This window comes from Mycobacterium shunyiense (assembly GCF_058270035.1).
Map to the genome: position 1 here is coordinate 1 of NZ_JBZDPT010000007.1, position 110,653 is coordinate 110,653.

Annotated in this window: 121 protein-coding genes and 1 riboswitch (1 of these 122 cut by a window edge); of the genes, 45 read left to right on the forward strand and 76 right to left on the reverse strand. The window is 66.7% G+C overall.

What is annotated here, in order from left to right:
- Window positions 1–135: 135 nt before the first annotated feature.
- The 3 genes from AC4ELS_RS06425 to AC4ELS_RS06435 are packed head-to-tail and all read right to left on the reverse strand — an operon-like array spanning window position 136 to window position 2,972.
- On the reverse strand, window positions 136–1,512 hold the full coding sequence (locus tag AC4ELS_RS06425; protein WP_498887364.1) for an MFS transporter: 1,377 nt from the start codon (window positions 1,510–1,512) through the stop codon (window positions 136–138).
- 39 nt (window positions 1,513–1,551) lie between these two features.
- Window positions 1,552–2,208, reverse strand: coding sequence for a 3-oxoacid CoA-transferase subunit B (locus AC4ELS_RS06430; protein WP_055117907.1), 657 nt, complete (start codon window positions 2,206–2,208; stop codon window positions 1,552–1,554).
- Window positions 2,205–2,972, reverse strand: coding sequence for a CoA transferase subunit A (locus AC4ELS_RS06435; RefSeq protein ID WP_064937545.1), 768 nt, complete (start codon window positions 2,970–2,972; stop codon window positions 2,205–2,207). The genes AC4ELS_RS06430 and AC4ELS_RS06435 overlap by 4 nt, the downstream gene beginning before the upstream one ends.
- A gap of 161 nt (window positions 2,973–3,133) precedes the next feature.
- Between AC4ELS_RS06435 and AC4ELS_RS06440 the strand changes: the two genes are divergently transcribed.
- The 4 genes from AC4ELS_RS06440 to AC4ELS_RS06455 are packed head-to-tail and all read left to right on the forward strand — an operon-like array spanning window position 3,134 to window position 5,439.
- Entirely contained in the window at window positions 3,134–3,904 is a 771-nt protein-coding gene (locus AC4ELS_RS06440) for an IclR family transcriptional regulator (RefSeq protein WP_448445564.1), read from the forward strand.
- Window positions 3,905–3,952: 48 nt separating this feature from the next.
- Window positions 3,953–4,201, forward strand: a complete 249-nt coding sequence (locus AC4ELS_RS06445; RefSeq protein WP_448445562.1) for a type II toxin-antitoxin system VapB family antitoxin — start codon at window positions 3,953–3,955, stop codon at window positions 4,199–4,201.
- Entirely contained in the window at window positions 4,188–4,616 is a 429-nt protein-coding gene (locus AC4ELS_RS06450; protein ID WP_448445560.1) for a type II toxin-antitoxin system VapC family toxin, read from the forward strand. Before AC4ELS_RS06445 ends, AC4ELS_RS06450 begins: the two co-directional genes overlap by 14 nt.
- Before the next feature lie 52 nt (window positions 4,617–4,668).
- Window positions 4,669–5,439, forward strand: coding sequence for an alpha/beta fold hydrolase (locus tag AC4ELS_RS06455; protein WP_499046443.1), 771 nt, complete (start codon window positions 4,669–4,671; stop codon window positions 5,437–5,439).
- On the opposite strand, the gene AC4ELS_RS06460 is transcribed toward AC4ELS_RS06455, so the two are convergent.
- A complete protein-coding gene (locus AC4ELS_RS06460) occupies window positions 5,436–5,996 on the reverse strand; it encodes a TetR/AcrR family transcriptional regulator (RefSeq protein ID WP_448445556.1) in 561 nt (186 codons plus the stop codon). The genes AC4ELS_RS06455 and AC4ELS_RS06460 overlap by 4 nt on opposite strands.
- A gap of 86 nt (window positions 5,997–6,082) precedes the next feature.
- On the opposite strand from AC4ELS_RS06460, the gene AC4ELS_RS06465 reads away from it, so the two are divergent.
- From AC4ELS_RS06465 to AC4ELS_RS06510, 10 genes are all read left to right on the forward strand, one after another.
- Complete coding sequence (locus AC4ELS_RS06465) at window positions 6,083–6,913, forward strand: mycofactocin-coupled SDR family oxidoreductase (protein ID WP_448445554.1); 831 nt, start codon at window positions 6,083–6,085, stop codon at window positions 6,911–6,913.
- Window positions 6,913–7,713, forward strand: a complete 801-nt coding sequence (locus AC4ELS_RS06470; RefSeq protein WP_174554230.1) for a mycofactocin-coupled SDR family oxidoreductase — start codon at window positions 6,913–6,915, stop codon at window positions 7,711–7,713. Before AC4ELS_RS06465 ends, AC4ELS_RS06470 begins: the two co-directional genes overlap by 1 nt.
- The gene (locus AC4ELS_RS06475) at window positions 7,710–8,507 is read left to right on the forward strand and encodes a carboxymuconolactone decarboxylase family protein (RefSeq protein WP_064958082.1); all 798 of its coding nucleotides are present in this window, start codon (window positions 7,710–7,712) and stop codon (window positions 8,505–8,507) included. Before AC4ELS_RS06470 ends, AC4ELS_RS06475 begins: the two co-directional genes overlap by 4 nt.
- Window positions 8,504–9,880 (forward strand): aldehyde dehydrogenase family protein, encoded by a 1,377-nt coding sequence (locus AC4ELS_RS06480; RefSeq protein ID WP_448445552.1) that lies wholly within the window; start codon window positions 8,504–8,506, stop codon window positions 9,878–9,880. The genes AC4ELS_RS06475 and AC4ELS_RS06480 overlap by 4 nt, the downstream gene beginning before the upstream one ends.
- A gap of 12 nt (window positions 9,881–9,892) precedes the next feature.
- Window positions 9,893–10,462, forward strand: coding sequence for an ankyrin repeat domain-containing protein (locus tag AC4ELS_RS06485; RefSeq protein ID WP_499046447.1), 570 nt, complete (start codon window positions 9,893–9,895; stop codon window positions 10,460–10,462).
- A 66-nt stretch (window positions 10,463–10,528) separates the two neighbouring features.
- Window positions 10,529–11,308 carry a DeoR/GlpR family DNA-binding transcription regulator gene (locus AC4ELS_RS06490; RefSeq protein WP_448445548.1) on the forward strand — a complete coding sequence of 260 codons (780 nt, stop codon included), beginning with the start codon at window positions 10,529–10,531 and terminating at the stop codon, window positions 11,306–11,308.
- 86 nt (window positions 11,309–11,394) lie between these two features.
- Complete coding sequence (locus AC4ELS_RS06495; RefSeq protein WP_448445546.1) at window positions 11,395–12,885, forward strand: amino acid permease; 1,491 nt, start codon at window positions 11,395–11,397, stop codon at window positions 12,883–12,885.
- Window positions 12,882–14,306, forward strand: coding sequence for an FGGY family carbohydrate kinase (locus AC4ELS_RS06500; RefSeq protein WP_499046450.1), 1,425 nt, complete (start codon window positions 12,882–12,884; stop codon window positions 14,304–14,306). Before AC4ELS_RS06495 ends, AC4ELS_RS06500 begins: the two co-directional genes overlap by 4 nt.
- Window positions 14,303–15,706 (forward strand): NAD(P)/FAD-dependent oxidoreductase, encoded by a 1,404-nt coding sequence (locus AC4ELS_RS06505; RefSeq protein WP_499046453.1) that lies wholly within the window; start codon window positions 14,303–14,305, stop codon window positions 15,704–15,706. Before AC4ELS_RS06500 ends, AC4ELS_RS06505 begins: the two co-directional genes overlap by 4 nt.
- The gene (locus tag AC4ELS_RS06510) at window positions 15,703–16,941 is read left to right on the forward strand and encodes an NAD(P)/FAD-dependent oxidoreductase (protein ID WP_499046456.1); all 1,239 of its coding nucleotides are present in this window, start codon (window positions 15,703–15,705) and stop codon (window positions 16,939–16,941) included. The genes AC4ELS_RS06505 and AC4ELS_RS06510 overlap by 4 nt, the downstream gene beginning before the upstream one ends.
- On the opposite strand, the gene AC4ELS_RS06515 is transcribed toward AC4ELS_RS06510, so the two are convergent.
- Complete coding sequence (locus AC4ELS_RS06515) at window positions 16,922–18,205, reverse strand: cytochrome P450 (protein WP_463806279.1); 1,284 nt, start codon at window positions 18,203–18,205, stop codon at window positions 16,922–16,924. The two genes, AC4ELS_RS06510 and AC4ELS_RS06515, sit on opposite strands and share 20 nt — an antisense overlap.
- Window positions 18,206–18,208: 3 nt before the next feature.
- On the reverse strand, window positions 18,209–18,445 hold the full coding sequence (locus AC4ELS_RS06520) for a ferredoxin (protein ID WP_236734795.1): 237 nt from the start codon (window positions 18,443–18,445) through the stop codon (window positions 18,209–18,211).
- Between the two features lie 141 nt (window positions 18,446–18,586).
- Here AC4ELS_RS06520 and AC4ELS_RS06525 point away from each other — a divergent pair, with 141 nt between their 5' ends.
- Window positions 18,587–19,180 (forward strand): TetR/AcrR family transcriptional regulator, encoded by a 594-nt coding sequence (locus AC4ELS_RS06525; RefSeq protein ID WP_064958228.1) that lies wholly within the window; start codon window positions 18,587–18,589, stop codon window positions 19,178–19,180.
- Here AC4ELS_RS06525 and AC4ELS_RS06530 read toward each other — a convergent pair.
- From AC4ELS_RS06530 to hsaA, 6 genes are all read right to left on the reverse strand, one after another.
- Complete coding sequence (locus AC4ELS_RS06530) at window positions 19,173–20,012, reverse strand: mycofactocin-coupled SDR family oxidoreductase (protein WP_499046459.1); 840 nt, start codon at window positions 20,010–20,012, stop codon at window positions 19,173–19,175. The two genes, AC4ELS_RS06525 and AC4ELS_RS06530, sit on opposite strands and share 8 nt — an antisense overlap.
- 174 nt (window positions 20,013–20,186) lie before the next feature.
- Window positions 20,187–21,731 carry a hypothetical protein gene (locus AC4ELS_RS06535; protein WP_499046462.1) on the reverse strand — a complete coding sequence of 515 codons (1,545 nt, stop codon included), beginning with the start codon at window positions 21,729–21,731 and terminating at the stop codon, window positions 20,187–20,189.
- 353 nt (window positions 21,732–22,084) lie between these two features.
- Complete coding sequence (gene hsaB, locus AC4ELS_RS06540) at window positions 22,085–22,687, reverse strand: 3-hydroxy-9,10-secoandrosta-1,3,5(10)-triene-9,17-dione monooxygenase reductase subunit (protein WP_499046465.1); 603 nt, start codon at window positions 22,685–22,687, stop codon at window positions 22,085–22,087.
- The gene (gene hsaC / locus AC4ELS_RS06545) at window positions 22,687–23,586 is read right to left on the reverse strand and encodes an iron-dependent extradiol dioxygenase HsaC (protein ID WP_064883805.1); all 900 of its coding nucleotides are present in this window, start codon (window positions 23,584–23,586) and stop codon (window positions 22,687–22,689) included. The genes hsaB and hsaC overlap by 1 nt, the downstream gene beginning before the upstream one ends.
- A 3-nt stretch (window positions 23,587–23,589) precedes the next feature.
- A complete protein-coding gene (gene hsaD / locus AC4ELS_RS06550; RefSeq protein ID WP_463744015.1) occupies window positions 23,590–24,456 on the reverse strand; it encodes a 4,5:9,10-diseco-3-hydroxy-5,9,17-trioxoandrosta-1(10),2-diene-4-oate hydrolase in 867 nt (288 codons plus the stop codon).
- A gap of 3 nt (window positions 24,457–24,459) precedes the next feature.
- Window positions 24,460–25,650 (reverse strand): 3-hydroxy-9,10-secoandrosta-1,3,5(10)-triene-9,17-dione monooxygenase oxygenase subunit, encoded by a 1,191-nt coding sequence (gene hsaA, locus AC4ELS_RS06555; protein ID WP_491837668.1) that lies wholly within the window; start codon window positions 25,648–25,650, stop codon window positions 24,460–24,462.
- A gap of 168 nt (window positions 25,651–25,818) precedes the next feature.
- On the opposite strand from hsaA, the gene AC4ELS_RS06560 reads away from it, so the two are divergent.
- Window positions 25,819–26,877, forward strand: a complete 1,059-nt coding sequence (locus AC4ELS_RS06560; protein ID WP_499046469.1) for a 2Fe-2S iron-sulfur cluster-binding protein — start codon at window positions 25,819–25,821, stop codon at window positions 26,875–26,877.
- A gap of 28 nt (window positions 26,878–26,905) precedes the next feature.
- Window positions 26,906–27,475: a hypothetical protein gene (locus AC4ELS_RS06565; protein WP_498887610.1), complete on the forward strand. Its 570-nt coding sequence runs from the start codon at window positions 26,906–26,908 to the stop codon at window positions 27,473–27,475.
- Between the two features lie 25 nt (window positions 27,476–27,500).
- Here AC4ELS_RS06565 and AC4ELS_RS06570 read toward each other — a convergent pair whose 3' ends face one another.
- A complete protein-coding gene (locus tag AC4ELS_RS06570; RefSeq protein WP_499046471.1) occupies window positions 27,501–27,962 on the reverse strand; it encodes an Rv1443c family protein in 462 nt (153 codons plus the stop codon).
- A gap of 60 nt (window positions 27,963–28,022) precedes the next feature.
- On the opposite strand from AC4ELS_RS06570, the gene AC4ELS_RS06575 reads away from it, so the two are divergent.
- Window positions 28,023–28,688, forward strand: coding sequence for a TetR/AcrR family transcriptional regulator (locus tag AC4ELS_RS06575; protein ID WP_499046474.1), 666 nt, complete (start codon window positions 28,023–28,025; stop codon window positions 28,686–28,688).
- A gap of 61 nt (window positions 28,689–28,749) precedes the next feature.
- Here the strand turns inward: AC4ELS_RS06575 and AC4ELS_RS06580 are convergent, their stop codons facing one another.
- Window positions 28,750–30,891: an acyl-CoA dehydrogenase family protein gene (locus AC4ELS_RS06580; RefSeq protein WP_499046476.1), complete on the reverse strand. Its 2,142-nt coding sequence runs from the start codon at window positions 30,889–30,891 to the stop codon at window positions 28,750–28,752.
- A 273-nt stretch (window positions 30,892–31,164) separates the two neighbouring features.
- Here AC4ELS_RS06580 and kstR point away from each other — a divergent pair, with 273 nt between their 5' ends.
- Window positions 31,165–31,770 (forward strand): cholesterol catabolism transcriptional regulator KstR, encoded by a 606-nt coding sequence (kstR, locus tag AC4ELS_RS06585; protein ID WP_164480958.1) that lies wholly within the window; start codon window positions 31,165–31,167, stop codon window positions 31,768–31,770.
- 3 nt (window positions 31,771–31,773) lie between these two features.
- A complete protein-coding gene (otsB, locus tag AC4ELS_RS06590) occupies window positions 31,774–32,517 on the forward strand; it encodes a trehalose-phosphatase (protein ID WP_499046478.1) in 744 nt (247 codons plus the stop codon).
- Window positions 32,518–32,597: 80 nt separating this feature from the next.
- Here the strand turns inward: otsB and AC4ELS_RS06595 are convergent, their stop codons facing one another.
- Genes AC4ELS_RS06595 through AC4ELS_RS06610 form a run of 4 tightly spaced genes read right to left on the reverse strand, consistent with a single transcriptional unit; the run spans window position 32,598 to window position 36,335 of the window.
- Window positions 32,598–33,698, reverse strand: coding sequence for an Rv3575c family transcriptional regulator (locus AC4ELS_RS06595; RefSeq protein ID WP_448445517.1), 1,101 nt, complete (start codon window positions 33,696–33,698; stop codon window positions 32,598–32,600).
- A gap of 11 nt (window positions 33,699–33,709) precedes the next feature.
- Window positions 33,710–34,591: a metal ABC transporter permease gene (locus tag AC4ELS_RS06600; RefSeq protein WP_499046480.1), complete on the reverse strand. Its 882-nt coding sequence runs from the start codon at window positions 34,589–34,591 to the stop codon at window positions 33,710–33,712.
- On the reverse strand, window positions 34,591–35,385 hold the full coding sequence (locus AC4ELS_RS06605) for a metal ABC transporter ATP-binding protein (RefSeq protein WP_499046483.1): 795 nt from the start codon (window positions 35,383–35,385) through the stop codon (window positions 34,591–34,593). The genes AC4ELS_RS06600 and AC4ELS_RS06605 overlap by 1 nt, the downstream gene beginning before the upstream one ends.
- Window positions 35,385–36,335, reverse strand: a complete 951-nt coding sequence (locus AC4ELS_RS06610; protein WP_064883825.1) for a metal ABC transporter solute-binding protein, Zn/Mn family — start codon at window positions 36,333–36,335, stop codon at window positions 35,385–35,387. The genes AC4ELS_RS06605 and AC4ELS_RS06610 overlap by 1 nt, the downstream gene beginning before the upstream one ends.
- Before the next feature lie 57 nt (window positions 36,336–36,392).
- Between AC4ELS_RS06610 and AC4ELS_RS06615 the strand changes: the two genes are divergently transcribed.
- The 4 genes from AC4ELS_RS06615 (at window position 36,393) to AC4ELS_RS06630 (ending at window position 39,241) form a co-directional block, all read left to right on the forward strand.
- Entirely contained in the window at window positions 36,393–37,523 is a 1,131-nt protein-coding gene (locus AC4ELS_RS06615; protein WP_064883827.1) for a GTP-binding protein, read from the forward strand.
- Between the two features lie 68 nt (window positions 37,524–37,591).
- Entirely contained in the window at window positions 37,592–38,251 is a 660-nt protein-coding gene (gene bluB / locus AC4ELS_RS06620) for a 5,6-dimethylbenzimidazole synthase (RefSeq protein ID WP_064883829.1), read from the forward strand.
- A gap of 9 nt (window positions 38,252–38,260) precedes the next feature.
- The gene (locus AC4ELS_RS06625) at window positions 38,261–39,022 is read left to right on the forward strand and encodes a LamB/YcsF family protein (RefSeq protein ID WP_448445509.1); all 762 of its coding nucleotides are present in this window, start codon (window positions 38,261–38,263) and stop codon (window positions 39,020–39,022) included.
- 42 nt (window positions 39,023–39,064) lie between these two features.
- On the forward strand, window positions 39,065–39,241 hold the full coding sequence (locus AC4ELS_RS06630; RefSeq protein ID WP_448445507.1) for a hypothetical protein: 177 nt from the start codon (window positions 39,065–39,067) through the stop codon (window positions 39,239–39,241).
- Here the strand turns inward: AC4ELS_RS06630 and AC4ELS_RS06635 are convergent.
- Genes AC4ELS_RS06635 through AC4ELS_RS06735 form a run of 21 tightly spaced genes read right to left on the reverse strand, consistent with a single transcriptional unit; the run spans window position 39,202 to window position 60,483 of the window.
- Entirely contained in the window at window positions 39,202–40,413 is a 1,212-nt protein-coding gene (locus AC4ELS_RS06635) for an MlaD family protein (RefSeq protein WP_499046486.1), read from the reverse strand. The genes AC4ELS_RS06630 and AC4ELS_RS06635 overlap by 40 nt on opposite strands.
- Complete coding sequence (locus tag AC4ELS_RS06640) at window positions 40,410–41,534, reverse strand: MlaD family protein (RefSeq protein WP_463794470.1); 1,125 nt, start codon at window positions 41,532–41,534, stop codon at window positions 40,410–40,412. The genes AC4ELS_RS06635 and AC4ELS_RS06640 overlap by 4 nt, the downstream gene beginning before the upstream one ends.
- Complete coding sequence (locus AC4ELS_RS06645; RefSeq protein WP_499046489.1) at window positions 41,531–42,646, reverse strand: MCE family protein; 1,116 nt, start codon at window positions 42,644–42,646, stop codon at window positions 41,531–41,533. The genes AC4ELS_RS06640 and AC4ELS_RS06645 overlap by 4 nt, the downstream gene beginning before the upstream one ends.
- Entirely contained in the window at window positions 42,643–43,653 is a 1,011-nt protein-coding gene (locus AC4ELS_RS06650; RefSeq protein WP_448445499.1) for an MlaD family protein, read from the reverse strand. Before AC4ELS_RS06650 ends, AC4ELS_RS06645 begins: the two co-directional genes overlap by 4 nt.
- A complete protein-coding gene (locus AC4ELS_RS06655; protein WP_448445497.1) occupies window positions 43,646–44,731 on the reverse strand; it encodes an MCE family protein in 1,086 nt (361 codons plus the stop codon). The genes AC4ELS_RS06650 and AC4ELS_RS06655 overlap by 8 nt, the downstream gene beginning before the upstream one ends.
- Window positions 44,732–44,742: 11 nt before the next feature.
- Complete coding sequence (locus tag AC4ELS_RS06660; RefSeq protein ID WP_499046624.1) at window positions 44,743–46,209, reverse strand: MCE family protein; 1,467 nt, start codon at window positions 46,207–46,209, stop codon at window positions 44,743–44,745.
- An 11-nt stretch (window positions 46,210–46,220) separates the two neighbouring features.
- Window positions 46,221–47,033: an MlaE family ABC transporter permease gene (locus AC4ELS_RS06665; RefSeq protein ID WP_064883843.1), complete on the reverse strand. Its 813-nt coding sequence runs from the start codon at window positions 47,031–47,033 to the stop codon at window positions 46,221–46,223.
- Window position 47,034: 1 nt separating this feature from the next.
- Entirely contained in the window at window positions 47,035–47,871 is an 837-nt protein-coding gene (locus AC4ELS_RS06670; protein WP_064958104.1) for an MlaE family ABC transporter permease, read from the reverse strand.
- Entirely contained in the window at window positions 47,868–49,463 is a 1,596-nt protein-coding gene (locus tag AC4ELS_RS06675) for a fatty acyl-AMP ligase (protein ID WP_499046492.1), read from the reverse strand. Before AC4ELS_RS06675 ends, AC4ELS_RS06670 begins: the two co-directional genes overlap by 4 nt.
- Complete coding sequence (locus tag AC4ELS_RS06680) at window positions 49,460–49,744, reverse strand: acyl carrier protein (RefSeq protein ID WP_064883849.1); 285 nt, start codon at window positions 49,742–49,744, stop codon at window positions 49,460–49,462. Before AC4ELS_RS06680 ends, AC4ELS_RS06675 begins: the two co-directional genes overlap by 4 nt.
- 12 nt (window positions 49,745–49,756) lie before the next feature.
- A complete protein-coding gene (locus AC4ELS_RS06685) occupies window positions 49,757–50,527 on the reverse strand; it encodes an ABC transporter permease (protein ID WP_448445490.1) in 771 nt (256 codons plus the stop codon).
- Window positions 50,524–51,471 carry an ABC transporter ATP-binding protein gene (locus AC4ELS_RS06690; protein WP_448445488.1) on the reverse strand — a complete coding sequence of 316 codons (948 nt, stop codon included), beginning with the start codon at window positions 51,469–51,471 and terminating at the stop codon, window positions 50,524–50,526. The genes AC4ELS_RS06685 and AC4ELS_RS06690 overlap by 4 nt, the downstream gene beginning before the upstream one ends.
- Before the next feature lie 7 nt (window positions 51,472–51,478).
- Entirely contained in the window at window positions 51,479–52,213 is a 735-nt protein-coding gene (locus AC4ELS_RS06695; protein ID WP_448445486.1) for a hypothetical protein, read from the reverse strand.
- 8 nt (window positions 52,214–52,221) lie between these two features.
- Window positions 52,222–52,728: an Rv1443c family protein gene (locus tag AC4ELS_RS06700; RefSeq protein WP_448445484.1), complete on the reverse strand. Its 507-nt coding sequence runs from the start codon at window positions 52,726–52,728 to the stop codon at window positions 52,222–52,224.
- Window positions 52,729–52,738: 10 nt separating this feature from the next.
- Entirely contained in the window at window positions 52,739–53,371 is a 633-nt protein-coding gene (locus AC4ELS_RS06705) for a hypothetical protein (RefSeq protein ID WP_064958108.1), read from the reverse strand.
- The gene (locus AC4ELS_RS06710; protein ID WP_499046496.1) at window positions 53,368–54,870 is read right to left on the reverse strand and encodes a pyridoxal phosphate-dependent decarboxylase family protein; all 1,503 of its coding nucleotides are present in this window, start codon (window positions 54,868–54,870) and stop codon (window positions 53,368–53,370) included. The genes AC4ELS_RS06705 and AC4ELS_RS06710 overlap by 4 nt, the downstream gene beginning before the upstream one ends.
- A complete protein-coding gene (locus tag AC4ELS_RS06715) occupies window positions 54,867–56,192 on the reverse strand; it encodes an aminotransferase class III-fold pyridoxal phosphate-dependent enzyme (protein ID WP_499046499.1) in 1,326 nt (441 codons plus the stop codon). The genes AC4ELS_RS06710 and AC4ELS_RS06715 overlap by 4 nt, the downstream gene beginning before the upstream one ends.
- Window positions 56,192–57,277 carry a fatty acid desaturase family protein gene (locus AC4ELS_RS06720; protein ID WP_499046501.1) on the reverse strand — a complete coding sequence of 362 codons (1,086 nt, stop codon included), beginning with the start codon at window positions 57,275–57,277 and terminating at the stop codon, window positions 56,192–56,194. Before AC4ELS_RS06720 ends, AC4ELS_RS06715 begins: the two co-directional genes overlap by 1 nt.
- On the reverse strand, window positions 57,274–58,254 hold the full coding sequence (locus AC4ELS_RS06725; RefSeq protein WP_448445476.1) for an NAD-dependent epimerase/dehydratase family protein: 981 nt from the start codon (window positions 58,252–58,254) through the stop codon (window positions 57,274–57,276). Before AC4ELS_RS06725 ends, AC4ELS_RS06720 begins: the two co-directional genes overlap by 4 nt.
- The gene (locus AC4ELS_RS06730; RefSeq protein ID WP_499046627.1) at window positions 58,254–59,375 is read right to left on the reverse strand and encodes an N-acetyltransferase; all 1,122 of its coding nucleotides are present in this window, start codon (window positions 59,373–59,375) and stop codon (window positions 58,254–58,256) included. The genes AC4ELS_RS06725 and AC4ELS_RS06730 overlap by 1 nt, the downstream gene beginning before the upstream one ends.
- 13 nt (window positions 59,376–59,388) lie before the next feature.
- Window positions 59,389–60,483: a hypothetical protein gene (locus AC4ELS_RS06735; RefSeq protein WP_498887614.1), complete on the reverse strand. Its 1,095-nt coding sequence runs from the start codon at window positions 60,481–60,483 to the stop codon at window positions 59,389–59,391.
- 196 nt (window positions 60,484–60,679) lie between these two features.
- On the opposite strand from AC4ELS_RS06735, the gene AC4ELS_RS06740 reads away from it, so the two are divergent.
- Together AC4ELS_RS06740 and AC4ELS_RS06745 are read left to right on the forward strand one after the other, a co-directional pair.
- The gene (locus tag AC4ELS_RS06740) at window positions 60,680–61,219 is read left to right on the forward strand and encodes an Rv1363c family protein (RefSeq protein WP_498887436.1); all 540 of its coding nucleotides are present in this window, start codon (window positions 60,680–60,682) and stop codon (window positions 61,217–61,219) included.
- A gap of 18 nt (window positions 61,220–61,237) precedes the next feature.
- Window positions 61,238–61,759 (forward strand): Rv1363c family protein, encoded by a 522-nt coding sequence (locus tag AC4ELS_RS06745; RefSeq protein ID WP_498887438.1) that lies wholly within the window; start codon window positions 61,238–61,240, stop codon window positions 61,757–61,759.
- A 23-nt stretch (window positions 61,760–61,782) separates the two neighbouring features.
- Here the strand turns inward: AC4ELS_RS06745 and AC4ELS_RS06750 are convergent, their stop codons facing one another.
- Window positions 61,783–62,664, reverse strand: coding sequence for a metal-dependent hydrolase (locus tag AC4ELS_RS06750; protein WP_498887440.1), 882 nt, complete (start codon window positions 62,662–62,664; stop codon window positions 61,783–61,785).
- A 150-nt stretch (window positions 62,665–62,814) separates the two neighbouring features.
- Here AC4ELS_RS06750 and AC4ELS_RS06755 point away from each other — a divergent pair, with 150 nt between their 5' ends.
- On the forward strand, window positions 62,815–63,201 hold the full coding sequence (locus tag AC4ELS_RS06755) for a hypothetical protein (RefSeq protein ID WP_448445468.1): 387 nt from the start codon (window positions 62,815–62,817) through the stop codon (window positions 63,199–63,201).
- Here AC4ELS_RS06755 and AC4ELS_RS06760 read toward each other — a convergent pair.
- Window positions 63,157–65,322, reverse strand: coding sequence for a heavy metal translocating P-type ATPase (locus tag AC4ELS_RS06760; protein ID WP_499046629.1), 2,166 nt, complete (start codon window positions 65,320–65,322; stop codon window positions 63,157–63,159). The genes AC4ELS_RS06755 and AC4ELS_RS06760 overlap by 45 nt on opposite strands.
- 44 nt (window positions 65,323–65,366) lie before the next feature.
- Window positions 65,367–65,651 (reverse strand): DUF1490 family protein, encoded by a 285-nt coding sequence (locus tag AC4ELS_RS06765; RefSeq protein ID WP_064883882.1) that lies wholly within the window; start codon window positions 65,649–65,651, stop codon window positions 65,367–65,369.
- A gap of 79 nt (window positions 65,652–65,730) precedes the next feature.
- Between AC4ELS_RS06765 and AC4ELS_RS06770 the strand changes: the two genes are divergently transcribed.
- Entirely contained in the window at window positions 65,731–66,738 is a 1,008-nt protein-coding gene (locus tag AC4ELS_RS06770) for a permease (protein WP_498887443.1), read from the forward strand.
- Window positions 66,735–67,442 carry a TIGR03943 family putative permease subunit gene (locus AC4ELS_RS06775; protein ID WP_499046504.1) on the forward strand — a complete coding sequence of 236 codons (708 nt, stop codon included), beginning with the start codon at window positions 66,735–66,737 and terminating at the stop codon, window positions 67,440–67,442. The genes AC4ELS_RS06770 and AC4ELS_RS06775 overlap by 4 nt, the downstream gene beginning before the upstream one ends.
- Here AC4ELS_RS06775 and AC4ELS_RS06780 read toward each other — a convergent pair.
- From AC4ELS_RS06780 to rpmB, 8 genes are all read right to left on the reverse strand, one after another.
- Window positions 67,433–68,098 carry a (2Fe-2S)-binding protein gene (locus AC4ELS_RS06780; protein ID WP_064958117.1) on the reverse strand — a complete coding sequence of 222 codons (666 nt, stop codon included), beginning with the start codon at window positions 68,096–68,098 and terminating at the stop codon, window positions 67,433–67,435. The two genes, AC4ELS_RS06775 and AC4ELS_RS06780, sit on opposite strands and share 10 nt — an antisense overlap.
- Window positions 68,095–68,874 (reverse strand): ABC transporter ATP-binding protein, encoded by a 780-nt coding sequence (locus AC4ELS_RS06785; protein ID WP_498887447.1) that lies wholly within the window; start codon window positions 68,872–68,874, stop codon window positions 68,095–68,097. The genes AC4ELS_RS06780 and AC4ELS_RS06785 overlap by 4 nt, the downstream gene beginning before the upstream one ends.
- Window positions 68,871–69,890, reverse strand: a complete 1,020-nt coding sequence (locus AC4ELS_RS06790) for a FecCD family ABC transporter permease (protein WP_448445459.1) — start codon at window positions 69,888–69,890, stop codon at window positions 68,871–68,873. Before AC4ELS_RS06790 ends, AC4ELS_RS06785 begins: the two co-directional genes overlap by 4 nt.
- Window positions 69,887–70,858 carry an ABC transporter substrate-binding protein gene (locus tag AC4ELS_RS06795; RefSeq protein ID WP_498887450.1) on the reverse strand — a complete coding sequence of 324 codons (972 nt, stop codon included), beginning with the start codon at window positions 70,856–70,858 and terminating at the stop codon, window positions 69,887–69,889. The genes AC4ELS_RS06790 and AC4ELS_RS06795 overlap by 4 nt, the downstream gene beginning before the upstream one ends.
- Window positions 70,859–70,898: 40 nt before the next feature.
- A riboswitch (cobalamin riboswitch) is annotated at window positions 70,899–71,024 on the reverse strand.
- An 11-nt stretch (window positions 71,025–71,035) separates the two neighbouring features.
- A complete protein-coding gene (rpsR, locus tag AC4ELS_RS06800) occupies window positions 71,036–71,299 on the reverse strand; it encodes a 30S ribosomal protein S18 (RefSeq protein WP_498887452.1) in 264 nt (87 codons plus the stop codon).
- On the reverse strand, window positions 71,299–71,604 hold the full coding sequence (rpsN, locus tag AC4ELS_RS06805) for a 30S ribosomal protein S14 (protein ID WP_055117987.1): 306 nt from the start codon (window positions 71,602–71,604) through the stop codon (window positions 71,299–71,301). The genes rpsR and rpsN overlap by 1 nt, the downstream gene beginning before the upstream one ends.
- On the reverse strand, window positions 71,604–71,768 hold the full coding sequence (gene rpmG / locus AC4ELS_RS06810) for a 50S ribosomal protein L33 (protein WP_036442423.1): 165 nt from the start codon (window positions 71,766–71,768) through the stop codon (window positions 71,604–71,606). Before rpmG ends, rpsN begins: the two co-directional genes overlap by 1 nt.
- Window positions 71,768–72,004, reverse strand: coding sequence for a 50S ribosomal protein L28 (gene rpmB / locus AC4ELS_RS06815; protein WP_036442426.1), 237 nt, complete (start codon window positions 72,002–72,004; stop codon window positions 71,768–71,770). Before rpmB ends, rpmG begins: the two co-directional genes overlap by 1 nt.
- Before the next feature lie 72 nt (window positions 72,005–72,076).
- Here rpmB and mrf point away from each other — a divergent pair, with 72 nt between their 5' ends.
- From mrf to AC4ELS_RS06835, 4 genes are read left to right on the forward strand one after another with little or no spacing between them, the layout of a single operon-like run.
- Entirely contained in the window at window positions 72,077–73,255 is a 1,179-nt protein-coding gene (gene mrf / locus AC4ELS_RS06820; protein ID WP_448445454.1) for a ribosome hibernation factor-recruiting GTPase MRF, read from the forward strand.
- Window positions 73,252–73,506 (forward strand): type B 50S ribosomal protein L31, encoded by a 255-nt coding sequence (locus AC4ELS_RS06825; protein WP_498887456.1) that lies wholly within the window; start codon window positions 73,252–73,254, stop codon window positions 73,504–73,506. Before mrf ends, AC4ELS_RS06825 begins: the two co-directional genes overlap by 4 nt.
- A gap of 16 nt (window positions 73,507–73,522) precedes the next feature.
- Window positions 73,523–74,446 carry an MBL fold metallo-hydrolase gene (locus AC4ELS_RS06830; protein ID WP_499046507.1) on the forward strand — a complete coding sequence of 308 codons (924 nt, stop codon included), beginning with the start codon at window positions 73,523–73,525 and terminating at the stop codon, window positions 74,444–74,446.
- Window positions 74,443–75,678, forward strand: coding sequence for an SLC13 family permease (locus AC4ELS_RS06835; protein ID WP_499046631.1), 1,236 nt, complete (start codon window positions 74,443–74,445; stop codon window positions 75,676–75,678). The genes AC4ELS_RS06830 and AC4ELS_RS06835 overlap by 4 nt, the downstream gene beginning before the upstream one ends.
- Window positions 75,679–75,751: 73 nt before the next feature.
- Here AC4ELS_RS06835 and rlmB read toward each other — a convergent pair whose 3' ends face one another.
- From rlmB to carD, 5 genes are read right to left on the reverse strand one after another with little or no spacing between them, the layout of a single operon-like run.
- On the reverse strand, window positions 75,752–76,696 hold the full coding sequence (rlmB, locus tag AC4ELS_RS06840; RefSeq protein ID WP_064883901.1) for a 23S rRNA (guanosine(2251)-2'-O)-methyltransferase RlmB: 945 nt from the start codon (window positions 76,694–76,696) through the stop codon (window positions 75,752–75,754).
- The gene (gene cysS / locus AC4ELS_RS06845; RefSeq protein WP_448445450.1) at window positions 76,697–78,133 is read right to left on the reverse strand and encodes a cysteine--tRNA ligase; all 1,437 of its coding nucleotides are present in this window, start codon (window positions 78,131–78,133) and stop codon (window positions 76,697–76,699) included. It abuts the gene before it with no gap.
- 19 nt (window positions 78,134–78,152) lie between these two features.
- Complete coding sequence (gene ispF, locus AC4ELS_RS06850) at window positions 78,153–78,629, reverse strand: 2-C-methyl-D-erythritol 2,4-cyclodiphosphate synthase (RefSeq protein WP_448445448.1); 477 nt, start codon at window positions 78,627–78,629, stop codon at window positions 78,153–78,155.
- On the reverse strand, window positions 78,623–79,306 hold the full coding sequence (gene ispD, locus AC4ELS_RS06855; protein ID WP_236734798.1) for a 2-C-methyl-D-erythritol 4-phosphate cytidylyltransferase: 684 nt from the start codon (window positions 79,304–79,306) through the stop codon (window positions 78,623–78,625). Before ispD ends, ispF begins: the two co-directional genes overlap by 7 nt.
- 3 nt (window positions 79,307–79,309) lie before the next feature.
- The gene (gene carD / locus AC4ELS_RS06860; protein WP_003882506.1) at window positions 79,310–79,798 is read right to left on the reverse strand and encodes an RNA polymerase-binding transcription factor CarD; all 489 of its coding nucleotides are present in this window, start codon (window positions 79,796–79,798) and stop codon (window positions 79,310–79,312) included.
- A gap of 297 nt (window positions 79,799–80,095) precedes the next feature.
- Here carD and AC4ELS_RS06865 point away from each other — a divergent pair, with 297 nt between their 5' ends.
- From AC4ELS_RS06865 to disA, 3 genes are all read left to right on the forward strand, one after another.
- On the forward strand, window positions 80,096–80,686 hold the full coding sequence (locus AC4ELS_RS06865) for a copper chaperone PCu(A)C domain-containing protein (RefSeq protein ID WP_064958123.1): 591 nt from the start codon (window positions 80,096–80,098) through the stop codon (window positions 80,684–80,686).
- Window positions 80,687–80,765: 79 nt separating this feature from the next.
- Window positions 80,766–82,172, forward strand: a complete 1,407-nt coding sequence (gene radA, locus AC4ELS_RS06870) for a DNA repair protein RadA (RefSeq protein ID WP_498887464.1) — start codon at window positions 80,766–80,768, stop codon at window positions 82,170–82,172.
- A gap of 60 nt (window positions 82,173–82,232) precedes the next feature.
- Window positions 82,233–83,312 carry a DNA integrity scanning diadenylate cyclase DisA gene (gene disA / locus AC4ELS_RS06875; protein ID WP_498887620.1) on the forward strand — a complete coding sequence of 360 codons (1,080 nt, stop codon included), beginning with the start codon at window positions 82,233–82,235 and terminating at the stop codon, window positions 83,310–83,312.
- A gap of 1 nt (window position 83,313) precedes the next feature.
- On the opposite strand, the gene AC4ELS_RS06880 is transcribed toward disA, so the two are convergent.
- Together AC4ELS_RS06880 and AC4ELS_RS06885 are read right to left on the reverse strand one after the other, a co-directional pair.
- Window positions 83,314–84,084 (reverse strand): hypothetical protein, encoded by a 771-nt coding sequence (locus AC4ELS_RS06880; protein ID WP_498887466.1) that lies wholly within the window; start codon window positions 84,082–84,084, stop codon window positions 83,314–83,316.
- 73 nt (window positions 84,085–84,157) lie between these two features.
- The gene (locus AC4ELS_RS06885; protein ID WP_064958125.1) at window positions 84,158–84,778 is read right to left on the reverse strand and encodes a carbonic anhydrase; all 621 of its coding nucleotides are present in this window, start codon (window positions 84,776–84,778) and stop codon (window positions 84,158–84,160) included.
- 25 nt (window positions 84,779–84,803) lie between these two features.
- On the opposite strand from AC4ELS_RS06885, the gene AC4ELS_RS06890 reads away from it, so the two are divergent.
- Window positions 84,804–85,676, forward strand: a complete 873-nt coding sequence (locus AC4ELS_RS06890; RefSeq protein WP_499046511.1) for an HhH-GPD family protein — start codon at window positions 84,804–84,806, stop codon at window positions 85,674–85,676.
- A gap of 82 nt (window positions 85,677–85,758) precedes the next feature.
- Window positions 85,759–86,043, forward strand: a complete 285-nt coding sequence (locus AC4ELS_RS06895; protein WP_064883915.1) for a hypothetical protein — start codon at window positions 85,759–85,761, stop codon at window positions 86,041–86,043.
- 4 nt (window positions 86,044–86,047) lie between these two features.
- On the opposite strand, the gene AC4ELS_RS06900 is transcribed toward AC4ELS_RS06895, so the two are convergent.
- Window positions 86,048–87,019 (reverse strand): helix-turn-helix domain-containing protein, encoded by a 972-nt coding sequence (locus AC4ELS_RS06900; RefSeq protein WP_064958127.1) that lies wholly within the window; start codon window positions 87,017–87,019, stop codon window positions 86,048–86,050.
- Window positions 87,020–87,090: 71 nt separating this feature from the next.
- On the opposite strand from AC4ELS_RS06900, the gene AC4ELS_RS06905 reads away from it, so the two are divergent.
- Window positions 87,091–87,321 (forward strand): hypothetical protein, encoded by a 231-nt coding sequence (locus AC4ELS_RS06905; RefSeq protein WP_064883919.1) that lies wholly within the window; start codon window positions 87,091–87,093, stop codon window positions 87,319–87,321.
- On the opposite strand, the gene AC4ELS_RS06910 is transcribed toward AC4ELS_RS06905, so the two are convergent.
- Window positions 87,304–88,065, reverse strand: a complete 762-nt coding sequence (locus AC4ELS_RS06910) for an alpha/beta fold hydrolase (protein WP_498887471.1) — start codon at window positions 88,063–88,065, stop codon at window positions 87,304–87,306. The two genes, AC4ELS_RS06905 and AC4ELS_RS06910, sit on opposite strands and share 18 nt — an antisense overlap.
- Before the next feature lie 39 nt (window positions 88,066–88,104).
- On the opposite strand from AC4ELS_RS06910, the gene AC4ELS_RS06915 reads away from it, so the two are divergent.
- The 4 genes from AC4ELS_RS06915 to AC4ELS_RS06930 are packed head-to-tail and all read left to right on the forward strand — an operon-like array spanning window position 88,105 to window position 91,746.
- On the forward strand, window positions 88,105–88,422 hold the full coding sequence (locus AC4ELS_RS06915) for an antibiotic biosynthesis monooxygenase family protein (RefSeq protein ID WP_448445434.1): 318 nt from the start codon (window positions 88,105–88,107) through the stop codon (window positions 88,420–88,422).
- A gap of 13 nt (window positions 88,423–88,435) precedes the next feature.
- Window positions 88,436–89,761: a serine hydrolase gene (locus tag AC4ELS_RS06920; protein ID WP_499046633.1), complete on the forward strand. Its 1,326-nt coding sequence runs from the start codon at window positions 88,436–88,438 to the stop codon at window positions 89,759–89,761.
- Window positions 89,762–89,779: 18 nt separating this feature from the next.
- Window positions 89,780–91,237, forward strand: a complete 1,458-nt coding sequence (locus tag AC4ELS_RS06925) for a serine/threonine-protein kinase (RefSeq protein ID WP_499046513.1) — start codon at window positions 89,780–89,782, stop codon at window positions 91,235–91,237.
- Window positions 91,234–91,746 (forward strand): hypothetical protein, encoded by a 513-nt coding sequence (locus AC4ELS_RS06930; RefSeq protein ID WP_448445430.1) that lies wholly within the window; start codon window positions 91,234–91,236, stop codon window positions 91,744–91,746. Before AC4ELS_RS06925 ends, AC4ELS_RS06930 begins: the two co-directional genes overlap by 4 nt.
- Before the next feature lie 33 nt (window positions 91,747–91,779).
- Here the strand turns inward: AC4ELS_RS06930 and AC4ELS_RS06935 are convergent, their stop codons facing one another.
- From AC4ELS_RS06935 to ftsH, 17 genes are all read right to left on the reverse strand, one after another.
- Window positions 91,780–92,331, reverse strand: a complete 552-nt coding sequence (locus AC4ELS_RS06935; protein WP_064883927.1) for a histidine phosphatase family protein — start codon at window positions 92,329–92,331, stop codon at window positions 91,780–91,782.
- A gap of 16 nt (window positions 92,332–92,347) precedes the next feature.
- The gene (locus AC4ELS_RS06940) at window positions 92,348–93,112 is read right to left on the reverse strand and encodes a CbtA family protein (RefSeq protein WP_064883929.1); all 765 of its coding nucleotides are present in this window, start codon (window positions 93,110–93,112) and stop codon (window positions 92,348–92,350) included.
- 21 nt (window positions 93,113–93,133) lie between these two features.
- On the reverse strand, window positions 93,134–93,349 hold the full coding sequence (locus AC4ELS_RS06945; protein ID WP_064883931.1) for a CbtB domain-containing protein: 216 nt from the start codon (window positions 93,347–93,349) through the stop codon (window positions 93,134–93,136).
- Window positions 93,350–93,596: 247 nt separating this feature from the next.
- Window positions 93,597–96,125 (reverse strand): ATP-dependent protease ATP-binding subunit ClpC, encoded by a 2,529-nt coding sequence (clpC1, locus tag AC4ELS_RS06950; RefSeq protein ID WP_064958133.1) that lies wholly within the window; start codon window positions 96,123–96,125, stop codon window positions 93,597–93,599.
- Window positions 96,126–96,417: 292 nt separating this feature from the next.
- Window positions 96,418–96,759 (reverse strand): histone-like nucleoid-structuring protein Lsr2, encoded by a 342-nt coding sequence (gene lsr2, locus AC4ELS_RS06955; protein WP_036442478.1) that lies wholly within the window; start codon window positions 96,757–96,759, stop codon window positions 96,418–96,420.
- A gap of 131 nt (window positions 96,760–96,890) precedes the next feature.
- Window positions 96,891–98,414: a lysine--tRNA ligase gene (gene lysS, locus AC4ELS_RS06960; RefSeq protein ID WP_463806264.1), complete on the reverse strand. Its 1,524-nt coding sequence runs from the start codon at window positions 98,412–98,414 to the stop codon at window positions 96,891–96,893.
- Between the two features lie 134 nt (window positions 98,415–98,548).
- A complete protein-coding gene (locus AC4ELS_RS06965; protein ID WP_064883937.1) occupies window positions 98,549–99,364 on the reverse strand; it encodes a type III pantothenate kinase in 816 nt (271 codons plus the stop codon).
- On the reverse strand, window positions 99,364–99,780 hold the full coding sequence (gene panD / locus AC4ELS_RS06970; protein WP_064883940.1) for an aspartate 1-decarboxylase: 417 nt from the start codon (window positions 99,778–99,780) through the stop codon (window positions 99,364–99,366). Before panD ends, AC4ELS_RS06965 begins: the two co-directional genes overlap by 1 nt.
- On the reverse strand, window positions 99,780–100,724 hold the full coding sequence (gene panC / locus AC4ELS_RS06975; protein WP_064958134.1) for a pantoate--beta-alanine ligase: 945 nt from the start codon (window positions 100,722–100,724) through the stop codon (window positions 99,780–99,782). The genes panD and panC overlap by 1 nt, the downstream gene beginning before the upstream one ends.
- Window positions 100,721–101,704, reverse strand: coding sequence for a Rossmann-like and DUF2520 domain-containing protein (locus tag AC4ELS_RS06980; protein ID WP_499046517.1), 984 nt, complete (start codon window positions 101,702–101,704; stop codon window positions 100,721–100,723). The genes panC and AC4ELS_RS06980 overlap by 4 nt, the downstream gene beginning before the upstream one ends.
- 80 nt (window positions 101,705–101,784) lie before the next feature.
- On the reverse strand, window positions 101,785–103,293 hold the full coding sequence (locus AC4ELS_RS06985; protein WP_499046519.1) for a DUF6779 domain-containing protein: 1,509 nt from the start codon (window positions 103,291–103,293) through the stop codon (window positions 101,785–101,787).
- Between the two features lie 78 nt (window positions 103,294–103,371).
- Complete coding sequence (locus AC4ELS_RS06990) at window positions 103,372–103,848, reverse strand: DUF3180 domain-containing protein (RefSeq protein WP_064883945.1); 477 nt, start codon at window positions 103,846–103,848, stop codon at window positions 103,372–103,374.
- Window positions 103,848–104,384 (reverse strand): 2-amino-4-hydroxy-6-hydroxymethyldihydropteridine diphosphokinase, encoded by a 537-nt coding sequence (folK, locus tag AC4ELS_RS06995; RefSeq protein ID WP_064958137.1) that lies wholly within the window; start codon window positions 104,382–104,384, stop codon window positions 103,848–103,850. Before folK ends, AC4ELS_RS06990 begins: the two co-directional genes overlap by 1 nt.
- Window positions 104,381–104,755 (reverse strand): dihydroneopterin aldolase, encoded by a 375-nt coding sequence (gene folB, locus AC4ELS_RS07000; RefSeq protein ID WP_448445418.1) that lies wholly within the window; start codon window positions 104,753–104,755, stop codon window positions 104,381–104,383. The genes folK and folB overlap by 4 nt, the downstream gene beginning before the upstream one ends.
- Window positions 104,748–105,587: a dihydropteroate synthase gene (folP, locus tag AC4ELS_RS07005; RefSeq protein WP_448445654.1), complete on the reverse strand. Its 840-nt coding sequence runs from the start codon at window positions 105,585–105,587 to the stop codon at window positions 104,748–104,750. The genes folB and folP overlap by 8 nt, the downstream gene beginning before the upstream one ends.
- A gap of 14 nt (window positions 105,588–105,601) precedes the next feature.
- Window positions 105,602–106,219: a GTP cyclohydrolase I FolE gene (gene folE, locus AC4ELS_RS07010; RefSeq protein WP_044520882.1), complete on the reverse strand. Its 618-nt coding sequence runs from the start codon at window positions 106,217–106,219 to the stop codon at window positions 105,602–105,604.
- Window positions 106,220–106,238: 19 nt separating this feature from the next.
- On the reverse strand, window positions 106,239–108,563 hold the full coding sequence (ftsH, locus tag AC4ELS_RS07015) for an ATP-dependent zinc metalloprotease FtsH (protein ID WP_448445416.1): 2,325 nt from the start codon (window positions 108,561–108,563) through the stop codon (window positions 106,239–106,241).
- A gap of 133 nt (window positions 108,564–108,696) precedes the next feature.
- Between ftsH and AC4ELS_RS07020 the strand changes: the two genes are divergently transcribed.
- Both AC4ELS_RS07020 and AC4ELS_RS07025 read left to right on the forward strand, forming a co-directional pair.
- A complete protein-coding gene (locus AC4ELS_RS07020) occupies window positions 108,697–109,620 on the forward strand; it encodes an alpha/beta fold hydrolase (protein WP_499046522.1) in 924 nt (307 codons plus the stop codon).
- Window positions 109,617–110,653 carry the 5' portion of an LLM class flavin-dependent oxidoreductase gene (locus tag AC4ELS_RS07025; protein WP_499046525.1) on the forward strand. Its footprint extends 148 nt past the window's final position, so 1,037 of the gene's 1,185 nt are visible here — the first part of the coding sequence; it begins with the start codon at window positions 109,617–109,619; the stop codon falls past the right edge of the window. The genes AC4ELS_RS07020 and AC4ELS_RS07025 overlap by 4 nt, the downstream gene beginning before the upstream one ends.

Here is a 110,653-nt window from a genome sequence, read left to right on the forward strand (position 1 = left end):
AGCGATCAGATCCCACTGAGCATCGGAAAGCAACTGAAAACGCGACACACCCCAAGTCTGGACCGCCACATCCAAAATGTTTGTCAGACACGCCCTAGTTCGACTCTGCGGTGAGGGCGCGGCCCAGTCGCACATTCACGCCCTGGACGCAGAGCCGACGGCATTCAGGTCGGCGCGGTCCACGTCGGCCAGGTCGATACCCCTGGTTTCCCTGGCGAAGTACACCGCCACCAGGGTGACGACCGAGGCGCCGGCCAGATAGATCGCGATCGGCACCGATGAGCCGAAATCGCTCAACAACCGCACGGCGATGATCGGCGCCAGTGAGCCCGCCACGATCGCGGTTACCTGATAGCCCAGCGAGACACCGGAATAACGCATCCGGGTCGGGAACATCTCGGACATCATCGCCGGCTGCGGCGCATACATGAAGGCGTGGAACAGCAGGCCGATGACGACGGCCGACATGATCACCAGGTGGTTCTGGCTGTCCATCATCGGGAAGGCGAAGAACCCCCAGGTTCCGGTGGCGACGGTGCCGATCAGGTACACCGGGCGCCTGCCGACGCGGTCCGACAATGCGCCGACCATCGGGATGGCCACGAGGTGCACGGCATGGGCGACCAACAGCCAGCGCAGGATCGCACCGGTGTCGGCGTGCGCGTGCACCTTCAGGTACGTGATCGAGAAGGTGACGACCAGGTAGTACATGATGTTCTCGGCGAAGCGCAGCCCCATCGCGGTCAGCACACCGCGCGGGTAGCGGCGCAGCACCTCGACTGCGCTGAACGACGATGTCTTGCGCTGCTCTGCTTCCTGTTGTGCCACAACGAAGATCGGCGCGTCGGTGACCTTCGTGCGGATGTAGTAACCGATCAGCACCACCACCGCCGACAGCCAGAACGCGACCCGCCAACCCCACGACAGGAAGTCCGCGTCCGAGAGGGTGCTGGTCAGCACCAGCAGCACGATGGTGGCCAGCATGTTGCCGACAGGAACACCGGCCTGCGGCCAACTCGCCCAGAAACCACGGCTGCGATCGGGACTGTGCTCGGCCACCAGCAGCACCGCCCCACCCCATTCGCCGCCGACCGCGAATCCCTGGAGGAAGCGCAGCACCACCAGCAGGGTGGGCGCCCAATATCCGATCTGCCCGTATGTCGGCAGACAACCCATCAGAAAGGTCGCGGCGCCGACCAGAAGCAGCGAGAACTGCAGCAACTTCTTGCGGCCGTACTTGTCCCCGAAGTGGCCGAACACGATGCCACCCAACGGCCGCGCCACGAACCCGACCGCGTAGGTGACGAACGCCGCCAGGATCGCATCCAGGTCGCTGCCGGACTGGGCGAAGAACACCTTGCTGAAAACCAGCGTCGCGGCAGTGCCGTACAGGAAGAACTCGTACCACTCGACGACCGTGCCGGCCATCGACGCGGTGACGACACGTTTCAGGCCGGTGGTCGACGAGAGACCCTCTTTGACTATGAAGGGGTTGTGATCGGCAGCACACATGGTGTGTGAGTATGCAGGTCGGGCCGAACCCGCGCTGCGCTAACCCTGGATCAGCGGCGCGCCCGTGGCAGCTTGCACCTCGTCGAACGTGAGGTCTGGTGCGGCCTCGACAAGGGTCAGCGTGCCGTCGCCGGAAACGTCGATGACCGCCAGATCCGTGATGATCCGGTGGACCACGCGTTCTCCGGTCAATGGCAAGGTGCAGCTCTCGACAATCTTCGGCTGACCCGACTTGTCGACATGTTCCATCAGGACGATGACCCGGCCGGCCCCGTGGACGAGGTCCATCGCCCCGCCCATGCCTTTGACCATCTTCCCCGGGACCATCCAGTTCGCCAGGTCCCCGAATCGCGACACCTGCATGCCGCCGAGCACGGCGACGTCGATGTGACCGCCGCGGATCATCCCGAAGGACAGCGCCGAATCGAAGAACGCCGCCCCGGGGAGCACCGTGACCGTTTCCTTGCCCGCGTTGATGAGGTTGGCGTCGATCTGATCGGCCGTCGGGTAGGGGCCGGTGCCCAGGATCCCGTTCTCCGAGTGCAACGTGACATGGACATCGGGGTCCAGATAACCGGGGATCAGCGTCGGAAGGCCGATTCCGAGGTTCACGTACTGCCCGTCGGACAGTTCGCGCGCCGCACGGGCGGCCATCTGCGCACGGGTCCAACCTTTGGTGATCACCGAATCCGTCATGCGGACACCTCTGTCTCCTCGCGCACGGTGCGCTTCTCGATACGTTGCTCCTGTGGTCCCGTCTCGACGATGCGCTGCACGAACACGCCCGGAAGGTGGACCGCCTCAGGATCCAATTCGCCTGGCTCGACCAGTTTTTCGACCTGGGCGATCGTGATCCGGCCGGCCATGGCGACCAGCGGGTTGAAGTTCATCGCAGTCTTGTCGAAAACCAGGTTGCCGTGGGTGTCACCGACGGCGGCGTGCACGAGTGCGAAATCGGCGTGGATGCCGGTCTCCATCACGTATCGCCTGCCGTCGAATTCCCGGGTCTCCTTGGGCGGCGAGGCGACGGCGACCGACCCGTCCGCTGCGTAGCGCCACGGCAGCCCACCGTCCGCGACGAGAGTGCCCACCCCGGCGAGCGTGTAGAAGGCGGGGATACCGGCCCCGCCGGCGCGCAACCGCTCAGCGAGCGTGCCCTGGGGCGTCAGCTCGACTTCGAGCTCACCGGCCAGGTACTGACGCGCGAACTCCTTGTTCTCCCCGACGTAGGACGCTGTTACGCGGCGGATACGCCCCAGGCCGAGCAGGACGCCGAGTCCCACGCCGTCGACACCGCAGTTGTTGGAGAACACCGAGAGGTTCCCGACGCCAGAATCGGCCACGGCCTGAATCAGGCTGTCCGGAATCCCGCAAAGCCCGAATCCTCCGACTGCCACCGATGCGCCGTCGCCGATGTCGGCGACCGCCTCGTGGACGTCAGCGACCTTCTTACTGGCCATACTCCATGCTCCCGCGTTCGTTCAGTGGATCACTTGCCTATGCGAGAACATCACCATCGGGCCGGGTAACGCAAGACCCAGCGGTGTGCCAGGCGGGTTGTGTCCGCTCAGGTGACACGATGCGCCACCGGCGTCCACTGGGTGGACGCTAGAGTGTGGCTGTGACCGACGGTGGACCTGGTACTCCGGTGATCACGCGGGCCGCGGCGATCCTGCGTGCTCTCGCCGACGCCCGGTCGGACGGACTCACCACGACCGCGCTTGCCCGCACGACGGACACGCCTCGCGCGACCGCGCACCGCATGCTCACCGCGCTGGCCGGCGAAGGCCTCGTCGACCGCGCGTCCGACACCGGTGTGTGGTTCCTGGGGCCGGAGATCTACCTGCTGGGATCGGTGGCCGCCACCCGCTACGACGCGGCACCGCTGGCCACCGACATTCTCCGCACACTGGCGCGCGACACGGGCGAGAGCGCGTTCCTCTCCGCCCGCCGGGGCGACGAATCGGTATGCGTGTCCGCCGAGGAAGGCAGCTTCCCGCTGCGCTCACATGTGCTGCATCCGGGCAAGCGGTTCCCACTCGGGGTTGCCTCGGCCGGGATCGTCATGCTGGCGCATCTTCCGGATTCGGAGATCGCGGCATATCTCGATCGTGTTGACCTGACCGGAGATTGGGGCGCGGTGCACTCACCTGCCCAGCTTCGAGCCCGCATCGAACAGACCAGGGTCAGCGGGTACTCGGTCAACCCGGGCCTGATCGTCGAGGGCAGCTGGGGTATCGGCGCGGCAGTGTTCAACGAACTGGGTCAGCCGATGTGGGCACTGAGCCTCACCGGAGTGGAGATGCGCTTCGATGCCCGACGCCAGGCCGCGCTCGGAGAGTCGTTGCTGCTGGCCGCGCACACGCTCGGCCAACGCTTGAAGCGGCGGTGACTCAACATGACGCATCATGATGCACAGCCCTGATGTTATGATGTGCGTGTGCGCACCACTGTCAACATCGACGACGCCCTGCTGGCCGAGGCAAAGATCGTCGCGGCGCGCACGTCACGCTCCCTCGGCTCGGTGGTGGAGGATGCGCTACGGGAGATGCTGACGCGGGTAGCCGGCGAGACCGGCACACCAGAGTTTCGGTTGCCGACGCACGGCAGCGGGGGCCTGCGTCCGGGAGTGGACCTCGACGACAAAGAAGCCCTCGCCGAACTACTGGGCGATAATGCTTCTCCCTGACGTGAACATCCTGATCTACGCCATCCGCGAGGACAGCGTCGACCATGAGCAGTACGCCGCATGGCTTTCGGGTGCACTCACCGCGGACGAACCCGTTGGCATCAGCGATCTGGTGCTCTCCGGCGTGATTCGACTGCTGACCAATCACCGGGTATTCCAGGAACCGAGTTCCACCATTCAGGCGTTCGACGCCTGCCGGGCGATCCGATCCGCACCGTCGGCGGTGCCGCTGCGCCCCGGGCCTCGCCATTGGAGCATCTTCGGCTCGCTGTGCACCGATACCGGCGCAAAGGCGAATGCCGTTCCCGACGCCTATCACGCCGCGCTGGCCATTGAGAACGGCGCCACCTGGATCACCACCGACCGCGCGTTCGCACGCTTCCCCGGACTGCGCTGGCGACCACCGTTCGACTGATCGCTGAGCCAAATCCTTGCGGCCGAGCTTCGACCTTGCTGCAGTGAGAGGTATGCCATTCATCGAGCACGACCGCGGGCGCGCCTACTACCGGCACTGGGCCACCCCGCAGCCCCGCGCAGCCGTCATCTTTCTGCACGGGTTCGGTGAGCACACCGGGGTCTATCACCGCTACGGCTTCGCACTCAACGCCGCGGGCATCGACCTGTGGGCGGTCGATCAGTTCGGCCACGGACTGACCCCGGGCACCCGAGGGGATTTCGGCACCATCGAGGACAGTTCGGCGCTGGCCGACGCTCTGACCGCCCTCGCCGAGCGCGACACCCCGGGCATACCGCTGGTGGCGCAAGGACATTCGTTCGGTTCGGTGGTGACACTGTTCCGGCTGCTCGGTGAACCCACCCGCTACCGGGCCGGCATCATCTCCGGTGCGCCGTTGGTGCCGATCCCTGAAATGGTCGACCCGGACACGTCGTTGGACCTGGATCCGAACTGGCTCTCGTCCGATCCGTTCTACCTCGACAGCCTGGAGAACGACCCGCTGGCCTTCGTCGACGCCGACGGAGCCGCGCTCACCCGCGAGCTGGACCGGGCCTGGGATCGGTTCGGCGCGGAGCTGCCGAGCCTCACGGTGCCGACCCTGGCACTGCACGGCTCAGCTGATGTCATCGCTCCGGCCGGCGCGGTCAAGGCCTATGCCGACCAGATAGAACCCTTGCAGTTCAAGGAGTTTGACGGCGGCCGCCACGACATTCTGAACGAGTCCGTGTATCGCGAGGTGGCCGCGGACATCGTGGAGTTCATCGGCGCGCAGATCGGCTAACGCCCGGACTCGTATCCCGCGGTGAGCCAGTGAATCGTCCGGTCGAGGCTGGGCAGGATCTCGGCGATGGCGATCTCACCCGCCGTGAAGCGGCCGACCAGGCCGAACACCAAGCTGGTCAGGATGTTGTCGAGATCGTGCACGAACGCGTCGTCGACGCCGGACAGGATGGACAAGCCCGCAGGCACCACGGCGTCGAGGCCGCGGCGCACCAGACGGTCCCCGCCCGGCGCGGCCCGGGCCCGCGAGTAGGCCCTGAGCATGTCCGGGTGCTTCTCCCAGGGTTCGAAGATGGTGCGGAACATCCGCATCAGCGCCTCGTACAGCGACTCCCCCGGTGCGCGCGTCTGACCGGCCACCCCCGAATACCGGTTCTCCGCCATCCAGGAATCGAGCGCGGCCAGGATCAGCTCATCGCGGGTGGAGTAGCGCTTGTAGATCGTGGCCAGCGAGGTCTTGGCCCGGCGCGCCACCTCCCGCAGTTGCACGGCCTCGTAGCCCTCGGACTCAAGGATCTCCACGACGATGTCGAGGATCCGATCACGCTCATCTGCCACTTCGAGAACACCCTTGCCGCCGGAGAGTAACCACGTTACCGTACCGCTGTAACATGGTTACACCCATTCGAGCGAAGCGAGGATCAATGGGGAATCTCGACGGAAAAGTCGCCTTCATCACCGGGGTTGCCCGAGGCCAAGGGCGCAGCCACGCGGTGACGCTTGCCGAGCAGGGCGCGGACATCATCGGGGTGGACATCTGCGCGGACATCGCATCCAACCCGTATCCGATGGCCAGCCGCGACGAGCTCGACGAGACCGTCGCCCTGGTCGAGGCGGCCGGCGGCAAGATGCTCGGTTCGGTCGCCGACGTGCGCGACTTCCACGCCGTCAAGAGCGCACTCGATGCGGGTGTCGAGCAGTTCGGCCGGCTGGACATCGTGCTCGCCAATGCCGGCGTCGCCCCCACCGCGTTTCGTGAAGTGACCATCGAAGAAGACCTCGAGATGTGGTCCGATGCGGTCGGCGTCAACCTGGTCGGCTCGTTCCACACCGCCAAGGCCGCGATCCCGCATCTCATCGCAGGCGGACGCGGCGGGTCGATCGTGTTCACCAGTTCCACCGCCGGACTGCGCGGCTTCGGCGGCATGCAGGGCGGCGGCCTGGGCTATGCCGCGTCCAAGCACGGCATCGTCGGACTGATGCGCACCCTGTCCAATGCCCTGGCCCCGCACAGCATCCGGGTCAACACGGTGCACCCCACCGCGGTGAACACCATGATGGCCGTCAACCCGGCCATGACGGCGTTCCTGGAGAACTACCCCGACGGCGGGCCGCACCTGCAGAACCCGATGCCGGTCTCACTGCTGGAGCCCGAGGACATCAGCGCGACGATCAGCTACCTGGTCTCCGACGCTGCCAAATACGTCACCGGGGTCACCCTCCCCGTCGACGCCGGCTTCACGAACAAGCTCTGATGGGGCGCGTCACCGGCAAGCGCGTGCTGATCACCGGCGCAGCGCGCGGTATGGGCCGAAGCCACGCAGTACGTCTGGCCGAAGAGGGCGCCGACGTGATCCTCGTCGACATCTGTGAGTCGTTGCCAGAGGTGGAGTATCCACTGGCAACGCGCGCTGACCTGGACGAAACCGCCCGCCTCGTCGCCGAATTCGGCCGTCAGGCATTGACCTATGTGGTCGACGTGCGCGACGGCGAAGCGTTGAGCGCCGCAGTCGCCGATGGCGTCGAGAAGCTGGGCGGCCTGGACGCCTCGGTCGCCAACGCCGGCGTCCTGACCGCGGGCACCTGGGACACCACCACCGCCGAACAATGGCGCACCGTCGTGGACGTCAACCTGATCGGCACCTGGAACACCTGCTCGGCCGCACTGCCGCATCTGGTGGAACGCGGCGGCAGTCTGATCAACGTCAGTTCGGTGGCCGGGATCAAGGGCTCACCGCTGCACACGCCCTACACCGCGTCCAAACACGGGGTGGTCGGCATGAGCCGCGCGCTGGCCAATGAGCTTGCCGCGGTGAATGTCCGGGTCAACACCGTGCATCCCACCGGCGTCGCCACCGGGCTACGACCCGACACCCTGCACACCCTGATCCACGAGACCCGTCAAGACCTCGGGCCGATCTTCCAGAATGCGCTGCCGATCCAGATGACCGACGCACTCGACATCAGCAACGCGGTGCTGTTCCTGATCTCCGACGAAGCCCGGCACGTCACCGGACTGGAGTTCAAGGTCGACGCCGGGGCGACGATCCGATGACCGCCGCCGATACCCGGGCCGAGCGGGGCAGGCGCGAGTTCGCCGAGGTGATGACTTTCGCGGCTCCGTCAGACAGCAGCCCGGCAACCGCCAACCTCATCGACTTCGTGTTCGCCGAGGTGTGGCCGCGCACCGCGCTGAGCCGCCGGGACCGGCGGTTCGTCACGCTGCCGTGCGTCGCGGCAGCCGACGCCGAAGGGCCGTTGCGCGACCACGTGTACGCCGCGCTCAACAGCGGTGACCTGTCAATCGTCGAGATGCGGGAGACCGTCCTGCATTTCGCGGTGTACGCCGGGTGGCCCAAGGCCTCGCGGTTCAACATCATGGTCGACGAGCAGTGGGACCGGATCCACCGTGAACGGGGGCTGACCCCGCCCGCACCCGAACCGCTGCTGCCGCTACCGACACCGAGCGATCCGGAGGAACGGCTGGTCTGCGGCGAGCAGTCCTTCCGGGACATCAACTGCATCCCGTTCGCCCCGACCCGGGACAACCCGTACTCCGGCGCAGGCATCCTCAACTTCGTCTTCGGAGAGATGTGGCTGCGGCCCGGACTCGGCATGAAGGAACGACGCCTGGTGACGGTGGCCTGCGTGGCCTTTCAGGACGCACCGCTGCCGATCCTCAGCCACGTCTACGCCGCACTCAAGAGCCGCGACGTCTCCTTCGAGGAAATGGACGAACTGGCACTGCATTTCGCGGCCTACTACGGATGGCCCAAGGCATCGAACCTCAACCAGGTGATCCGAGATCAGCAGCAACGTGTTCTTGAGGAAGAGAACGCCGAGGCATGAAGTTCGAGCACATCTACCCGGCGACCGGCCGGCCGAACGGAACCGTGGACCTGGCCGGAACCGCCGAGATAGACGAAGCGGTAGCGGCCGCGGCAAGGGCACAGCGGGAATGGGTCTCACTGACCGTCGACCGGCGCCGCGACCTGCTGATCGACCTGGCCGACGTGGTGCACGACCACCTCGACGAGCTCGCGAAGCTCAACGTGGCCGACTATGGGGTGCCGATCTCGTTCGCAGGCACCGCAATGCTCCTGGAGCGGTTCCTGCGACATTTCGCGGGCTATGCCGACAAGCCGCACGGGGTGACGACACCGGTCAACGGATCGTTCGACATCAACCTCGTCGAGCGTGAGCCCTATGGCGTCGTCGGTGTCATCACCCCGTGGAACGGCTCTCTGGTCGTCACCGGATCGTGCGTCGCTCCGGCGCTGGCCGCCGGCAATGCCGTCGTCCTCAAACCCTCCGAGCTCGCGCCGTTCGCGGCACTGCGCTTCGGCGAGCTCTGTCTGGAGGCCGGACTGCCCGAGGGGCTGGTGACCGTCGTCCCGGCCGACGCCGAGGGCGGCGACGCGCTGGTGCGGCACCCCGGCATCGGCAAGATCGCCTTCACCGGCGGCGGTGGTACGGCGCGCAAGGTATTGCAGGCCGCCGCAACCAATCTCACTCCGGTGGTCACCGAGCTGGGCGGAAAATCCGCCAACCTCATCTTCGCCGATGCCGACCTCGATCTGGCCGCATCGCTGTCGGCCCACCAGGGCCCGCTCATGCAATCAGGACAGAGCTGCGCATGCGCGAGCCGGATACTGGTCCACGACGCGGTCTACGACGAGTTCCTGGAGAAGTTCCTCGGCGTCATCGGCACGGCCAACATCGGCGACCCGATGGACCCCGCGACCACGTTCGGACCGGTGATCAGTCAGGCCGCCGCCGACCGGATCCTGACAGCCGTCGATACCGCGGTGGCCGGCGGTGCGGGTGAGTTGCTGATGGGCGGCAAGCGGATCGACAGCGAGGGCTACTACGTCGAACCGACAGTTTTCGGCGATGTGGACAACTCCTCGGAGCTCGCGCAACTGGAGACCTTCGGACCCGTCGTCTCGGTGATGCGGTTCCGCGAGGAGGACGAGGCCGTGCGGATCGCCAACGACACCCCCTATGGCCTGAACGCCTTCGTCCAGACGACGGATCTCAACCGGGCCCACCGGGTGGCCCGCCGGCTGGAATCCGGATCGGTGTGGATCAACCAGTTCAGCGACATCTCACCGCAGGGTCCGTACGGCGGTTACAAGCAGAGCGGCTCGGGCCGAACCGGCGGCATCGAGGGCCTGAACGAGTTTCAGCAAGTAAAGAACATCCGGATCGCCGTGCGTTGATACGGTTTTTCGGTGAAGTTCAGGTTCACTCCTGGCCGCCGAAACGACCGCACAGTGGTGCCCCGCGATGATCCCGTCGGTACCGATCGCGCGGGCCGCACGGCACTGCACTACGCCGTCACCAACGACCCGGTTGGTCTCAACTACACGGCCGCCCTCAAAGACCCGCAGCTCGCGGCCGAGAACTTCCGGATCGGCAACCAGTTTCGGATCGAGAACACCACGCGACTGCTCACGTTGGGTGCTGACGTCAACGCCGTCGACAACGTCGGGATGACGCCGCTGCACTTCGCCGCCCAGAGCGACAGCGTCGACATCGTGAGGATCCTGCTCGAGGCAAACGCCGACGTGAACCCCGTCGCCGAAGACGGTTGCACGCCGCTTTATCAGGCTGTCCGGAACACGACCGGGAAACGGGCCGACGTCGTGGCGGTGCTGATGGCCGCCGGAGCCGACCCCACGATCGACGACGGCAACGGGCCGGCGGTGCTGAGGTTCATCACGCGCGTCGGCGATACCCATCTGCGCGACATCATGGCCGAGTACGGGCACACGGTGGACGGATTTCCCGGCTCCGGTTGACGTGGGCCACACCACACCCCACAATAACCGTCATGTTCGGTCAGAAATCCACATCGACGGTCAACCGTGCTGCCGGTTGAGCGCCATGAGGCGATCGTCGAGGCGGTAGGCACCGCCCAGGCCATCAGCACCGACGAGCTGGTCCGCCGCCTCGGGGTTTCGGCTGAGACCGTCCGCCGCGACCTGGCATTTCTCGAAGAACGCGGGGCACTGCGCCGGGTACACGGGGGCGCTGCCGCAGTCGCCGACCATCGGCCCATCGAGCCCTCATATTCCGAGCGCACGACGATTCGCCACCAAGCCAAGGCCCAGCTGGCCCGGGTCGCCGCGGGGCTGCTCGAAAACGGTCAGACGGTGATCATCGACATCGGGACCACAGCCGTCGCCGTCGCCCAGGCGATCCCGCGCGCGTTCACCGGCACGGTGATCACCCCGTCGCTGCCGGTCGCGGTGGAACTCGCCGACCGCTCGGGAATCGAGCTGCTGCTGGCCGGCGGACGGGTCCGGGCCGGCGACCTGGCCTGCTCGAATGCCCACACGAAGTCCTTCTTCACCGACGTCTACGCCGACATCGCCCTGCTCGGGTCCGGTGGGGTGGACGCGGTAGCCGGGCTCACCGATTTCCATCTCGACGAGATCGACGTGCGCCGCACGATCATCGCCAACAGCGCCCGCAGCTACATCCTGGCCGACTCGTCCAAGCTCGGGCAGGTGGCGCCGTACCGCGTGTGCGATCTCAGCGCCGTCAACGGACTGATCACCGACCAGAACACCGACCCGGCCGTGGCCGCGGCACTCGAAGAGACGGGAGGTGTGGTCATGCCGGCGCGGCCGGCAAGCGCCTGAAACGGGTGCGGGCGACGTTGCAGCGTCGCCCGCGGACCGAGCAATTCCTTCGCGAAACAGTCGATTTCCCTCAGAAAGCTCGATCAATGACAAATTCTTCCACATCGCCGTACGGCTACACCGAGACACTGGAACGCGGCACCGGTAAATTCGCCTCGTTCGCTGTGGCCTTCGCCTTCGTCTCGATCGCCACCGGCATCTTCACCACCTACGGCAGCGTGCTCAACAGCTCCGGCCCCATGGGGATCTGGACCTGGCCCATTGTGATCGTCGGCCAGGTCGCGGTAGCCCTGCTGCTCGGCTCGCTGGCCGCCCGGATCCCGGTGACCGGCTACGCCTATCAGTGGGTGTCGCGGCTGGCGAACCCGATTCTCGGCTGGATCACCGGCTGGATCTCGTTCACGTTCCTGGCGATCGTGGTGGTCGCGGTCGATTACACCGTGGCCGCCACCGTGGTACCCGCACTATTCGACTTCACCGGAACCCCCATAACGTCGTTCGAGATCACCGCCGCCGTCCTGTTCCTGCAGGCATTGTTGGTCGGGCTGTCGACCAAATGGACCGAGCGGGTCAACAACTTTGCCGTGACCGCGGAACTGATCGGCATGGTGGCGCTGGTGGTGCTGCTGTTCATCGTCGGCGTGATCGCACACAAGCTCTCCGTCGGCAACCTGTTCTCCCGCGGCGACGTCCCCGCCGAGGGGTACTGGAGCTTCGGCACCGCCACCTCGGTGGGCCCGTGGATGCTCGGTTTCCTGCTCGGCGCCTTCACCATCGTCGGCTTCGAATCCGCCGCCAATCTGGCCGAGGAAACCAAGAAGCCCGAAATCGTTGTGCCACGCGCCATGTGGCAGGCGGTGCTGGCCTCAGGCGTGTTGGGCTTCTTGTTCCTGCTGGTGGTCACCGCCGCCGTCAACGATCCGACCACGCTGGCCCAGTCGGGCACCCCGATCGCCGACGTGATCCGCGACATCCTCGGCTCTTTCGTCGGCACCGCGCTGCTCGTGCTGGTGGCGATCGCGATCTTCGCCTGCGGCCTGGTGATCCTGATGAGCGGCGTGCGCCTGGTCTGGGCGATGTCACGTGATCAGCGCTTCCCGGGATGGCAGCTGCTGCACAAGGTTTCACCGCGGTTCCGTACCCCGGCCAACGCCACCGTGTTCATGGCGGCCACCTCGGCGGTGATCCTCGGCATCTTCTCCACGAGCACCGACGCCTTGTTCAAATTGTTCTCCGCAGCCACCCTGCTGCCCGCATCCATCTACGCCATCACCATCGCGCTCTACATCGCGACCCGCAAGAAGCTGCCCGCGAGTGCGGGATTCAGCCTGGGACGCTGGGAGGTTCCGGTTCTCGTGGTGGCTGTGGTGTGGCTGGTGTTCGAGCTCTCGTTGTTCCGCGACGCGTCGTTCAAAGATCCGTGGCTGTACGTCCTGGCCATGGTCGCGATCGGTGCGGTCTACCTCGGGTACCTGCTGGTCACCCGCGGCAAGGAAGGTCTCAAGATGCCCGAGCTGGCCTCGATCGACGCCGAATTGGACGAGGTCGCCGGCGCAGTCGAGGAACCCGTGAAATGACCGTTCTGGCCATCGACCAAGGCACCTCGGGGACCAAGGCGATCGTCGTCGACCCCGAACAGGGTGTGGTCGGCTTGGCCGAGGTGCCGGTACACCCGCTTTACCTCGACGGCGGCGGCGTCGAGCAGGATCCGGCTGAACTGCTGGAGTCCGTGCTCGGCGCCGGTCGCGCCGCCCTCGAGCAGGCCGGCCGGCCAGTTCACGCGGTGTCTCTGGCGAATCAGGGCGAGACCGTGCTGGTCTGGGATCCCGATACCGGCCGGCCGCTCAGCCCGGCCATCGTGTGGCAGGACCGGCGCGCCGAATCCCTGTGCGCGGACCTCGCCGGGCACGCCGACATGATCGCCACGCGAACCGGATTGGTGCTCGACCCGTACTTCTCGGCACCGAAGATGGCCTGGCTGCGCCGCAATGTCGAGTCCACCGGCGTCGTGACGACCTCGGATACCTGGCTGCTGCACCAGCTCACCGGCGAGTTCGTCACCGATGCCACGACGGCCAGCCGCTCGGCCGCCGTGGACCTCGGTGCTCAGGACTGGAGTCCCGATCTGCTGGCGCTGTTCGGCCTGGACTGCGAACGTCTGCCCCGGATCGCAGCGAATGACGAGATCGTCGGCACCACATCGGCTTTCGGTTCGGACACCCCGGTCGGCGGGATCGTGGTGGACCAGCAGGCCGCACTGCTGGCCGAGGCGTGCCTCGAATCCGGCATGGCCAAGTGCACGTTCGGTACGGGTGCCTTCCTGCTGTCGAACACCGGGACCACCCCGGTGCGTTCGACCACGGGCCTGACGTCGTCGGTGGCCTGGCGGGTCGGTGGCGTCGACTCGTTCTGCATCGACGGCCAGGTCTACACCGCGGCGTCGGCCGTCAAATGGCTAACCTCGCTCGGTGTGATCAGCGGCGCCGCCGAGATGGACGCCGTCGCAGAATCCGACAACGGCGGCGTGCTGTGCGTTCCCGCGCTGGCCGGCCTAGCTGCGCCGTGGTGGAAATCTCAAGCCACCGCGACGATCTCGGGGATGACCCTGTCAACCGGGCGCGGACACATCGTGCTGTCTGTTCTCCAGGGCATCGCCGCACAGGTCGCCGAGCTGGTCGCGGCGATCGATGCCGATGCGCCGCCACTGACCCGGCTGCGGGCCGACGGCGGGCTCACCCAGTCCACTGTGCTGATGCAGGCCTGCGCCGACATCCTGCAGGTGCCCGTCGACGTCTATCCCTCGGCGCACGCCACCGCCCTTGGCGCGGCCGCGCTGGCCCGACTCAGCCTGGCACCTGAGAAGTCGGTGGCCGACGTCGTCACCGACTGGACCCCGTCGGCGACTTACGAGCCCCGCTGGAGCGCGGCACGTGCCGCCGAATTCCGCTCGGCCTGGCGCGAACTCGCCGAGACCACGTACCACCAGGAGATTTCATGAACACCCCGAGTGGACCCGACGTATTCGACGTCGTGGTCATCGGAGCCGGAATCGTCGGCTCGGCCATTGCGCGTGAGCTGTCCGGACACCAGCTGTCCGTTGCCCTGCTCGAAGCCCGCGACGATGTCGGCGACGGCACCAGCAAGGCCAACACGGCGATCCTGCACACTGGGTTCGACGCCAAACCCGGAACGCTGGAATCCACCATGGTCAGCCGCGGTTACGAGCTGCTGTCCGAGTATGCGAGCCGCACCGGTATCCCCGTCGAGCACACCGGGGCCATCCTGGTGGCCTGGGACGACGAACAGCTCGATGCCCTACCGGGATTGAAGGAGAAAGCCGCAGCCAACGGGTATAAACGGTGCGAGATCGTGGATTCCGCGGCCGTCTACGCCGCGGTCCCCGCTCTGGGGCCAGGCGCACTCGGCGGGCTCACCGTGCCCGACGAATCCATCATCTGCACCTGGACGGTGAACCTCGCGCTGGCCACTGATGCCGTCAACCGGGGCACCACCCTGCTGACCGATCACCGCGTGGAACGCGTCGAGGTTGGTGACGGGGTCACCACACTGCACACCTCCGCCGGCGCTGTGCGCACACGGTGGGTGGTCAACGCGGCCGGCCTGGGAGCCGATGTCATCGACAACCTGTTCGGCTTCTCGCGATTCACCGTGACCCCGCGCCGCGGCGAGCTGATCGTCTACGACAAGCTGGCGCGAGCGCTCGTCGACAAGATCGTGCTGCCGGTGCCGACCTCACGCGGCAAGGGAGTTCTGGTCAGCCCCACCATCTATGGCAACGTCATGCTCGGCCCCACCTCGGAGGACCTGACCGACCGCACTGCCACCGGTACCTCGGAGAGTGGATTCGAGTTCCTCCTGGAAAAGGGCCGCGCGTTGATGCCCCGGCTCCTCGACGAAGAGGTCACCGCGACCTATGCCGGGCTTCGGGCCGCGATCGACCACAGCGACTACCTGATCGAGGCGGATCCGGCGCAGCATTACCTGCTGGTCGGCGGCATCCGGTCCACCGGCCTCACTGCGGGCATGGCCATCGCCGAATACGCCCGCGCTCAACTGGTCTCGGCCGGCCTAGAGCTGGTACCCGCAGACGAACTGCCCGATCCGCCACAGATGCCCAACCTCGGCGAGGCGTTCCCCCGCCCCTATCAGCAGGCTGAGAAGATCGCCGCCGATCCTGCCTATGGCCGGATCGTGTGCTTCTGCGAACGCGTCACCGAGGGCGAACTGCGCGACGCCTGCCATTCCGTCATCCCACCCGCAGCCCTGGAAGGTCTGCGACGACGCACCCGCGTGATGAACGGTCGCTGCCAGGCATTCTTCTGCGGCGCCGAGGTGCAGTCGGTGTTCGAGCAGGAACGTCAGGAGAGCAACAAGTGAGCACCTACGACGTCGCGATCATCGGCGGCGGCCCCGCAGGTTTGACCGCCGCGGCTGATCTGGCGAACAGCCCGGGCCTGAATGTGGTTGTGCTGGAACGTGAGTCCGAGGCCGGCGGCATCCCTCGCCACAGTGATCACCCGGGTTACGGCATCCGCGATATGAAGACCTTCATCAGCGGGCCGGCGTACGCCCGCCGCCTGGTTCGTAAGGCGACGGCGGCCGGGGTCGAGATTCGCACGGCCACCATGGTCACCGGCTGGGCCGGCGAGAGGTCCCTGGAGCTCACCTCGCCCGCGGGGCGCGAACAACTCGACGCCCGCGCGATTGTCCTGGCAACCGGTGCTCGCGAGCGGGCCCGCCCGGCGCGGCTGATCCCCGGGGACCGGCCCGGCGGCGTCTACACCACCGGACAGTTGCAGAACACCGTGCACCTGCAGCACCGCAGCGTGGGCAAGCGTGCCGTCATCGTCGGAGCCGAACTGGTCAGCTACTCGGCGGTGCTCACCCTCAAGCACGCCGGCTGCGAAACCGCGCTGATGACAAGCGAATACCCGTCACCCGAGTCGTATGCGGTCTTCAACCTCGCGGGCCGCACCCCCCTGATGGACGTCGAGGTCGCCACGACCACCCGGGTGGCCCGCATCATCGGCAAGGGCACCGTCGTCGGTGTGGAGATCGAGAACACCCGCACCGGGCAACGCCGCATCGTGGCCTGCGACACCGTGGTGTTCACCGGTGACTGGATTCCCGACCACGAGCTGGCCCGCGCCGCGGGGCTCGACATGGACCCGAAAAGCCTGGGGCCGGTCGTCGACACCGCGCTGCGGACCAGCCGGGAAGGGGTGTTCGCGATCGGCAACCTGCTGCACCCGGTGGACACCGCCGACATCGCCGCGCTCGACGGCCGCCATGTGGCCGCCCAGGTGCGTCGCTACCTGGGCGGCGCGGTCACGCCCGGCGACGGGATCCGCATCGAGGCTGCGACCCCGCTGCGCTGGGTGGCACCGGGCCTGCTGCGGCCCGGCGACCCCGCCCCAGCGCGGCAGCGCCTGCTGTTGTGGACCGACTCCCTGGTGCGCATACCGAAAGTGGTTGCGCGCCAGGACGGCACGGTCATCGGCCGGAAGACCCTGCCCTGGCCGGCCTCACCCGGCCGGGTGTTCCGGGTGCCGTCGAGCATCCTCGACAAGGCCGATCACCGCGGCGGGACGGTCACCCTTTCACTGGGGTGAACGTGATGTTCAGTTCGGTGAGACCCCGGAGCAGGAACGTCGGCTCGTAGTTGTAATTCCGCTGCCCGGCCGGGCCGTGCACGGATTCGTCGATCCCGATGTCACGCATGCGATCCAGCAGGCGCCGGACGGTGATCTGTCCTTCCACCCGCGCCAACGGTGCGCCTGCACAGGTGTGGATGCCGCGACCGAACGCGATGTGCTCGCGGACGTTCTTGCGGTCCGGACGGAACTCCTGAGGGTTCTCGAACTTGCGGGGATCGCGGTTGGCTGCGCCGAGGCACAGCATCACGATGGTGCCGGCCTTCAAATGCACTCCGCCGAGTGTGGTGGTCTTGCGGACCAGCCGGAAATCGACCTTCGTCGGGGCGTGCATCCGCAGCGCTTCCTCGATGAAAGTCGGGATACCGTCCGGATTCTCGCGCAGCGTCTGCTGATACTCCGGGTGATCACCCAGGGTCTGCACGGCGGCGGTGAGCAGCTTGGTGACGGTCTCCTGTCCGGCGGCGAACAGGAAGGTGGCCGGCTTGACGACCTCCAGCAGTTCCGGCGTCGAGCCGTCGGGATAAGTGGCGGTGGCCATGCCGGAGAGCACGTCGCCACGAGGCTCACGCCGACGCTCGGCGAGGTATCCGGCGAACTTGTCGTCCAGGTACTGCAGCGGGTCGCGACCCACCGGCTCACCGTCGAGCGCCCCGACCCGATTGCCCTCCGGCCGCTCGGCACCCAGTGCGGCAAGGAATTCCGGGCGATCCTCCTCGGGAACACCCAGCAGATCGATGATCGCCGAGGTGGCGAAGGGTTTGGCGTACTCGGAGAGGAACTCGCATCTGCCGTTGCCCATGATCTGATCCAGCTGGTGATCGACCAGCTGCCACATATAGTCCTCGTTCTCCTTGAGACGACGAGGCGTGAGCAGCTTGCTCAGCAGCGAGCGGGCCCGCTCATGCTGCGGCGGGTCCATCACCACCATGTGCTCATGGATCGGGAACAGATGGCGGTGCGCCTCGATCTGTTCGCTGATATCGTCGCCCTCGGGCTCGAAAGGCAGCGGCGGGAACAGCCCGCCGATCGCGTTCACGGCCGAGAACGACGCATGGTCCTTGAAGGCCGCCATGACTTCCTGGTAGCCGGTCACCGCCACGACACCGTGATGCGGTTCGGCAAACACCGGCCCGTTGCTGCGCAGATATTCGTAGTACTCGTACGGGTCCTGGGCGACGGCCGGGTCGGCGAAATAGTCGACTGAGGCGAGATCGGTCATGGCTCACTGGCCTTTCGTGCTGGTGTTGAGCAGGCTGATCGCCTGGCGCGGGCAGGCGTCGACGGCAGATTTGACGTTGTCCCAGGTACCTTGATCCCACTGCCCGCTCACCGGGGCAGCGCCGGCCACCTCGTCGTCGGACAGGTCGAACACCTCAGGGGCAAGTTGGATGCACAGTGCATGGCCTTCGCACAGGCCGGCGTCCACCTGGACCCGGGCCGTACTCATGTCTTCGGGCATCTGTTTCCTCAGTTCTGAATTTGATCAGTCGATCAAACCGTTAGGATGGCTCATGCTTACCACCCCCGGCGTTCGGCGGTCAAGGTTCCAGGCCGGCAAGAAATATGTGTTGTCGGGCAATGACTTTGGGGGGCCGTCCTGATGCCTGCCGCACGCGCCGCCAAAGAGAAGGACGCGGGAACCCGCAAGCGCCTCATCGAGGCAACCGCCCAGGTCATCCGAGACGAGGGGTATGCCGCCGCCACCACCCGGCGGATCGCAGCCGTGGCCGGCGTGCGCTCGGCGCTGGTCTACTACTACTTCGACACCCTCGACGACCTGTTCGTCTCGGTGCTGCGCAGCGGTGCCGACGCGGCGCTGGCCCGGCTGCGCGAGGCGATCACCACCGACGATCCGCTCCGGGCCCTGTGGCTGATCAACTCCGACTCCCGCGTGACCGGACTCAACACCGAGTTCATGGCGCTGGCCAATCACCGCAAGGAGATCGGCGTCGAACTCAAGGCCTACTCCGAGCGGGTCCGCGACATCGAGGCCGCAGCCATGGCCGGGGTACTGCGCGCCCACGGTGTGGACATGGAGGAGTTCCCGCCGGTCGTGATGTCGATGCTTCTCACCCAATCGGCCCGCAGTCTGTGCAACGAAGAGGCGGTCGGCGTGACCGAGGGCCACGCCGAGTTCCGCGCCTTCGTCGAGCGGTTCCTGCGCCGGTTCGGCAGCGATCAGGACGCTACTTGAGCATGCTGCCGGCATCCACCGTGACCGGCAGACCGGTGATGTAACGGGCCTCGTCAGAGGCCAGGAACAACACCGCGTTACTGATGTCGACAGGCTCGACCCAGCCGACCGGAAGCACGTGCATCAACTGGGCGACCACAGCCATGTCGTCGGGACCCGGGTTCTCCAGGTCGGGACGGAACAGCTTCATCGTGCCCTCGTTCATGAACATCGGCGTGTTGACGTTCGTCGGGCACACCGAGTTGACCCGGATCGAGTGCTGCCCCAGTTCCACCGCGAAGCTGCGCATCAGACCGATCACACCGTGCTTGGCCGCGATGTAGTGGCCGGTATGCGGATAGGCCTTGAGCCCGCCGACCGAGCTGGTCAAGACGATCGAACCGCCACGTCCGCCGGAAAGAATGTGCGGCACTGCGGCTTTCACAGTCTTCCAGACGCCGGACAGATTGACGCCGATCATGTCGTCCCAGTCGGATTCTTTGGTCTCGTGCAGGACATCGCCACCGTTGCCGATGCCGGCGTTCGCCACCACGATGTCGAGCCGGCCCAGCTGCTCCACACCGCTGTCGACGGCCGCTTTGAGCGCGCCGAAGTCACGCACATCGAGCTCGGCGGTGACGATGCGACGGTCGAGACCCTTGATCAGATCCGCCGTCTCTGCCAGGTCGTCCGGGGTCGACGCCGGGATCGCACTGGTATCGGTGACCGGGGCGCAGACGTCGACCGCGATGATGTCTGCGCCCTCTTGCGCCAATCGCAGCGCATGGCTGCGTCCCTGCCCGCGCGCCGCACCGGTAACGAGGGCGACCTTGCCCTCTACCCGACCATTCATGTGTGTCCTCTTCCCATCGGTTTGATCGATTGATCAAACTTTGGCAGGGCACAACCATGTTCGTCAAGAGCCGGGTTGATCAACCGGTCAGGGACCGCTGGATTCGACGTCGGCGCCGAACGCAACTGGGCCCCACCCTCACGGGTGGGGCCCAGCTACGCGTCGTGCTACTTATTACGAGTCAGAGCCCGAGCTCTTCTTGGAGTCACTGGAGCCCTTGGACTTGTCAGCCCCGGCCTTGGTCGCCTTGGGCTTGGCCTTGGCTTCCTTGGCGGTGCTCTCCTTGGCGGCGCTCTCCTTGGCGGTGGCCTTCGATTCCTTGGCCTCCTGGGCCTTGGCCTGCTTGGCTTCCTTGGCCTCGCTGATCTTGGCCCTGATCCGGTCCGTGATCTTGGTCTTACCCGTGGCCTTCGCATCGGCATTGGCCGACTTGCTGGTTGCAGGCGTGGCGACAGACTCTCCGGCAGCCTCATTGGCCGCAGGAACGGCACTGGCAACCGGCGTCTCGACCTTCGCGGCCTCGACAACCGGGGTTTCGACCTTCGGAGCCTCAACAGCCACGGTCTCGGACTTCGGAGCCTCGACCGGGCTTTCAGCCTTCGGAGCCTCGACGGCCGGAGCCGCTTCCTTCACCGACTCGACGGGCGACACGGTCAACGCCGTCTTGGGCGCCAACGCGGAAACCAGCTGAGCCGAGATGCTCGCGGGCACCGATGACGGAGCCGAAGCGGGAGCAGGTGTTTCCGGGGTGTTGTCGATGGCATCGGCGAGGCTCTTGGGGATGTTCACCAGCAGGTTCTGCAGAAGACCTGCGACGATCCGGGCGCCACCCTGCTCGCCGGGCTCGGCCCAGGTGAGCAGTGCCGGCCACTCGGTGTAGCCCCCGGTGCCCGTCTCCGGGTCGGGATCGGAGTACTTGAATCCGTTGAGCGCCGCGTTGACGAGGATGCCCGGCGTGTTCACGACGGCGTTGAAGGCCCCCTGCATATCGCCCGCGGCGACGCTGGTGCTGATCGCCTCGGCAACGCGGGCGAGCTCGAACGTCGGACCGCTGATCGTTGCGAAGGCGCCCTGGAACAGGGCGCTCACGACGACGCTGGAGGTGAAGGTCGCACCGATCAGATTCGTGAAGTTCTGCGCGATCTGCTCCGGGATCCCGGTCAGGTACTCGGTCCCGCCGCGCGGGATGCCCGAAAGGATGAACCCGGGAGCGATCAGCGAACCGAAGGCGCCCTGGAACGCGTACAGCATGGAGTGGTTGAACCACCGGTACGCCTCGCCGATGTCTCCGGCCTCAAGTGCGGCCTGCGCCTGCGCCAACCGCGCCTGCCCGTTGGGGCCCTCGTACCAGTTCTTCAGGTTGGTGGGGATGGCCTCGAACGCCGCACCGAACTTGCCCGCGTAGCCCAGCTGGTTCTCCAGCACCTGGTTCAGCAACGGCGCCGGATTGGCAGCGAGGGCGGCACCCAGAGACTCGAGGTTGCCCAATGTGTTGCTGAACAGCGTCCCGTAGACGTCCACGGGCGAGGCCGTCGCGTCCATGGTCGACGCCGTCAGGTCGTAGGCGAAGCTCTGAGCCTGCTGGATGAGCGTCGTGTTCTGGGCAACCGGGGTCACCGCAATCGCGCTGGCGCTGAGCATTGCGACGCCGGCGACGAGGAACCGATCCTTCCGGCTCACCACTGGGGTGTCGCCGGAGGGGAGTGCAGGTAGGGGCACGAAGAACTCCTGAAAGCTGATAGTTGACTGAGGAACGAGCAAAAATTAGCTTAGGTTTTCCTAAATATCAATAGGTATGCCTGCCCTAAATTCCGTTTGCCTAGGCAAGTGCTTGGCAATCGCCAGGTCGGAGGCCGGTGGCCCGGCAGATTTCCTGTTCGGGGCGTGTTTTGACGGCTTCAGACCGCATCGATGGGATCGGCTTCCCGATACTGGGAGCCTTCCTGGTCATCGGGGCAGACCGTCCGCGAATCCCCATGCGTTCGTTTCTTTGCCAGACGAACCTGTGGAGCAGGAACACAAACTGGGCCCCCTCCCGATGGGAGGGGGCCCAGTCGTGTCAGCGACAAAAGTCAGAGCCAGGTGTCAGGCGTGGTGGCCGTCAGGAACGCGTCCAGATCGTCACGCCACTGTGCCGGGGTGTTCTTGTCCGGCTCGATCCCGGTGTACTCACCGCGGTAGAACAGCAACGGCCGCGGCTTGCGCTGTGTTCGATGCTCCTCGCGCGAGCGCTCGTCGGCGGCACCTTCAGATAACGAGTGCACCGCACCGAACACCACGAAATGGTCGCCGCCGTCGTGCACGGAATGCACATTGCAGTCGATGTGGGCAAGGCTGCCGTCGATCACCGGTGAACCGAGTTCCGATGGGGTCCAATCGATCCCGGCGAACTTGTCCGGCGCCTTGGAGCCGAACTGCGCGGACACATGCTGCTGATTCTCGTGCAGCATGTTCACGCAGAACTTTCCGCTGGCCTCGATGGCCTGCCACGCCCGCGACTGCTTGGTGGGACAGAACAGCACCAGCGGCGGATCGAGCGACAGCGCCGCGAACGACTGACAGGCGAAGCCGATCGGCACGTCATCGTGAAGTGTCGTGATGACCGTGACGCCAGTACAGAACTGGCCGAGCACATTTCGGAACGTGCGCGGGTCGAGCGGCTGAGCCTGTGCCATCACTTGAATCCGACAGAGAAGTCGTGGCCCCAGAGACTGATCCCCACGCTCTCGCGGGCGATCCAGCTCTCGTCCTCGACTTCCAGTCCCTCGCAACCGAATTCCATGTCGAACCCACCCGGGGTCTTCATGTAGAAGGACAGCATCTTGTCGTTGATGTGTCGGCCCAGCGTCGCCGACATCTTCACGTTGCGACGGTTGGCGCGGTCCAGGCACAGGCCGACATCGTCGGAGTTCTCCACCTCGACCATCAAGTGCACGATGCCGGTCGGGTTGGGCATCGGCATGAAGGCCAGCGCGTGGTGCCGCGGGTTGCAGCCGTAGAAGCGCAACCACACCGGATCGCCATCGGCCGGGCGGCCCGCGAGCTGCGGCGGCAGCTGCATCGAGTCACGCAGCTTGAAGCCCAGCACATCCTGGTAGAACGCCTGCGCGGCGGCGTCATCGTTGCAGGTCAGCACCACGTGTCCGAGGCCCTGCTCGGCAGTGACGAACTTGTGGCCGTAGGGGCTGACGAACCGGCGGCCCAGGTACTGCGCGCCGTAGAACGCCTCGAGGACGTTGCCGGCGGGATCGGAGAACCGGATGAGCCCTTCGACCCGGCGCTCGCGGATCTCGTCCCTGGTGCCCTCGACGAAGTCGACGCCCGCCTTGGACAGGCTCTCGCGCAGGCTCTGCAGCGCGGGAGCGTCGGCGACCTCCCAGCCCGAGATCAACAGTCGGTCCTGGTCGCCCGGCACGATCACCAGGCGGGCCGCGAAGTCATCCATCCGCAGGTAGAGCGCGTCCGGGATGGAACCCTCGCCCTCCACCATGCCGAGCACTTTCACGCCGAACTGGCGCCACGCGGCCACGTCGGTGGCCTCGATGCGCATGTAGCCGAGTGCCTTGATGCTCATCTGCTAACCCCCAAGGAAATCGATGGTGAGTTTGTTGAACTCGTCGAACTTCTCGACCTGAGCCCAGTGTCCACACTGCCCGAAGACGTGCAGCTGTACCCGCGGAATCTGCTTGAGCGCGACCAGCGCGCCGTCGAGCGGGTTGACCCGGTCCTCGCGGCCCCAGATCAGCAGCACCGGCTGGCGCAACTTGTACACCTCGCGCCACATCATGCCGAGCTCGAAATCCGCACCCGCGAACGACTTACCCATCGCGCGGGTGGCCGCCAGAGACTCGGGGGTGCTGGCGATCGCGAACCGCTCGTCGACCAGTTCCGGGGTGACCAGCTTCTGGTCGAACACCATGATCCGGATGAAGGCCTCGAGGTTCTCGCGCGTCGGTTCGAAGTTGAACTTCGCCAGGGCCTTGACGCCCTCGGTCGGATCGGGCGCGAACAGGTTGACGCTCAGGCCGCCCGGGCCCATCAGGATGAGCTTGCCCGCCCGGTCCGGGTAGTCCAGCGCGAACCGCACCGCGGTGCCGCCGCCGAGCGAGTTGCCCAGCAGCGGGATCCGGCCCTGCAGACCGAGGTGGTCGAACAGCCCGAGCAGCGCCTTGGCGCTGTAGCGGTTGTACTGCTCGTGCTCGGTGTGCTTGTCCGAGTGCCCGTAACCGGGCTGATCGACCGCGATCACGTGGTAGTGCTCGGCCAGCACCGCGATGTTGCGGCCGAAGTTCGACCAGCTCGAGGCGCCGGGGCCACCGCCGTGCAAGAGCACGATGGTCTGGGCATTCGGGTCACCCGCCTCGTGGTAGTGCAGCCGCATGTCATCTCTGACCTGGGCGTAGCGCGAGGTGGATTCGAAGGTGATCTCTTGGGTGGCAGTCATGTATCAGACCATCGTGTCGGCCGGGGGCAGGCCGAACTCGTTGTTGCCGAAGATCAGGTAGGCGCGCTCGGGATCGTTGGCCGCGTGCACCCGGCCGGCGTGCGCGTCACGCCAGAACCGCTGCACCGGAGCGTCATTGGACAGTGCGGTGGCACCCGAGGCCTCGAAGAGCCGGTCGATCGAGGCGATCGCGCGGCCGGTGGCACGCACCTGATCGCGCCGCGCCCGGGCCCGCAGCTCGAACGGGATCTCCTCGCCGGCGACCAGCAGGGCGTACTCGTCGGCGACGTTGCCCGACAGCTGACGCCAGGCGGCGTCGATGTCGCTGGCGGCCTCGGCGATGCGGATCTTGGCGAACGGATCGTCCTTGGCCTTCTCACCGGCGAAGGCGGCGCGGACGCGCTTGCCCTGGTGCTCGACGTGGGCGTCGTAGGCGCCGTAGGCCATACCGACGATGGGTGCCGAGATGGTGGTGGGATGGATTGTGCCCCACGGCATCTTGTACACGGGAGCGGTGTTGGTCTGATAGCCGCCGGCGGTGCCGTCGTTCATCGCCTTGTAGGACAGGAAGCGGTGCTTGGGCACGAACACGTCCTTGACCACGACGGTGTTGCTGCCGGTACCGCGCAGGCCGACGACGTTCCAGACGTCGTCGATCTGGTAGTCGGTACGCGGGATCAGGAAGCTGCCGAAATCGACCGGCCGGCCGTCCTTGATGACCGGGCCGCCGAGGAAGGCCCAGCTGGCGTGATCGCAGCCCGAGGACCAGTTCCAAGCACCGTTGACGAGATAGCCGTCACCGGTCTCGGTCACCACACCGGCACCCATCGGGGCGTAGGACGAGGAGATCCGGACCGAGGTGTCCTCGCCCCAGACGTCTTCCTGAGCCTGCTGATCGAACAGCGCCAGGTGCCAGTTGTGCACACCGATGATGCCGGCCACCCAGCCGGTGGAACCGCACGCGCTGGCCAGGCGCCGGACCGCCTCGTAGAACACGGTCGGGTCGCACTGCAGGCCGCCCCACTGCTCGGGCTGCAGCAGCTTGAAGAAACCGATGTCCTCCAGCGCCTTCACGTTCGCGTCGGGCAGCTTGCGCAGATCCTCGGTCTCCTGAGCGCGCTCACGCAGCGTCGGCAGCAGTTCATCGATGCCGGCCAGCACTGCCTGCACGTCACGCTGTTCAATGGATGTCACGGAAATGCCTCCCAAGATTCGGACTGCGATAAGCGCGAGCTGACCGCTTAGACTGAGATTAGAACACGTTACGATTTGTGTCGAGTAGCGCCTGGCAATGGTGGGCTGGACCAGGGCAAGTACGTTTTTGTAACATGTTCTAGTTATGAGTGAAGAGAGGGTCCAGCCGTGACTGATGAGCCACTGGGCAGCCATGTGCTCGAACTGCAGGTGAGTGCAGTCATCGAGGAGACGGCCGACGCCCGGTCTCTCGTGTTCTCCGTGCCCGAGGGCTCAGAGATTCCCGCCGACCGGCTGCGCTATGCCCCGGGCCAGTTCCTGACCCTGCGGGTGCCGAGCGATCGCACCGGCTCGGTGGCCCGCTGTTATTCACTGTCCAGCTCGCCGGTGACGGACGACCAGCTGACCGTCACGGTCAAGCGAACCGTCGACGGTTACGCCTCGAACTGGCTGTGCGACAACGCACATGCTGGCATGAAGATGCACGTGCTGGCCCCGTCGGGCACCTTCGTGCCCAAGAATCTCGACACCGACTTCCTGCTGCTGGCCGCGGGCAGCGGCATCACCCCGATGATGGCGATCTGCAAGTCGGCACTCGCCGAGGGCACCGGCAACGTCGTCCTGGTCTATGCCAACCGCGACGAGAACTCCGTCATCTTCGGTGCCACCCTGCGCGAACTGGCGGCCAAGTACCCCGACCGGTTCACCGTCGTGCACTGGCTGGAGACCGTGCAGGGCCTGCCCAGCCCGGCCGCACTCGCCACACTCGTCGCCCCGTATTCGGCGCGCGAGGCCTTTATCTGCGGGCCCGGACCGTTCATGGCAGCAGCCGAGCAGGCGCTGCAGCAGGCCGGCGCCGCCGACGAGCGCATCCACATCGAGGTGTTCAAGTCGCTCGACTCCGACCCGTTCGCCGCGGTCGTCATCGAGGAAGAAGAGGGCGACCAAGAGCCGGCCACCGCGGTCGTCACCCTGGACGGCACCACCCACGAGGTCCGTTGGCCACGGTCGGCCACGCTCCTCGACGTCCTGCTGGACAAGGGATTGGACGCACCGTTCTCCTGCCGCGAAGGCCACTGCGGTGCCTGCGCCGTGCTCAAGAAGTCCGGGGACGTCGAGATGAAGATCAACGACGTACTCGAACCATCCGATCTGGAAGAGGGCCTGATCCTGGGTTGCCAGGCCACACCGGTGTCGGATTCGGTCGAAGTCACCTACGACGAGTAACGAGCGGATACCTTTCTTGACGATGACGATCAACAGGCTTTCCGCAGCGAGCACGGCAGCAGTGCTGACCGCGGCTGCGCTGGCGTTTCCCGGGTCGGCCACGGCCGCCTCCAATTCGGCCGTCAGCTCGATCCCGAGCCCCCAGGGCACGATCGAGATGCACGTCAGCGCGGACTGCGCCGGCACCACATGCAACTTCCGGACGTCGGCGAACCTGCTGACCCCGGATGGGCCGATCGGGTTCCCCGGCGACGCTTGGGCGCGTCAGACCATCACCCTGCGTAGTTCCAACAAAGACACCTGGCAGGAAGCCTCCTACAGCGCCCCGGCCGGGATGCCCCGGGAGATCAAGGGCTCCAACCACGACAACGTGCTGTCGAAGTTGTACCGGTCGGTCAACAAGGTCGAGATCTCGGCGACGTACTTCGGTGGCGGGCCGATCGAACGCTTCACCATCGACGGCGTGTCGACTCCCACCAAGTGGCAGACCGGCCAGCCGAACACCGCGGACAACTTCATCATCTGCTCGGACATCCACGTGACCTGGGGCGGGGTGAACCTCACCACGCCGAGCGCCTGCGCCACGACCGGGTTCTGACCGCGCGCCCCTTCTGGATTGGCGCTCAGGCGTCGTCTACAGCCATGTGTTTGTCCACGAGCCTGCGCCACCGGCGGTGCCGGTAGGCGTAGATCCCGTGGGCAACCGCGACCACCAGGGAAGTCATTCGGCCGGCGTCGATCTCGACGGTGTCGCTGTAGCGGCACGACCGATCGGTGACGGGTTCGACGTGCAGGGTGTGATCCCAGGAACGCAGCATGCCGCCGTACTCGTGGGTGCGGATGGTGCGGGTGGTGTCGTCGACGTCGAGAACCTCGATGGTGTGCCGGTAGGCCGGGATCACGTGGAAGGCGAACAGCCATCCGGTGCCCTGGTCCCCGGCCCGGAACGGTTCGGTGCGTCCGGCCAGGGCGGGCACGCCGAACAAGCCGCGGCAGACATAGAGAAACGTCGGGACCTGCTGCATGGCCTGCCACACTCGTTCCGTGTCGGCAGGAAGAATCGTCTCAACATGGATGCGCTGCATGTCACCAATTTTCGAGAGCAGCGCGACGCCTGACTACTCGCTTTTCGTGCGGAGGCGACAATGACCCCTACCGACCGATTTCGGGCCCGTAAGCAGCCCAGACAGCAGCGCGCCGTGCAGACCCGACAGGCCATCCTCGAGGCGGCGGCTCGCGTTTTCGCCGAGTACGGGTATGCCGCGGGCACCACCAACCGCATCGCCGACGCAGCGGATCTGTCGATCGGCTCGCTGTATCAGTACTTCCCGAACAAGGACGCGATCCTGTCGGCGCTCACCGACGCACACGTCGACGCCGGTACGGCGCTGCTGCGCGAGCGCACTGCCTCAGGCCTGCCCGAATCACTCGAAGACCTCCTGCGCTTGTTCGTCCGGGCGACCATCGACAACCACCGCGACGACACCCGTCTGCACCGCGTGCTGTTCGAGGAAGCTCCTCGCTCACCGGCTCTGCTGGACCGGCTGCACCGCGCCGAAGAGGATGCCGTCGGCACGGCAAAAGCCTTGCTGGACAGCCACTCTGACGTTGCGGTGGCCGACACCGGGTTTGCGGCGCGCATGGTGGTCGCGACCGTCGAGTCGCTCACACACCGGCTGTTGGCGTGCGACAAACCCGCCGACGCCGAACAGCTCGAGGACGGCATCGTCACGATGCTGGCGGGGTACCTGCGGAACCCCAACGGCCCCTCACCTTCGCGAGCAGACGCAAAGTCGCACCAAAACCCTTGAATTTGTGCGATTTTGCTGGGGGCCCCTCCCGCTTGCGGGGGACTGCTCGGCGGAGAAAGTCCTAGCGCGGCAGGCCGAGCAAGCGCTCACCGGCGACGGTCAGCAGGATCTGCTCGGTGCCGCCGGCGATGGTCAGGCAGCGCGTGTTGAGGAAGTCGTGCACCTCGCGGTTACGCACCGCACCGCCGCCGTCGGACAGTTCCAGGCGGAACTCGGCCAGTGTCTGCCGGTAACGCACGCCGATCAGCTTGCGGGCGCTGGCCTGCGCGCCGGTGTCCTGGCCGCTGACCGCCAACTGCGCGATCCGCTGGTCCAGCAGTGAACCCACCTGGGCCGTCAGGATCAACCCGCCGAGGCGGTCCAGGTCGGCCGGATCCACGTCGGGCTGCGCGCCAAGCGTGCGCAGCAGCTCTTCCATCGGATTACCCAGTGCCGTGCCGCCGGCCATCGCCACGCGCTCGTTGGCCAGGGTGGTGCGGGCCAGCCGCCAGCCGTCGTTGACGGTGCCGACGACCATCTCGTCGGGCACGAACACGTCGTCGAAGAAGACCTCGTTGAACAGCTCGTCACCGGTGATCTCGCGCAGCGGGCGGATCACGATGCCCGGCGTCTTCATGTCGATCAGGAAGTAGGTGATGCCTTTGTGTTTCGGAGCGTCGGCGTCAGTGCGTGCCAGGCACACGCCCCAGTGCGCTTTCTGCGCCGCCGAGGTCCACACCTTCTGACCGGTCAGCTTCCAGCCCGGCTCACCGTTGGGACCTTCTGCGCGAACAGCTTTCATACGCAGTGCGGCCAGGTCGGAGCCGGCGCCGGGCTCGGAGAACAGCTGGCACCAGGCCAGGTCGCCGCGCAGCGTGGCCGGCACGAACTGGTCGATCTGCTCGGGGCTGCCGTGCTCCAGGATGGTCGGCACCGCCCACCAGCCGATCACCAGATCCGGGCGCTCCACCTCTGCCGCAGCGAGTTCCTGGTCGATGAGCAGCTGCTCGGCCGGAGATGCGTTGCGGCCGTAGGGACGTGGCCAGTGCGGGGCGAGCAGGCCGGACTCGGCCAGGGCCACCTGACGCTTTTCCACCGGCAGCGCGGCCACCTCGGACACCGCGGCGCTGATCTCGGGGCGCAGGCCGGCCACCGACTCCAGATCGATCCGGAGTTCACGACGCACACCCTGCTGGGTCAGTGCCGAGACCCGGCGGATCCACCGGCGCCGACCACCGAGCGCGTGCGAAATCCCATATGCGCGACGCAGATACAGATGCGCCTCGTGCTCCCAGGTGATGCCGATACCGCCGAGCACCTGGATGCAGTCCTTGGCGTTGGCCTCGGCCGCGTCGATACCGGCAGCCGCCGCCACCGCAGCGGCGATCGACAGCTGGGAGTCATCGGCCTCCGAGACCGCACGCGCCGCGTCGGCGGCAGAAACCGAGATCTGCTCCGAGCGCAACAGCATCTCGGCACACATGTGCTTGACGGCTTGGAAGCTGCCGATCGGCTTGCCGAACTGCTCGCGCACCTTCGCGTACTCGGTGGCGGTCTGCAGGGTCCACCGCGCCAACCCGGCGGCTTCGGCGGCCAGGACAGCCGCGGTGATGTCGGAGAACCGCTGCCGCGAGACATCGAGCACCTGCGCGGGCGCCGAGTCCAGCACGACCCGGGCCAGCGGCAGCGAGAAGTCGGTGGCGGTGAGCAGTTCGACGCTCACACCGGCAGCACCCGCGTCGACCAGCACAACGCGGTCCCCGGCGGGCAGCAGCAACACCCCGGCGGCGTCCGCGCCGAGGACAAACTCGGCGGTGCCGGACACGGTTCCGTTTTCGAGGTCGCCGGACAGCGTCAGGTCCGCATCCAGGGCCGCACCGGCCGTGCGCTCACCCGATACCAGCGCCTCCAGCACTGCCTCATCGGTGACGACCAGGGTGGCCAGGGCCGTGGTGGCCACCGGGCCGGGCACCAGCGCGGCCGCGGCCTCGTCGACCATCGCGCACAGATCCTCGACCGTGCCGCCGGCGCCGCCCTGTTCCTCGGCGACCGCCACGCTGAAGATCCCTAGTTCGGCGAGACCCTGAAACGGCCCGCGCCAGGCATCGGCATCATGTTCAGCCTCGCGGACGGCGGTAGCTGTAGCAGCTGCGGCCGCCCAGCTACGCACCAGGTCACGGGCGGCAAACTGCTCGTCGGTGATGGTGGCAGACGCGCCGGACATGGTGGACCTCCTAGCCCCTAGCGCGAGAAGTCCGTGCTTCTCACTAGAACGTGTTCTAATGGTGACAGTGTTCGACCGTCAAGTCGACCCGCATCACAGCAGGACACGTCCGTGTGTTTAACGGCGCGGAGGTGTGTAGAAGGAGATCGCCGTGCGTATCGTTTTCGACGGGGCACGCGACGAGAGGGGGCCACACACCGCATGTCCAGCGCACCACAGAAGACAGGCAGCGAATCGTCCGGGTCTGACACCCGGCCGCGTGAGGTTATGAACGTGGCAGTCCTCGCCGAATCCGAACTCGGCTCCGAAGCTCAGCGGGAGCGCCGCAAGCGCATCCTGGATGCGACGCTGGCCATCGCCTCCAAGGGCGGCTACGAGGCCGTCCAGATGCGTGCCGTGGCCGAACGGGCCGATGTCGCCGTCGGCACGCTCTACCGCTACTTCCCGTCCAAGGTCCACCTGCTGGTATCGGCCCTCGGCCGGGAGTTCGAGCGCATCGACGCCAAGACCGACCGTGCCGCACTGGCCGGCGGCACCCCCTACCAGCGGCTGAGCTTCATGGTCGGCAAGCTGAACCGCGCGATGCAGCGCAACCCGCTGCTCACCGAGGCCATGACGCGGGCCTTCGTCTTCGCCGACGCCTCGGCCGCGGGCGAGGTCGACCATGTCGGCAAGCTGATGGACTCGATGTTCGCCCGCGCGATGAGCGACGGCGAGCCGACCGAGGACCAGTACCACATCGCCCGGGTCATCTCCGACGTGTGGCTGTCGAACCTGCTGGCCTGGCTGACCCGCCGTGCCTCGGCCACCGACGTCAGCAAGCGACTCGACCTGGCTGTCCGGTTGCTCATCGGCGCCGAGGACAAACCTAAGATCTAGCGGGTGAGCCTTCCCGCTGACCTGACCCAAGCTCTGACGGCCGCGGCCCGCGTCGACCGGCTCCTGATCACCTCTGATTTCGACGGCACCCTGGCCCCGATCGTCAACAACCCGGCCGACGCGCGCCCACTGCGTGACGCCGCCAAGGCACTTGTCGCCCTCTCCGAACTTCCCGGCATCTCCACCGCCCTGATCTCCGGACGGGCCCTCGAGGTGCTGCGGGACCTGTCGGGTATGCCCGCGGCGGTGCACCTGGTCGGCAGCCACGGCGCCGAATTCGACTCCGGATTCACCCACCCCATCGATCGCGCCCTCCTCGACACGATCGCCGGTGAGCTGCAGGCGATTGCGGCCAGCCGGCCCGGGGTGACCGTCGAACTCAAACCGGCCAGCGTCGCACTACATGTGCGTAACGCCGAACCCGCCGACGCCGACTCCGCGCTGCTGCAGGCTCATGCGGCGTCAAAGGCCTGGGATGCCGAGTTGACCGAGGGCAAGGCCGTCCTCGAGTTCGCCGTGATCACCACCGACAAGGGCGAAGCGATCGACATCCTGCGCGACCAGCATGAAGCGTCGGTGGTGATCTACTTCGGCGACGACGTCACCGACGAGAAGGCGTTCCGCCGGTTGCGCGACGGCGACGTCGGCGTCAAGGTCGGACCCGGCGAGACCTTGGCCACCTACCGGGTCGACGAGCCCGAAGATGTTGGGGCAGCACTGAAGTACCTACTCGACGCGCGCCGCTGACGCCGAAATGGCATTCCAGCAGGAAAAGTGCGAGTGACCACCTGCCGGAATGCCGTTTCGGCGGAATGGGGCGAAGCAGACTAGGCCGGCGGCCCCGATGTCCGGCCCCGCACCACCTCGGTCTCGAGCACGTCGATCACCGGCAGCCCGTCCCGCGGCGGATTGTGCAGCAACTCACCGGCCCGCCGGCCCTTGGCCATACTGGACTGCACCACCGTGGACAGGCCGCGCCGCAACGCCTCCGGCACCCCGTCGAATCCCGTGACCGTCATCTGCCCCGGCACGTAGATGCCACGGGAACGCAGATAATCCATGGCCGACAAGGCCAGTACGTCGGCGGTGCACATCAGCGCAGTGATGCGGGGATTGGCCTCCAGCGCCGCCTCGGCGGCCGCTCCGCCGGACGTCGGTAGATGGTCGTAGCTCTCCACCACCGTCAGCGTGTCCGGCGCCAGGCCGGCAGCCGTCATCGCGTCGTACACGCCGTGAATCCGTTCGCGCTGCACATGAAAATGCGGGGACAATACCCGATCCGGATCTGCCAGTGCGGGTTTCATGCTCTCGTGCGGCCAGTCCCGGCCCAACCGCATGGTCAGCAGGCCGATGTGTTGGTGGCCCAGCTCCAGCACATGCTCGGTAAGCCGCCGCATCCCGCCGCGATCGTCGATGCTGACCCGCGACACCCCGGGAACGTCCTTGGGCTGATCCACCACCACGACCGGCAACTGCCGCTGACGCACCACCGACAGATACGGATCATCGTCGGAGGCCGAGTACACCACGAATCCGTCGACGCCCGCCGCGAGCACCGCCGCCGAGCCATCCTCGAAACTGCGGTTCGGCCCGATGGCCACCAATAACAGCCCCTGACCCGCCGCCTCGCAGGATTCGGCAAGCCCCGCAACGAAATCGAGCGCAGCGGGATCACTGAACGAATAGTTGAGCGGCTCGGTGATGATCAGCCCCACCGCCCCGGCCTTACGGGTGCGCAGGGAACGGGCCACCGGATCCGGTCCGGCATAGCCCAGCCGCTTGGCCGCATCGAAGATCCGATCGCGAAGCTCGGCGGACAACTGGTCGGGACGGTTGTAGGCGTTGGAGATCGTGGTGCGCGAAACCTTCAGTTCGGCGGCCAACGAAGCCAGAGTGGCCCGCCGCGGCGGGTGGGGACTCCTTGGCATGCTTTCTGAGGCTAGCCGATAGACGAATTCCTCACCCGATCAACCGTCCACACCGCCAGCCAGATGCCACACGCGATCGTGACGATGACGAAGCTCGGCGGCATGTTGAAGATTGCCGACACGGCGAGCCCCGCCCATACCGAGACCACGCTGATCACGGTCGAGATGGTCATCGCGAGGACCGGTCGGGCCGTCACCATGATTGCCGTCGCCGCCGGAGTGACCACGAGTGCGAACAGCAGCAGCGTGCCGACGGCCAGCACGGCCATCGTCACCGCGATGCCGAGCAGAACCATGAACAGCACCGACAACGCGCGGACCGGCACCCCTTTCGCCTCGGCCACCTGGGCGTTGACCGACGCGAACAGCAGTGGGCGGAAAACGATTACGACCGCGGCCGCCAGCACCACCAACAGCGCGGTGAACATCAGCAGCTGCTGGTGGGTGATGGCCAGCAGATTGCCGAACAACACGTTGGTCAGCGTCGACGAGTTCTTGGTGGCCAACGAATTGAAGAACAGGCCGAAGCCGGTGGCCAGGGCCAGCACCGTGCCGGTGGCCACCTCGCGGTCGTGGGCCCGCTTGCCCAGCGCCCCGATCACCAGGGCCCCGCCGACACAGAAGGCCCCCAGCCCCAGGCCCACCGGAAGGCCGAGCAACGCCGCACCGGTGGCACCCGGCAGACCGATGTGCGCCAGCGCATGGGCAGCGAACGCGGTATTGCGCACGATGACGAAATAGCCGATCAGCCCGGCGGCCAACGCCACCAAGGTGCCGCCGATCAGCGCATTGCGCATGAACGCTGACGTCAGGATCTGCCACCAGTTGTGCTGATAGCCCAGTGCCAGAGTGCTTTGGGCGAAGGTGCCCTGCCCCAGCAGACCCGCCGACATCACACGCTCCTCATGTACATCTGCCCCAGCGGGGTGTGGGCCACCTGCACCTGCGTTCCGTAGAGGTGGGTCAGCAGGTCGGCGTCCACCACCTGGTCGATGGCGGCGTGGTGCGCGTGCCCGTCGAGCAGATATATCGCGCTGTCGAGCACGCTGAGCAGCGGGTTGAGGTCATGGGCGACAACGAGAATCGTCACACCGAGGTCTTGGTTGAGCTTGGCCAGCAACTGCACGATCTCGTGTTGGTTGCGCAGGTCGAGGGCGGCCAACGGCTCATCGAGGATCAACATCTTCGGATGTCCGACAAGGGCGTTGGCCAGTGCGATGCGCTGCCTTTGCCCGCCCGACAGCTCGGACAGCCGCATGGTCGCGAACCCGGTGGCCTCGACCCACTCCAGGGCCTCGTCGACCCGATTGCGGTCGGCGGCCGAGGTGCGGGTGAAACCCCAACGCCGGCCGGTGAGCCCGAGGGTCACCGCACCACGGGCCCGGATGGCCTCCCCCGCGCCTGCCGCGTAATCCTGAGGGACGTAACCGATGAGGTCGTTGTGTTCACCCGGCGCGCCGCCGAGCACCCGCACCGAACCCGAGGCGGCCGGCAACAGGCCCAGGATGACCTGCAGCATCGTGGACTTGCCCGATCCGTTGGACCCGATCAACGCCACGATGCCACCGGTCGGGATCTCGAAGGTGCCCTCCGACCAGATCAGCCGGCCCCCACGCACGGCACTGACGTCGTCGAAGACCAGCGCGGGCGGGTTGGCGGTATCAGGGTCGGCTGTTTCGGGTGGCACTAGGCCTGCACTCCGAGCGCCTTGGCGAGCGCGGTCAATTGGTTCACCTGCCAAGCCTCGAACGAATCCGTTCCCGGCGCCACCGTTTCGGTGACATCGACGACCGGAATTCCGGCGCTCTCGGCGGCTGCCCGGATCTGCTGGGGCAGCGAGCCCTCGGTCTGGGTGTTGTAGATCAGCACATCGGCGCCGTGATCGGCGAGCAGTCGCAGGAACGCGTCCAGATCGGCCGGTGACGGTTCGGTGTCGTTGGACGACGCGGCCTGATAGCCAGCGGGTGTCTGATTGACCAGGCCGACCGCGGCTGCCATGTCGTCGAACACGGTTTCGGTGGCGGCATAGCGCTTACCGGGCGCCTTGGTCTTGATATCGGTGATCAGTTGTTGGTAGGGCTGCATCGAGGTCGTGAACTCGGCGCGGCGCTGCGCGAAGTAATCCTTTGCGTCCGGAGCCATTTGGCTCAGTTCCTCGGTCACCGCATCGGCCACGCCGGTCACCGCGACCGGGTCGTACCAGGCGTGCGGGTTGGCCGAGGGATCGTCGGACTCACCGACGGCGCGCAGCACGATGGCATCCGGTGCCGTGCTCTGGGCGAGCTTGGTCGCCCACTCGTCGTAGTGGCCACCGTTGATGACGACCAGTTGGGCGCCCTGGAACTTGGCCGCGTCCGCGGGCGCGGGTTCGAAGTCGTGGGGATCGACCGACGAGCCGGCCACCACGGTGGTCACCTTGGCGCAGTCGCCCCCCAGGGCGGACACGATGTCGCCCCACTGGTCGACGCTGACGACCACGTTGACCGGCGTGGTCACGCAGTTCCCACCGGCCTCGGGTTGCTGGGTTTCTTCTGAGCCGCAGGCGGCGAGGGCGAACGGTGTGGCCAGCAACAACGCGGCGGCCACGGCGCGGAGATTCAGGGGCGGGAGCACGGCGATAACGATAACCGTTTGCATTAGCCGATGCACGCCCGGATGATGATTTATTGAAAATCGTTTTCATTAAGGAGTCCGATGTCCGACCTGCTGCCCGTCACCGTCCTGTCCGGCTTTCTCGGCGCCGGGAAGACCACGCTGCTCAACCACATCCTGGCCAACCGTGAGGGCAGACGCGTCGCGGTGATCGTCAACGACATGAGCGAGGTCAACATCGATGCCGCCCTCATCGCCGGACAGGGACACCTCGACCGCACCGAAGAGAAGCTCGTCGAGCTGACAAACGGCTGCATCTGCTGCACGCTGCGCGAAGACCTGGTCGAGGCGGTTGGCGCGCTGGCCCGCCAGAACCGCTTCGACCAGCTCGTCATCGAATCAACCGGGATCTCCGAACCCATGCCCGTGGCCGCCACCTTCAGCTGGGAATTCGAGGATGGCTTCCGACTCGGCGAACTCGCCCGGCTGGACACCCTGGTGACGGTGGTCGACGCGTCCACGTTCCTGACCGAGATCGTTCGCGGGGAGGGCCTGGCCGACCGGGACCTGTCCGCCGGCGAGGGCGATGCCCGCAGCATCTCCGACCTTCTCACCGATCAGGTGGAGTTCGCCGACGTCATCCTGCTCAACAAAACCGACCTGGTGAGCCCGGCGATCCTCGACACCGTCCACACGCTGCTGCGCAGACTCAATCCGACCGCCAAGCTGATCCGGACCGACCACGGCATCGTCGACATCGGCGAAGTACTCGGCACCGGGCTGTTCGATCCCGAGGCGGCCGCCCAGACGCCGGGCTGGGATGAGGAGATCGCCGACGGACACACGCCCGAAACCGAGGAGTACGGCATCAGCTCGATGACCTTCCGCTCCGATCGGCCGTTTCATCCCCAGCGCCTCGGCGACGCGCTCGGTCAGGTGACAAGGGTCTTGCGCAGCAAGGGATTCTGCTGGATCGCGAGCCGTCCGACGATCGCCGCCATCTGGTCGCAAGCCGGCCCCAACCTGGCGATCGAACCGGCGCAGTACTGGTCGGGCACCGAGATCGCGCCGGGTCAGGAGATCGTGTTCATCGGAATCAAGCTCGACCGGGACATGGTCCGCCGGCTACTCGACGGCGCCCTGCTGACCGACGCCGAACTGGCCGAGGGGCAGCAGGCCTGGGTCGGCTATCCCGATCCGCTACCGGCCTGGAGCGTCACCCACTCGCACTGAGCAGCCTGCGCCCCGTTTGGGGACGAGGACGTCGTCGACCTTCTCCACCGCACGCCTAAGCTCGATTCGTGTCCGAGCACGCCTTCAGCCCCGACGAGCGCCGCGCCGTCTACCGGGCCATCACCGAACGGCGCGACATGCGCCAGTTCGTACCCGGCAGCGCCGTCGCGCCCGAGGTCCTCGGCCGGTTGTTGCAGGCCGCTCACGCAGCACCGAGCGTGGGTCTGATGCAGCCCTGGCGGTTCATCCGGATCACCGACGACGCCTTGCGCAGAAAGATCCACTCACTGGTCGACGAGGAACGGGTCAACACTGCGGACGCTCTCGGCTCACGCGGCGACGAGTTCCTGGCACTGAAAGTAGAGGGCATCCTCGACTGCGCCGAACTGTTCGTCGTCGCCCTCGGCGAGAACCGAGACCGGCACATCTTCGGCCGCCGCACGCTGCCTCAGATGGACCTGGCGTCGGTGTCGTGCGCGATCCAGAACATGTGGCTGGCCGCCCGCGCCGAAGGTCTCGGCATGGGGTGGGTGTCGATTTTCCAGCCGCTGCCGCTTGCGGAACTGATGGGCATGCCCGATGACGCCGAACCGGTCGCGATCCTGTGCCTGGGCCCGGTGCCCGAGTTCCCGGACCGGCCGGTGCTGGAGATCGAGCACTGGACCGTCGGGCGCCCGCTTCCCGAATTCGTGTCGGAGAACGGCTGGCCGGACGCACCGTCGTCCTAGGCTGGTTGCGTGGCTGAATCCGTCGACCTCAATGCCGATCTGGGCGAGGGCTTCGGCGCGTGGGAACTCGGCGACGACGAAGCCATGCTCGGGGTCGTCACCAGTGCCAATGTGGCCTGCGGTTTCCACGCCGGCGACCCGGCGCTGTTGCTGCGCACCTGCCGCCAGGCCGCGGCCAGAGGCGTGCGGGTCGGAGCCCAGGTCAGTTACCGCGACCTGGCCGGGTTCGGCAGACGCTTCATCGATGTCACACCCGAGGATCTGACCGCCGAGGTGATCTACCAGATCGGCGCACTGCAGGCCATCGCCCGTGCGGCAGGGACCACCGTCGCCTACGTGAAACCCCATGGCGCGCTGTACAACACCATTGTCAGTCACCGGGAGCAGGCCGCCGCGGTGGCGGCCGCGGTGCACGGCGTCGACGCCGGCCTGCCGGTGTTGGGTCTGTCGAGCTCGGTGTTCTTCGAGGAGGCCGGGAAGCTCGGTCTGCGCACCGTTGCCGAGGCGTTCGCCGACCGCGCCTACCAACCCGACGGCACACTGGTGTCACGCCGCGAACCTGGAGCCGTGCTGCACGATCCCGTGGAGATCGCCGAACGGGTGGTGGGCATGGTCACCACCCGGCAGACCACCGCCGTGGACGGATCGGTCATCCCGGTAACGGTGGAATCGGTTTGCGTACATGGCGATTCACCGGGGGCGGTAGACATCGCCACAGCAGTACGCGAACATCTGCTCGCCGGCGGGATTCAGCTGTCGCCCTTCACCTAGCCTGACACTCCGCTGACTATTGGTAATGATTACCATTTCCATATGCTCCGGTTTTCCCGCGTCCGCGACCAGCTCAAAGTCGCCGCAATGACCTGGTTCGTCCGGCTCCTGCGGTTGATCGTCGTGATCGCCGAGTGGTGGCCCGTTACGTCACCGACCAAGCCGACCCGCCCGGACGATCAGCGGGGCGGCTCGATGGGCAGCGTGGGTCCGCCGTAGGGCGTCGGGATGGTGTAGCGGCCCGGCGGCGTCGGATCGGCCGTGGTCGCCAGGTCCGCCCCCGCCGGAGGACCCGCCGTGTCGTCGCCGGCAGGCCGCGGAGCATTACGCGCACCGCGAACCAGCAGGCTCGGGTCGTCATCGTGGCAATACGTGTACAGATTCGGCTCCGGATAGTCGGCGGCCGAGGGAGGCCGACGGGGCGTTCCGTAATCACAGGCGTAACGCGGATAGATGTCGGCGGTCACCCACAGCCCGTGTTCGTGCATCGTGCTGATGAAGGCCTCCAGCGCGGAACCCCGGTAGTCGGGGAAGAGCGCATCGAGGGCCGGAACCCGGACATAGGACAGCCGCGCCACCGTGGCCAGATTTCCCAGCAACTGCACCATGGTGTCCGAGTTGTCGGTGAACAGACCGTCGATCGCGCCCAGCGTCGCCGGGGACCCACCGAGGAGCTCCCGGTAGCCGTCCTGCATCCCGGCGACTCCGGCCATCGTGTGGCGCAGATTGGTTGCCGTGGCGGCGATCCCGCTGTTGACATCCACCGCCGAAGACAGCACGACCCGGCTGCTGCGGATGATGTCCACCGTTTCGGGCAGCACTGAATCCAGCGTCGACAGCAGGAACATGCCGCCGTCGACGATCGCAGAGAGTTTCTCCGGCCCGGCGCCACTCAGGCTCAGCTCGGCCTTGACCCGCTCCAGCTTCTGCGGATCCACCTGCGCCAGAACCCCGTCGGCATGGGCCAGCAGCTCGGCCATCGAGACCGGCACGGCGGTGCGGACGCGGGAGATCACCGCGCCGTCTGCCAAATACGGCCCGTCCTCGGATGTCGCGGCGAAGTCGACGTACTGTTCGCCGGCCGCCGACAGCGCCGAGACCCGGACCGAGCTCGATGCCGGTATCTGCACATCGTCGGCAACGCGCAGGACCGCCTCGACACCGTCCGGGGTGAACGCGAGGTGCTCGACCTTCCCCACCCGCACTCCGCGCATCGTCACATCCTGGTTGGGCAACAGCCCCCCGGACTCCGAAAGTTGAACAGTCACCTGGTATGTCGCGCCCAGGGGCCGTACCTGCAGCACGCCGGTCATCAGGTAGTAGACCGATACGACGAGCGTGAGCGCCAGCGCCGTGAGAGCCGCCCAGGCACTACGCCGGGTGCCGCTCACGGTTGAGGTCCTCGACCGACCACCCGCTCCTGCAACCGCCAGAGCACGAATTTCAGGGATCCGACGAGCTGGTGCCAATCGGCCCGTTTGGGTCCGTGGAATCCGGGATCCCCCGAGAACCCGGCGTCCGGGATGGATCCGAGGACGAGCCGGTCGATCCCGGCCGCGCCCGCCATCGACGTACCCGCGGTCATCTTGACGAACGGCGCGTACAGCCGGTTCAGTGAGGCCAGGCTGGTTTGCGGGTCCACGACGACGTCGTTGAATGCGCGCGCGATCGCGTCCGCGTCGGCGATCACGCTGCGGCCGCTGGTGTCCGTTCCCGCGATGGACGGGAACTTGGCCAGGTTCTGCGAGATGTCACCGAGGGTGAGGACGAGGTCGGTCACCTGGCCGGTGTTGTCGGCCAGTGTCTCGGTGGCCGGCGCCGCGGCCTGCAGGAGATCGCTGACTTCTTGATTCTTGGTCTGCAGCAGCTCGGCCAGTCGTGTCGTCTCGGTCATCGCGGAATCGAGTTGTGCCGAGCGGGCATTCACTGTGCCGAGTAGTCGGTTCGACTTGGCCACCAGGTCGCCGAAGGCCCGGCCGTCAGGCCCGGCGGCCTTGCCCATGCCGTTGACGATGTTGGTCAGGTTGTGGACGGCACCCCCGTTGACGAGGACCGCCGCCGAGCTCAGCACCGACTCGACCGTCGCCGCGGCCGTGGTGGAGTCGAGGCCGATGCGATCACCGTCTCGCAGCGGACTCGTCCCGGCCGTGGCTGTACGGGGCGGAATTATCGAGACGAACACATCGCCCAGCGGTGTGGCCGAGCGGAGTTCTGCTGTGCTGCCCACCGGTAGCTGAACATCGTCGCTGATCCGCAAGGTGGTCACCGCAGTGAAGTCGCGGGCGGTCATGTCCTCGACCTGACCGATGTCGGCACCGGCGAGCTTGACCTTGGCGTGCTCGGGCAGATTGAGCGCGTTGGCGAACACCACGGTCAGCCGGTAACCGCCGGATCCGAGACCCGGGGCGGGCAATGGCAGGTCGGCCAGACCGTTCGTGGCGCACCCCGCGGTCAGTAGCACGGCCGACAGCAGCCCCAGCGTTCGGCGCAGATATCCCTGTATCGCAATCATTTCTGCCCCATCGCCGCGAGGCCGTCGAGCATGTTGGTCAGCCCGAAATCGGGGCCGTAGTCCTGCAGGGTGCCGGTGCTGCACCCGAGCTGGCGCAGACCCATCATGTTGCAGACCTCCTTGGCCATCTGGCCGTCGAACACCATGCGGTCGGCCAGGAAGTGGGCGCGGATCGCACCGTTGCGCTGGTCGATCGCGTTGTAGAGGTTGTCGGCCATCAGGGGAAGCACGTCGAAGAACTCCGCGAGTTCGCGCTGGCGGTCATTCAGTGTCTGCATGCTGGTGTCGCCATTGGCGATTCCCTGCTTGATCAGGTCGCGATTTGCCGTCAGGATCTGTCCGGTCTGCTCGACGACATCGTTGAGTTGCTTGCCGGTGGTGCCCGAACCGAAGTCTTCCGCTGCCAGGATCTCGCTGAGTTGGCGTACCACGGAACCGAATTCACGTAGCTTCGCGTCGTTGCCCGCCGCGGCATCAAGCAGGGAACTGAGGTTGGTGATGATGGTGGTCACCTGTTGGCGGGTGCGGGTTCCGCCGTCGGAACTCAACCGCAGTGCACGCGACAGTTCGTCCAAGGCCCCGCTGATCTGGTCACCGTTCCCGGCGATCACTCCGTCACCCGCGTTCTGCAGGTCGGCCACGGGCCCGCCTCCTGCCCCGTCGCCCCGCAACGATGTCGCCAGCTTGTCGAGCATCCCGAGCACCCGGTCGAATTCCACCGGGGTCTTCGTGCGATGCAAGCCGATGGTGTCGCCATCGCGCAACGTGGTTCCCCCGCGGTACGGGGGTGACAGCTCGATCTGGCGGTCGGTGAGAATCGAGGTGGACAGGGTCACCGCCTCGACGTCCGCCGGTATCGCGACCGTCTCGTCGACGGTGAAGGCGACCTCGGCATAGCTGCCCTTCGGCGTCACCCTGGTGACCTCACCTACCGGAATTCCCAGTACCGCCACCACGTTTCCCACATAGAGGCCGGCCGCGCTGTCGAACTGCGCGGTGACGGTGATGCTGCGGTTGCGGTGGCCGAACAGGTGCCAGCCCACTGCGGCGGCGATCACCAACACGGTGATCGTCGCGGCGGCCTGCACCAGGCGCTTGTGTCTGCCGATCATTTGCAGTCCTTGAGGTATGGGATCATCCCGAACTGTTCGGCCCGGCCGCTGATGGCGCACATCCAGGAATCGATGAGGGCACCGGCCGGGGCGTTGGTCTCGATGGCGTTGCCGAAGCCGGTGGCATTCGCGATCTGGCGGATCGGAACCGGTGCGATCTGCAACAGGTTTCGGAAAAGGGCATCCTGCTGCGCGAATTTCTCACTCAGCTGTTGCATCGTCGACAGCACATCGTCGACCGCGGCGCGGTCGTGCACGGCAATGGTGTGCAGTGAGTTCAACACGGACCGAAGAGACTGCATCAGGGCGTGGAATGCTGCCGACCGCGCCACGAAGTCGCCCACCAGTTCCTGCCCCTGCCGAACGAAGTTGCCGATCTCGGACTGCTGCCGTCGCAGCATGCTGGTGACGTGTTCGGTGTTGGTCAGAAGACTGCCCAGCTGGTCGCGTCGTTGCGCGATCACCGATGAGAGGGCGCGCACGTTGTCCATCGCCTGGGGCACCACCGAAGGCAATCCGTCCAGTTGCCGGCTCAGCACATCGAGGGACTCAGCGATGCGATCCGCGTCGACTTGCTCGAAGGTTCTGGTCGAATCAGCAAGGGCGGCTTGTAGATCGTAGGGAACCTCGGTGTGGGCCAGATCGATGGTTCGGTCCGCGGGCACCCCGTCCCCACCCGGCCGCAGGTCCAGATAACGAGACCCGAACAGCGTGGTCACCTTGATCGCAGCGCGGGTGTCGCGGCCCACCGGAACGTCGTCGCGGACGCGGATCTCGGCCTCGACGTGGTCCCCGGCGAGGCGCACGGCGGCGACTGTGCCCACCGGGATGCCCGCGACCGCCACGATGTCGTCGGGGCGCAACGCCGCCGCCTGAAGGAATTTCGCTGTATAGCGCTGATACCCGATGCCGGCCTCCTTGACCAGCAGCATCGCCGCGATCAGGCCCCCCACCGTGAGCACGGCCAGCAATCCGAGCCAGGCCTTCCTGGACACCTGGTCAGCCATTGGCCATGCTCCTGCACTTGGGAGTGTGCTTGGCGGTGCCGCCCGGTGTCGCAGCATCGACGATGATCGGCACGACGTCGTTGAGCCCCGGGAAGAATCCGTAGGCATTGACGTCACACGCATAGGCGTTCATGTAGGCCCCCTCGCCGAACACCCGTGACAGTCCCTTCAACAGCAGCGGCGTGTTGAGCCCCGTGTAGGCGATCTGCGGTTCGATGTCGAGCATGTGGCGGGTGTAGCCGGGCTCTCGGTTGAGCATGCCCCGGATGGTCGGTTGCACGTCTTGTGCGATCCGCGACAGATTGCCGGCCGCCGCCGTCGTAGCGCCCAGGGACGACACCAGGGGTTCGCGGCGGTCGTCGAAGGCGGCCACCGCACTCCGCGCCGCGGTGATGGTGCGTTCGAATTGGTCGTTCTGACCGGACAAATTACCCACAACACCGTCCATCCCGGCGATCACGCGATCGAGGGCCCGGTCTTCGCCTACGAAAGTCTCAGTGAGAACCGATGTCTGGTCGACCAACCGCGTAATCGCGGCGGTGTCCCCCTGCAGCGACCCGACAACTGCGTTGGTCAGGTTGTTCACCTGGTCGGGGTCCAGCACGGCGAACAGGGGCTCATAGCCGTTGAGCAGGGTGCCGATGTCGAAGGACGGCTCGGTGCGATCGACCCCGATCACCGCCCCGCCCGGGAGTCCGGTGACCGGACCTTCACGACCGCGGTCCAACGCGAGATACCGCTGCCCGACGATGTTCTGGTAGTTGACCGATGCGACGGTGCCTGTGGTGAGCCCGTGGCCGTCCTGCACGATGAACGAGACCTTCGCCAGGGTTCCCTGCAACTCGATCGCCTGTACGCGGCCGACCCGGACACCGGCCACGCGCACGTCGTCGCCCTCGCGCAATCCGAAGACGTCGGTGAACACCGCCGAGTAGGACGAGGCCGGACCGCTGACGTCGCGCCGCAGCGTGACATAGACCAGCCACGTCAACACGGTGGCCACCACCAGGAACAGGCACAGCCCCAGCAGCGGCCCACGGCGTCGTACCGACTCGCCGCTCAGGGCAAAACTGGACATCGAATGTTCTCCTAGGGCTTGGGTTCGGCTGCGGTCGGGGTTCGCGTGACGACCGTTCCCCGCGCGAGGGGACCGAGGATGAGTTGCGTGGCCACCGTGGCGGGCTCGCCGGTGATCTCGCCCAACCGGTCGCGCTCGAGACCGCTGCCGACGGGGCCGACGTTGCCGCCGAACGAGGCGGGTGCCGCGCTACCGGGCACCGGCGGCGCCGGAGAGATACCCGGAGGGAGAGGCGGAAACGGATCCACCGGCGGTGCCTGTGGAGCCAACAGCGGTGGTCCCACCGCGACCAGGTTGCCGTTCTCGCCGATGGCGGTGCCCGGCGGTGGCACCAGATCCGGCGGCGGCCGATAGTTCTGCGGCAGCAGGACTTCGGGGAGATCGGCGCGCACGGGCACCTCGGGGGCGGTGAGGCAGCTCGGCCCCACCAACGCTCCGTATCGCGGACAGTCGGCGCGGGTATAGGTGTAGGACGGCGTGAATGACAGGTTCACCCGTCCACGGGCGGTGTCGAGTTCAGAATCCCAGACCTCCGCAAAGAATGTGTCGGAGAACCTGGTCATCCGCTGACTGATCGGCACGAAATGCTGGGCATTCTGCGCCAGAACACCGAGCACCGGCGTCAAGTCGGTGGTGATGTGGACCAGCCGGTCGGTCTGATTCTCCAGTGACTTCACGGTGGTATCGGTGGTGTGCGCAGCCGCCGCCAGGAAATCTTCGAGGCTACGGCGTTGCTCGACGAGGGTCTGCATCGGCCCGACCGCCTCGTGCAGCGCCTCGACGAGGTCGGGAGCCGTTGCCGACAGACCGCGAGCCGCGGCGGACAGCGCCGAAATCGTCGACGGCCCTTCATCTGTGGCGACGACGGCATTCAGCTCGTCGATCAGACGATTGAGTTCGGCAGCCGATGTCAGCAGTTCGCCACGGCGGTTGTTGGTGGCCGCCCCCACAGCGGCGAGAACACCGATGGTGTGGTCCTCACGTCCGCGCCCCGCTGCCGCAAGGATGTCGTGCAGTTTGGTGATGGTGGTCTGGAACAGCACTGTCGGCAGCGCGGTGTCCTCGGCGATCTGCCCGCCATCGTGGATCGGTCCCAACGCGCCGCTCGCCGTCTCGACCAGCTGCAGTGACGACACGGCGAAGGCGTTGCTCGGCACCACCCGCGCCGCTACGCCGGCCGGAATACCCTGCGCGTAGGTCGGATCCAGCCGGATGAAAACCTGGTTGGGCCGTTCGCCGGTCCCGGGCGTGACGCTTTCCACTGCCCCCACGAGGACGCCGCGGAACTTCACATCCGCTCGGGCCGGTAGGCCGTCGCCGATGTGACGCAGTTCGGCCACCACGTGCACGTTGCGGTCGAACAGCCCGGTCGATTTCACCAGCAACACCGACGCCACCACCCCGACGACGACGAGCGCCGCCGCGCCACGCCGGATCAACTGCCTTCCGGTGAGGTGGTTTCCGTCCAGATCCACCATGATCGCCACGGTCAACCACCCAGCCTTGCACCGGAATTCACGCTCCACAGCGCCATCGTCAGCAGCATGTTGACGATGATCACCACCGTGATACTCGCCCGCATGGCATGCCCAGCCGCGATACCGACCCCCTCCGGGCCGCCGCCGGCACAGAAGCCGTAGTAGCACTGCACCGTTGCGGCGATCCAGACGAACACAACAGCCTTCACGACGGAGTACACGATGTCGGGTCCGCTGATCAGCAAGGTGAAGTAGTGCAGGTAGGGTCCGAGCGATCCGCCGCTGATGAGGCCCACCATGATCTGGCACGACAGGTAGCAGATACCCAGGCACGCCGCGTACAGCGGAATGATCGCGACCACCGACGCCAGCAGCCGGGTGGTGACGAGGTACGGGATCGGCCTGATCGCAAGCGAGTTCATCGCGTCGATCTCTTCGGAGATCCGCATCGAGCCGATCTGTGTGGTGAACCTGCAGCCCGCCTGAACCGCGAACGCCAGGGCCGCCATGATCGGGGCCAGTTCCCTGGTGGTGACCAGCGACGAGATGATCCCGGTCGCCGGACCGAGTCCGAGCAGGTTCAGAAAGTCGTACCCCTCGACCGCGATCAGGGCCCCGGTGGTGATGCCGAGGACGAGGATCACTCCGGCGGTGCCGCCGCCCACCACGATGGAACCGTTGCCCCAGGTGATGTCGGAGACCAACCGGAGAAACTCGCGCCGATACCGGCGCAGAGCCAGCGGCGCGCCGTTGAGAGCGTGGGCGGAGAATGCGACGAAGTGGCCGAACCGCGCCACCGGCCTCGTCATCACGGGCTGGGTCATCTCACAATCCCGTCCGTGGGAAGAGCATGGTGTAGAGCTGGCTCACCGCGACGTTGACCGTCATCAACACCAGAACCGATTCCACGACGGCCGCGTTGACGGCGTTGGCCACGCCGGCCGGGCCCTGACTGGCGGCGAGCCCCTTCTGGCAGGACACCACCGCGACGATCGCGCCGTACACCGCCGACTTGAACAACGCGAGCAGCATGTCTCCCGTGGTGGCGAACGACGCGAACGTGGCGATGAAACTGCCTGGTGCACCGCCCTGTACGTAGACGTTGAACAGGTAGCTCGACAGAAAGCCGACGAAGCACACCACCCCGGTCAGCGCGACGCCGATCACGATCGCGGCTGCGAAGCGGGGCACGACCAGCCTGCGGACCACGGAAACGCCCATCACCTCCATCGCGGCCGTCTCCTCGCGCATGGTCCGGCAACCCAGATCCGCTGTCATCGCGGCCCCCACCGCCGCTGCCAGCAGCAGCGCGGCGACCAACGAGGCGGCCTGCCGAACGACGGCCAGTCCGCTGGCCGCACCGGCGAGCGAGGTCGCGCCGACCTGACCTGCCAACAGCGCGAACTGGATGGACAAGGTGACCCCGATCGGCAGCGCCACCAGGATCGTCGGCATGACGGCTGCGCCGGCCATGAACGCCGCCTGCCGTACGAACTCGGCCCACTGAAATCGCCCGGTCACCAGGTCGGTGACGCAGAACCGGATCGTCGCCAACCCGAGTACCACCTGCTCGCCGACGGTGGCCATCGCGGCTACCGGATGACGCCGCAGGTACCCCGCACCCACCTGGACAACACGGGAACTGGTGTCCCGCACTGTCATCTGGCCAGCCGCGCAGTGGTCTCCAACCGACGCAACTTGCCCGACGACGTCTTCGGCAGCCACCCGGTCGGGACGACGTGCACTTCCCGCGGGCTGATCCCGAGCTGCCGATAGATCCGATCGGCGATCTCGCCACGGATCCGCGCGGTCTCGGCGCTGTCGGAGTGCAGGGCCGACTCGGCCACCATCGAGAAGCCCTCACCGGCCGCCGCGGTGGAAAGTCGGACCGCGGCAACGCCTCCCGAGCGCACCCCGCTCACCCCGGCCACGCTTCGTTCGATGTCCTCGGGATGGACGTTGCGGCCGGAGATGATCAGAATGTCCTTCTTGCGGCCGCAGATCACCGGTTGTCCGTCATCGGTCAGGTAACCGATGTCCCCGGTGCGGAACCATCCGTGGGAATCGGTGGCGGCCTCGATACCGTCGGCGGTGCGGTATCCGCGGGTCACATTGTCGCCGCGGATCTCCAATTCGCCGATCGCAGGCGATTCCACCACCGAACCGTCCTCACCCACCACGCGGATCTCACAGCCCGGCAGCGGCGGTCCGAGCGCCACCCGTTGCCCGCAAACCCGGTACTCGTCGCCCGGGCGGACGAACGACACCCCCAGCGTCGCCTCGGCCATCCCATAGGCCGGCACGATGGCGTGCTTGCGCAAGCCGAAGCGGGCCGCAGCGGTGGTCAACCGGTCGAGGGTCGCCACATCGATTGCCTCGGCGCCACTGAGCGCAAACCGCAACGTCGACAGATCGTAAGCACCGTCGGCAGCCTTGCCGAGCCGCCGGGCGAGCACGGAGTAGGCGAAATTGGGTGCGGCCGTCATGGTTCCGCCATACCTGGTGATCAGCTCGGCCCACAGCAGCGGATCGCCGAGGAAGTCGACCGGGGTGACCTTGACGGTGTCGATGCCCAGACACATCGGTGTGATCAGAAAGCCCATCATTCCCATGTCGTGAAAGAGCGGCAGCCAGCTCACCACGACATCGGCTTCGGCGTCGGCGGCTGAAGCTGCGGCCATCCCGACCAGGTTGGCCTCGATGTTGCGGTAGCTGATGGCGACGGCCTTGGGACGGCCGGTCGATCCGGAGGTCAACTGCTGGAAGGCGATCGCATCCTCGTCCGAGTCCACGATGCGCCCCGGGGGTCCGTCGAGCACATCGGGCAGCAACACGGTACGCACCCCGGCGGCGGACAGCGCCTGGGCGGCCGAAAGGAACGGGCAGCCGACCACCACGGTGGAGGCGCCGATCGCCGACAGCGTCGGCTTCAAATCGGCCGCCCACTCCGCGATCTCGGTGCGGTGGGTCGGATGATGCAGCATCGTCACGGCAGCACCGGACATCCAGATGCCCTGCACCAGCGGGGCGATCTCGCCTGGCGCGCCGGCCAATACGGCCACGGCGTCCCCGGGGAGCACCCCGGCGCGCTGCAGCCCTCCGGCGATGTTGCAGCCGGCCTGATGCACCTGCGCCCAGGTTGCCGTTGTCAGCTGGTCGAGCCGAGATCGTCCGTCGGCGTCGACCGGTGCCGTGGTGAGGCCCCGTGAAGTGACCTCGGCCCCGATCTGCAGTCTGGACAGGACGGAGTTCACGGCTGTCCCGGCGGGTTGCCCGCCGCGCTCATCGCACCGGAGCCGGCGAGCCTGCGGTTCTCCACCAGCTCGACGAGGGCGCCGACGGTCTTGCACTCGAACACATCGTCCTTGTCGAGCACGACACCGAATCGGTTCTTGATCTCGGAAACCCCGAGTGCGAAGGACAACGAGTCGAACCCGAGATCTCCGACGAGCTCGGAGAAATCGTTGACGTCTTCGGCGGGCAGTTCGAGTTCGTCGGTGATGAACTCGATGAGGAATTCGCGTACTTCTGACACGGCCTGGCTACCTTACTTTCCGATCTTGCGGCGAATCACCATGTGAATGGGTATTTGAAGGAGGGCGAACATGCCAACGGCGACAAGGCATCCCGTGACGACGATGCCGACATCGAACTCGCCGTACATGATGGTCGACGCGGCCGCCACAATGTGGGAGAACGGGTTGAGGTTGATGCTGAACCGCAGCCAGTCCGACAGGAACACCGAGGGCATGAGGGCCTGGCTGATGAACAACACCGGCAGCGCCAGCGGCAGCATCGCCACCGGCGCCTGCGGGTTGAGTGTGCGCAGCGCCACCAGGTAGAACAACGAGCTGTAGGCCGCCGACCACAGGAACATCAGCACGACAAGCAGTGCGCCGGTGAGGATCCCGGCCCGCAGCGGGGCATCGAGCAGGGCCAGCAGGGTGATCACGATGACCGCCGCGGGCAGGATCCGGAACATCTCGAAACCGAACTTGGCCGCCATGATCTGGCCGGTCGACACTCCGTAGAGACGGAGTCGATCGGTGAAACCGGACCGAATTTCGTCGATCAGGGTGCCCGCGCCGTAGCCCGCCCCGAGCATCGGGATCAGCATGATGAGGCCGGGCGCGATGTAGGCGGTGTAGGACGACAGCGGAAACCCGGGCAGATCGGCGACCCGCTGGAACATCGAGCGCACGAAGATCACCAGGACCACCGGAAAGACGATCGGGAAGATGAACCCGAAGACCGGCTGCCGCAGGCCCACCACGACATAGCGGCGGAACAGTCGCAGGGTGTTGGACAACGATTTCATCGGGTGGCCTCCAGAAACGCGTCGCGCAGCGAGGTCGACCGCACTTCGATGTCGGCCTCGCCCAGTCCGATTCGTTCCAATGCGGCGCTGAGCTTGCCGAGCGCCGAAGCCGACGCCGAGTCGAGTGCGGTCGTCAGCGCGGTGTCCGTGGTGCGTTCGACCGCATAGCCGGTGGCGGCCAGGGCCCGCACCGAGTCCTCGGGTATCGCCGCCTCCGACGAGATGGCCGCGACGAATCCGTGGCTTCTGGTGAATTCCTGGGTCGATCCGGATGCGACCAATGTGCCGTCCTTGATGATTCCGACTTCGTCGGCCAGTGAGACCGCCTCGTCCATGTCGTGGGTGGTCAGCACGACCGTGCGGCCTTGCGAGCGCAGGGATCGGATGGCGTTCCACACCTCTTGCTTGCCCTCGATGTCGAGGCCGCTGGACGGCTCGTCGAGGAACAGCATCTTCGGGTCGTGTGCCACTGCCAGTGCCACGTCGACCCGACGGCGCATACCACCCGACAGGGCGCCGACCTTGCGGGTGAGGTACTTGCCGAGGCCGAATTGCTCGACCAGCTCATCTTCCCGTTGCTGCCGTTGGCCTTTCGGCCAGCCGGCCATCGCCAGGCTCATCCGGATCTGCTCGACCGGCGACATCCAGAGGTCGAGCGCCACCTCCTGCAGTGCCACGCCGATCAGCGGCCGGAGCGCATCGGTGTCGGCCACCGGGATACCCAGCACCTCCAGCCGGCCGCTCGTCGGTGCGAGCAGCGTCGTGGCCATGCGGATGGTCGTGGTCTTGCCCGCGCCGTTCCGTCCGAGCAGGCAGTAGACCACCCCGCGGGGCACGGTCAGACTGAGCCCGGCGACCGCACTGGTCGCGGCACCCGGATACGACTTGGTGACGTCGTCGGCGAGCAACGCCGGCGACGAATCGTCTTGGTTGTCTTCAGGCATGGGTCGTTCAATCTCCGACTCTGGGAAGGACGTGGCGTTCCAGCTCTTCGGTCAGGTGGATCCCCTGCGCGGTGAGGTCCACGTCGAGGGCGGTGTAGAGCGGAAAGCTGCCGCCCTTGGGCGTCTCGTTGACCTGATGGATGGTCCCGGTGCTCACACCTGTCACGTTGAGATCGACCACGGTCCGGACCAGTTCGACAGGCTTGCCACGCCAGGTGGCTTTCCGGGTTCCCTCCGAACGCACGCTGCCGGTAACCGTGGCGCCGCCACCGCACGAGCCGGTGAGCTCACGGGGTTCACCGGCGTCTCCCAGGTCGATTCCACCGTCCACCGCGCATTGCAGCGAGACGCGGGAATCGAGCGGGTTGACGATCGTGATCGCGTCGAGCGTGCCGGCTCCGTTGGCAGCCTTCGACACCATCCCGGTCTCGTACGGGAACCGGTCGCCGGTGTAGTACTGCTCGACCTGCAACTCGTCGCGTCGCGGGCCGGGACCGATGGTCAGCACCCCGGAGGTGGGCAGCGACGTGGTCTCGTCGAGGTAGGTCACCGAACCCGAAATCTCCAGTGGATAGGTCCCGAAGGGCGAATCGGGGCGCGGTTCGGCGGCCGGTTCGCCCGCGGCATCGGGATACTTCAGCAAGGCGTAGGCGTGGCCAACGGGCCGCCCGGCCTCTTCGTTCACCGAGGCACACCCGGCCAACAGGCCGGACCCGAGCACACAGGCACCGGCAGCCGTCACGAATCTGTTCACCGGGCTGCGCCCGCCCCGGCGAGCGTCCGGTTCAACCTGCGATGCCGGTGGCCGAAGAACGCAGACAGCACCCGGCTCATCACCTTGCCCCAACCCGGGATCAGACCCATCGGGGCCTGCGGCGCGAGAGTGATCTCGTCGGTGACGATCGTCTTGTTCCCCGCGGGCTCGAGGGTCCGGTGATGCACCCAGATGCGCATCCCGGTCATGATCGACTCTTCACGGAACATCCGGCCCGAATCGATCCTGGCGATCGTGATGTCGTCGAACCCGAACGGCACGATGCCGAACAGCAGCAGAAAGCTCTTGCCGATACGGGTGCCCGGCGTGACGTCGGCGATCGAGCGCCCCCTGAACTGACGCGGCATCGTCATCTTGAGATAGGGGCCCATCTCATCGTTGATGCCCTCCTGGGTGGTGACGCGCTCCCACACCTGATCCACGGGGCAGTCGATCTCGCTGACCTTGCGGAAGACGTGTTCTTGCGTGTGAATGGATCGCATGTCGGTTCCTCTAATTGCTTGACGGGGAAAGGTCTCTGGCGGCATCCGCGACGAACGAACCGCTGATGTCGACGACGGCCGGAACGCTGTCGGCTCCGATGTAGTCGGGCATGATCTCGCCGATCTGGTGGATGCGTGTCGGCAACAGCTGGCTGTACCACTCGAACAGCGGCACCACGAGCGCCACCGTGACGTAGTCGACACCGTCGGCTGCCAGTCCGCCGAAGAACGCCTGCCAGATCTGCTCGATCATGCCGACCCTTCGGTGCTTCTTGCGTACTCCCTGGGTGGCCAACTCGGCGATCCGTTCGGGTGCGATGTCTTCGAAGAACGAATTCCACTGCGGGTACAGGATGTTGCGACCGTCGCGCAGCGTGCTGAAGCTGTCCAATCCGAGTGCGGCATCCACCCGCAGCCCCCGCAGCACTGCGACCGGTTCGTTCCCGGCGTCCTCGCTGAACCCCACGAAGATCTCCGACGACCGCTCCCACGGCCGGTAGTGCACCATCTCGCCGGCCTCGATGTCCGACTCGCTCGCGTAGTCGTTCTCCAGCCCGAAGATGCGATATTCCACGCTCTTCGCCCAGTTGAATCTCGCGTCGCCCGGACGTACCCGGTCGACGCGAAGCAGACTCGTAGTCATGCGTTGGTGAATTCCCTTCTGCGGGATCGCAAGATGCGGTCGCCCTCCATGGCGATGGCAGCTATCACGTCGGCGGCCGTCTGTTGACCGACGAGGGGGTTGACGAAAGTCAGCTTGAGCGCCTGGGTGCCACCCGCGGTGGAGCGGCCGATCACCGCACGGCCAGACTCGGCCAGGGCGATCCGGATCTCCTGGTTCACGTCGTCACATTCGACGTCGGACAGGTCGGGATGCTGCCAGCGCACCACGACGGTGTTCGTCGCGACCGGGGCCACCAGGTCCAGCCGTGGGTGGTCCGGCACCGCGCCTGCGGCCGCAGCCGCTGCCGCGCAGGTGGCATCGATCATCTCGCCGAGCCGTTGCCTGCCGAGGGCCCGCAAGGTCACGAACACCTTCAGCGCGTCGAATCGGCGGGTCGTCTGAAGCGACTTGCCGACCAGATTGACCACATCTTCAGCCGAATCCTGCAGTGGATTCAGGTAATCGGCGTGATCGGCCAAGATGTCGAAGGAGTCGCTCCGGCGTACCAACAGCGCGCTGCAGCTGATGGCCTGGAACAACAGCTTGTGGAAGTCGACGGCAACGGAATCGGCCATCTCGATCCCGCGGAGCAGGTGACGATGAGTGTCGCTGAACGCCAGGCAACCACCCGCGCAGGCGTCGACATGGGTCCAGATGCGATGCTCGCGCGCAACGGCGATCGCCTCCGGCAGTGGGTCGATCGCACCGAAGTCCGTTGTGCCGGCTGTGAGCACCAGCGCGATGATCGGCGTGCCTGCCGTATTCGCCCGATCGATGCAGTCGACGAGTCCGTCGACGCGCATCCGTCCGTCCGCGTCGGTCGGTACCTCGACGACAGCTCCCGACAGTCCGAGGATTCGCAGTGCCTGCCGTACCGAAAAGTGCGTCTGAGGGGTGCACAACACGCGCCAGGAGCGCGCCTCGACCGGCAGGCCCGAGGACAGATCGGATCCGAACCGGTCGCGGGTGAACACGTCTCGGGCCATCAGCAGTGCCTGCAGGTTCGACTGGGTTCCCCCGCTGGTGAACGTGCCGTCGGCACCGTCGTCGTAGCCGAGCGTGGCGCACAGGTCACGGATGACCTTCTGTTCGACAGCGGTGGCCGCGGGTGCCTGATCGAAGGAGTCCAGCGACTGGTTGAAGGCGCTGACCAGAATCTCGGCGGCCAGCGACGACAGCGTCGGCGGGCAGTGCAGATGTGCCAGATAGCCAGGATGGGTAACGACGGCGGACCGGCCGGACAGCAAGCCTGCCGCCTCACCCAGCGCGCGTGACAGCCCGATTCCCGCCGGATTGTCGAGACTGAACTCGTCGACAGTTCTGCCTACCTTGGCATAACCGGTCACCAGCCCCGGCTGCTCTGGATCACGCAGCTCGGTCCCGGTCCAGATGGCGGCCAGGGTCAGCGCTTCGCGATACGCGCTCAGTCCGTCGGGGGTGAGAAAGTCACCCGCGAACGGGCTCGGATCGGTGGTCACTGGGCCCCCATCAAGATGTTGTCGGCGGGCCGCTGCCGCTGGACGAGCCGCACTGCGGAGTCAAATGCATTGAGCGCGTCCGACATGTCGGCTTCGTCGATGGTCAGCGGCGGCAGGAAGCGCACCACATTCCCGTACTGTCCACCGGTTTCCACGATCAGGCCGTGCTCCAGGCAGGCCAGTTGTATCTGTCGGGCCAGTTCCGGGTCCGGTGCCGCGGCACCGTGTTCCCGCGGAAGCATCGGGTCGACGATCTCGGCCGCCAGCATCAGGCCGACGCCCCGCGCGTCGCCTACGATCTCGGATTGCGCTGCAACCGATTTCAACCCTTCGAGGAAGGCAGCGCCCATCGCCTGCACACGGTCGGACAAGTGGGTCTCGACAGCGAACCGGATCACCGCACTGGCTGCGGCGAACGCCATCGCGTTGCCGCGGAACGTACCGGTGAAAGCCCCGGACTCCCACACGTCATAGCGTTCCCGGATCACCAGCACCGCGATGGGCAGTCCGGAACCGAGCCCTTTCGAGATCACCATCATGTCCGGTTCGATGTCGCAGCGTTGAAAAGCCCAGGCCGGCCCGGTCCGGAACATCCCCGCCTGCACCTCGTCTGCGATCAGCGGAACGTCCAGTCGGCTTGCCGTGTCCCGCAACGCCTTACCCCATCGGTATGGCGCGGGGATCACGCCACCCTCGCCCAGCACGAACTCCGCGAGGACAGAGGCCGGCGCGGTGACACCGGAGTGGGGCCGGGTCAGGTTCTCGACGGCCGCCACCGCGAGTTCGACGCCATCGTCCCCACCGACGCCGAACGGGCACCGGTAGTCCTGCGGATACGGCAGGAAGGTGGCCCGCGGAGCCAGCACCACAGGTTGGCTGCGCAATCCGCCGCCCGAGCTGGCCGACCGCGCAGCCCGGGTGCAACCGTGGAAGCCGCCTTGCACGCCGATGTGTTCGCGTCCGCCCGTGGCGATCTCGGAGAGCATCAGCGCTGCCTCCACCGCGCTGGCTCCGCTCGGCGAGCACAGGTGCACCCGGCCGTCACGCGCGAGTCCGGGCGGCAGGATGGACAGCAGATCCTCGACGAATCGCTCCCGGGTCGGGGTGTGAAAGTCGAGCGACTGCCACGGTTCTCCCGATTCGAGGGTCTTGGCCACGGCCTCCCGGACCACGGGATGATTCCAGCCAAGCGACATCGCCCCGGCCGCGGCCAGGCAGTCGACGTACCAGCGGCCGTCGGCGTCACGCAGACGAGATCCGGCCGCTTCGACCGGCCGGATCGGCAGCCGCCGCGAGTAGGTCGCCGCACCCGACTCCCGCATCACAGCGCCCCCTCGGCCGGCCGCGACGATTCCGTACGTGGATGCGCGAGAAGCCGTCTCAGGGATGCAGTGAGTGACCGGTCCTCGGTCTGCCAGAAACCACCGTCGCGCGGGATCGCCTCGGCCAGTCGGCGTCGCGCCTTCCCGAGCTGGTGATAGGGCAGTTTCGGGAAGAGGTGGTGCACGGCATGAAACCGCAGCCCCAGCGGCGCCCACAGCTCGCCTACGATCGGCATCGACGGATGGTCGATGGAATCGAGGATCTGTTCGGGAAACGTCATCCGCTCGTTGCGGCTCTCGTAGCGATGTGCCGCCAGCACCCGTACCCAGTTGACGAACAGCACCGCCGCCACGATCAAGTAGGCCTCGAGGAGACGGTTGGGTGAGTACATCCCGCCCACCAGCAGCGCCAGCATCACGGCGAGGTAGGTGAAGCAGGCGACTTCCTGCGCCAGCCAGGAGCGCGGCGTCCGGCCCTCGGGCAGTTTGCGGACGAAATCGGCGTCGATCATCAGCGCCGAGGCCCGGGTCAGGACGTAGGAGCGGATGCCGGGGACCAACCAGCTCAGCGGCGCCAACACGAGAAACCTCAGCACGAACACCAGCGGACCGAGCAGAGCCGTGAACGGCAGCGCGATCACCCGCCAACGCGGCTCGACCGCATACGGTACGTACTCACCATCTTCGGCGGTGCCGTAAGTACGGGACCCGTGATGATCCTGGTGGAACTCGTAGGTGAATTGCGGTACCAGCAAGGGAATTCCGCACACCATGTGCCATGCCACCGAGAACCAGCGCAGTTCCTCGGGCGCATGGACGATTTCGTGGACGAACAACACAGCGCGGTAGAACGCCAGTGCGGCGATCGTCATGCAAGCGATGGCCACCGGTGAGGCCAGTCGGTCAGCGGGACACATGAAGAATGCGGTGTAGCCGACCAGAACGCACACGGAGAGGTCAACCCAGTAGATCCACTGCCGGCGGGCGGCCAGATCGGCCACCAACGACCGAGCCTCTGCCATCGAAATGCCGAGCGCATCCCTAGAACCCGTCCCGACGGGCGTCTGGCGGATATCACTGGTCATCGGGTGAACTCCGTGATCAATTCAGACGTGGACACTCGCGGAATGCCGAGCTCACGCTCGGCCTTGCCGGAGGTGTAGTACACGTGACGGGCCATCAACTCGACGTTCTCGGGCACCAGCGCATCGTCGTGACGCGCAGTGCCGGCCAAGTCGCGCACGACGCGATTTCCGGCTCCGGCGGCTCGGAGCAGCCCCATGGGCAGGGTACGAACGCGATGGTTCCGCCCAACGGCTTCGACCAGCAACTCCGCGATCCGTCGGTAGGTCAGGTTTGCACTGGACAGGATGTACCGCTCACCGGAGGCGCCCTTCACCATGGCGGCGGTGGCTCCGATGACGAAGTCGCGGGCCGAGCAGACGGCAGTCCCACCCGGCGGCACTCCGCGCAGCAGACCGCGTCGCGCCGCCGTCAACAGCCCCTGCCACGATCGTGCCGGACCGGATGCCGGCGCGAAAACCGCTGCGGGATTGACCACCACGGCGTCGAGCCCACGTCCGACGAAATCGAGCATCACGCGCTCGCCGGTACGTTTGGTGGCGGCATAGACGTTGTCGAGCACAGAGTCCCGGACATCGAACTGCTCATCGGCCACCACGTCATCGGGTGGATAGCCGATGGCCGCGGTCGACGACACATGTACGACGCGCTGGACTCCGTTGCGGAGTGCACTCTGCGCCACATGATAGGTACCCAGCACGTTGGCGTTCCAGACTGCATGGGCCAGACGGGAATTCGGCGATGCGATACCGGCGAGGTGGTACACCTGCGAGATGCCCCGCATGGCTACGTCGACGCTGGACTCGTCGGTGACATCGGCCCGGACCACCTCGACATCACGGCCCAAACCCCCCGGTTGGGCCGCAAGGTCGTCGGGTCCGGTCATCACGGTGACCGCCTCACCATTGCCAACCAGCTCGGCGACCAGCGCACTACCCAGATACCCGGCGCCTCCCGTGACCAGGATTCGGCCGGCCATCACAGCGCCTTCTGGTAGACGCGGTGCCGTTTGTCCGGCTCGGTCTTCATCTGCGCGGCCAGGGAATTCGACCACACGTTGTCCTCGTGCACCCAGGTGGTCGCCACGGACGAATAGCCGCCACTGGTGCTGGCACGGACGATCTCGCCCGCCAGGATCCGGCCGATACCGGCCCCGAACTGGGTTTCCGCCGCACCGATGAGGACCACGACCGCAGTGTCGACGCCGCGGATCCGTCCCCCGCGCTTGGCCGCGATGCGCAGCAACATCGACGGGGTGAGTCGGCCGGATTGTCCGGCGATCTCGTTGACATCGGGCAGCATCAACAAGAACCCGACCGGTGTCCCGGCGGCCTCGACGATCCGGACGAGACGGGGGTCGATCAACGGCCGCATCTCGGAGGCCATCCCGGCGAACACCGCTTTGCTCAGCGGGACGTTCTCTGGATGGCGAGCGAAGGAATCGTTGTACAGGACCCGGAGAGTCTCCAGTTCGTTGTCGAAGTCCCCCATCCGAACGGACCGCACGGTGGCGCCCTGCGCATCCATCACCGCGTCGGCACGCCGGACCAGTCGATGTTGGACTGCGCTGCCGGCCCCGGTGTCCCATCGGTAGCACGCGCTGTCGAATTTCTTTTGGTACCCGGCAGACTCGACGAGTCCCAGATAATGCTGCGGGTTGTAGGGCTGCATGAGGGTTGGCGGGGTGTCGTAGCCCTCGGCGAGCAGCCCCACCTCCTCCCGCGTCGAATAGCTGTAGGGTCCGATCATCTTGTCCATGCCACGGCGACGCACCCAGTTCTCCGCGGTTTCCAGCAGCGCGCCGGCCACATCGTCATCGGCCGTGCTCTCGAAGTGCCCGAAGAACCCACAGTCGCCGTACCGCTTGACGTACTCGGAGTCGATGCTGGCCGAGATCCGTCCGACCGGCTTTTCGCCCTGGTAAGCAACGAAGTTGGCGAGCTCGACCTCCCGGTGCAGCGCGTTCTTCGTGGCGCTCATCTTCGTCCGCATGACCCGGCGCAGCATCGGCCGCCACCGGGCGTCGCCGCGATAGAGGTGCCACGGAAGGTCCACGAACCGTCTGGCGTCCGCGGGCGAGGTGACCTCACGGACGTCCAACGATGTCTTCAGGTCACTTGGCACGAACGATTCCCAGGTCGTACGCCAGTTCCGGATTGCCCTTGCTCTTCCAGAGCGCGCCGTCCATGTAGAAGTGATGCAGCACGAACATCAGCGGGACGGCGAAGATGACGGTGTCCAGCTGTCCGGCGAGGATGCCCAGCAATGCCAGACCCGCCACGTAGAGCGGAAGTGCCTTACGCGTCGACAGCCGGGCCAGCAGCAGCTTCTTCTCGCGCGGATCCTGCGAGGCCGCGAAGCGGGTGTTGTTCCGCGTCCAGTTGATCAGGTGGTACTGCAGGCTGTGGGTGGTGGTGGCGATCAGGATGAGGGCGAACAGATCCGACACCAGCAGGTAGGACAGGTTGTAGGACAGCGCGGCGATGATGAATGTGGCCACCGCCATGGGAGGCAGCGTCGTCTGCCCGTCGCGGCGCAGCCTGACCTGCTCGGCGACCGCCAAGGCGAGCAGTACCGCGGCGACCGCGTAAGCGATCACGATGAGCGCATTGGGAATCGGCGGCACCGGCACACTCAGGTTCGAAAACGGCAACTTGTGGCCGAACACCTCGTACTCCGAGAAGTGCAGCCCGTGGCTCGCCCGGTAGAGCACCGGCGCCAGGCAGGTCGCATACAGCGCGTACTTCAGCCGGTTTCGCGGTCCCTTGTACCCGTTCTTCGATGCGTAGATGTTCATGATCCCGAAGTGCTGCTTGAGGACGTGAAAGACCTGCCAGTACGCCCAGATTGCCAACAACGGCACCAGCCAGCCACCGAACCAGAGCACTCCGACGATCGTCGCGACGACGGCGAAGCTCAGCAGGTAGTGCACGCGGTACCGCGATCGCTCCCGGGGATCGAGCCACACCCGCACCGTCGTGGTCAGCACGTGCGGCAGGTCTGACAGGAGCGAAAATGCCACCGCCCCAACCAGAAATACGCCCTTGTGACTCTCCGCTGCGAACAGGATCGCCGACAGCAGTGCACCCAGCCCGAAGACGAAGTAGATGTCGACTCGGCGGCTGACGAACCAGCCCGGCTGATGTTCGCCGTCTTTCGGTCGCGGTTGACGAGTGTCCGCGGCGACACCGGCCGTCCCGATGGGCATTCCAGCGGCCATCCCAACCCCTCCTCGTAGCCTCGACTGCCGGCCTCTAATGAAAATGGTTATCGTTATCGACATAACGTAGGGTGGGCGCCAGCCCCTGTCAACGCCGATTTCACCGGGGTTGCCGAAATGTGGCGTCCGCCACACGGGTGCGGTAAAAGCCTGCCCGGAACCGAGATTCGACGAGGAACACACCGTGACGGCAACGATCGACGACGACACCATCGCCCCGGTCGGTGACGACGGCCCGGGAACGAGCCGACTCGGCCGACTGTCGGTCGCCGCAGGCGCGGCCGTCCTCGTCGTCGCCACAGCGGCCTCGGCACTGCTGGGCTCCCAGGTGTGGCAGCACCGGAAGGTCGACGCGGCGGGCCACCAGGCACTGGCGGCGGCGACGGCCTATGCCGAAACGCTGACAAGCATCGACAGCAACCGGGTCGACACGAACTTCACCGACATCCTCGACGGCGCCACCGGCGAGTTCAAGGACATGTACACACAGTCGAGCGTTCAGCTGCGACGGCTTCTCATCGACAACAAGGCGACGGCGCATGGGACCGTGGTGGATTCGGCGATCAAGTCCAAGTCCACCGACGAAGTCATCGTCCTACTGATGGTCGACCAGACGGTGACCAACGCAGCCCTGCCCGATGCCCGAATCGACCGCAGCCGGATGAAGCTCACCATGAAGAACATCGATGGACGTTGGCTCGCCGCCAAGGTCGAGCTTCTCTAGACCGGGACAGGAGAGCAAATGACCGAACAGACCGACGTAGACATCGCGCCGGATGCGCGCAGCTCGACACGCCCGGTGCGCAGGGCACTCACCGGCCTGGTCGCCATCGCAATCCTCGGTGGATCCACGTTCGTCGGGTGGCAGTGGAAGCAGCAGCGGGACAACGCCATCGCCGCACACGAGGGCCTGGGAGCAGCGCAGCGATTCGTCGGCGTGCTGACCAACATCGACGGCGCCCGCCTCGACGAGAACTTCAGGTCGGCAGCTGACGGCTCGACCGGTGAATTCAAGGACCAGTACGCGAAGTCCAGCGAACAGCTGCGCAGGTTGCTCACCGAGCACAACGCCGTGGCACACGGCATGGTGCTGGAATCGGCCGTCAAGTCGGCCACGCCCGACACCGTCGAGGTCCTGCTTTTCGTCGACCAATCGGTGAGCAACTCCGCCAGCCCCCAACCGCGACTGGACCGCAGCAGGATCCGGATGACCATGAAGAAGATCGACGGACGTTGGCTCGCAAGCAAAGTGGAACTTCCTTGACGACGCCGCGCCATTGTCCGGCGCTACCGCAGATGATCCAGCAGGGCACCGTCGCCGCCGAAGTAGCGGTCGCGCCAGCGATCGAGTAGCTCACTGTCATCGATGTCGTCGGGATGGAACCCTGCTGTGAAGTACCGCCGAATCTGCGGCAGCACTCCGGAGAACAGCGGTGAGCGCGGTAACGCGGCAAGGCTTTGGAGGGTCCGGGCAGGATGGCGCCAGGCCCAGCTGTCGGAGCCCACGGACAAGAGCAGCACGACGGCTCTGGTGAGGAACAGAAACAGCACGGTGGCCATGGCTGCCCGGCGCATTCGCTCGGTCCCACCGACGTGCCGGTACACGTCGAACGCCACGGCTTTGTGCTCCATCTCCTCGATCGCGTGCCAATTCAGCATGGCCCGAACCTCGGGATCGGTCAGCTGCCGCTGAATCCAGGGCGTATCCAACACCTGAGCGCCCAGCACCGCGGTCAGGTGCTCGACAGCGGCCGTAGCAGCCAACGCGAATCTCACAATGACGCTCGGCAACCGGTCATGCTGCCGCTCAAAACTTTTGACCAGCTTGGCGCCGAGCCGGTCAATACCGCCGGTGGCCCAGTAGCCCATTCTGATCAGTTCCACGTTCAACGCACGATGCTGCAACCCATGCGTCATCTCTTGACCGATGAAACCGGCGACCTGGGCTTTGAGCCACGGGTCGTCGATCTGGTCGCGGTAGCTGCGGACGGAGTGGATGAAGAACTCCTCTCCCGACGGGAAGAATCCAGACAGGAGCGCGACCAGATGACTCAGTGCGATGTCGCCGGCGACGAAATGGCGTCGCGAGGGCGACGTGGCGTCGAAAGCAAATGAGATCCTCCGTGTGGCAACTGGTTTCGGCGCAGAGCCGGAACAGCCATTCCCCATTGCGATCCCTTCGGAAGTGTGCCACCCACCCACGACTTATTGAAAATGATTTTCGACAAGCCGTGGTCCGCACTGTAGCGTGGAATCGTCAAGTTGAAAATGATTTTCAACAACACGGGCCTGACCGGGCCGCCATGGAAAGGTGTCCGTATGTCGTGGCAGGTCTACACCTGCGAACCGTTCACCGTCGCCGTCTGCATGCGCTGCTCGTCGTCCGATCCGCAATCGCCACTGTTCCGCATGTTGCGGAACGTCGTACGAGGCTGCCCACACGGAGTGTTGCTGAGCACCCAATGTCTGCTGGGCACGTTCACCTGCGCTGCCAGAAGTGCCGATCTCAGCCCGGTGCTCGTACTGCAACCCTGTTCGGCAGAACGGGTTCCCAGCGCGGCTGCGATCTGGGTCGGGCCGATCGGCAACGAAGCCGACGCGCGGGATGCGTGCGACTGGATCGCGGCGGGGCGTTGGGACCGCACGAACCTGCCGGAGCGCCTACGAGCTGATCGGAGCCTCGTCCGGGTGAGTGCTCGCAACTGAGCAACCTTGACGCGGCTGCTGCTGGCCGAGCTCATAACGGATCAGCCGGGCACTGTTGGCCACCACGGCCACCGACGATGCGTTGTGCAGGACCGCGGCAAGAACCGGCGACAGCGCGCCACCCGCCCCGATGAGTAGCCCGACTGCATTCACGGCGATCGACATCGCATAGTTCTGCTGGATCACGTCCACCGCCCGACCACCGAGGGCGCGAACATCGAGCAGCCGGCGCAGATCATCACTGGCCAGTGCCACGTCGGCGGTCTCGACCGCCACATCGGTGCCACCGAGGCCCATCGCGATACCGATGTCGGCCGCGGCGAGTGCGGGTGCATCGTTGACCCCGTCGCCGATCACCGCCACGGTATGCCCCTCGGCGTGGAGTTCACGCACGACCGCGAGTTTGTCTTCGGGCATCACCTCGGCGCGCCATTCGGTGATACCGAGTTCGTCGGCGACGGCCGCCGCGGCGTCGGGATGGTCGCCGGTCAGCATCACCATACGGCGGATACCGGTCGCCCTCAGCTCCCGCAGAACCTCGGCAGCCTCGGGCCGGATCTCGTCCCGCAATCCGATCAGGCCGACGAGTTTTCCGTCGACAGCCAGCAGCAGCGGGGTCTCGGCACTCCGGCGAAGTTTGCCCACCCATTCCGAAGCCCGCTTGGTCACCCTGACCTTCTCCTGAGCCAGCAGCGACGGACTGCCGAGCAGCAACGTTCGCCCATCGGCCCTGGTCCGCATGCCGAGTCCGACAAGGACCTCGCACTCCTGGTGCGGGGGTATCTCGATGTGGCGTTCCTTCGTAGACCTCAGCACGGCGTCGGCCAACGGATGCCGCGCGTGGATCTCCGAACTCGCCGCATAGGCCAGAACTTGCTCGGGCTCCCAGTCTTTATGGAAGGCAACCACATTGGTGACAATCGGGCGTCCGATGGTCAGCGTGCCCGTCTTGTCGAACACCATCGCATCGACCCGGCCGGCCTCCTCGAGATGTGAGCCACCCTTGATGAGAATGCCGCGCCGGGCCCCGTTACCGATCGCGGCGCTGATCGCCGTCGGTGTCGCCAGACCCACCGCACAGGGGCAGGCCACCAGCAGCATCGTCATCGCGCGACGCACATCCCTGGTGATCACCAGGGTCAGCGCCGACAACACGAAGGAGGCAGGCACAAACCGTCGCGAAAAGTTCTCACCGACAGTCTGAATGGGCGCCCGGTGCTGCTGCGCTTCCTCGACCCGGCTGATGATGCGCCCGATCGTGGTGTGGCGGCCGACTGCTTCGGCAGTGATGACCAACCTCCCGCGGACCACCACCGAACCCGCGTAGACCTGACTCCCGGTGGTCACCGCCACCGGCAGGTGCTCGCCGGTGATCGCCGACTGGTCGACGATGGCCTCGCCTTCGCTCACCACACCGTCGACGGCGATGGCGACCTGCTCGTGGACCACCACCTCGTCACCGACCCGCACCCCGTCGATGGGCACCTCGACCTCGGTGCCGTCGGCCAGCCGCAACCACACCGTGTCCTGTGTGCCCTGCAGCAGATTGGCGATTGCCCGGCGGGTGCGGCGCAGAGTGAGATCCTGCAGATACTCACCGATGTTGAGCAGCCACAGGACGGTCAGCGCTACGACGTTTTCCCGCAGCACCAGACTGGCCACGGTGGCAGCCGAGACGAGAACGTCGGTGCCCGCACTGCGGTTTCCGGCCAGCGTCCGCAACGCGCCCCGCAAGAAGGGGTAACCCGTCACGATCGTCGCTCCGGTTGCAAACATCCGACTCGTCGGCCCGAGCAACGGCGGCCTGGCAAATATGTATCGCCGCACTCCCAGCAGCGCCAAGGCCAACGCGCCCAATGTCATTCGGACGATGTCGCCGTTATGGATGTCAGCCGATCGGGGTGTCCGAACTGGAACCAGATGCCGGGCAACCTCACCCGCCGTCGACATCGCGGTCATGACCGCGCTGCGGTCACAACGCTTCGGCGAGTACCACACCACGACAGAAGCAGTCCGTGGGTAGGCATGAACGGCCCGCACACCTGGCACCTGATCGACGGCATCCTCTATCGCGACGGCGCGAAGCGAGTCACCCCGGAACCAGGGCGCGTGCACGCGCATCCGGCCTGCGGCGTCGGATACGACCTCGAGAGTGGCCACGGCACTCAGTGGTCGTGCGAATGCCCGGCATCGGCGACGGCGGGAGGCGGTACTTCCTCGCCGATCCGTTCGCGCGCCTCCGCCATCACATCGGCGACTTTCAGGCGGGCCGACTCGGCGCCTTCTTCGGCTTTGCGGGCACCGCGCAACGCCCACGCGGTCGTCGTCACCGCCGCTTCCCGAATCGGCGCCTTGGCCACGGCCTTACGTAAGCCGTCGTATGCCGCCACCCCGACCGCGCCGGTGACGACCGTTGTCGCTGCCTTCGCAAGCAAGCCATGCCAAACCATCTGCCCAGCCTAGCCCCACCCGATGAAAATGATAGTCATTTGCATCCCGCCCAGCTGGTTCCCACCTGGGGCTGGCATCATGTCCGCCGTGGCCATGACATCGGCAGCCTTGCGCTGGCGACCGACATCCATGCAGGTGCTGGTGTTCGGGATCATCGCGTTGGCCCTGGCAGGCAACGCCATGCGCAGTTTCGTCGACGGCACCCCCGACGTGGCGACTGCGGCCACGGTGTTCTGCGGCGTGTTCGTCCAGGCGTTGCCGTTTCTGGCGCTCGGGGTGGTGATCAGCGGCCTGATCGCGGTCTTCGCGACACCCGACCGGTTGGCCCGGTGGCTTCCGCGACGCACCGGCACGGCAATCCTGGCCGCGGGTATCGGTGGCGCGGCGCTACCTGGGTGCGAATGCGGGTCGGTTCCGGTGGCACGCCGACTTTTCGGAGATGACACGGGCGGCGCGGTGGGCGCGGCGGCGCTGACGTTCATGCTCGCGGCACCGGCCATCAATCCAGTCGTGCTGGTGGCAACCGCCGTCGCGTTTCCCGGTCATCCACAGATGGTTGTCGCCAGGTGCGTGGCCTCGCTGTGTACCGCGCTGATCATGGGAGTCGCATGGGCCCGGTTCGGCCGCCCGGAATGGATCACCCGCAGACTGCCGCGACCTCACCACAGCGACGGCTCGAAGTGGCTGCTGTTCACCGAAGCCGCCCGACACGATTTCCTGTCGGCATGCTCGTACCTGGTTGTCGGGGCGGCCGCCGCAGCGGCCCTGCACGTACTCGTGCCGACCTGGGTGTACGAGCATCTGGCCGGCCAGATGATCCTGGGCGTCATCACCATGGCCCTGCTCGCCGTGGTGCTGGCGTTGTGTTCGGAGGCCGACGCCTTCGTCGCGGCCAGCCTGACCATGCTGCCGCTGCTGCCGCGACTGGTGTTCCTGGTGGTCGGGCCCGCCGTCGATATCAAGCTGTTCGCGATGCAGGCCGGAATGTTCGGCCGGGCCTTCGCGATTCGCTTCACGCCCGTGACGTTCCTGGTCGCCACGCTCGTCGCGACCGGTGTCGGACTGCTGATCGTGGGACCGCAGTGAGCCGGGAAACCGAGAACGCCTTGCTGCTGCTGATCGGCGTCAGCACGGCGATCATCACACTCACCGGCGCCTTCACCCGGTACGTGAAACCGTCGCTGCTTCCCTACCTGGCCGCCACCTCCGTGCTGCTGATCGTGCTGGCCCTGGCATCGATCGTGGCCGATATCCGGCACGGTCGCGACGAGGAACCCGCGCATCACGACCATTCCCACCGACGGGGTACGGCCTGGCTGCTGCTGATCCCGATCGCGCTGCTGGCATTCGTCGTGCCACCGGCGATCCGCCCGCAGGCCGCGTCGGTGTCCGAAGTCTCCACCGATGTGCTGAGGCGCGCTTTCCCTCCCCTTCCCGACGGCCGGGCACCGGAAATCTCGCTGCCCGACGTGCTGACGCGAGTGGCTCAAGACAGTGCAGGCACCCTCGATGGCCGAACCGTGACCGTCTCCGGTTTCACGATGCGTGACGGTGAGCGCGCAGATCTGGCCCGAGTGGTGATCATCTGTTGTGCCGCAGACGCTCAGCTGGCCCGCATCCACCTGTCCGGGCCGGCTGCCAATCAGTTGGCCGAGTATCCGGAGAACACCTGGATCAAAGTCGAGGGCACGATCCCCGCGGGACAAAGCGATTCGAGCCGAGGCAGTATTCCGACGATGACTGCCCTGAGCGCGGTCCGTACCGAGCCGCCGGCACGGCCCTACGCCTGACCGCGCGGTCTCGTCAGTGCACAGTCCCCGCAGTTGGAACCGCCGGGCACCCGGTAATAGAGGCAGCAGCTGCGGCGGCGGAATGTCAGCCCGGTCAGGTCGCCCGCCCCGACCAATTCTCCCGTGGTCAACAATGATTCGGTGACGTCCCGCACGTCGTCACGTAAATCCGGTCGGGCCCCGGCCAGCTCATGTGCGGCCGCCACCAGAGCGGCAGCGGCATTGCCGTAGAGCAGCCCCGACGCCATCTTGACCTTGAGCCCGGCGGCCAGCGGCTCCAGGTGCTCGGTGATCACCAGCCGGTACAGCTGCTGTGGCAGTGCGCCGTCGACGGGTGTGCCCACGGCCATCGGCAGCCGGAGCTCGGTACTGGTGGAACGACGCTGCAGATCGGTCAGCTCGGGCAGCACTCCGTACTGCAGCGCACCGGCCAGCAGCGGTGACCACAACCGCGATGCGTGGCTGAACTGAACCAGGGAGGCACCGATACGCAGATCCGTCGTGCGGTATCCGGCCGTGGTCTTGGCGACGAGGTCCGCGCAGCCGTCGTCATAGCAGCGTTGCACCGGAACCCAGCCGGCCGGGTCGCCACCGACGGTGATCGCGAAGAACCCTCCGAGCGAGGCGATTTCGCCGAGTTGGGTACCGATGTTCACGATGTCGCCACCACCTTGGGCACAACGCCGACCTGAGGCCTGCCTGCGTCGACAGTGATGCGGGCGGCGACCCCGTACACGTCGGCAAGCAAATCCACGGTGAGGACCTCCACCGGGGTCCCGATCGTCACCACTTCTCCGCCGTCGAGCACACAGATCCGATCGCAATACGCGGCAGCAAGATTCAGGTCGTGCAGTGCGGCGATCACCGTCGCTCCCGTGTCCCGCAGCAGGCGCAGGGCCTCGTGCTGATGACGCAGATCGAGGTGGTTCGTGGGTTCGTCGAGCACGATGACGTCGGTGCGCTGGGCCAGCGCGCGAGCGATGAGCACCCGTTGCTTCTGCCCGCCGGAAAGCCGACCGTAATCGGCGCTGCTCAGGTCCGCGATGTCCAGTGCCGCCATCGCCCCGCCGATGATCTCGCGGTCCTCACGGCTGTCGGCCGCGAAGGACCGCTTGTACGGTGTGCGGCCCATCGCGACCATGTCGTACACGGTGAGTTCGAAATCGCCGGTGGCTTCCTGTAATACCGCCGCCACCCGGCGCGCGGCCTGCTTGCCCGGAAGCTTCCACACGTCGGTGCCGTCGACCAGCACCCGTCCGGCACTCGGCCGCAGAGCCCGGTACAGCGTGCGCAGCAACGTCGTCTTGCCCGCCCCGTTCGGTCCGACCACGGCCAGCACCTCACCTGCGGCCACCGCCAGCGAGACATCGGTGACCACCGGCTTGCCGCGCATCGACACCGACACCGCGTCGAACACCACCTCTACCGTCACACCCCGGCCTTTCGTCGCATCAGCCACAGGAAGAACGGCCCGCCGACCAGTGCGGTCAGGATCCCGACGGGCAGTTCCTCCGGGGTGGCCACGGTCCTGGCCACGATGTCGCACGACACCAGGAATGCCGCCCCCAGCAATGCCGCAGCCGGCAGCGCCTTGCGGTGGTCGGCCCCGACCAGCAGCCGCACCACATGCGGCATGATCAGCCCGACGAATCCGATCGTGCCGCTGACCGCGACCATGGCGCCGACCATCAGCGCCACGACGACGAACATCCCGGCCCGGAACCGGTGGACATCGAGCCCCAGCGAGGCAGCCGCCTCCTCACCGGTGTAGAGCAGGTTCAGCGATCGGGTGAAGGCCAAGAGCACCAATACGCCGAGGAACACCGCCAGCGCGGGCACCCAGACCATGCGCCAGGTGGTCCCGCCCAGGCCGCCGAGCATCCACCGCACCGCCGACTGTGTCTTGTGCGGATCGTCAGAAGTCACGATCATCAGGCTGGCCAGCGCGGACAGCACTTCGGCCACCGCCACGCCGGCCAAAACCAACCGCACGGTCGTCATCCGCCCACCCGAACGAGCCAGGGCGTACACCGCAACGAGTGCGAGGAAGGCCCCGAGGAAGGCCGCCAGTGGCAAGGTCAGCGCCTGCAGCGCGCCCGCACCGAACACGAGCATTGCGACGGCGCCGACCGATGCTCCCGAGGAGACACCCAGCAGCATCGGATCGGCAAGCGGGTTGCGCACCACGGCCTGCAACGCCATCCCGCACGCCGCCAGGCCGGCACCGACCACCGCCCCCAGCACGACGCGCGGCAGCCGGGCGTCGAGCACGATGGATTCCCGGACCGCAGGCCAACTCTGCTCGACGAGGCCCGGATGCACGGAGTGCAACACGATGGCCCACACCTGCCCCGGCGGGATCGAGACCGAACCGACGGCGACCCCGGCGGTCATCGTCGTCAGCAGCAGCCCCGCCAACCCGGCGAGGACCAGCCGGTAGGGAATCACGCAAACCGGTCCGGGTGCAGCTGTCGCGCCAGCGACTCCACCGCCCGGCCCACCCGCACGCCGACGACCACCGATGACAGCGGAAGCACGGCGAACCTCTGCTGCTCGACAGCCGGAACATGCTGCAGCAGAGGATGCTCGGTGAGGAATCGCTTCTTGTCCTCGACCGGCCGATCACCGTAGTCGTAGATCACGATGACCTCGGGTGCGCGTTCGGCGAACTGCTCGAACGACACGTCAGCCCAAACCTTGGGCACATCGGCGAACACGTTGGCTCCGCCGGCCTCTTCGATCATCAGGTTGCCGATGCCTTTGCCGCCCGAGGTGAACACCGTCGCCTCGCCACTGTCATAGACAGCGACGCGTATCGGCTGGGTCCCGCGTAGTTTCGCCTCGGACTGCGCCAACTCGCCGTGGAGCTTCTCGAGCTGCTGCTCGGCGCGGTCGGGGACACCGAAAATGTCTCCGATAGTCCGGATTTCGTCGTCCACGGCCGACATCGTCACGGGCTCGTCCCGGCAATCCTCGATGTTGAGGTAGGTGTGGACCCCGGCATCGGTCAGCCGCTGCCGACCGCGGCCCTCCTTCTCGTCGAACGCGCTGTCCCAGCCGCCGTAGACGAAATCGGGTTCGGTGGCCAGCAACGACTCGTAGGACGGGTACTCCTTGGCCAGTACCGGAATACTGTCGTAGGCGGCCTGGTACTCGGGCAGGATCCGATCGTCGAGATAGGACGTGCCGGCCATGGAATTCTCCAGGCCCAGCGCCAACAGCACCTCGATCGCGTGCTGGTTGAGCGCGACTGCGCGAGTAGGCGGACGCTCATAGGTCGAGCTGACGCCGCAATTGTCCACGGTCACCGGGAATCCCGGTGGGGCGCCGCCTGCGGTGTCGGGCGCCGCGGTCGAGGCGCACCCCGATACCAGTAGCACCGATGCCAGTCCGGCGGTCAGCCAACGAGCAGCCATGGGCGTACCCATCCTCTCCGGGGAGATCCGCCCCAGTGCGTGCGAGGTGGCGACTGCGGTGTGTATCTGGCTCTCGACGACCAGCAAGAACTGGTCGATCGATCACAGTGGCGGGACCGCGCCGGATTCACACCGGCTTCCACGATCCGCAGTCGCCCTATCGCCGTCGATGGTAGGTCAGGCCGGCCCGACGACTGGCAGCAGCGCCATCTCCCTGGCGTTCTTGATCGCCGTGGCGACCTGGCGCTGTTGCTGCGGGGTGAGCCCGGTGATGCGCCGGGACCGGATCTTGCCCCGCTCGCTGATGAACGTGCGCAGCAGGTGGACGTCCTTGTAGTCGACCTCGGTCACCCCGAGGGCCTTCAGCTGATTGCGCCTCGGCTTCTTGAGATCGGTGGCCGGGGGTCGCTTCTTGTTGTGCTTCCGGGAATTCGCCGCCATCACCAACTCGACTTCCGTACGCCGGGCAGTTCACCGCGGTGCGCCAGTTCGCGCACCCGGACCCGCGACAGGCCGAACTTGCGCAGATGCCCACGTGGTCGCCCGTCGACCGCGTCCCGGTTGCGCAATCGGACCGGGCTGGAATCGCGCGGCAACCGTTGCAGCGCCGACACCGCCGCGGCCTTCTGCTCACGCGTGCTCTCCGGATTGCGGATGGCCTCTTTGAGCTCGGCCCGCCGTTCGGCGTAGCGCTCCACGAGCTTCCGGCGCTGCTCGTTCTTGACGATCTTGGATCGCTTGGCCATCAGCGCTCCTCACGGAATTCGACGTGGCGGCGGATGACCGGGTCGTACTTGCGCAGCACGATCCGGTCCGGGTCGTTGCGGCGGTTCTTGCGGGTGACGTAGGTGTACCCGGTCCCCGCGGTCGACTTCAGCTTCACGATCGGCCGAATATCGGTGCTGGCCATCAGATCTTCTCCCCTGCGCTACGCAACCGGGCCACCACGGCCTCGATGCCGTCGCGGTCGATCACCTTGATTCCCTTGGCGCTGACGCGAAGTCGGATCCTGCGCCCTTCGGTCGGCAGGTAGTACGTCTTGGTCTGGATATTGGGGTTCCAGCGGCGGCGACTGCGCTTGTGCGAGTGCGACACCGTGTTGCCGAACCCGGGCGAGCGCCCGGTGACTTGGCAGTGGGCAGACATCGGTCTCCTTCGGATGGGGTAGCCTCACGATAATGATAATCGTTTTCAACAACAACTGTGTCGGGAGGTACGGTGCGAACCCCTGTGGTGCTGATCGCCGGTCAAGGTGACAGCGACGGCGTAGCAGAAGAACTGGGCCGCAGGCCGGGAACCGTGCTCGTGCGCCACACCTTTGACGGCCATGTGGTGCTGCGGACCGTGTCCGACGGCAGCGGCACATCCGAACTCGCCCTCGAGCTCGCCCACGGTTGCGTGTCCTGCACAGTCCGCGACGACCTGCTGATCCTGTTACGGCGCCTGCACCGGCGTGGCGACGTGGAGCGCATCGTCGTGCAGTTGATGCCCTGGCTGGAGGCCGAGCCCGTGTGCTGGGCCATCAACACCATCCGGGTCCACGTCGGGCCCGGCTACATCGACGGACCCGCCTCTCGCGACGTCACCATCGGCGCGGTGATCGCGTGCCTGGACGCCACGGTGTGGCTGCAGCAGTCCATCGGCGACGAGGAACTGCCCGACGGACGCACCGTCGCCCAGGTGGTCGTCGGCCAGGCCGAGTTCGCCGACATGCTGGTGCTCGACGAGCCCGAGGCCACCACCCTGTCGGTGCTCCGCCGGCTCGCGCCCCGCGCCCGCATCACCGTGGGCCCCGACCAGGTGGAGCTCGGCCTGGCTCATCTGGAGCCGAACAGCCCCCGCGGGCGCACCCCGACACCGCACGATCCGCTTCTGGCCGGTGAACCACCGCTGGAACCCGACGACGAGGTCATCATCGTCGAATTCGCCGCCCGCCGACCGTTTCACCCGATGCGCCTGCACGACGCTGTCGACCTCCTGCTCGAGGGCGTGGTGCGCACCCGCGGCCGGGCTTGGCTCGCCAATCGGCCGGCCGACGTCATGTGGATCGAATCCGCAGGCGGTGGAATGCACTTCAGCAACGCCGGAAAATGGCTCGCGGCAATGGATTCCACCGAGCTGGCCTACACCGACCCGGAACGCCTGGCGATGGCCGCCATCGACTGGCACCACCAGTTCGGTGACCGCCACATTTCGCTGACCGTCCTGGCCTGCGGCGCGCGGCCCGGCGACGTCATCGAGGCGCTGCACGGTGCGCTGCTCACCGACGACGAGTTGGCGCGACCCGAGGAATGGGCCGATTACCCCGACCCGTTCGGGGACTGGCACGAAGAACCCTGTCAGCCCGGAATCGACGAACCCGCAGCATCCGTCCACACAGAAGGGGAATCCCAATGAAGGCCGACATCCACCCCGACTACCACCCCGTGGTGTTCCAGGACGCCGCCACCGGCAGCCAGTTCCTGACCCGGTCGACGGCCACCAGTGAACGCACGATCGAGTGGCCCACCCCGGGCGGCGTCCGGACCTACCCGCTGATCGTCGTCGACGTCACCAGCGATTCGCACCCGTTCTGGACCGGCTCGGCCCGGCACATCGACTCGGCCGGGCAGGTGGAGAAGTTCCGGCGGCGTTACGGACACGTCTAGCCCATAGGGTGGGGCCATGCGGCTGAAGCCCGGCAGGCCCCACCTGGCCCCCTATGCACGGTATTTCGACGCACCGTCGGCCACCCCGCAATCCCCGGTCACCGTCACCTGGGCGGGGGTCAGCACGCTCCTCGTGGACGACGGCACGTCGGCAGTACTGACCGACGGCTTCTTCTCGCGGCCCACACTGCCGCGCGTGGTCCTGCGCAAGCTGGCGCCGTCACTGCCCCGCATCGACGGCAGCCTGGCCCGCCTCGGCGTCGACAGGCTCGAAGCGGTGCTGCCGGTACACAGCCACTTCGACCACGCCATGGACTCGGCCGTCGTCGCCGAGCGGACCGGAGCCAGGTTGGTGGGCGGCAGCTCCACCGCCCAGGTCGGCGTCGGGGGCGGCCTGGACCCCGATCGGATCGTGACCGTCACGCCGGGCGAAGCCGTCACCCTCGGCTCGTATGTCGTGACGCTCTTCGAGTCCGAACACTGCCCACCGGACCGATTCCCCGGCATCATCACCGAACCGGTCGTCCCGCCGGTCAAGGTCGCGGCCTACAAGTGCGGAGAAGCCTGGTCCACCCTGGTGCACCATCGGCCCAGCGACCGCCGGCTGCTGATCGTCGGCAGCGCGGGGGCGGTGCCTGGCGCCCTGGCGGGGCAACGCGCCGAAGTGGTCTACCTCGGGATCGGCCAGCTGGGGCTGCAGTCCGAACAGTATTTCGAGACCTACTGGGCCGAAACCGTGCGCGCGGTCGGGGCGCGGCGGGTGGTGCTGATCCACTGGGACGATTTCTTCCGCCCGCTGCACGAGCCGCTGCGCGCGCTGCCGTACGGGGGCGACGACCTCGATGTGTCGATGCGGGTGCTGACCCGGCTCGCCGAACAGGACGGAGTGCGCCTGCACCTACCCACGGTGTGGGACCGCTCCGATCCCTGGCTCAGTTGATCCTCGCGCTCATCGCCCTGGCGGTTGTGCTGGCGTTCGCGCTGGCACGGCCGGAAGGATGGCCCGAGGCCGTCGTGGCGATCCCGGCTGCGGGGCTGCTGATCGCGTTCGGGGTGATCTCGGGGCCCGACGCCCTGGCCGAGGCGAATCGCCTGCTGCCCGTGGTCGGATTCCTCGCAGCCGTACTGGTGCTGGCGCACCTGTGTGACGACGAGGGCCTGTTCCACGCCGCGGGCACGTTGATGGCCCGGGCCAGCCGGGGTGATTCCCGGCGGCTGCTGACCCGGGTGTTCCTGACCGGGGCGACGACGACGGCGGTGCTGAGCCTGGATGCGACCGTCGTGCTGTTGACACCGGTGGTCCTGGCCACCGCCCGCACGCTCGCGATACCGCCCCGGCCGCACGCATATGCCGGTGCGCACCTGGCCAACTCCGCGTCGCTGCTGTTTCCGGTGTCGAATCTGACCAACCTGTTGGCCTTCGCCGTAGCTGGACTGTCCTTCACCGAGTTCAGTGCGGTGATGGCGCTGCCCTGGCTGGCTGCTGTCGCCGTCGAATTCGTCGTGCTCCGTGTGCTTTTCCGCCACGAACTGAGCCGTCCGGCCGCCGAGGTCACTCCCCCGCCTCCCGAGATTCCGGTGTTCGTGCTCGTGGTGCTGGGCTTGACGCTGGCGGGCTTCGTCGTCACGTCGATCTTCGATGTGTCCCCGGCCTGGGCGGCGCTGGCCGGGGCGGTGGTGCTCGGCGTGCGCAGTCTTGCCCAGCGTCGCAGCACCATCGGCGGGATCGTGCGCGCCGTCAATGTGCCGTTCCTGGCGTTTGTGCTGTGCCTGGGTGTCGTGGTCGACGCGGTCGTGCACAACGGACTGGGCGAGTGGATGCGTGGGGTGCTCCCCGTCGGCGACTCGTTACCCGCGCTGTTGGGCCTTGCGGCAGTGGCGGCCGTGCTGGCAAATCTGGTCAACAATCTGCCCGCGGTGCTGGTGCTGCTTCCACTGGTGACCGGCGCCGGTCCGGGCGCCGTGTTGGCCGTGCTGATCGGGGTCAACATCGGCCCCAACCTGACCTACGTCGGATCGCTGTCAAACCTGTTGTGGCGCAATGTGGTTCATCGCGAAGGACTGCCGGCTCGGTTCACCGAGTTCAGCCGGGTCGGGCTGGCGACGGTGCCGCTCACCCTGATCGCCAGTGTGTGCGCGCTGTGGATCGGCCTGCGGGTCCTCGGGGGTTAGTCCGGCGTTGACTCTGCGGTCAGGGCTGACCACACTCGCACTTCTGCGCCGTAGCCGCAGAATGAACGTCAAATCAGAGGCTTCGGCGCTGACGGGCGATCTCGGCCAGCACCACACCGGCCGCGACCGACGCGTTCAGCGACTCCGTGGGCCCCGCCATCGGGATCGACACCACCGCATCGCAGTTCTCGCGGACCAGCCGGGACAGACCCTTGCCCTCCGAGCCGACCACCACGACCATCGGCCCGGTGCCCTCGAGTTCGTCCAGCGTGGTGTCGCCGCCGGCATCGAGGCCGACGACCTGAAGACCGGCGTCGGCGTAACTCTTCAGTGTGCGAGTCAGATTCGTCGCCCGCGCCACCGGAGTACGGGCCGCGGCCCCGGCACTGGTGCGCCACGCCACCGCGGTCACCGAAGCCGACCGCCGCTGCGGGATCACCACGCCTTGTCCACCGAACGCCGCCACCGAACGCACGATGGCGCCCAGGTTGCGGGGATCGGAAATGTTGTCCAGTGCCACCATCAGCGCGGGCTCCCCGGAGTCCCGGGCCGCCTTCAGCAGATCGTCGGGGTGGGCGTAGTTGTACGGCGGCACCTGCAGGGCCAGGCCCTGGTGCAGTCCGTTGGAGCTCATCCGGTCCAGATCGTGGCGCTGCACCTCGAGGATCGAGATACCGCGGTCCGCGGCGATCTGCACCGATTCGGTGAGACGCTCGTCGGCCTCGGTGCCCAACGCCACGTACAGCGCGGTGGCCGGGACCTTGGCCCGCAGGCACTCCACCACCGGGTTGCGGCCGAGCACCAACTCGGTGTCGTCGGTCTTCTTGTGCCGCCCCTGTGCCTGACGCGCCGCCTTGGCGGCCTTCTTGGCAGCCGGATGGTGCGGGCGCTGATCGGCCCGCGGCGTGGCGCCACGGCCTTCGAGCCCGCGGCGACGCACGCCGCCGGACCCGACGGTCGGCCCCTTCTTGGTGCCCGGCTTGCGCACTGCGCCGCGCCGCTGCGAATTCCCGGCCATCTACGCTCCGTTCCCGTCCACCAGTGCCCACTGTGGACCATCGGCGGTGTCGGTGACCTCGATACCTGCCGCCTTGAGTCGATCCCGGATGGCGTCGGCCGCGGCCCAGTCCCGATTGGCCCTGGCGTCGGCCCGACCGGCCAGCGCCCACTGCACCAGCTCGTCCACCGCGGCAAGCGCCGCCGACGTCTCGTCGCGGGATTCCCAACGCTCGTCGAGCGGATCGCAGCCGAGGATCCCCATCATCGCGCGGATCGAGGTGGCCTGCGCCATCGCGCCGTCGTGGTCACCGGCATCCAGTGCACGGTTGCCCTCGGCCCGCGCCGCATGCACCTCGGCCAGTGCGATCGGCACCGCGAGGTCGTCGTTCAGTGCGGCCGCGAACTTGGGCGTCCAGTCGCCGACGGCCACCGCGCCGACCCGGTTGCGCACCCGGTGCAGGAAGTCCTCGATGCCGCTGTAGGCCTTCACCGCGTCCTGCAGCGCGTTCTCGGAGAACTCCAGCATGGACCGATAATGGGCGCTACCCAGGTAGTAGCGCAGCTCGGCAGCCCGAACCCGTTGCAGCACAGCAGGAATCGAAAGCACGTTGCCCAGCGACTTGCTCATCTTCTCGCCGCCCATGGTGACCCAGCCGTTGTGCAGCCAGTACCGGGCGAAGCCGTCACCCGCGGCCCGAGCCTGGGCGATCTCGTTCTCGTGGTGCGGGAAGATCAGGTCCATGCCGCCGGCATGGATGTCGAATTCCTCGCCCAGGTAGGCCTCGCACATCGCGACGCACTCGGTGTGCCAGCCGGGACGTCCCCGGCCCCAGGGCGTCGGCCACGACGGCTCGCCCGGCTTGGCGCCCTTCCACAGCGTGAAGTCGCGCTGATCGCGTTTGCCCGTGGCCACACCCTCACCCTGGTGCACATCGTCGATCCGGTGACCGGACAGCGCACCGTAGTCGGACTGGCTCTGGACGTCGAAGTACACGTCGCCGCCCTGGGCGTACGCGTGCCCCTTCTCGATCAGCCGGTCGATGAGCTCGACCATCTGGGTGATGTGGCCGGTGGCCCGCGGCTCAGCCGACGGCGGAAGCACACCCAGCGCGTCATACGCGGCGCTGAACGCCCGCTCGTAGGTCGCGGCCCACTCCCACCACGGCCGGCCGGCATCGGCCGCCTTGTTGAGGATCTTGTCGTCGATGTCGGTGACGTTGCGGATGAACGCAACGTCGTATCCATTGGCGGTCAGCCAGCGGCGCAGCACATCGAACGCAACTCCGCTACGGACATGACCGATGTGCGGTAAGCCCTGAACGGTGGCACCGCACAGGTAGATCGAAGCGTGCCCCGGCCGCAGCGGTACGAAATCCCGTACGGCACCCGCCATGGTGTCGTACAGCCGCAGGCCGGTCTCTGTTGCCGACCCGACAGCTTGAGCGCGATCGGTCACGACGTGCCAGCTTACCGGCCTATTCCGCCGGAACCACCAAAGCGCTGGCTATCGCGGCCAAACCTTCACCCCGACCGGTCAGACCGAGCCCGTCGGTCGTGGTCGCCGAGACCGACACCGGAGCCCCGATCAGACTGGAGAGCAGCTCCTGGGCCTCCTCACGGCGCGGCCCGATCTTGGGCCGGTTGCCGATGACCTGCACCGTGGCGTTGCCGACCGTGAAGCCCGCTTCCTGCACCAGCCCACGCACGTGGCGCAGCATGGCGGCGCCGGTGACTCCGCGCCATTCCGGCCGGTCGGTTCCGAAGACCCCTCCGAGGTCGCCGAGGCCCGCCGCACTGAGCAGCGCGTCACACAATGCGTGCGCGGCGACGTCACCGTCGGAATGGCCGGCGCAGCCGTCGGCGCCTTCGAACTCCAGGCACAGCAGCCAGCACGGCCGGCCCGGCTCGATCGGATGGACGTCGGTACCCAGCCCGACTCTGGGGATCAGCACGTGCCACGCGCCATGACGGCCTCGGCGAGCAGCAGATCCAGCGGAGTCGTGATCTTGAAGGCCATCGGATCGCCCTCGACAATCTGCACGGGTGTACCGATCTGCTCGACGAGCGAGGCGTCATCGGTGACCACACCGGCACCGGCACGTTGATAGGCCCGGCGCAACACATCGGCGCGGAAGCCCTGCGGGGTCTGCACGGCCCGCAGACCGGCCCGCTCGGGCGTACCCAGCACCGTGCCGTTGGCGTCGACGGCCTTGATGGTGTCGGCCAACGGAAGACCGGGAACGACGGCGGCGTGGCCGTCGGCCAGTGCCGCGACGATCCGGGCGACGAGCGAAGGGGGAGTCAACGCCCGGGCGGCGTCGTGCACGAGGACGAAATCCGGTTCGCCTGCGGCTGCTACCGCATCTAAGGCCAGTCCCACCGATTCGGTGCGATCGGCTCCCCCGGCCACGATGTGCGCACGCCCCCCGAAAACCAAGGTGGCCTCATCCGTGAGCGCGGGCGGAACCGCGACCACGACCTTGTCGATCACCCCTGAGGCCAACAGCCCATCGAGGGCGTGCTCCAACAGGGGTCTGTCCCCCAGTTTGACGAACGCTTTGGGTCTGCCCGCGCCTAGCCGCTCACCTGAGCCGGCGGCCGGGACGACCGCGACAGTTGTTGCCACCACGCGTCAGGACGCGGCGGCCAGAACCTCGTCGAGGATGGTCTCCGCCTTGGCGTCATCCGTGTTCTCGGCCAGCGCGAGCTCACCGACCAGAATCTGCCGGGCCTTGGCCAGCATTCGCTTCTCACCCGCGGAAAGACCGCGTTCCTGATCGCGACGCCACAGATCCCGGACAACCTCGGCAACCTTGTTCACGTCACCGGAGGCCAGCTTCTCGAGATTGGCCTTGTAGCGGCGCGACCAGTTGGTCGGCTCTTCGGTGTGCGGAGCCCGCAACACCTGGAAAACCTTGTCGAGACCTTCCTGGCCCACGACGTCGCGGACACCGACATACTCAGCGTTGTCTGCGGGTACTCGAACGGTCAGATCCCCTTGGGAAACCTTCAGGACGAGATATTCCTTCTGCTCGCCTTTGATAGTCCGGGTTTCGATCGCCTCGATCAACGCAGCACCGTGGTGTGGATAGACGACGGTGTCTCCGACCTTAAAAATCATCTGATTCGAGCCCCTTTCGCTAGTCCATCCTAACACGGGCCCAGATCACACGCGCACCAACTATGCAGGTCAGGGGCCATGCAGGTGAAGAACAGGGGTTGACATGGTGACGAAAGCGTGCAACCACCTGGCCTGCCGAGTACCTGAAACGGCTGCCCGCGCAAAGGCGTTGCGCGCCCGGGACGGCCGTGGCCGGACCCCGTTCCGGGGCGTCTGCCAAGCCCTCGCATTCCGCCCGCCGATGCCACCTACTACTGTGCATAGTCGAAGTACGCCGACCCAGCTCAGGAGGCTTGAGTGAACCGCTTCGCAATGCGTGCCTCGGCCGGTCTGGCCGCATGTGGCCTGACCGCAGCCGTTCTCACCGGGTGCAGCGCCGGCCAGGTCTCCCAGACGGCCACCCAGGAGCCCGCCGTCAACGGCGTCAACGCACAGTCCGGCGCGATCGCGCTGCGCAACGTGCACCTGCGCGCGCCGCAGCAGAAGGACTACGTCGAGGCCGGCTCGGAGGCCGAGCTGCTGTTCGTCGCAGCCAACGGATCTAACGAGCAGGCCAACAAGCTCGTCTCGATCAAGTCCCCCGTCGGCGACGTGGCACTGACCGGGGATCAGACCATCCCGGCAGGCGGCGTCCTAGTGGTGGGCGAGCCCGACGGCCAGACCAAGCCGCTGGAGAAGACCGAGGCCGCCGACGCCGTCACCGCCAAGGTCACGCTGACCAAGCCGGTCACCAACGGTCTGCTCTACGACTTCACCTTCAAGTTCGAGAACGGCGAGACCACTGTCGCCGTGCCGATCTCGGCGGGCGAAGCACCGCGGCGCAACACGGCCGGCGAAGAGCCGAGCGAAGCCGCCGCCGGCGGCGCCGAAGCCGGCGGGCATCACTGACCTGACACACCGCTGACCGCGGGCTCCGACCGGCGCGTGCCTAACCGCTGATGTCGGGGGTTGCCGTTACTGTCACGGCGTGGCCGCTTCGAAAATACGTTCGCAATACCGCTGCTCGGAATGTCAGCACGCCACGCCCAAATGGGTGGGGCGCTGCGCCAATTGCGGCACGTGGGGAACGGTCGACGAAGTAGCGACACTCGCGTCGGTGGGCAGCTCTGTCCGCCGTTCGGTGGCACCGACGTCGCCCGCGGTTCCGATCACGTCGATCGACCCCGGTATCACCCGGCATTACGCGACCGGAGTCACCGAACTGGACCGGGTTCTCGGCGGCGGCCTGGTGGCCGGTTCGGTCACGTTGCTGGCCGGGGAACCCGGTGTCGGCAAGTCCACACTCCTCCTCGAGGTGGCCAACCGCTGGGCCCACACCGGCCGCCGCGCCCTCTACCTGTCCGGCGAGGAATCCGCGGGCCAGATCCGGCTGCGCGCCGAACGCACCGGCTGCACCCACGACAACGTCTATCTCGCAGGCGAATCCGACCTCCAGATCGCGCTCGGCCACATCGATGAGGTCAAGCCCAGCCTGGTGATCGTCGATTCGGTGCAGACCATGTCCACCACCGAAGCCGACGGCGTGACCGGTGGGGTGACCCAGGTGCGAGCGGTGACCACAGCGCTGACCGGCTACGCCAAAACCGCGGTCGGAGACCCGGCGGTGGCCATGATCCTGGTCGGGCACGTGACCAAGGACGGCGCCATCGCAGGCCCGCGTTCCCTTGAGCATCTGGTCGACGTGGTACTGCATTTCGAAGGTGATCACACGTCGAACCTGCGCATGGTTCGTGGGGTCAAGAACCGGTTCGGCGCCGCCGACGAGGTCGGCTGTTTTCAGATGCACGACAACGGAATCGAGTGTGTCAGCGATCCGTCCGGGCTGTTCCTCGACCAACGCCCGGCGGCAGTTCCCGGCACCGCCGTCACCGTCACCCTGGACGGCAAGCGCCCGATGATCGGTGAGGTGCAGGCGCTGGCCGTACAACCGGTGGGCCCGCCGCGGCGCGCGGTCAGCGGTATCGACTCCGCCCGCGCCGCGATGATCAGCGCGGTGCTCCAGACCCGCTGCGCGCTGCCGATCGGCGGCCACGACCTGTACGTGTCCACCGTCGGCGGCATGCGGCTGACCGATCCGTCCTCGGACCTGGCCGTGGCATTGGCCATCACCTCGGCCTATCTCGACATCGCACTGCCGATGAATGCGGTGGTGATCGGCGAGGTCGGACTCGTCGGCGATCTGCGCCGGGTCACCGGCATGGACCGCAGACTGGCCGAGGCCGCCCGGCTGGGTTTCACGATTGCCGTCGTCCCGCCCGGGGTCACCAGCGCACCCGCTGGACTGCGCGTCATCACCGTCGACCACATCGGGGCAGCCCTGCGGGCACTCAGGGAGATCGCAATTGCCAGCAATCAGGAACATCGCGGACAATAGCGGCCGACCCTAGGAGAATTGATGGCCGTGAACTCCGGTGCTCGCACCAGCCGCACCGTCGTGCATCTGGCGCGGCCGACGCTACGGGAAACCCTCGGCCGGCTGGCGCCCGGAACGCCGCTGCGCGACGGGCTGGAACGCATCCTGCGCGGCAAGACGGGCGCGCTGATCGTGCTCGGCTACGACGACAGCGTGGAGGCCATCTGCGACGGCGGGTTCGCCCTGGACGTGCGCTACGCACCTACCCGCCTGCGCGAGTTGTCCAAGATGGACGGCGCGGTGGTGCTGTCTAGCGACGGGGGCCGCATCGTGCGGGCCAACGTGCAGCTGGTGCCGGACCCGTCGATCCCCACCGACGAATCCGGTACCCGGCACCGCTCGGCCGAGCGCACCGCGATCCAGACCGGATATCCGGTGATCTCGGTGAGCCATTCGATGAGCATCGTGACGGTGTATGTCGCCGGTGAGCGCCATGTGGTGCCCGACTCCGCGACGATCCTGTCGCGGGCCAACCAGACCATCAACACACTGGAGCGCTACAAGGGTCGGCTCGACGAGGTCAGCAAGCAGCTGTCCACCGCCGAGATCGAGGACTTCGTGACACTGCGTGACGTCATGACCGTGGTGCAGCGGCTGGAGATGGTGCGCCGGATCAGCCTGGAGATCGACGCCGACGTCGTCGAACTCGGCACCGACGGGCGCCAGCTCAAACTGCAGCTCGACGAACTCGTCGGCGACAACGAGGCCGCACGCGAGCTGATCGTGCGGGACTACCACGCTCTGCCGGACCCGCCGACGGCCGCGCAAGTGGGCGCGACCCTCGATGAGCTCGACGCGCTGACCGACAGTGAGCTGCTCGACTTCACTACGCTGGCAAGGGTTTTCGGGTACCCGTCGACCTCTGAGGCACAGGACTCGGCGATGAGCTCGCGCGGCTACCGCGCGATGGCCGGCATCCCGCGACTGCAGTTCGCCCACGTCGATCTGCTCGTCCGCTCGTTCGGCTCACTGCAAGGCCTGCTGGCAGCCAGTGCCGACGACCTTCAGTCGGTGGACGGCATCGGGTCGATGTGGGCGCGGCACATCCGCGAGGGTCTGTCGCTGCTGGCCGAGTCGACGATCGCCGACCGGCTGGCCTGAGTCAGTTACCCGGTGCGGCCGGGTCAGCCGGCGGTACGCCCTCGGCGGGCGGCCCGGGCAGCTGCGGATTGGGTTGGGCCAGGATGAACGGCACCGGAGCCGATCTGAGATTGCCCAGCTGCACCATCAGGTTGTAGGTGCCCGGTCCGATCGGCTGACGCGGCATCGGGCACTGCGGCGCCGATCCCATACCCGTCCAGGTGACCTCGGTGGTCACCTGCTCCCCCGGGTTGAACGTCTTCACCAGCGTCTCGTTGGACGGAGCGCAGTCCAGGTTGGACCAGAGCCGGTTGTTGTCCAGCGCGTACACGTAGGCGGCCAGCACCGCGGCACCGACGTCACGCTTGCAGGCCACCAGGCCGATGTTGGTGACGACCATGGTGAACTTCGGCTGCTCGCCCACGACGTACTGGGGCTGGCTCGTGATGCCCTTGACCGCCAGTGTGGAATCCGGGCAGTCGTCGCCCTCCTTGAGCAAGGGTGGCGGCGTGACTGCGGCCGTTGGTGTGACGGTCGGCGGCGGCGCGTGCTGAGCCGGAGGCACCACCGGGGTCTTGACCTCGGGATTCTCGCCCGGCAGCGGCGTGGGCGGAGCAGCGGCGGCAGTGGGTTCGTCGGCAGACTTGGTCTCGGCTCCGGAGCTGCTGGTCACGATCACCGCGACGATCGCGGCGATGATCCCCACGACGACTACCGCGATTCCGATGGCCAGCGCCCGGCGCCGCCAGTAAATCTGCGAGGGCAGTGGCCCATGAGGTTCGAGATCCAACACGGCTTTCACGGTAAGCCCAGGTCATACCCAGTTGCCCGAGGCGCCCCGGCGTGTCGGGGCGCCAGCGAAATTCTCAGGCTTCGCCGATGTTGCCCAGATGGCTGCGCAGTTCCACGTGTCCGTCGGACAGGTGATACGTCGCGCCGACAATGGCCTGGGTGCCCGCGGCGAGACCGTTGGAGATCGCGGCCGACCGCATCTGCAGCTGGTTGACCGTCTCCTTGACGTGGAAGGCCTCGAACTCGTCGACGCGGGTCAGACCGGAATGGCGGCCCATCAGGATCGACGGGGTCACGCGCTCGACGATGTCGCGCACGTAACCGCCGGGCACCTGCCCCTCGTCGAGGGCGTTGATGGCAGCCTTCACCGCGCCGCAGCTGTCGTGCCCCAGGACCACGATCAGCGGCACGTTCAGGATCGACACCGCGTATTCGATCGAACCCAGCACCGCGTTGTCCAGCACGTGGCCCGCGGTACGCACCACGAACATGTCGCCCAGGCCCTGGTCGAACAGCAGCTCAGCGGCGACGCGGCTGTCACCACAGCCGAACACGACGGCAGTCGGCTTCTGCCCGTGAGCCAGGCTGGCCCGGCGCGCGATGTCCTGGCTGGGATGCTGCGGTTCGCCGGCGACGAAGCGGGCGTTACCGTCCTTGAGTGCTTTCCATGCGGACACAGGGTTCGAGTTGGGCATATCAGTCATTCTGCATGAGCCGCCGATGAGCATCGACCCGGGCGAATTAGTAGGTTGGTATGAATCCGCCCAGCGTGACCTTCCCTGGCGCCGGCCGGGTGTCACCGCCTGGCAGATCTTGGTCAGTGAATTCATGCTGCAGCAGACGCCGGTGTCGCGGGTAGAGCCCATCTGGCTGGCCTGGATCGAACGGTGGCCCACGCCGTCGGCCACCGCAGCCGCCGGGTCGGCCGAGGTGCTGCGCGCCTGGGGCAAGCTGGGTTATCCGCGGCGGGCCAAGCGTCTGCACGAGTGTGCGGTGGTGATCGCGGGCGAATACGACGACGAGGTACCCAGCGACGTCGAGACGCTGCTGACCCTGCCCGGCGTCGGCGCCTATACGGCCCGCGCCGTCGCTTGCTTCGCGTATTCGGCCGGCGTCCCGGTGGTCGACACCAATGTGCGCCGGGTGGTCACACGGGTGCTCCACGGTCAGGCGGACGCACCCGCTCGAGCCCGCGACCTGGACGACGTGGCCGCACTGCTGCCACCCGACGAGACAGCACCGGTCTTCTCGGCCGCCCTGATGGAATTGGGCGCGGTGGTGTGCACCGCACGCGCGCCGCAGTGCGGCGGCTGTCCGTTGAGCCGATGTCGTTGGCGCGCTGCGGGTTACCCCTCCGGAACAGTCACCAAGCGCGTGCAGCGTTACGCCGGAACCGACCGCCAGGTGCGCGGCAAGCTGCTGGATGTCTTGCGCGCCAGCAGTTCTCCGGTGACCCGGGCTCAACTCGACGTGGCCTGGCTCACCGACACCGCCCAACGAGACCGCGCACTGGACTCATTGCTGGTGGACGGTCTGGTGGAGCAGACCGACGACGGACTCTTCGCTCTCGCCGGCGAAGGTGGAAATACATGAGGTCAGCATGAATACCTGCCGCAGCACACCATTGGGGCTTCGCTTCACATAGAACGGATCTATGTCAAGCAAAATCTCAGCGATGTTTGCGTGTACGGCGATGGGCCTGGGCCTCGCCCTCGGCCTGGCGGCACCGGCCACCGCCGCACCGTCGGGCACGGGTTCGGCTTCCGACACCGTGCGCGATCTGGAGAGCCGGGGCTATCACGTGCAGGTGAACTCCAACGCCAACACGGGCCTGTCGAACTGCCGGGTCACCGGGGTGCACGGACTGGCCGACTCCAACATCGACGACAACGGATACCGGATCGACCCGTCCCAGCACACGACCGTCTACGTCAACGTGTCGTGCCAGCCCGACGGCTGATACCTCACGCCGTGACGGCGTCTTCGTCTGCACTGCAGGAGAATTGGCGTCGATAGTCGGACGGTGTCACCCCGATCACCCGACGGAAGTGATGGCGCAGCAACGTCGCGGTGCCGAACCCGGCCTGCCCGGCGATCCTGTCGATATCCAGATCGGACTCTTCGAGCAGCCGCCGCGCGTACAGCACCCGCTGATCGGTGATCCACTGCATCGGCGTGGTGCCGGTCTCCTCGACGAACCTGCGGGCGAAGGTGCGGGTGGACATCGCGGACCGTCTGGCCAGCGTCGTCACGGTATGCGGCTTGTCCAGATTACCCATGATCCAATCCAGGTGCGGTGCAAAGCTTTCCGAACACCTCACCGGAATCGGCTGATCGATGAACTGGCGCTGCCCGCCATCGCGCTGCGGCGGCACGACCATGCGCCGGGCGATCTTGTTGGTCACCTCACTACCGAGCTCGCGGCGAACAAGATGCAGACAGGCATCGATACCCGCTGCGGTCCCCGCGCTGGTGATCAGATTGCCGTCGTCGACGAACAGCACGTTGCGATCCACCCGCGCGGTCGGATACCTGCGCGCCAGCTCATCGGCGTGCATCCAGTGCGTGGTGCACGGCCTGCCGTCCAGCAGGCCCGCGGCGCCGGCCAGGAAAGCACCCGAGCACACGGTCAGGATGATCGATCCCGCGTCGGCCGCGGCACGCACGGCCTCCAGCGCCTCGGGCAGGTAATCCGAGCCGCCGATCGCGGGGATCGCAACCAGGTCGGCACCTTGAAGTGCCTCCAGGCCGTATTCCGGCGTCAGCGTGGCGCCGACGGATGTCCGTAGCGGCTTGCCCGCCTCGGGCCCGCACACCTTGAAGTCGAAGTTCGGCACCCCGTCGCCGGACCGATCGATCCCGAAGACCTCGCAGATGACCCCGAACTCGAATACCGCCAGGCCGTCGAGCACCAGCGTGGAGACGCTTCTCAGCATGGCAGCATTTTATCGTAAGGTGTCAGCGCTGCCACTGTTGGCGGTATATATTCCTCACAACAATTACTGCCATGACTGTTGCACTTGCCCTGATCATCCTGATCTCACCCTTCGCGGTCGCCGCCGCGGTGAGCTGGGCAGCACGGCGCAGCAATGTCCTGCGCTTCCGCCTGGATCTGTTCGACCTCAACCAGCCCGACTACGAGACCTACCGCGCGGGCCACGACCTCGATGCGATCCGCAGCCGCTTCGAGCACCAGCCGTCGTGGCCGAGCGCTGGGGCCCTAGGCGAGCGTCGTTAGGAAGCCGGTCACGGCGTCTCGGTACACCTCGGGTGCATCGTCATGGATCAGATGACCCGCGCCGGGAACGTACAGATACCTTGCGCCCTGGCCGGTTTCGGCCATCTGACGCATCTGCCCCGGCGGCGCCACCGAATTCTCCGCCTCCATCAGCAACGTCGGCACCTTTACTTCCCGCCACTGCTGCCAGTAGTCCCGCGTTCCCCACTGGGCGGCGATGTCCAGCCACCACTGCGGGTACCCGTGCAGCCGCCAGCCGGTGGCCGTCCGGTCGAAAGCCTCGAGAAAGTACTGACCTGCGACGGGTCCGAACTCGTCGTAAACCTCTTGCGCCGAGGCGAACTCGACCGGGAGCGCATGCACCCACGGCTCCCACGGCCCGGTGGTGCGGCCACGGAAATCGGGGGCCATGTCCTCGACCACCACTGCCTTGACCAGTTCCGGCCGGGCCGCGGCCAGACACCACGAATGCAACGCGCCCATGGAGTGCCCCACCATCATCACCGGCCGCCCGAGGACCGCCACGGCATCACCGAGATCCGCGACGAAACGCTCGGTGCTGATCGGATGAGGATCGACCACATCGCGCCCGCGGTGCCACGGAGCGTCGTACGTGTAGACCTCACCCAACCCGGTCAACCACGGCAATTGGCGTGACCAGGTGCTGCCGCGGCCCATCAGGCCGTGTACCAGCACGATGGGCTCGCCGCGCCCTCCTCGGTGGGTGAGTAGATCTGTGACCATCCCGTTATCTTGCCGGGCAGCCACGGTAGCCTGAACACCATGCCCGTCGTGAAGATCAACGCCATCGAGGTCCCGCCCAACGCCGGCCCCGAACTGGAGAAGCGCTTCGCCAATCGCGCACACTCCGTCGACAACGAGCCCGGATTCCTGGGCTTCCAACTGCTGCGTCCGGTCAAGGGCGAAGACCGCTACTTCGTGGTGACGCAGTGGGAGACCGAGGAAGCCTTCCAGGCATGGGCCACGGGCCGCGCCGCCGAGGCACACAAGGGCGAGCACGCCAACCCGGTCGCGACCGGCGCGTCACTGCTGGAGTTCGAGGTTGTGCTGGACGTTGCAGGGCCCGCTGCCCAGGCGTAGCCGCGGCCGGACGCTGCGCCGCACGGTTGGCCTGACGGCCATCACGGCGGTCGCCGCGGCCCTGGCTTGTGGCTGTTCGCCCAACGTCGCGCCTGCGGCAGAAGTGTCCTACGGCGCGCACATCGACACCATCACGCCGCCTGGCCTGCGGGCCAAGCAGACCATGGACATGCTCAACTCCGACTGGCCGATCGGCCCCATCGGCGTGCGCACGCTGGCCGCCCCCGAAAAGGTCGATCTGGTGGGCACCAAGATGGACTCGATCTGGTGGGATCGACCGTTCAAGGTCACCTCGGTGGACATCGGTGCCACACAGGCGACGTTGCATGTGCTGACGTCCTACAACGTGGCCCAGGACATCGCACTGCGGACCAACGACGCCGGCCTGGTCGACCGCTTCGACGTCACCCTGGTGCCGCCGAAGATCGAACAGTGGTCCGACATCGACACCGAGCTGACCAAGTCCGGCGCGCGTTACTCCTACCGGGTGTCCAAAGTGAACAACGGGAAGTGCGAGCAGGTCGCCGGCACCAACACCGACATGTCACTACCCCTGGCTTCGATCTTCAAACTGTATGTACTGCTTGCGGTTTCGGACGCAGTCAAGGCCGGCACGCTCAGTTGGGACGATCACCTCACGATCACCAAGGAAGGCAAGAAGCTCGGCTCAGCCGGGCTGGACAAACTTCCCCCCGGCGCTCAGATCACGGTGCGGACGGCCGCCCAACAGATGATCTCGGCCAGCGACAACATGGCCACCGATCTGCTGATCGGCCGGATGGGCCCGGCCGCGGTGGAACACGCCCTGGTGACCGCGGGACACCACGATCCGGCCAGCATGACCCCGTTCCCGACCATGCACGAGGTGTTCTCGGTCGGTTGGGGCGAACCGAATCTCCGCGACCAGTGGAAGACCGCCTCTCCCGCCGATCGGGTCGCGCTGCTCCAGCAGACCAATGCCCGTCCCTACGAACCGGATCCGTACCGCACCCACACTCCCGCATCCAACGACGGGCTGGAGTGGTTCGCCAGTGCGGCCGACATCTGCCGGGTACATGCTGCGCTGCAGGCCTCGGCCTACGGTGCAGCCGCGCCGGTGAAGGACATCCTCTCCGCCCTACCCGGAATCGATCCGGATCCCGACAAGTGGAAGTACATCGGCGCCAAGGGCGGCAACCTGCCCGGCGATCTGACGTTCAGCTGGTACGCAGTCGACTACACCGGGCAGCCGTGGGTGTTCAGTTTTCAGCTGAACTGGCCGAAGTTCCGTAGCCCGACGGCAGCGGGCTGGTTGTTGCAGATTGCCAAGCGGGCATTCGCCATGGCGCCCGTGGGCTAGCTCGGTACGATCCGCTGCATGCCGCTGCAGACGGGGTCGAATTTCGCGGGGTTCACAGTGGTGCAGCCGCTGGGCTCGGGCGGGATGGGCGAGGTTTATCTGGTCGAGCACCCGCGCCTGCCGCGCCACGAGGCCCTGAAGATTCTCCCGGCCAGCGCCTCCCAAGATCCCGGCTACCGCGACCGGTTCACCCGAGAAGCCGAACTGGCTTCGAGCTTGTGGCATCCCAACATCGTTGCCCTGCACGACCGCGGCGAGGCCGACGGCCAACTGTGGATCTCGATGGATTACGTTCGCGGCCAGGATGCCGCGAATCTGGCGCGGGCGCATCCCAGGGGTCTGCCGCTGGTCCAGGTGACGGCGATCGCCACCGCGGTCGCCTCAGCCTTGGACTACGCGCACGGCCACGGGATGTTGCACCGCGACGTCAAGCCCGCCAACATTCTGCTCGGTGAGAGCGACCACGCCGATCAACGCATCCTGCTCGCCGATTTCGGCATCGCCCGCCGCACCGGGGACATCAGCGGACTGACCGCAACCAACACCACGGTGGGCACCGTGGCCTACGCCGCCCCCGAGCAGTTGCTGGGCGCGCAGCTCGACGGCCGGACCGACCAATATGCCCTGGCGGCCACGGTGTTTCACCTCTTGGCGGGCGCACCGCCGTTCGTCGACACCAATCCTGCGGTGGTGATCGGCAAACACCTCAGCGCGGCACCGCCTCCCTTGTCCCAGTTCCGGCCGGAGCTGGCCCGACTGGACCCCGTTTTCGCGCGAGCGTTGGCCAAGTCCCCCGCCGACCGCTATCCGAAGTGCTCAGATTTTGCGCAGGCACTCACCGGTGCCGCATTCGCTGCGCCGGAGTCGATCCATCATCAGATGACGATGCCTGCGGCGGTCGCGTCGCAGGCTGCGGCACCGACACACTTCGCCGTCCCCACCGGAATCCCAACAGGGTTCGGCGCCCCGGCGGCATCACCTCGCGGGACAGCTGCAGCGGTGGCGGTCATGCTGGTGCTTCTCGTGTTGCTCGCCGGCGCGGGCGGATTCACCGCCTGGCAATGGTCGCGTCCCACACCTCAGGCTGCTGCCTCGACGCAGTGGAAGCCGTATGCCGACTTCGCCCAGGGGTTCACCGAACGGATGATGTCCATCAGTGCGCAGACAAGTGAGGCCGACGTCGGCTGGATCCTGGACAACGCGACCGGAAAGTTCCACGACCAGTTCGCGAAAACGCGTGACACTTTCGTCCAGACGTTGAAAGCCACCGGCGTGACGACGACTGCGAGCACCAAGTCGGTGGCACTCAAGTCCATCGACTACCACGACGACAGCGCCGTTGTTCTCATCGCGGCGACGGCTCAGCCCAAGAACGACTCCGGGGGCGACCAGGCTCCCCGAAATTGGCGGCTGATCGTCACCGTCGAGAAAGTCGACGGTGCCTTCAAGGCCTCGAATGTCGAGTTCGCATCGTGACCGGCCGCCAGACTGCTCTGTGGATCATCAACGCCGCGTTGGCCGTTGGTATCGCGGCGCTCGCTGTGTTCGGCGGTATTCAGCTGATCGTGAAGAGTCGCCCGGCACCGGTTGCGCTCGCGGATCAGGCCGATCTACGACAGGCCGTCACCGACGCCGCGGCGACCAGCACCACGAAGATCCTGTCCTACTCCTCCGACACCGTCGAGCAGGACGTGGCCGCGGCTCTCGCCGTCACCACCGGCGACTTCGCCGACTACTACAAGAACTTCACGGAAACGTCCGTCATCCCCGCCGCGCAGCAGAAGCACGTCAACACCACGGCAACCGTTGTGCAGTCCGGCGTCATCTCCATCGACAACCCCGACACGGCAGCAGCTTTGGTGTTCGTCAATCAAGTCACCACCAGCGCGGACAACCCGGACCCCTCCACCAGTCAGAGCGCGGTGCGGGTGGGCATGAAGAAGGTCGACGGACAATGGCGCATCGACAGTTTCGACCCCCAGTGACCTGACCGGCAACCGGATTACTGCGCAGCCCGGTCATCCGGTGTTGCGCAGCGTCCAGGCCTGGCCGCGGAAATTCATGACGGTGCGGCTCATCGGCGCGATGTCGATGCGCCAGAACGATTTCGGTGGTGCATCCAATGCAACCAGGATGGCCGCGCGGATCACCGCGGGGTGGGTGACGGCCACCAGCCGTCCCCGCGCCGAGGCCAGGCTGTCCATCCAGCCGTGCACCCGTTGGACGAGACCGACCACCGACTCGCCGCCGTGTGGTGCCCGAGTCGGGTCGGTCAGCCAGACCGCCAGGTCCGCAGGCTGGACACCGCTCAGAACGGTCCCGCGCCAACTCCCGAAGTCCAGATCGGCCAACTGGGGTTCGACCGCCGCCGGCAGACCGAGGAGTTCCGCGGTCTGCCGGGCCCGTTTCTCCGGCGCGCAGTAGGCCGCGTCGACGACGCCGAGGTCGACGGTCGCATCGGCCTGCCGATGGCCCAACTGGTTCAGCGGTTCGTCGTTGGGGAATCGTCCGGCCGCCATGGCGTCGGTCATCGCATGCGACACCAACGACAGCCGGACGACCTCACTCATCGAGAATCACCGAAAGTCACGCGCTGACGGACTGCTTCTTCTCGTCCAGCACCTTCGCTGCCAGGGCACCGAACACCAGTCCGATCGTCACCCAGATCACCACCTGGGTGCCCAGCGAATACAGCCGGAACTCGTAGAGGTCATCGGCGGGGAACGTCGACGGCGTCTCATGGATGCCCGGCAGGATCAGGAACACCACGGCCATCGACACCACGTAGTCGGCGACGCCGACCAGGCTGGCATTCCACACCCCCAGCTTCGGCGTGAGCCGACGCGTCAGCAGGATCGAGCCCACGAACAGCGCCGCCGAGAGCACGACCAACAGCACGTACAGGAGGGTCCGCTGCTTGATCGTCTCGTCGAGGCTCACCGCCGGCGGGTTGGGCGGGTACTTGAGCGCGGGGACGATCCACAGCGAGACCAGCATGCCGCCGGCGGTCAGCGCCGCCACTGCCCGCGCCGAGAGGTTGATCCGGCCATACACTACGCAGAACACGACGGCCAGCAGCGCGCCCATCGCGACGCTGAAGATCAGAACACCAAGACCCATCCCGATGTTCGACTGCACGCCGCGGGTGAACACCTCGGCGCCTTCGCCGCCGTGGGAATGCCCGCCCGCACCGTGTGCGTGTTCGGCGGCCTCATGTGCCGCGCCGACACCGTTCTCGAAGTCGATGGCTCGGCCGATGACCGGTTCGATCAGCAGCTTGGCCCAGAGGAAGGCGAGCACGCCTGCTAGGGCGCCGGCCAGGATGCCGCGCCCGATGAGTTGTCTTTCCATTTGTCCGGTATCTCCGCTGCGTCAGTGGCAGGGGAAACCGAGCAGGTGGCGGGCATCGTGCACGAACTCGTGCACGTAGGTGTTGTTGCCGAACACGGACGTCGCACCCTGATCCATGCCGACGAAGTAGAGGGCCAGCAGGGCGACGAACGCCGACAGGGTCAGCCAGAGCACCGCCTTGGTCGCCGACAGGTCGATCGGCCGGGCATGGACCTTGCGTGCGTCAGTGGAAGTCATCTACGTGCCTTTCCGGGAATTCGCGTCCCAGTCCGTGTCATGACAGGTCAGGGTCTGACTTTTACAGTGGCGCGGCCGTCTTGGATTCTCACCAAGTTCCTTTGCCTGTCGATTACAGCAGCATCCTAACTACCGCGCAGGAGTTCTCCCTACGGCAGGTATGAAATCGGCATGAAAAATGCCCCCGCCAATTGCGGCGGGGGCATTCTTCGTCTTGGACCTTGTTGCGCTTCGTCGCCGGAGGCGACTATTCGGCCGTCGCTGCGGCCTTGGCCAGATCCGGGCCGTCGGAGCCGGCTGCCTTGGGCGCACCGGAGAACGTGAACTTCGCGTCCTCCCCGGCACCTTCGCCGTCCCAGCCCTCGACATCGACCGTCACCAACTGGCCGGGGCCGAGCTCCTCGAACAGGATCTTCTCGGAGAGCTGGTCCTCGATCTCGCGCTGGATGGTGCGCCGCAGCGGGCGGGCACCGAGCACCGGATCGAAACCGCGCTTGGCCAGCAGGGCCTTGGCCTTGTCGGTCAGCTCCATGGCCATGTCCTTGGCCTTGAGCTGGTTTCCGACCCGGCCGATCATCAGGTCGACCATCTGGATGATCTCGTCCTGCGTCAGCTGGTGGAACACGATGATGTCATCGATGCGGTTGAGGAACTCAGGCCGGAAGTGCTTCTTGAGCTCGTCGTTGACCTTCTGCTTCATCCGCTCGTAGTTGTTCTCCCCGCCGCCTTGGGAGAAGCCCAGCCCGACAGCCTTGCTGATGTCGGAGGTTCCCAGGTTGGAGGTGAAGATCAGCACCGTGTTCTTGAAGTCGACCGTGCGGCCCTGACCGTCGGTGAGACGGCCGTCTTCCAGAACCTGCAACAGGCTGTTGTAGATCTCCTGGTGGGCCTTCTCGATCTCGTCGAACAGCACGACCGAGAACGGCTTACGGCGCACCTTCTCGGTGAGCTGGCCGCCCTCTTCGTAGCCGACGTAGCCCGGAGGGGCACCGAACAGCCGCGACGCGGTGAAGCGGTCGTGGAACTCGCCCATGTCGATCTGGATGAGCGCGTCGTCGTCGCCGAACAGGAAGTTGGCCAGCGCCTTGGACAGCTCGGTCTTACCGACACCGGACGGGCCGGCGAAGATGAACGAACCGGACGGGCGCTTCGGGTCCTTCAGACCGGCACGGGTACGGCGGATCGCCTTGGAGACAGCCTTGACGGCGTCTTCCTGGCCGATGATCCGCTTGTGCAGCTCGTCCTCCATGCGCAGCAGGCGCGTGGTCTCGGCCTCGGTCAGCTTGAACACGGGGATGCCGGTCCAGTTGCCGAGCACCTCGGCGATCTGCTCGTCATCGACCTCGGCGACAACGTCGAGATCGCCTGAGCGCCACTGCTTCTCACGCTCACCGCGCTGAGCGACCAGGGTCTTCTCCCGATCGCGCAGGCTCGCGGCCTTCTCGAAGTCCTGCGCGTCGATCGCGGACTCCTTCTCCCGGCGGGCGTCGGCGATCTTCTCGTCGAACTCGCGCAGGTCTGGCGGAGCGGTCATCCGGCGGATACGCATCCGGGCGCCGGCCTCGTCGATCAAGTCGATCGCCTTGTCCGGCAGGAACCGGTCGTTGATGTAGCGGTCGGCCAGGGTGGCCGCGGCCACCAGCGCACCGTCGGTGATCGAGACGCGGTGGTGCGCCTCGTAGCGGTCACGCAGACCCTTGAGGATCTCGATGGTGTGCTCGACCGTCGGCTCACCCACCTGGACCGGCTGGAACCGGCGCTCCAGGGCGGCGTCCTTCTCGATGTACTTGCGGTACTCGTCGAGGGTGGTGGCACCGATGGTCTGCAGCTCGCCACGGGCCAGCTTCGGCTTCAGGATCGAGGCCGCGTCGATCGCGCCCTCGGCGGCACCCGCACCGACGAGCGTGTGCAGCTCGTCGATGAACAGGATGATGTCGCCGCGGGTGTTGATCTCCTTGAGCACCTTCTTCAGGCGCTCTTCGAAGTCACCGCGGTAGCGGCTGCCGGCCACCAGCGACCCCAGGTCGAGGGTGTAGAGCTGCTTGTCCTTGAGCGTCTCGGGGACCTCGCCGTGCACGATGGCCTGTGCCAGACCCTCGACCACGGCGGTCTTGCCGACGCCGGGCTCGCCGATCAGCACCGGGTTGTTCTTGGTGCGGCGGCTCAGCACCTGCATGACCCGCTCGATTTCCTTCTCACGGCCGATGACCGGATCGAGCTTGCCCTCCATCGCGGCGGCGGTGAGGTTGCGGCCGAACTGATCGAGGACCAGAGAGGTCGACGGGTTGCCCGACTCGCCACCACGGCCACCGGTACCGGCCTCGGCGGCTTCCTTGCCCTGGTAGCCGCTCAGCAGCTGGATGACCTGCTGGCGCACGCGCGTCAGCTCGGCGCCGAGCTTGACCAGCACCTGCGCGGCGACGCCCTCGCCCTCACGGATCAGGCCGAGCAGAATGTGCTCGGTACCGATGTAGTTGTGGCCGAGCTGCAGCGCCTCACGCAGGGACAGCTCGAGCACCTTCTTGGCGCGCGGCGTGAAGGGGATGTGACCGGACGGTGCCTGCTGCCCCTGGCCGATGATCTCCTCGACCTGGCTGCGCACGCCTTCCAGCGAGATGCCCAACGACTCCAGCGACTTGGCGGCTACGCCCTCGCCCTCGTGAATAAGACCCAACAGGATGTGCTCGGTCCCGATGTAGTTGTGGTTGAGCATCCGGGCTTCTTCTTGCGCCAGGACGACGACCCTGCGGGCACGGTCGGTAAATCTCTCAAACATCGGTGGTTACCTGCTCTCCATCGCGTAGCGATACCCGCGTACGGCTTCGTTATATCGGTTTTCTCGTAGCCCGCACGTAGTACCTACCGTCCACTCTAATGGGCGGCCGTCCCGGGTGCGGAGGTTGGACCCAGGACAAGCTGTCCACATCGAGTGCTGCAGATGAGCAACGCTGCCGGTAGACGATTCGTTTCCGCAAACCGCTCGATTCGGGTTCGCCACTAGCGAAAAACTCCGGACCGGGAATTCTCACCGGTCCGGAGCTGGCAACTATCGGTTACGTTGCGGTCGTCTATGTTGCGGCGTGGAATGCGTCGATGACATCGGCGGGGATGCGGCCGCGCGTCGATACGTTGTGGCCGTTCCGACGGGCCCATTCGCGGATGGCGGCGCTCTGCTCGCGATCGATGGCACCGCGGCCACGGGCCGGGCCTGCCGCCCGTCCACGCCGACGCCCGCCGACCCGGCGGCCGGCCTCCACCCACTGCTTCAGATCGTTTCGGAGCTTGGTCGCGTTTTTCGAGGAAAGGTCGATCTCGTAGGTGACACCGTCGAGCCCGAATTCGACCGTCTCATCGGCGGTGGCTTCGCCGTCGAAATCGTCGACCAACGTGACGGTCACTTTCTTAGCCATTACCCCGCACCGAACCCTTCTGCCTACGCATTGGTGACTTACGCCTGAGTATCCTGCACCCGCGCCCCAATGTGCCACAAAACACGCACATTTCCAACAACGGGTCGGTCAGGGCAGTTCAGTTGTGTGACTCAGTTACTGTGACGACGAACAATCGGGAACAAAACCGTCTCTCGAATAGACAACCCCGTCAACGCCATCAACAAGCGATCGATACCCATTCCGGTACCCGTGGTCGGCGGCATCGCGTACTCCAATGCGGCAAGGAAATCGTCGTCGAGAACCATTGCTTCATCATCACCGGCGGCGGCCGCACGCGCCTGGGCCTCGAATCGTTCCCGCTGGATTACCGGGTCGATGAGTTCGGAATATCCGGTAGCGAGCTCGAAACGCCGTATGTACAGGTCCCATTTCTCGGTCACCCCGGGAATGCTGCGGTGGGCGCGGGTCAACGGCGAAGTCTCGACCGGGAAGTCGCGGACGAACGTCGGGGCCCACAGCTTCTCACCGACGGTGTGTTCCCAGAGTTCCTCGACCAATTTCCCGTGTCCGTAGCCGCGGTCACGCGGAATCTCCACCTCGAGCCGGTCGGCAATAGACCACAAGTACTCCACTGAAGTCTCCGGTGTGATCTCCTCACCCAGAGCCTCGGACAACGAAGGATACATTTCCAACGTGTCCCATTGCCCGTCCAGATCGTAGATAGTGCCATCAGGCAATGGCACTTGACGGGTTCCGATCGCCTCGTCGGCAACTTCTTGAATAAGTTCCCGGGTGACTACTGCGGAATCGTTGTAGTCACCGTAGGCCTGATATGTCTCCAACATCGAGAATTCCGGCGAGTGCGTGGAATCAACACCTTCGTTACGGAAGTTCCGATTCAACTCGAAAACCCGGTCAAATCCGCCGACGATGCACCGCTTGAGGAACAGTTCCGGCGCGATACGCAGGTACAGATCCACATCGAGCGCATTCGAGTGCGTAATGAACGGGCGGGCCGCCGCCCCGCCGGCCAGCGTCTGCAGCATGGGCGTCTCGACCTCAAGGAAGTCCCGGCGTTCCAGTGCCGACCGCACTGCCCGCACCACCGCCACCCGCTGACGCGCGATGCTGCGCGCCTCGGGACGCACGATCAGATCGACATAGCGCTGACGGACCCGCGCTTCTTCGCTCATCTCTTTATGAGCAACGGGCAGGGGGCGCAGGGCCTTGGCCGCGATCTGCCACGAGTCGGCCAGCACCGAGAGTTCGCCGCGCTTCGAGCTGATCACCTCGCCGTGAACGAACACGATGTCGCCGAGGTCCACATCGGCCTTCCAGGCATCCAGTGACTCCTGGCCCACCTGGGCCAGGCTGATCATCGCCTGCAGCTGCGTACCGTCACCCTCCTGCAGCGTCGCGAAGCACAACTTTCCGGAATTGCGCGCGAACACCACCCGGCCCGAGACACCGACCGTCACGCCGGTCTGGGTGTCGGCGGTCAGGTCCGGATAGGCGCTGCGCAGTTCAGCAAGAGTGTGGGTACGCGGAACGGTCACCGGATAGGGTTCGCGCCCCTCGGCCAGCAGCCGTTCCCGCTTGGCCTGACGAATCCGGAACTGCTCGGGAAGGTCGGCCTGGGACTGGGACGCGTCGTCGCGATCGGCTGGGCTCACAAAATGCCAGCTTAAATGAACACGCGAACGCACAATTGCACGCCGACGAGCCGGCAGGGGCTATCCGCACTCTGACGGGGACAGACTGCCGCCCCGGTGTGCACAACCTCACAACAAAGGCGAATTGGTTCTGCTCACCTGGCGGGCTTGAGCCGGCCGCGCTGGCTGTCGCGGTTGCGCTCGAACACCAACCGCAGGCCGTCGAGTGTGAGGTGGCGGTCGTAGTGCTCGACTGTGCGCAGGTCCGGCAGCACCAGCGGCGCGGTGTAGCCGGTGGCCACCACCGCGACGTCGTCGCCGGCGAATCCGTCGACATCCTCGCGGATCCGGTGGACCAGCCCGTCGACCAGTCCGGCGAACCCGAAAACCGCGCCGGCCTGCATGCACTCGACAGTGTTCTTGCCGATCACCGAACGCGGACGGGTCAGCTCGACCCGCCGCAGTGCCGCCGAGCGGGCCGCGGCCGCATCGGAGGACACCTGAACACCGGGCGCGATCGCCCCACCCAGGAACTCTCCCTTGGCCGACACCACGTCGACACAGATCGACGAGCCGAAATCGACGATGATCGCCGCCGTGCCGTACTTGTGATAGGCGGCAAGGCAGTTCACGATCCGGTCCGCGCCGACTTCCTTGGGGTTGTCGACCAACAGCGGGATACCCGTCCGCACACCGGGTTCGATCAGCACGTGCGGCACCGTCGGCCAATACTGCTCGAGCATCAGGCGCACCTCATGCAGCACCGACGGCACCGTCGACAGTCCGGCGGCCCCGGTCAGATGCTCGGAGTCGTCACCGATCAGGCCGTCGAGGGTGAGCGCCAACTCGTCGGCAGTCACCTCGGACTCGGTCCGGATCCGCCACTGCTGCACCACTTTCGCGTGATCCCCTGAACCGGAGATCAGCCCGACGATGGTGTGGGTGTTGCGGACATCGATGGCGAGCAGCATCAGCGCGGCGACATCAGTTCGGACACGTCCTCGGGAACGTAGGCCGGATCGTGGCCGTGCTCACCGAGGTCGACCTGCTTGTTGTCGGCGTCGACGAACACGATCCGCGGCCGATAGGCGCGGGCCTCGGCATCCTCCATCACGCCGTAGGCGATCAGGATGACCAGATCGCCCGGGTGGATGAGATGCGCTGCGGCACCGTTGATCCCGATCACCCCGGTGCCACGCTCGCCGGTGATGGCGTACGTGACCAGGCGGGCACCGTTGTCGATGTCGACGATCGTCACCTGCTCGCCTTCGAGCAGGTCGGCCGCCTCCATCAGGTCGGCGTCGATGGTCACCGAGCCGACGTAGTGCAGGTCGGCCTGCGTCACCGTGGCGCGGTGAATCTTCGATTTCAGCATGGTGCGCTGCATCAGTTCCTCCAGGGCAGTTCGTGACTCTCGCCGTCGCCGACGCGAGGATGTCCGTCGATTCCCGCCGACGCTCCGATGTCGACAGAGATGTTGTCCAGCAGTCGAGTTCGGCCCAGTCGGGCGGCCACCAGCAGCCGGGCCTGGCCTTCACTCGGCGCGGGGCCCAGCATCGGGTCACGCACCTCCAGATAGTCGACGTCGATGGCGGGCACCTCGTCGAGGACCGCCCGCGCCGCATCGACCGCCGCCGATGCCCCGCCCGCCGCCGCATACTTGCCGGCCAGCAGGGCCGCCGACAACGCACCGGCCTGTTCCCGCTCGTCGGCATCGAGGTACCGGTTGCGCGACGACATCGCCAGTCCGTCGGATTCCCGGACGATGGGCACCCCGACGATCTGTACGTCGACGTTGAGATCGGTGACCATCTGCCGGATCAATGCCAGTTGCTGGTAGTCCTTTTCGCCGAAGAAGGCCCGGTCCGGCCGGACGATCTGCAGCAGCTTGAGCACGACCGTCAGCACACCGGCGAAGTGCCCCTGGCGCGACGCGCCTTCGAGTTCATCTCCGGCCGCCCCGGGCTGCACACTGGTGCGGGGACCGTTGGGATACATGTCCGAACCCGTTGGGGTGAAAGCGATCTCGACGCCTTCGGCACGCAGCGCGGCCAGGTCCTCATCGAGGGTCCGCGGATAGGCGTCGAGGTCCTCGCCCGGCCCGAACTGCAGCGGGTTGACGAAGATCGACACGACGACGACCGCGCCGGGCACGCGCTTGGCCGCCCGGATCAAAGTCAGGTGACCTTCGTGTAATGCACCCATGGTGGGCACGAGGGTGACCCGGCGCCCGCTGGTGCGCAGGGCTCGGGTGACGGCTGCGACGTCGGCGGGTGCCGAATAGACGTTCAGCTCGCCGGCGACGAACTTGGGCGTGGTGCTGGGGGTCATCCGTGACTCGTTTCAGGGCGGTTTTCGGGACCTGTTTCCGGGCTCGTCTCCCGGAGAGCTGCGAGCACGCCCGCAGGCGCGTGGGCACGCTGGGCCGTACGCAGTGAGTCGGCCCGATATGCCTGGGCCAGTTGAGGATCCAGTGCGCGCAGCGCCTCCAGATGTGCGGTCACCGCAGCGGCATCCCCGCGTGCCACGGGTCCGGTCAACGCGGCCTGGCCGCGTTGCATCGCGTTGTCCAGCGCGGCCCGGGCCAGCGGGCCCACCACACGTTCGGCCAGGCCACCGGGGGCATCGTCGACGAGTTCCTGACCGAGCAGCTCCTGCCCGCGCAACGCGGCCCGCAGGGCGTCGACCGCATCGAGCACCAGCGTGACCAGGTGGTTGCTGGCATGCGCCAGTGCCGCGTGGTACTGCGTTCTGGCGTGCTCGGGCACCCGGAACGGCTCACCACCGATTTCGAGCACCAGCGACTGGCCGATCGCGTAGCCCACCTCATCGGCGGCGGTGATCCCGAAGCAGGTGTCGGGCAGCCGTGCGATGTCCTCGTCCGAGCCGGTGAAGGTCATCGCCGGATGGATGGCCAGCGGGATGCATCCCTGCTCGGTCAACGGGGCCAGCACCGTGACCCCGTTCGCACCGGAGGTGTGCACCACGATCGTGCCGGGCCGTACCGCACCGGTGGCGGCCAGACCCGACACCAGAGACGGCAGCTCAGAGTCGGGGACCGTCAACAGCAGCAGTTCGGCCCGCTGGGCCACCTCGGGAACAGGCAGGACGGAGGTTTCGGGCAGCCGGCGCTGCGCGCGCAGCCGCGACGCCTCGGATATCGCGCTGCACGCCACCACCACGTGTTCGACGCGTTCCAGCGCATAGCCCAGCGCTGTGCCCACCCGACCAGCGGAAATGACGCCGACGCTGAGCCTGGCCGGACGCAATCCCTCAGGCGGGGACCACCCGTTCGCAGGGGGCTGCTGCATCGCAGACGACCTCACAGGTTGAAATAGTTCTACGTTCCAGTCCCGCGTTGCGGGTACCGGACGGTCGTCACGAGACTAGCTCACTCCTCGCGGCGCCTGCGACGCCCGCCTTCGGGGCGACCTGCCTGAAACCGTGCCAGCAGGTCGTTCACCGACTGCCCGTCGGCATGATGCCCGTTCGGCGGCTCAGGCTCGTCGTCGCTGCGGTGCCGCGACGCCCGACGCGGCGGCTCGGGTGGTTGCGAGGACTCGGTGGCCAAGGCCGGCGACGGCTGAGCCGCCGCGGGTCGACCGGGATCGACTCCGGCTGAATGACGGCCCCGAGGCGGTTCGGGGGCCTGGCCCGGCGACATCGCGGGCGCCGGAGCCGGTTCGGGTTCGGGGGCCGGTTCGGGGGCCTGCGCTGGTTCGGCCGTGGGAGCGGGAGCCGACACCGGGCTCGATTCGGGGGCGCGACGCCGGCCGACGTACTCAGGTGCGGCGCCGTTCTGTGCCACCGGCGCAGCCCAGTTGCTGCCCGGCGCGCCCGCGGGAATCCACTGCCCCTCGGCGGGTGCCGGTTGCCAGCCCGTGGCGGCAGGTTCGGCAGCCGGTTCCGGCGTGCTCGGGGGCTCGGGTTCCGGCGCTTCGATGGTGGGTGACGGCTGCATCGGCGGCATCGTCGGCGGAGGTGGAGGCGGCGCCCAGGTCGAAGGTGGCTCAGGCAGCCTGCGGGCGGCCGGCTGAGGTTTCGGCTCCGGCCGCGGCTGGGGCTCCGGCCGCCCTTGGGGTTGGGGTTGGGGTTCCGGTCGGGACACCGGTTGCGGTTCTGGCCGCGGCTGAGGCTGAGGTTCCTGTCGCGGGGGTTCCGGCTGTCGCGGGGGTTCCGGCTGACGCGGGGTTTCTTGCTGACGAGCCGGTTCCGGCTGACGCCGGCGACGGCGGGCAGGTTCACCGGCAGGCGTCGGCCGCGACGGCAGCCGATGCACCCCGCCCGAGGTCCCCCAGTCGCTCTCCGGTGGATGCGGTTCGGCCGGGACATCGATGATCGGGCTTTCCTGCGTGCGCGACATGCGAATGTCGGTGACCTCGACCGCCGGTATGTCCAGGCGACTGGCGGTGACCCGGCCCGCGGTCCGCACCGCGCTCTTGTCGGTCTCGATGGCCGGCCGGTCCACCAGCTCGGTGTCGAACAGGATCTCGAGGTTCGCCCGCAGTGCGGCCAGCTCGGAGCGCAGTGCGGCCACTTCGTCGGCGGCCTGGGCACGCAGCTCGGAGGCCAGCTCCCGGCGCAACTGGGTCTCGACGGTCAGCTCGTACTCGCGCCGCGCCGAGATCTCGCGGTCCAGCTGCAGGTCGTAGACGAACTTCAGATCACGGGCCTTGGCCTGGTCCAGGTCACTCTGGCGCCGGTAGATGACGGAGACGAAGGCCGCCACGACGGCAGCCCACAGGGCCAGGATGACGGCGAGCTTCAGCAACTCGACGCGATCGGTGAACACCAATGCGGAACTGGCCAGAATGGCGAGCACCAGCAATACCGTTAAGAGCAGCCAGCCTGGCCTTCGGCCGCCGCGCCGTGGCCGGCCGCCGCGGGGCAGAACGGTCATGCGCCGACTGTACCCGTCAGGGGTCATCTAGCCCGGGGACCGCTGCGGCGATTCGGCCAACTACCTGGCCGAAATCGTTCACTCGGTGGCGGTATCGCCGTTGTCCGGCGGTTCCTCCGGGGACTTGCAGCAATGCTGCAGCCACACCGCCGCGACGATCAGCGCCACGGCACTGACCGCGGCCACCACCGCGCCGGGAGTGTCCTCGCCGGCCACCCTCAGATCGCCGCGCCGCGGCAACAGGTACACCAGCACCCCGATCCACCAGCCCGCCACGATGGCACCGACCCAGGCCGAGGCCTTGGCGATGACAACGGACCGGGCGACGGTGAGCGGGTGCAACCGGCCCGCCCCGACCCCGATCTGTCCGTCGTTGATCCTGGCCCGCACATAGAACGCCCAGCCCGCCTCGGCGATAGCGACCGCCAGTAGGGAGAGCCCGGTCCAGATCGTGAGCGGCGGGAACCACCGGTAGAGCACTCCGACCAGCACGTAACCGACGATGGCGACGACCGCCACCGCGCCGGCCAGGTCGCGCTTGCGGGTCGGACCCATCAGTCGGCCGCCGGTTCGGTGTGAAAGTCCAGCGCCAGATCGGTGGGCCTGACCCCGGCGCGTTCGGCGGGGTCGATCTCCTCGAGCAGGTGTGCGACCCGCCGGGACCGGCCGACGACGGTCAACGTGGCATCCGGATCCACCGCCAGCCACGGGATCAGGACAAAGGCGCGCAGGTGAGCCAGCGGGTGCGGCAACGTCAGGTCCTCGTCGCGGGACAGCACCTCCACGTCACCGTCATGGCAGGTGACCAGGTCCACGTCGAGGGTGCGCGGACCCCACTTCTGTTCCCGGACCCGGTCGGCCTCGTCCTCGAGCCGCTGGCCGCGCCGCAGCCAGTCGTGGCAATCGAGGCCCGGGTCATCGGCGAGCAGTACCGCATTCAGGAAGGGACTCTGTTCGACTCCGCCCCAGGCGTCGGTCTCGAACACCGGCGACACGGCGCGAACGGCGTTCCCCAGTCCGTCGACCACTGACTGCAATCGGGCCAGCCGGTCGCCGATGTTCGACCCGATCGAAAGGACGGTGGATGTCATTGGGTAGCCCCACGGCGCGACCGGCGGGCCACCACCGCCACATCGTCGAAGGTCAGCGGAATCGGGGCACTCGGCTTGTGCACGACAACCTCGACCGCGTGCAGACGCTCGTCGGCCATGACGGCGTCGGCGATCTCGGCCGAGACCGTCTCGATCAGGTTCCGCGGCGGGCCCGCGACGATGTCGGCGGCCAGCTGGGCCAGCGCGCCGTAATCGAGCGTGTCGGCGAGATCGTCGGTGGCCGCCGCCCGGCGCAGGTCCACCCATGCCGTGATGTCGACGACGAACTCCTGACCGTCGCGGCGTTCATGGTCGAACACACCGTGGTTGCCGCGAACCCGTAAGCCGCGCAACTCAATCCGATCAGCCAACCTGACCTCCAGATTCCCAGGCTTCCAGTACGGCGAGCGCGTCGACGGAAGCCACCACATCGTGCACCCGAACACCCCAGGCTCCGTGCTGGGCCGCCAGCAACGAGATCGCCGCGGTGGCGGTCTCCCTACCGTCCGGTGGCCGCAGGGTTCCGTCCGGTCCGGACAGTAGGGCGCCGAGGAAGCGTTTGCGTGACGCACCGACCAAGACGGGGATCCCGGTCGCGATGAATTCGGGCAAGGCATGCAACAGGGCCCAATTGTGCTGCGCGGTCTTGGCGAATCCCAGCCCAGGGTCGATGATCAACCGCTCCGGGGCAACGCCCGCCGCGACCGCGGCGTCGACCGCGGACAGCAGTTCGGCCCGAACCTCGGCCACCACATCTCCGTAGGCCGGAGCACGGTGCGGCTGCTCGGCACCGACCGAACGCCAGTGCATCAGGATCCACGGCACCTTCGCCTCGGCGAGCAGTGGCGCCATGTTCGGGTCGGCCAGGCCGCCGGACACGTCGTTCACGATGTGCGCGCCGTGTTCCAGCGCCACCCTCGCCACATCGGCGTGCATGGTGTCGATGCTGACCGTGATGCCTTGGGAGGCAAGCGCTTCGATCACGGGGGCCACCCTGGACGCCTCCACCGCAGGGTCGATGCGCACCGCACCGGGCCGGGTCGATTCCCCACCTACGTCGATGATCGCCGCCCCGGCCGCGGCCAGCGCCAGTCCGTGTTCGACCGCGCGGTCGCGGTCGATGAACCTGCCACCGTCGGAGAAAGAATCGTCGGTGACATTCACCACCCCCATGACCTGCACGCGCTGCCCGCGAAGGTCCATCGGCTCGGGTGGGTTCACTTCCGAAGGATCAGTTCCAGCGCCTCGGCCCGAGAAGCCTTGTCGGTCTTGAACTGTCCCCGTACCGCCGACGTGGTGGTGACCGCGCCCGGCTTGCGCACCCCGCGCATGGCCATGCAGAGGTGCTCGGCCTCGATCACCACGATGGCTCCGCGCGGATCGAGCTTGCGCATCAGCGCATCGGCGATCTGAGCGGTCAGGCGCTCCTGCACCTGCGGACGCTTGGAGTACAGGTCGACCAGACGCGCGATCTTCGACAGTCCGGTCACCCGGCCGTCCACCCCGGGGATGTACCCGACGTGTGCCACCCCGTGGAACGACACCAGGTGATGCTCACACGTGGAGTACAGCGGGATCTGCTTGACCAGCACGAGCTCGTCGTGCTCCTCGTCGAAGGTGGTGTTGAGCACCGCGTCCGGGTCGGTGTAAAGCCCGGCCATCAGCTCTTTGTACGCACGCGCCACGCGGGCCGGGGTATCCAGCAGACCCTGACGATCCGGGTCCTCACCGATGGCGATCAGCAGCTCACGTACAGCCGCCTCGGCGCGCGGTTGATCGAACACCCGCGTCGCCGTATCGGTGTTGTTGTGATGCTCGCGCAACGACTGCGACATCGAAGCCTCCGTTCTCGGATCAGCCGTGGGCCGGCGGGTTGGACCGGTCGGCCCGCTCATGACCGCCATCCTGACCCGCCTCCTCGTTGGGAGCAGGCTGGCCGGGATGAGGATAAGGCTGATACGGGTACGGATGGGGCTGCTGCCATCCCGACGGATGCGGCGGCGGGTACCAGTAGCCCGGCTGTTGCTGTTGTTGCTGCGGCGGCTGGTATCCAGGCTGCGACGGCGGGGGCGGCCAGCCAGGGGCGTGCCAGCCGGCTGGTGCACCGTAATCGGGTTGCGTGGAACCGTTCTGGTTCGCGCCGTTCGGCGGGGCACCGTTGGCCCCGGCGCCGTTGGTCTCCTTGGCCCGCTCGGCCTCACGGGTGGCGGCGATGGCCGCCTTGAACGCAGGCTCGGGCACCGGTGGTGGCCACGGCTCGCCGCGCTCGATGGCGATCTCACCCGGGGTCTTGATCGGCGGCTTGTCCGACGGCACCCGGCCACCGAAGTCGTCGAACATGGTCAGCCGGGGGCGCTTCTTCACGTCGCCGAAGATGGCCTCGAGCTCGGCGCGGTGCAGTGTCTCCTTCTCCAGGAGTTCGCCGGCCAACGTGTCGAGCACGTCGCGGTACTCGGTGAGGATCTCCCACGCCTCGGTGTGCGCGGCCTCGATGAGCTTGCGCACCTCGTCGTCGATGTCGCGGGCCACCTCGTGACCGAAGTCAGCCTGGGTGCCCATGGTGCGGCCCAGGAACGGGTCTCCGTGCTCGGTGCCGTAGCGCACCGCGCCCAGCTTGGAGCTCATGCCGTACTCGGTGACCATCGCGCGGGCGATCTTGGTGGCCTGCTCGATATCCGACACCGCACCCGTGGTGGGCTCGCGGAAGACGAGTTCCTCGGCGGCGCGACCACCCATGGCGAACACCAGGCGGGCGATCATCTCCGAGCGGGTCATCAGACCCTTGTCGTCCTCGGGCACCGCGACGGCGTGGCCGCCGGTGCGTCCGCGGGCCAGGATGGTGACCTTGTAGATCGGCTCGATGTCGGGCATCGCCCACGCGGCCAGGGTGTGCCCGCCCTCGTGGTAGGCCGTGATCTTCTTTTCCTGCTCGCTGATGATGCGGCCCTTGCGGCGCGGGCCGCCCACGACGCGGTCCACGGCTTCTTCCAGCGCCGCACTGGTGATGACGGTGCCGTTCTCGCGGGCGGTCAGCAGCGCGGACTCGTTGATCACGTTGGCCAGATCCGCGCCGGACATGCCGACGGTCCGCTTGGCCAGCCCGTCCAGGTCGGCGTCGGGGGCGATCGGCTTGCCCGCCGAGTGCACCTTGAGCACCGCGCGACGGCCGGCCAGGTCGGGGTTGGACACCGGGATCTGGCGGTCGAACCGGCCCGGGCGCAGCAGGGCCGGGTCCAGGATGTCGGGCCGGTTGGTGGCCGCGATCAGGATGACGCCCTGGCGGTCGCCGAAGCCGTCCATCTCGACCAGCAACTGGTTCAGCGTCTGCTCACGCTCGTCGTGGCCGCCGCCCATGCCTGCGCCGCGCTGGCGGCCGACGGCGTCGATCTCGTCGACGAAGATGATGCACGGGCTGTTGGCCTTGGCCTGCTCGAACATGTCGCGGACGCGGGAGGCGCCGACGCCGACGAACATCTCGACGAAGTCCGAACCGGAGATCGTGAAGAACGGCACCCCGGCCTCGCCGGCGACGGCGCGGGCCAGCAGGGTCTTACCGGTTCCGGGCGGACCGTAGAGCAGCACGCCCTTGGGGATCTTGGCGCCCAGCGCCTGATAGCGAGACGGGTTCTGCAGGAAGTCTTTGATCTCGTAGAGCTCTTCGACCGCTTCGTCGACACCGGCGACGTCGGCGAACGTGGTCTTGGGCATGTCCTTGCCGAGTTGCTTGGCCTTCGACTTGCCGAAGCCGAAGCCCATCCGGCCGCCGCCGCCCTGCATCCGGGAGAACATCACGAACAGGCCGACCAGCAACAGCAGCGGCAGCATGTAGATCAGCATCGAGCCGAGGAAGCTGCCCTGGTTGACGGTGGTGCCGAACTTGACGTTCTTGGCATCGAGTTGGTCGACGAGCTTCACCGCATAGCCGGTCGGGTACTTCGTGATGACCTTGTCGCTGTTCTCGGTCTCTTCTTTGCCGCTCTTCAGGTCGAGCCGCAGCTGTTGCTCGCGATCGTCGATCTGGGCGTTCTTGACGTTGTCGGCACCGATCTGGGCCACCGCCACCGAGGTGTCGACGGGTTTGTAGCCACGGGTGTCGTCGCTGAAATAGAAAAACGACCAGCCCAGCAACAGCACGACCGCGATCACGGTCAGCGTACGGATCACATTTTTGCGGTTCATCGATCACTCAGCCGAGTTCGGCCCGGTCCTTCCAACGTGCGCAGTTGAGACATTCAAGGCTACCGCTAGACCAACGTCCGGCAGTTCCCGACGGTATCTAGCCGACGGCGGACCACTGTGCTTGGGTGAGATCGTGCTCACACCGACCGAGCGGTTAGTCGATACCAATGGCGTGACGTTGAAGGTGACCGAGGCGGGTGAACGCGGAAATCCGGTGGTGGTGCTGGCCCACGGATTTCCCGAACTGGCCTATTCGTGGCGCCATCAGATCCCGGTGCTGGCGGCGGCCGGCTATCACGTTCTGGCCCCCGACCAGCGCGGTTACGGTGGCTCGTCCCGGCCCGACGAGATCGACGCCTACAACATCACCGAGCTGACCGCCGACATCGCGGGGTTGCTGGATGATGTCGGCGCCGAGCAGGCAGTGCTGATCGGCCATGACTGGGGCTCGCCCGTCGCCACCAATTTTCCGTTGTTCTTCCCGGACCGGGTCACCGCGGTGGCCGCACTGAGTGTGCCCCCGGTCCCGCGGGCTCCGGCTCCGCCGACGCAGATCTGGCGCAAGATCGTCGGCGACAACTACTTCTACATCCTGCACTTCCAGGAGCCCGGGGTGGCGGACGAGCAGCTCGGTGCCGACCCGCGGCACTCACTGCGTCGCTCGCTGGCGATGCAAGGTATCGGCGAACCGCTCGAAACCCTGGCCGACCAGCCCCTGCCCCCGCTGCCGGACTGGATAAGTCCGGACGAGTTCGAGCATTACGTGCAGGCCTACACCGAGACCGGCTTCACCGGGCCACTGAACTGGTACCGCAACTTCGACCGGAACTGGGAGCTGACCGAGACCACGCCCGCGTCGACCATCACCGTGCCGACCCTGTTCCTGGCCGGCACCGCCGATCCGGTGTTGAGCTTCACCCCGCGCGACCGCGTGCGGGACGTGGTGACCGGCGACTATCGCGAGGTGTTGATCGACGGTGCCGGGCACTGGCTGCAGCAGGAACGGAGCGACGAGGTGAACGAGATACTGCTCGATTTCCTGGGAGGTCTCAAGTGAGCCCGCTGAACTTCGGCGTCTTCATCACGCCGTTTCACCCAGTCGGCCAATCCCCCACCACCGCACTGCAATACGACATGGACCGGGTCGAGGCGCTGGACCGGCTCGGCTATGACGAGGCCTGGTTCGGCGAACATCATTCCGGCGGTTACGAACTCATCGCCTGCCCCGAGGTGTTCATCGCCGCCGCGGCCGAGCGGACCAAGCACATCCGCCTGGGCACCGGCGTGGTCTCACTGCCGTATCACCACCCGCTCATGGTGGCCGACCGTTGGGTGTTGCTCGACCACCTCACCCGCGGCCGGGTGATGTTCGGAACCGGACCGGGTGCGCTGCCGTCGGATGCCTACATGATGGGCATCGACCCGGTGGATCAGCGGCCGATGATGCAGGAATCCCTGGAGGCGATCCTGGCGTTGTTCCGCGCCGCGCCCGACGAGCGGATCGACCGCAAGACCGACTGGTTCACCCTGCGGGACGCCGCGCTGCACATCCGTCCCTACACCTGGCCGTATCCCGAGATCTCCACCGCGGCAATGGTTTCCCCGTCCGGACCACGACTGGCCGGCGCCTTGGGCACGTCACTGCTGTCCTTGTCGATGTCGGTACCCGGCGGCTACGCGGCCATCGAGACCACCTGGGACACGGTGCGCGATCAGGCCGCCAAATCTGGTCGGCCCGAGCCGGACCGGGCCGACTGGCGGGTGCTCGGCATCATCCATCTCGCCAATACCCGCGAGCAGGCCATCGAGGACTGCACATACGGCCTGCAGGATTTCGCCAACTACTTCGGCGCAGCCGGTTTCGTGCCGCTGTCCGAGAAAGTCGAGGGAACGCGCTCCCCATACGAGTTCGTGGAAAACTATGCGGCAGGCGGCAATTGCTGCATCGGCACCACGGCCGACGCGATCGCCTACATCCAGGACCTGCTGGACCGTTCCGGCGGGTTCGGCACCCTCTTGCTCCTCGGCCACGACTGGGCACCGCCGGCGGCGACGTTCCACTCCTACGAACTGTTCGCCCGCGAGGTGAT

Coding starts and splice junctions, on each gene's coding strand:
- AC4ELS_RS06795 (WP_498887450.1), bottom strand. CDS start 70,858: ATGGCTGCTCGTTGGCTGACCGCCGGACTGGCATCGGTGCTACTGGTA.
- rlmB (WP_064883901.1), bottom strand. CDS start 76,696: ATGGCCGGGAATTCGCAGCGGCGCGGCGCAGTGCGCAAGCCGGGCACC.
- AC4ELS_RS06685 (WP_448445490.1), bottom strand. CDS start 50,527: ATGAAATCGTTGTCCAACACCCTGCGACTGTTCCGCCGCTATGTCGTG.
- AC4ELS_RS06690 (WP_448445488.1), bottom strand. CDS start 51,471: ATGCCTGAAGACAACCAAGACGATTCGTCGCCGGCGTTGCTCGCCGAC.
- rpmG (WP_036442423.1), bottom strand. CDS start 71,768: ATGGCCAGCACCGATATTCGGCCGATCGTGAAGCTGAAGTCGACCGCG.
- AC4ELS_RS06480 (WP_448445552.1), top strand. CDS start 8,504: ATGAAGTTCGAGCACATCTACCCGGCGACCGGCCGGCCGAACGGAACC.
- AC4ELS_RS06430 (WP_055117907.1), bottom strand. CDS start 2,208: ATGACGGATTCGGTGATCACCAAAGGTTGGACCCGTGCGCAGATGGCC.
- AC4ELS_RS06945 (WP_064883931.1), bottom strand. CDS start 93,349: ATGACTTCCACTGACGCACGCAAGGTCCATGCCCGGCCGATCGACCTG.
- AC4ELS_RS06595 (WP_448445517.1), bottom strand. CDS start 33,698: ATGCCAAGGAGTCCCCACCCGCCGCGGCGGGCCACTCTGGCTTCGTTG.
- AC4ELS_RS06525 (WP_064958228.1), top strand. CDS start 18,587: ATGCCTGCCGCACGCGCCGCCAAAGAGAAGGACGCGGGAACCCGCAAG.
- AC4ELS_RS06830 (WP_499046507.1), top strand. CDS start 73,523: ATGCGGCTGAAGCCCGGCAGGCCCCACCTGGCCCCCTATGCACGGTAT.
- AC4ELS_RS06990 (WP_064883945.1), bottom strand. CDS start 103,848: ATGGGTCCGACCCGCAAGCGCGACCTGGCCGGCGCGGTGGCGGTCGTC.
- AC4ELS_RS06660 (WP_499046624.1), bottom strand. CDS start 46,209: ATGGTGGATCTGGACGGAAACCACCTCACCGGAAGGCAGTTGATCCGG.
- AC4ELS_RS06450 (WP_448445560.1), top strand. CDS start 4,188: ATGCTTCTCCCTGACGTGAACATCCTGATCTACGCCATCCGCGAGGAC.
- AC4ELS_RS06610 (WP_064883825.1), bottom strand. CDS start 36,335: ATGCAAACGGTTATCGTTATCGCCGTGCTCCCGCCCCTGAATCTCCGC.
- AC4ELS_RS06705 (WP_064958108.1), bottom strand. CDS start 53,371: ATGACTACGAGTCTGCTTCGCGTCGACCGGGTACGTCCGGGCGACGCG.
- AC4ELS_RS06985 (WP_499046519.1), bottom strand. CDS start 103,293: ATGACCGTTCTGCCCCGCGGCGGCCGGCCACGGCGCGGCGGCCGAAGG.
- AC4ELS_RS06980 (WP_499046517.1), bottom strand. CDS start 101,704: ATGCAGCAGCCCCCTGCGAACGGGTGGTCCCCGCCTGAGGGATTGCGT.
- AC4ELS_RS06575 (WP_499046474.1), top strand. CDS start 28,023: ATGACCCCTACCGACCGATTTCGGGCCCGTAAGCAGCCCAGACAGCAG.
- AC4ELS_RS06530 (WP_499046459.1), bottom strand. CDS start 20,012: ATGAATGGTCGGGTAGAGGGCAAGGTCGCCCTCGTTACCGGTGCGGCG.
- AC4ELS_RS06745 (WP_498887438.1), top strand. CDS start 61,238: ATGACCGAACAGACCGACGTAGACATCGCGCCGGATGCGCGCAGCTCG.
- AC4ELS_RS06700 (WP_448445484.1), bottom strand. CDS start 52,728: ATGCGATCCATTCACACGCAAGAACACGTCTTCCGCAAGGTCAGCGAG.
- AC4ELS_RS06720 (WP_499046501.1), bottom strand. CDS start 57,277: ATGACCAGTGATATCCGCCAGACGCCCGTCGGGACGGGTTCTAGGGAT.
- AC4ELS_RS06770 (WP_498887443.1), top strand. CDS start 65,731: ATGTCCGCCGTGGCCATGACATCGGCAGCCTTGCGCTGGCGACCGACA.
- AC4ELS_RS06895 (WP_064883915.1), top strand. CDS start 85,759: ATGTTTGCGTGTACGGCGATGGGCCTGGGCCTCGCCCTCGGCCTGGCG.
- folE (WP_044520882.1), bottom strand. CDS start 106,219: ATGTCGCAGTCGTTGCGCGAGCATCACAACAACACCGATACGGCGACG.
- AC4ELS_RS06935 (WP_064883927.1), bottom strand. CDS start 92,331: ATGAGTGAGGTCGTCCGGCTGTCGTTGGTGTCGCATGCGATGACCGAC.
- hsaB (WP_499046465.1), bottom strand. CDS start 22,687: ATGGCACAGGCTCAGCCGCTCGACCCGCGCACGTTCCGAAATGTGCTC.
- AC4ELS_RS06425 (WP_498887364.1), bottom strand. CDS start 1,512: ATGTGTGCTGCCGATCACAACCCCTTCATAGTCAAAGAGGGTCTCTCG.
- AC4ELS_RS06925 (WP_499046513.1), top strand. CDS start 89,780: ATGCCGCTGCAGACGGGGTCGAATTTCGCGGGGTTCACAGTGGTGCAG.
- AC4ELS_RS06570 (WP_499046471.1), bottom strand. CDS start 27,962: ATGCAGCGCATCCATGTTGAGACGATTCTTCCTGCCGACACGGAACGA.
- AC4ELS_RS06615 (WP_064883827.1), top strand. CDS start 36,393: ATGTCCGACCTGCTGCCCGTCACCGTCCTGTCCGGCTTTCTCGGCGCC.
- ftsH (WP_448445416.1), bottom strand. CDS start 108,563: ATGAACCGCAAAAATGTGATCCGTACGCTGACCGTGATCGCGGTCGTG.
- AC4ELS_RS06455 (WP_499046443.1), top strand. CDS start 4,669: ATGCCATTCATCGAGCACGACCGCGGGCGCGCCTACTACCGGCACTGG.
- AC4ELS_RS06965 (WP_064883937.1), bottom strand. CDS start 99,364: ATGCTGCTCGCCATCGATGTCCGCAACACCCACACCATCGTCGGGCTG.
- AC4ELS_RS06910 (WP_498887471.1), bottom strand. CDS start 88,065: ATGGTCACAGATCTACTCACCCACCGAGGAGGGCGCGGCGAGCCCATC.
- AC4ELS_RS06515 (WP_463806279.1), bottom strand. CDS start 18,205: ATGACCGATCTCGCCTCAGTCGACTATTTCGCCGACCCGGCCGTCGCC.
- AC4ELS_RS06655 (WP_448445497.1), bottom strand. CDS start 44,731: ATGTCCAGTTTTGCCCTGAGCGGCGAGTCGGTACGACGCCGTGGGCCG.
- AC4ELS_RS06435 (WP_064937545.1), bottom strand. CDS start 2,972: ATGGCCAGTAAGAAGGTCGCTGACGTCCACGAGGCGGTCGCCGACATC.
- folP (WP_448445654.1), bottom strand. CDS start 105,587: ATGGACCTTCGCGGGCAGCGCGTGCAGGTCATGGGGGTGGTGAATGTC.
- folK (WP_064958137.1), bottom strand. CDS start 104,384: ATGACATCCACCGTCCTTTCGATCGGGTCGAACATCGGCGACCGGCTG.
- lsr2 (WP_036442478.1), bottom strand. CDS start 96,759: ATGGCTAAGAAAGTGACCGTCACGTTGGTCGACGATTTCGACGGCGAA.
- AC4ELS_RS06670 (WP_064958104.1), bottom strand. CDS start 47,871: ATGACAGTGCGGGACACCAGTTCCCGTGTTGTCCAGGTGGGTGCGGGG.
- carD (WP_003882506.1), bottom strand. CDS start 79,798: ATGATTTTTAAGGTCGGAGACACCGTCGTCTATCCACACCACGGTGCT.
- AC4ELS_RS06520 (WP_236734795.1), bottom strand. CDS start 18,445: ATGCCCGAAGACATGAGTACGGCCCGGGTCCAGGTGGACGCCGGCCTG.
- AC4ELS_RS06915 (WP_448445434.1), top strand. CDS start 88,105: ATGCCCGTCGTGAAGATCAACGCCATCGAGGTCCCGCCCAACGCCGGC.
- AC4ELS_RS06760 (WP_499046629.1), bottom strand. CDS start 65,322: ATGCGCGTGCACGCGCCCTGGTTCCGGGGTGACTCGCTTCGCGCCGTC.
- AC4ELS_RS06665 (WP_064883843.1), bottom strand. CDS start 47,033: ATGACCCAGCCCGTGATGACGAGGCCGGTGGCGCGGTTCGGCCACTTC.
- AC4ELS_RS06475 (WP_064958082.1), top strand. CDS start 7,710: ATGACCGCCGCCGATACCCGGGCCGAGCGGGGCAGGCGCGAGTTCGCC.
- AC4ELS_RS06905 (WP_064883919.1), top strand. CDS start 87,091: ATGACTGTTGCACTTGCCCTGATCATCCTGATCTCACCCTTCGCGGTC.
- AC4ELS_RS06600 (WP_499046480.1), bottom strand. CDS start 34,591: ATGTCGGCGGGTCTGCTGGGGCAGGGCACCTTCGCCCAAAGCACTCTG.
- AC4ELS_RS06650 (WP_448445499.1), bottom strand. CDS start 43,653: ATGGCTGACCAGGTGTCCAGGAAGGCCTGGCTCGGATTGCTGGCCGTG.
- rpmB (WP_036442426.1), bottom strand. CDS start 72,004: ATGTCTGCCCACTGCCAAGTCACCGGGCGCTCGCCCGGGTTCGGCAAC.
- AC4ELS_RS06500 (WP_499046450.1), top strand. CDS start 12,882: ATGACCGTTCTGGCCATCGACCAAGGCACCTCGGGGACCAAGGCGATC.
- AC4ELS_RS06645 (WP_499046489.1), bottom strand. CDS start 42,646: ATGATCGGCAGACACAAGCGCCTGGTGCAGGCCGCCGCGACGATCACC.
- AC4ELS_RS06505 (WP_499046453.1), top strand. CDS start 14,303: ATGAACACCCCGAGTGGACCCGACGTATTCGACGTCGTGGTCATCGGA.
- AC4ELS_RS06715 (WP_499046499.1), bottom strand. CDS start 56,192: ATGCGGGAGTCGGGTGCGGCGACCTACTCGCGGCGGCTGCCGATCCGG.
- AC4ELS_RS06755 (WP_448445468.1), top strand. CDS start 62,815: ATGTCGTGGCAGGTCTACACCTGCGAACCGTTCACCGTCGCCGTCTGC.
- hsaD (WP_463744015.1), bottom strand. CDS start 24,456: ATGACTGCCACCCAAGAGATCACCTTCGAATCCACCTCGCGCTACGCC.
- AC4ELS_RS06900 (WP_064958127.1), bottom strand. CDS start 87,019: ATGCTGAGAAGCGTCTCCACGCTGGTGCTCGACGGCCTGGCGGTATTC.
- AC4ELS_RS06735 (WP_498887614.1), bottom strand. CDS start 60,483: ATGCCCATCGGGACGGCCGGTGTCGCCGCGGACACTCGTCAACCGCGA.
- AC4ELS_RS06765 (WP_064883882.1), bottom strand. CDS start 65,651: ATGGTTTGGCATGGCTTGCTTGCGAAGGCAGCGACAACGGTCGTCACC.
- AC4ELS_RS06940 (WP_064883929.1), bottom strand. CDS start 93,112: ATGGAAAGACAACTCATCGGGCGCGGCATCCTGGCCGGCGCCCTAGCA.
- AC4ELS_RS06470 (WP_174554230.1), top strand. CDS start 6,913: ATGGGGCGCGTCACCGGCAAGCGCGTGCTGATCACCGGCGCAGCGCGC.
- AC4ELS_RS06750 (WP_498887440.1), bottom strand. CDS start 62,664: ATGGGGAATGGCTGTTCCGGCTCTGCGCCGAAACCAGTTGCCACACGG.
- rpsR (WP_498887452.1), bottom strand. CDS start 71,299: ATGGCGGCGAATTCCCGGAAGCACAACAAGAAGCGACCCCCGGCCACC.
- AC4ELS_RS06725 (WP_448445476.1), bottom strand. CDS start 58,254: ATGGCCGGCCGAATCCTGGTCACGGGAGGCGCCGGGTATCTGGGTAGT.
- AC4ELS_RS06495 (WP_448445546.1), top strand. CDS start 11,395: ATGACAAATTCTTCCACATCGCCGTACGGCTACACCGAGACACTGGAA.
- AC4ELS_RS06640 (WP_463794470.1), bottom strand. CDS start 41,534: ATGATTGCGATACAGGGATATCTGCGCCGAACGCTGGGGCTGCTGTCG.
- AC4ELS_RS06465 (WP_448445554.1), top strand. CDS start 6,083: ATGGGGAATCTCGACGGAAAAGTCGCCTTCATCACCGGGGTTGCCCGA.
- AC4ELS_RS06630 (WP_448445507.1), top strand. CDS start 39,065: ATGCTCCGGTTTTCCCGCGTCCGCGACCAGCTCAAAGTCGCCGCAATG.
- panD (WP_064883940.1), bottom strand. CDS start 99,780: ATGCAGCGCACCATGCTGAAATCGAAGATTCACCGCGCCACGGTGACG.
- AC4ELS_RS06890 (WP_499046511.1), top strand. CDS start 84,804: ATGAGCATCGACCCGGGCGAATTAGTAGGTTGGTATGAATCCGCCCAG.
- AC4ELS_RS06580 (WP_499046476.1), bottom strand. CDS start 30,891: ATGTCCGGCGCGTCTGCCACCATCACCGACGAGCAGTTTGCCGCCCGT.
- hsaC (WP_064883805.1), bottom strand. CDS start 23,586: ATGAGCATCAAGGCACTCGGCTACATGCGCATCGAGGCCACCGACGTG.
- rpsN (WP_055117987.1), bottom strand. CDS start 71,604: ATGGCCAAGCGATCCAAGATCGTCAAGAACGAGCAGCGCCGGAAGCTC.
- AC4ELS_RS06885 (WP_064958125.1), bottom strand. CDS start 84,778: ATGCCCAACTCGAACCCTGTGTCCGCATGGAAAGCACTCAAGGACGGT.
- clpC1 (WP_064958133.1), bottom strand. CDS start 96,125: ATGTTTGAGAGATTTACCGACCGTGCCCGCAGGGTCGTCGTCCTGGCG.
- AC4ELS_RS06825 (WP_498887456.1), top strand. CDS start 73,252: ATGAAGGCCGACATCCACCCCGACTACCACCCCGTGGTGTTCCAGGAC.
- panC (WP_064958134.1), bottom strand. CDS start 100,724: ATGACCCCCAGCACCACGCCCAAGTTCGTCGCCGGCGAGCTGAACGTC.